Source organism: Brucella rhizosphaerae (assembly GCF_002252475.1).
GTDB lineage: Bacteria > Pseudomonadota > Alphaproteobacteria > Rhizobiales > Rhizobiaceae > Brucella > Brucella rhizosphaerae.
Genome location: NZ_NNRK01000026.1, coordinates 1 through 113,622 on the forward strand (window position 1 = coordinate 1; position 113,622 = coordinate 113,622).

Genomic DNA, 113,622 nt, shown 5'->3' on the forward strand with positions numbered 1-113,622 from the left:
GGCGCGAAGTTCAAGGCAACCGACAAGGCTACCTTCAACCTTCAGCTCGCTTACGAAGATGCGAAGACATTCGCAGCTACTGCAAACGTAGCTTACGAACTGGTTCCAGGCTTCACCATTACTCCTGAAGTTTCCTACACCAAGTGGGACGACAAGTTCTCTGACCTCAAGGGTCAGGACGCTTGGCAGGGTATGGTTCGCTTCCAGCGTTCGTTCTAATCCTTACGGATTGGTTACAGGAAACCCGGCAGCATCAGCTGCCGGGTTTTTTGTTGTTTGCAATTCCTAAATGCGGCATAGCGCTTGCATTTTGAGGTGTGACGGTTTCTCTGGTGGCGTCGATAAAGACGGGTACTGGTAGTTGGAGAAGCAGATTTATGTTGAAGTGGTTCTGGCCAGGCGTGACATGGACTGCGGCCCTGACATCATTAGCGCTATGGTTTGGTGCTGATCGGGTTGAAGCCGACATAGCTGAACGAACGGGGCAGGCACTTGCGCCTTATACCTGGGCCGGCTTTGATGTCGATGGTCGCTACGTGATCCTGAAAGGTATGGCTCCAGACCCTTCTTCTCAGGAGGCTGCGGTTAAATCCTTGCAGCAGGTCTCTGGCGTTGGCGATCTTTCTGATCTGACGACGGTTCTTCAGGCTGCTAGCCCATACGTTTTCAAACTGACCAAAAGCGGAGAAGGCATCGTTCTTTCGGGCTTTATTCCCGATAATGCGATGCGTGATTCGATTATGAGTGCCGCTGAAGCAGCCGGACAAAGCGGACTCGCCGATGACGAGATGGCGCTTGCACGCGGTGCTCAACCGGAGTTTGAGGAGCGCGTACTTTTCGCTATTGATCTGGCAAAGAAGTTGTCTCAATCCGAAATCGAAATTTCGGAAGCGGCCTTATCTGTCAAAGGCACTGCGCTCAACGCCACTACTTATAATGAGTTGTCTGCTGTGCTTAACGCGCCGCTACCTCACGGGCTTCAGCTATCAGGCTCCGATATTACGCAGCCTTGATATCATCGGGTTTCGCGAGTGAAACCCGTAAAGTGTGAAACGGACTGCGGGCAGGATACCCACTTACAGCGCCGTATATGAACATCGCTCTGTTTTAATCAGATCGAAACGCGCTCTAAGCAGCATGATCCCCTGTTTCTTCTCTTTGGCCAATTGACACCGGGCCCTCCACTGCCTTTCCTGTATAAATCGATGGGTGCTTCGGTTTGAATCGCAGGCGGATTTCATATGCTTTATCTTGCGGAGATGTTTTGGCCGGTTCTTCTGCTTTCGGCGGTGATCGGTTTGGCAGTGGGTTGGCTGACTGCTGCAAAATGAACAGGTCTGGAGTATTTCCGGCAAAAGCGGGAGCCGCTCCAGATAGCTTTCTGGTGATCCTCGGGCAGGATTGCCAGTGTGTGCGGGGTTTTTGATTTGCTGTTGTGGCCATTGTGGCCGCACGCAAGTGCGTAGAGTATGAGGGAACCTACATGCCGATGTTGATCGTTCAACTGGCGATTCTTATTGCTGTTGCTTTTGTAATTGGCTGTGTTTTGGGACGCCTCATCAGAGGCAGAAGAATTGCGGACACTAACAAGGAAGACACGATCATCGCGGCTGCGCTCTCAAAGCCTGCTTTGGTCGAAAAGCCTGAGCCGGTTACGCCAGCCAAGGCGATCGTGGCAGAAGAACCCTTGAAAGATGAGGGCGAAGAGGCGGCGGAAAAGGCGGAAGAGCCTTTGCCACAAATCGAGACAAAAGAACCCGAAGCAGATCCAGAATCTGCAGAAGAGATTCTGGTCGATGAGCCCCTTGCGGAAGTTCAGGATCCTGGTCGTCCGGAGCTGCTTGATGCACCTCTGCGCGGAAAGCCAGACGATTTGACTGCGATCAGCGGTATTGGCAAGGCCGTTGAAGAGTTGTTGCAAAAGCTCGGTGTGTTTCACTATGCGCAAATTGCGCAATGGAACAGGGACGAAGCGGTCTGGATTGAACGCCACATTGGCTTTGCTGGACGCGTTACCCGCGAAAACTGGAGCGTTCAGGCGAGTAAACTTGCCGAAGCGGCACAGAGTTCGGTTGGTAGGAAGAATCCTAAACCCAAAAAGGTAGCACCAAAGTCGAAAACACCACCTCGCACCAGGAAAACGCAGGCTTAGATAAAAACAGCTGTTACTGATGTTGAACGTTTTTGAACACAATCCGGCCGTGTGAAACGAGGCTCGATAAGATTATGCTTTAAATTGAAGAGGTTAGGGCGCCGATTTGAATCTGTCAGATCGAAACGCGCTCTAACGGCGTCCGTAGATCAGGTCGGTGCGTATATCTGCAGTTCCGGTGAGCCGGGCTTTATAAACCTCGTAGTTTTCCATCACGCGCTGAACATAGTTCCGCGTTTCTGAAAAAGGAATGCGCTCAATCCAGTCGACAACCTCTTCGATAGGCTTGCCGCGTGGATCGCCATATTTTTCTATCCAGTCGGTTGCTCTGCGTGGTCCCGCATTATATCCGGCAAAAGTCAGCACATAAGAGCCGTTGAACCGGTCGAGCTGTTCGCCAAGAAAATGCGCGCCAAGCGTTGCGTTGTAGGCGGCATCAGTTGTGAGCTTCTGGGCTGAGTATGCCATTCCATTGCGCGTTGCCACGCTTTTAGCTGTCGCTGGCATTAATTGCAGAAGCCCGCGCGCACCAGCTTTGGATACTGCTCCGATGTTGAATTCGCTTTCCTGACGTGCAATCGCATAGGCAAGCGCTTTGCCGGAGCCGCTGATATTGGCATGTGCTGGTATGGCCCCGATGGGGTGTGAGAGCGCGCCGACATCCAATCCACGAAATGCGGCTGCCTTTCCAACGCGGAGCGCCAGATAATGATTCTCGTTCTTCTCCGCCATAACGGCCAGAAGAGCCAGTTCCCCGACGCTGTTTAGTTCCTGTGAAAGCTGCGTGTAGAGCGCGGTTGCACGGTTGCCATAGCTGATCTGTTCAAGTCGCTTGATGGCTTGCACCGCCGGACGACCCGAGAAACGTACGCGTTCCGCATCCGATGGCCTTGGATAAGCAAGTTCGGGTGCCTTTTCACTGAGCTTGGCTGCCGACAACTGCCCATAAAAGGTCGTCCCGAAATGGGCTGAACGGCGATAATAGCCATCCGCATCGCCGCCAGCACCAGCTTCTGCTGCACGACCAAGCCAATAGTAAGCACGCGAAGCGGAAATCGGACGCGAAGAAATCTCGGCGATTTTAGCAAAATGCGGGGCTGCAAGCTTTGGCTGCTTCAGAGCGCGCAAGGCATACCAACCGGCATGGAATTCCGCTTCTGCGGCCATGGTGGGGGATTCTGCGGCATGTGCAGCTGCAAGCCTATAAGCGAGCTGAGGTTTATCGATATCGAGAAGCTCGCGCGAAAGGATGCGGCGTTCCACCCACCATGCGTCTGGATCAACCAGTGATGCGGCGTTTTTAGGAGCTTTCAACATCAGGTCTGTTGCTTCGCTAAAGCGGTCTGAACGGCGCAAATAGCGAATCTGCAAGAACATGTAAGCCGGGTTCGACTGCCAGGAGCGGTCTACGTCTGCGATGGCCTTTGCCGTGTTTGGCGACTTCTGCGCCAATGCTGCGTAGGCGTTATAAAGTGACTGCGCCTGCGCTGGGCCTGCCAGAAGTTTGGCCGACGGCATGCGGTCGTTGTAAAGCGAGCGTAGAAGGCGACGTTGATGGTCTTCGCGTGTGAGAACACTTGCAAATTCTTTGAGAACTCGCGTTTCATCATCTGCAGAAAGACGCTCGGTCGCCCACCATGGCGCGAGAAGCTGATGCGCTTTTGTATTGCTGCCGGTGGCTACATATGCACGGGCGAGGGCGATCATGCCCTCCGTTGTTTGCGGACGCGTGGTGCCGAATGTGGCGATGACAGTCTCTGCCGGTGCATTTTCCTTGTACAATGCACGTTCCGTATTGCGACGCAGCGCAGCCATACCGGGCCAGCCCGACAGCTCGGAAGCAGCCATTGCAATTTCAGCACTCGGCACGCCATCCATTCCGGATGTCGCTATTGACCAGGTCAATATCTGACGGTCAAGCGAGCCTTTTGTCATTCCATTGCGATAGGCAATAGCGCCAACAATATCGCGGGAATAGAGCGCATCAAGGCCGCTCTTCAATGTCCCGGTGATTGCGGCAGGGTTCTCAACGCGACTGAACGAAGAAGTGATAACTGGGTCTGGGGCGGCTGGACGGGCTTTTGGTGTGACCAGGTTGATCGGCGATTCATGTGTAGCAGTGGGCGCGAACGGGCGCACCAGCGGCGTAGGTACGTCGGTTGGCAAAGATGACTGGGCATAGGCAGCACCTATCTGCCCCGCAAGAAGCGAAGCAGCAATAATCAATCCACTCGAAAAGAGCGCTCTTTGCTTTAATGGCATATCTATATTTTTCTTACACATGATCTAACGAGAATAGAGTGCCTGATTGCGGGTAAAATATTGTTCAAATCTGGCTTTTCTAAGCCTGATCGATAGGGCGATTGTTCTGTATAAGACTATGATGCTGATGCATGAAGCATTGGTTAATAAATGGTTATGTTTTTCTTTTCGATCATTTGTCTAAAAGCTCCGCGCTCTTTGAGCAACTGCTGTGCAATCAGGTTGAGCGTATTGGATCATAATCTGATCGGAGTGAAACGAGGATCGATAAGATTATGCTTCAACTGAAAGGGTTTAGAGTGCCGATCTGTTTCACTCAGATCGAAATGCACTCTAAAGAAAAAAGCGAAGGAATTTTTCGCAAAACTGTCATTTGGAGGCTGATTTGGGGTTGCCCCCCGCTTGCCGGATTTGCACTGCGAGACTATGGTGCATCGCCTTGCAGCTATTCCGACGCATTCAAAAGTCAGGATGGTATTGTCAGGTTCCGTCTATATTTCTCAGGAGTTCACTGATGCTGAAAGGCTCGATTACTGCACTTGTCACGCCATTCGATAGTGAAGGAGCGTTCGACGAGAAAGCCTTTCGTGCTTTTGTGAACTGGCAGATCGAAGAGGGAACCAAAGGACTCGTGCCTGTTGGAACGACAGGCGAAACGCCGACCTTGTCCCATGATGAGCATAAGCGCGTCATTGAGGTTTGCATCGAAGTGGCAGCAGGCCGGGTACCGGTGATCGCGGGTGCCGGTTCCAATAATACGGTTGAAGCAATCGAACTTGCGCAGCATGCCGAAAAGGCAGGTGCCGATGCGGTTCTGGTTGTCACGCCTTATTATAACAAGCCGAGCCAGCGCGGTCTTTACGAGCATTTCTCGCGTGTAGCGCGCTCAATCTCGATCCCACTCATCATTTACAACATTCCGGGCCGCTCGGTTATCGATATGACTCCCGAAACTATGGGTACGCTTGTGCGTGATCACAAGAATATCGTTGGTGTGAAGGATGCTACCGGCAAGATCGAGCGTGTTTCCGAACAACGCGCCACATGCGGCAAGGATTTCATCCAGCTTTCCGGCGAGGACGCGACCGCTCTCGGCTTCAATGCTCACGGCGGCGTCGGCTGTATTTCGGTGACGTCCAATATTGCGCCGCGTCTTTGTGCAGAATTCCAGGATGCCTGTCAGGCCGGCGACTATGCCAAAGCATTGGAATTACAGGATCGTTTAATGCCACTGCATAAGGCGCTCTTCATCGAGCCAAATCCTTCCGGTCCAAAATATGCTCTGTCGTGCCTTGGCCGGGTAGAAAATGTTCTGCGTTCGCCAATGGTTACGATTGAAGCTGCGACTGCTGAGAAGATCGATCAGGCTATGAAACACGCTGGTCTCACTAACTAGAGCATCTCCAGCAAAAGTGCGAAGCGGTTTTGCTTCGGATAATGTGTTTAAACAAACTTATAGAGCGTGTTTCGATCTGATCTTTCAGAGAAAAATGCGCTCTGAGGCTGGAAATTTTGTCCGGTTGAGTGATTTTTACGCTCTCGCTCATGCGAGAGCGTTTTCATTTCCGGCAATGAGCATTATATGGTGCCATTATGAATAAGCCGAAAAACTCTCCCGCCCGCAAAATGGTCGCAGAAAACCGTAAAGCGCGCTACAATTTTGAGATTTCCGATACGCTCGAAGCTGGTCTGGTTCTGACCGGCACCGAGGTTAAGTCCTTGCGCGCCAATCAGGCCAATATTGCCGAAAGCTATGCGAGCTTTGAGAACGGTGAGTTCTGGCTGATTAATTCTTATATTCCAGAATACACGCAGGGCAATCGCTTTAATCATGAGCCGCGCCGTCTGCGTAAACTGTTGATTAGCCGTCGTGAAATGGCGCGGATTTTCAACTCGGTTTCACGCGAAGGCATGACCGTTGTTCCGCTGAAACTATACTTCAACGATCGTGGTCGGGCGAAGCTGGAAATCGGCGTGGCGCGTGGTAAGAAGAATCACGACAAACGTGAGACTGAGAAGCAGCGCGACTGGAATCGCGAGAAGTCCCGCCTGCTGCGCGATCGCGGCTGAGGTTGACGTATTGCTACAACAAAAAAGAGCGCCGAAAGGCGCTCTTTTTATAGTTTATGCGAGCTGATTCATGAAGTTCGAAATTATGAAGCTGCACGAACCGGACGATTGCCAATATCAATAGTCTTCGTCGAGATCTTCGTCCTGACGGCGCTGCTGTTGCTGCGGACGTTCCGAAGGATCGCGTCCAATTTCTGCCTTCAGCGAAACGAGATCGATGAAATGATCGGCCTGACGGCGCAGTTCATCGGAAATCATCGCAGGCTGTGTCGTCAGAGTGGAGACGACAGAAACCTTGCGGCCTTTGCGCTGCAATGCTTCAGCAAGCGAACGGAAATCGCCATCGCCCGAGAAAATCACGAAATGGTCGACGGTGTCGGTCAGTTGCATGGCATCGACGGTAAGTTCGATATCCATGTTGCCCTTCACCTTGCGACGACCTGTCGAGTCGGTGAATTCTTTGGCTGCCTTGGTGACAACCTTATAGCCGTTATAATCAAGCCAGTCGATGAGTGGACGGATCGACGAATATTCCTGATCTTCAACCAGAGCCGTATAATAATAGGCGCGCAGCAAGTAACCGCGCTTCTGGAAGGCCTTCAACAGTTTACGGTAATCAATATCGAAACCGAGTGTCTTTGAGGCTGCATATAAATTCGCGCCGTCAATAAATAGCGCAATTTTTTCACGAGAATCGAACATCGTGCAATATATCCACTCTGCGGCCGGTAGGGAGTGGGCCTGCGACCGCGTATTCAGATTTGTTTCTTAAACGGCGGGGGTATTTATTTTTTACCAATGACGTTTATTGCGTTCTACGGAGATATTATAGAAAAACAAGCAACCCATGGTTGTTATTTGATCAATCTTAATTACCTTTGCGCGATATTTCTATAAAGCAAACGATAATCACTCGAATTCTATTGTTCCAATTTGATCCAGATCGTGTATTTGTCAGACAGATTAATGAACAGTGATATCCTAGCCTAAATATCTAAGCCTTGTCGTTACTGTTTTGCGCTTTTGCTTGTAATTTTGGCGCATAAGCGTTATGTGCAAGACAAATTCCGTTAAAGTTTAAGAAATGAAAGGGACCGCCTATGGCCCGCGTCACCGTTGAGGACTGCGTAGATAAGGTCGAGAACCGTTTTGAACTGGTTCTGCTGGCCGGTCACCGTGCCCGCCAGATTTCTCAGGGCGCCCAGATCACGATCGACCGCGACAACGACAAGAACCCTGTTGTTGCTCTGCGTGAAATCGCTGACGAAACGCTTTCGCCGGACGATCTGAAGGAAGACCTGATCCATTCGCTGCAGAAGCATGTGGAAGTTGACGAGCCAGAAGCTGCTGCTCCGGCCCAGATCACTGATGCTTCCGATGCATTGGCTGAAGGCATTATGGATGCAGGCGAAGAGGACGTGGTTTCCTTCGACCGCATGTCGGAAGAAGAACTGCTTGCTGGTATTGAAGGCCTCGTGGCTCCAGAAAAGAACGACGACTTCTAATTGTTGTTCGACTGTTGAAGTCTTGAAAGCAAAAGTCGGAACGAGTTTTGCCCTGATAGGTACTTCAAGATAAACAGGCTTTGTTTTTTGCGTGCGCTTCGGCTTTTCCAGCTGTGGCGCACGTTTTTATGTGCGCGATGGTGTGGGAAACGGCGGTCGGCTGTCGGAGTTTTGACTTGCCGCTGAGCTGTTTGTGACTGAAATTAAGCCTGTTGGCAGAAAACAGGTTTGGAAACTCGCAAATTATTGTATTTTTTAGCGATTTCCGGTCAAAATGGCCGCTGCATATGTGACTGGTAGGGAGTTTCTGTAGATGATGCGCCAATATGAGCTTGTAGAGCGTGTTCAGCGATACAAGCCTGACGTCAATGAGGCGCTTCTCAACAAGGCGTATGTTTATGCCATGCAGAAACACGGCAGCCAGAAGCGCGCGTCCGGCGATCCCTATTTTTCCCACCCGCTCGAAGTCGCAGCAATTCTCACTGACATGCATCTGGATGAGGCGACCATTGCGATCGCTCTCCTGCATGACACGATCGAAGATACCACCGCTACGCGTCAGGAAATTGATCAGCTGTTCGGCCCGGAAATTGGCAAACTCGTTGAAGGTCTGACCAAGCTCAAGAAGCTCGATCTGGTTTCCAAAAAGGCAGTGCAGGCGGAAAATTTGCGCAAGCTGTTGCTTGCCATTTCCGAAGACGTGCGTGTTCTTCTGGTGAAGCTTGCAGATCGTTTGCACAATATGCGAACGCTGGGTGTAATGCGCGAAGACAAGCGCCTGCGCATCGCTGAAGAAACCATGGATATTTATGCGCCGCTTGCTGGCCGCATGGGTATGCAGGACACGCGTGAAGAACTCGAAGAGCTTGCCTTCCGCTATATCAACCCGGATGCCTGGCGTGCGGTAACGGATCGGCTTGCAGAGCTTCTTGAAAAGAACCGGGGTCTTCTTCAGAAGATTGAAGAAGATTTGTCGGAAATTTTCCAGAAGAATGGCATCAAGGCCAGCGTCAAAAGCCGTCAGAAAAAGCCCTGGTCGGTTTTCCGCAAGATGGAAACCAAAGGCCTGTCGTTTGAACAGCTTTCCGACATTTTCGGCTTCCGCGTCATGGTTGAATCCACTCAGGACTGCTATCGCGCGCTTGGCTTGATTCACACCACTTGGTCGATGGTTCCCGGTCGCTTTAAAGACTATATTTCGACACCAAAGCAGAACGACTATCGTTCGATTCATACGACAATTATCGGTCCGTCGCGCCAGCGTATCGAATTGCAGATCCGCACGCGTGTTATGGATGAAATCGCGGAATTCGGTGTTGCCGCCCATTCGATCTACAAAGATCGTGGCAGTGCCAGCAACCCGCATCAGATATCGACCGAAACCAATGCCTATGCATGGCTGCGCCAGACCATCGAGCAGCTTTCCGAAGGCGACAATCCTGAAGAGTTTCTGGAACATACCAAGCTGGAACTGTTTCAGGATCAGGTGTTTTGCTTCACCCCCAAGGGTCGCCTCATCGCGCTGCCACGTGGTGCAACGCCCATTGATTTTGCTTATGCGGTGCACACCGATATTGGCGACAGCTGCGTGGGTGCCAAGGTCAATGGTCGCATTATGCCGCTGATGACTGAGCTTAAAAACGGCGATGAAGTCGACATCATCCGTTCTAAAGCGCAGGTTCCGCCGGCCGCATGGGAGTCGCTCGTTGCTACTGGAAAGGCGCGCGCAGCAATCCGCCGTGCAACACGTTCGGCTGTTCGCAAGCAGTATTCAGGCCTCGGTATGCGTATTCTTGAGCGCGCTTTCGAGCGCGCCGGAAAGGCGTTCAGCAAGGATATTCTCAAGCCCGGCCTGCCACGTCTGGCGCGCAAGGAAGTTGAGGATGTTCTCGCCGCAGTGGGTCGCGGTGAACTGCCATCTACCGATGTCGTGAAAGCGGTTTACCCCGACTATCAGGATACGCGCGTTACATCGCAGAACAACCCGGCCAAGACAGGCGAAAAGGGCTGGTTCAATATTCAGAACGCGGCCGGAATGATCTTCAAAGTGCCGGAAGGCTCTGAAGGTGCCCAGGGACCGACGGACGACGGAGCGAAGCCAAAGCGCAAAGCTTTGCCGATCCGTGGTACCAATTCCGATTTGCCGGTGCGCTTCGCTCCGGAAGGCGCTGTTCCGGGCGACCGTATCGTCGGCATTATGCAGCCGGGTGCAGGTATCACAATCTATCCGATTCAGTCACCGGCACTGACGGCTTATGACGATCAGCCTGAGCGCTGGATCGACGTGCGCTGGGACATTGATGAGGGGATGCACGAACGCTTCCCGGCACGGATCAGTGTGTCTGCAATCAATTCACCGGGTTCTTTGGCAGAAATTGCGCAGATCGTTGCGTCGAATGATGCCAATATTCATAACCTCTCAATGGTGCGGACCGCACCCGATTTTACTGAAATGATTATTGACGTTGAAGTGTGGGACCTTAAACACCTCAATCGCATCATTTCTCAATTGAAAGAAAGCGCGAGCGTCAGTGGCGCACAGCGCGTGAACGGATAAGGCACAATGAGAACCGAAGACGTCCTTGCTGTCTTCCGCGAAGCGGGAGCAATCCTTGAAGGCCATTTTATTCTGACCTCTGGCCTGCGTAGCCCGATCTTTCTGCAGAAAGCGCGCGTCTTTATGCATGCCGATAAGACGGAAAAGCTTTGCAAGGCATTGGCCGAAAAAATCAAGGCAGCTGATTTAGGTAAGATCGACTACGTTGTCGGGCCTGCAATCGGTGGACTTATTCCGTCCTACGAAACTTCGCGTCATCTTGGCGTGCCATCAGTCTGGGTCGAGCGTGAAAACGGTGTATTCCGTTTACGTCGTTTCGATGTGCCGAAAGGGTCGCGTGTTGTGATCGTGGAAGACATCGTGACTACAGGTCTTTCGATTCGCGAAACCATTGATTGCATGAAGGATATCGGCATCGAAGTTGTTGCTGCCGCTTGTATCGTGGATCGTTCAGCGGGCAAGGCAGATGTGGGCACAAAGCTCATCGCTCTTGCCGAATATGAAGTGCCAGCCTATTCGCCGGACCAATTGCCGCCCGAATTGGCTGCAATTCCTGCGATTAAGCCGGGTAGCCGTAATATTTAAGCTGTCGCTACTATAGCATTGATTTTGCTGGACGTGATTTCGACCCTGCGTCGAAATTGCGCTTTGCGGTATTTGTTCAGCACCCTTAATTTAGGGGGAAGGGCAAGCCCATGCCCGTCCCCCTGTTTAGGAATATGTCGTGGCTGTTGCGCCTCTAATGTTTGATCCCAAGTCGCCGTATCGGGCTCCGTGCGGTGTGTGTGTCGATTGTGATGTGCGTCACATGGCGGTTTGCGCTGCTCTCGATGATGGTGATCTTGGTGCGCTTGAAGCCATCATGACCTCCAAGAAGCTCGATGCAAACGAAATGCTTGTGGAAGAGGGCGATCCAAAGCGCCGGGTTTTCAGTCTGACTTCGGGCATGTTGCGCATCTATACGTCTTTGCCTGATGGGCGCCGCCAGATCGCGGGTTTTCTGGTTCCCGGCGACTATCTGGGACTTGCCGATGACGATGTTTATTCGCAGTCGGCTGAGGCTGTTGTTCCTTCTGTCCTTTGCGCTTTTTCTTCCAAGGAAATGGAAGCGTTGATGAACAGCTTTCCGAAGCTCAAGGAGCGTCTTCACCAGATGACGCGTGAAGCGCTGCGCACTGCGCGTGACAATCAGCTTGTGCTGGGGCGTCTTGCGCCAGTGGAAAAGCTTGCAAGTTTCCTTCTGGTTCTTGCCGCACGTGCTGAGAAGCGAGGCGGCAAAGCCAATCTCGTTCATTTGTCGATGAACCGTACAGATATTGCCGATTATCTGGGTCTTACGATTGAAACAGTCAGCCGCAGTTTCACCAAGCTGAAGACACAGGGTCTTATCCAGTTGCTTGACGCAAACTCTGTCGAGATACTTTCACGTCGATCCCTTGCCGCGGTCGCGGGAATGGATATGGAGGCTATTTAATCGTTTCCAACGAACGCACGAAGTCTCTGCATGGGCAATCAGTTTACAGGACTGATTGCCGAGCTCCGCACGATGCGTTGGACAATACTTCAAAAGAATAGACAGAGCGTTTTCAACGATTAAGTCTCAACCGAAACCGCTCCTATCCCTATTTAATTGTTTTCATTGCGTTGATTCAAATCAATGAAGATTTCCCGAGCGACCTTTACACCTGATCATGGAAATTGACGCAGCACAGTCAGATGCTGCTCGATCTTAACGAGGTGAACAGGTGTCATTGTGGCTGGCAATTATAATATCGGCTGTCATGCATGCGGGCTTCCTTGCCGCATCATGCCGACTTGCCCCGCAGAATGTCCATCATCGCCCGGTGCGCGCAGTAGCGACAGGCTATCGCCAGAACGCAAAACGCGCGGGGTGGAATCATCATGCATGAAGCCACGATAAGACGTTATGCGGCACTTGCCGTTCCACGCTATACATCCTTCCCGACTGCTGCGGATTTCGCGCCAGTTACGCCTGACAATACACGCCGCTGGTTGCGCCAGATCGGCCCGGAAGAAAGCGTCTCACTTTATATTCACGTGCCGTACTGCAAGGAGATTTGTCATTATTGCGGCTGCCACTCCAAGATGGCTATTCGCGATGATGTTATCGAAAATTTCGTGACGGCGCTTTTAAGTGAAATTGAAACAGTCAGCGCAAGCCTGACAGCGCGTCCACAAGTTGTTCATCTGCATTGGGGTGGGGGCACGCCTTCGATTTTGCAGGAAGCACAGTTCAAACGCATTATGGCGGCTCTCGGACTGGCTTTCGATTTCAGTCCTCTTCTGGAACACGCGATTGAGCTTGATCCGCGCACGGTCAATTCCGATCTTGTGAAGACCTTGGCGCTGATAGGTGTAAATCGTGCCAGCCTTGGTGTGCAGGATGTCAATGCCGATGTGCAAAAGGCCATTGGCCGCATTCAGCCCATTGAAGCCGTCATTAGTGCTGCAAAACTTTTGCGCGATGCGGGTATCGTTCGGCTGAACTTCGATCTGATTTACGGCCTGCCGCTCCAGACTGTGCAGAGCCTTCACGAAACCTGCGAGCGCGTTGCTGCGATGAAGCCGGATCGTATTGCCTGTTTTGGTTATGCGCATCTGCCGCAGCGCCGCGCCAATCAGCGGCTGATTGACGAGAGTATGCTGCCAGACGCCGATGAACGTTTCGCACAGGCAAGTGCTGTTGCTGAAAGTTTTCTTCGCTTCGGCTATCAGGCGGTCGGCATAGACCACTTCGCGTTGCCGGATGATGCGCTGGCAATTGCTGCAGAAAGCGGCACATTGCATCGCAATTTTCAGGGTTACACCACGGATCGTTGTCATACTTTGATTGGCTTCGGGCCATCGTCAATTTCGCAATATCCAGCGGGTTACACGCAGAATATTTCTGATGTCGGACAGTACAGCAAACGTGTTGTGACAGGGGATCTCGCGACTGTGCGTGGCTATGCGATGCGCGACAGTGACAGGCTCCGCGCAGGCATTATCACAGCGCTTATGTGCAATTTCCGTGTTGATTTGAACACAGCCGCCCCCGGTGTGGAGTTCTCTGATGAATTGGCCCTGTTGCGTCCGCTCGTGGCTGACGGTTTGGTTGAGGTACGCAACGGTGTCATCAGCGCGACAGAAGACGGCAAACCATTGATCCGTCTGGTTGCAGCGACATTCGACGAGTTTCGCAAGGAGAGTATGCACGGCTTCAGCTTTGCCGTGTGAGAGAGTTCAGGCATGTTGCGGCAAAATCATCGCAATGTGTGCCAAAGCAAATAAATAGGGTGCATTTCACTCTATTTAGAGCTGCCGCTGCACCGGGCCGTCAAAAGGTCAGTGGCATCAGGAGCACCGTTCGTTGGGGGATGAACGGTGCTCCACTTTTTTAAACTACGGATAAGTTCTTATCGGGCTTTTTCCATCTTTGGCAGGAAGATGGTCAGCAATCCGAGAAGCGGAAGATAAGAGCAAATCTGGTAGACAAACTCGATGCTCGTCCTGTCTGCAACCACGCCCAGTGCCGCAGCTGCAATACCGGCGATACCGAATGCAAGGCCGAAGAAAAGCCCTGACACCATACCCACACGTCCCGGCAGCAATTCCTGTGCGAAAACAATGATTGCTGGGAAAGCTGAAGCCAGAACGAAACCGATGATGACGGTGAGAACGGCTGTCACTTCGAGATTGGCGTAAGGCAACGCCAGTGTGAATGGAACGATACCGAGGATCGAAACCCAGATCACTGTGCGCGTGCCAATCTTGTCGCCGATTGGGCCGCCGACAATTGTTCCCGCTGCAACCGCACCGAGGAACAGGAACAGCAGCAACTGCGATGCCTGCACGGTCACGCCAAAATGGCTGATCGTATAGAACGTGTAGTAGCTCGTGAGGCTGGCCATGTAGACATATTTGGTGAAGATCAGCATGGCGAGCACTGAGATCGAGGCAATGACCTTTTTGCGCGGCAGCGGCAGCGTTTTGTCAGGCTTTGGCTTGCTCTTATTGGCGAGATTGTGCTGGTTGTACCAGTTCCCAACATACCAGAGCAGGGCCATGCCGATCAGTGCTGCGATCGAGAACCACGATACGCTGGCCTGTCCGAACGGCAGCACGATGAACGCCGCAAGCAGCGGTCCGATGGACGAACCGAAATTACCTCCGACCTGGAACATCGATTGTGCGAACCCGTGACGACCGCCAGATGCGAGACGTGCAACGCGGGCAGCTTCCGGATGGAATACCGAAGAACCGAAGCCGATGAAAGCTGCGCCAAGGAGCAGAACCGAATAGTGATGTGCGCTTGCCAGCAGGATCAGACCGATCAGTGTGCACCCCATACCAAATGGCAGAGAGTAGGGCATTGGACGGCGGTCGGTGTAGATGCCGACGATTGGCTGCAGGATCGAAGCCGTTACCTGAAACGTGAAAGTTAGCAAGCCGATCTGCCAGAAAGACAGGCTGTAATTGTCCTTGAGCATCGGATAGATGGCCGGAAGGAGCGACTGCATCATGTCGTTCAGGAAGTGGCCCATACTCGTGGCCAGAATAATGGCGAGAACCGTATTGTTCGCGCCGCTGTTTGAAGGCTGCTCGGCAGCACTCATGCTCATAATCCTACTCCGAAGATAATCTGTGGCGGAAATTTCCCGATAATGCTTTGGCCGGGTCGGGAAACCCATTCAATATTTCTGACCTGCAACTTTCATAATTGGATTGTTTCGCGCCTGCTTTCGTGATTTGGTCCAATACCTTCGAGAGTGGGCCAAAGCGCATGAAACCAAAATCGCCACTGGGGCTTTTATTGCCGGGCAGTGAAGACCTTCAGAAGTTCCACGAGCATCGCATTGCCATGCTGGAGAACCTTCCCGGACCTATGGTCGCCTTGCCGACGAAATATCCCGATGGGTATTTCGTGCCACCCCACAGTCACGGCCGTGCGCAGCTTCTGTGTGCTGCGAAAGGTGTCGTTCTGGTAACCACCGATGCAGGTCGCTGGATGATCCCCAGCGATCATGCAATGTGGATACCGGCAGGTATTAAACACTCCGTAGAAATCCTTGGCGATGTTCTCATGCGCTCGATTTATATCGCAGTCGATGCCGTTTCCGGCGTACCGGACTATCTGCATGTCGTGGGCCTGACAGATTTAATGCGCTGCCTTATCATTGATGCGACCTCGGTCGACAGTATTCCGCAGCCGGGCAGCCGTGATGCTCTCGTGGTCGACTTGATTCTGCGTGATCTGCATACTTTGCCACAAAGGCCACTTGGCCTGCCTGTTCCAGAAGATGCCCGACTGCAAAAGCTATGTCGCGAGTTTGTAAAGAAGCCTTCGGCGCGTGCTACAATTGATGATTGGGCAGACCGCATGGCGATGAGCAGGCGCTCATTCACACGCCATTTTCAGCGTGAGACAGGTGTGAGCCTGTCTGTCTGGCGGCAGCAGGCTTGTCTCTTCGCAGCCGTTCCGCGGCTGGCAGAAGGCGAACCGGTAACAAGTGTTGCGATTGATCTGGGCTACGACAGCGTTTCAGCCTTTACGACAATGTTTCGCCGTATGCTTGGTGTATCACCGAAATACTATCTGCCGCGTCTCGACGGAGCACCTTTCGAGCGAAGCGATAGGATCTCTGCGGCATCGCTTGAACAATAATAACAATTGTCTCGGTGCGTAGAGAACAGTATGAGAAGTTTATGTTATTCCAACGTCGAAATCCGCCCACCCGAAAAGAGCGCTTAAGGCTGCTCGTCTGGCCGCGTCGTTCCTTCGCTCGCTCATTTAAATATGGCGGCAAGCGTGTGCTGCGCATCACTGCATCTCCACATGCTGTGGCTGCGGGATTGGCTGTTGGCGTCTTTTCGGCTTTCACACCTTTCTTTGGCTTTCACCTGATCATTGCAATCGTTCTGGCTTATTTTCTGGCTGGAAACATTGCTGCAGCGGCGCTGGGCACCACGCTTGCTAATCCGCTGACGCTCCCCTTCATCTGGGGTAGCACCTATGAGCTTGGCCGCTTTGTCATAAGCGGGGATATTGAAAGCGCACCGCCTCTGCATCTGGGACACGCGCTTCAAACGATGAAGTTCGGAGAAGTCTGGACACCTTTGCTGAAGCCGATGCTGTTCGGTTCGACCATTCTGGGTGCAGTTTTTGCGGTGATTGCCTATTTTGCGACGCGATTTGCAGTCGCCGCATTCCGCCGTCGCAGGCTTGAACGACTTGCCGAGAAACACAATGTGCGTTCCAGAGCACCACGCGTCCATTCGGACGCACAAAGGACGCTCTGAACTGTTAAAAATACGCATCGCTCTTTCCAGAGATTGATTTCAATTTTTGGGCGATGCGGTGCCCGGGAGCCGCAAAAACTATGATCATCGGCATTGGCAGCGATCTGATCGATATACGCCGTATAGAAAAAACCCTCGAAAAACATGGTGATCGTTTCACCCAACGTGTTTTTACTGAGCTTGAGCAAGCCAAGTCAGATGGCCGCAAACAACGCGCTGCGTCTTACGCAAAGCGCTTTGCCGCAAAGGAAGCTTGCTCCAAGGCGCTTGGTACGGGTCTTTCGAATGGGGTTTTCTGGCGCGATATGGGGGTGGTGAATGCGCCTTCCGGCAAGCCGACCATGCAACTGACCGGAGGAGCGGCGAAGCAGTTGAAGCGCTTGCTGCCAGAAGGTAAACGCGCTGCCATACATCTGACAATTACCGATGATTTTCCTCTCGCGCAGGCTTTTGTCATTATCGAAGCGCTGCCAGAAACCGAGTAATGCATGTTACGGAAAGCGAATACCGTCTTTCCGATAGTGGCATGTGCCAAAACAATTGCGATTGTGGCAGGTAAACTCCTGCTCATAATCGTGCGAGGTGACGGTGACTGGATTGCTTCGGGCAATCATAGCCGTTATTAGATCGCACATCGGCAAGCGGAGATACAATGAGCGTGTCCAGCAAAAGTGAAACTAAAAAATCAGGCGGCCTTGGCGAAACCGTCAGCGTTATCGTGCAAGCTCTGCTGCTGGCATTGATTATTCGCAGCCTGCTTTTCCAACCTTTCAGCATTCCGTCAGGCTCAATGCGCCCAACGCTGCTGGAAGGCGACTATCTGTTCGTGTCGAAATATGCCTATGGCTATTCGCGTTATTCGCTGCCTTTCGGTCTGGACCTGTTCTCCGGTCGTATATGGGGAACGGAGCCCAAGCGTGGCGATGTCGTGGTCTTCAAGCTGCCAAGCGACACCAATATCGATTACATAAAGCGTGTGATCGGTCTTCCGGGTGATCGCGTTCAGATGCGCGGCGGCGTTCTCTACATCAATGATGTGGCTGTTAAGCGTGAGCGCGTTGGCACAATCGACAATCCTGATGTGACGGAAGTTAATCGTCCGGTTGAAGTCTATCGCGAAACGCTGCCCAACGGCGTGACTTACGATACGCTGGATCTGGCGCCAAATTCCATCGGCGACGATACACGCGTGTTTGAAGTGCCTGCCGGTCATTATTTTATGATGGGCGACAATCGCGACAATTCGCTCGATAGCCGCTTTGGTGTCGGTTATGTTCCTTTTGAAAATCTGGTCGGTCGTGCGAACATTATTTTCTTCTCGATCGCAGACAAGGCAAGCCCGCTCGAAATCTGGAAATGGCCGTCTGATGTTCGTTTCAGCCGCCTCATTTCCTGGGTGAGTGGTGAGCCGCACACTGCCGTAACCGGAAACTGAAATGGTCTCCGAGAATAAGACAGCAGCAATTCTGGAGGAGCGCACAGGACACCGTTTTCTTAATCTGAAACGGTTGGAACGTGCGCTCACCCATTCGAGCGTCCAGGCACCTTCACGTGCCAATTATGAGCGATTGGAATTTCTTGGTGACCGCGTGCTTGGTCTCGTGGTTGCCGAGATGCTTTTCGAAGCCTTTCCAGAAGCGCCCGAAGGGGAATTGTCAGTTCGCCTGAATGGGCTGGTAAACGCCGAAACCTGCGCCGCAATTGCCGATGAGATTGGTCTTGCTGATCTGATCCATACGGGTTCTGACATCAAGTCTCTGAATGATAAGCGTCTGCTCAACGTTCGTGCCGATGTGGTCGAAGCGTTGATTGCGACCATTTATATGGATAGCGGACTGGAAGCTGCTCGCGCTTTCATCAAACGCTACTGGCAAAAGCGGTCACTTGAGACCGGTGCTGCGCGGCGTGATGCAAAGACAGAGCTGCAGGAATGGGCGCATCAGCAGGGCAATGTGCACCCTGTCTACGCTATTGTGAGCCGCAGTGGTCCTGACCATGATCCGCTTTTTGTAGTTGAAGTGACTGTAAGAGGATTTGCCCCCGAAACGGGCGAGGGACGGTCCAAGCGTATTGCCGAGCAAAGTGCTGCTGAAGCCATGCTTTACAGGGAATCTGTCTGGAAACGAGACAGTTCCGTGTGACGTGTGAATCAGCATTCTTTTAAGTGAAATTCAGCTATAATCGGATCAACAGCGACAGTGGTGGGTTGTCGCATCGGCAGAGCGGTTTGGGCGAGGACCGTATTCTGCTGCCAATATTACATAGAGCAATTCCAGCGAAAGTGGGGACCGGTTTACGTCGGGAATTGCGCAAAACAAAAGATAGAGCGGCTCCTGTTTCTTCAGAAACAAGAACGCTCTCAAAAGGATAAGCAATGAATAATCCGACGACGCCGTCAGACGGCGAAATTGAAACCGGGCAGACCCGTTCTGGCTTTGTGGCGCTGATTGGCGCGCCGAATGCCGGAAAATCCACGCTGGTCAACCAGCTCGTGGGTACGAAGGTTTCCATCGTCACGCATAAGGTGCAGACGACGCGTGCGCTGGTACGCGGCATTTTCATCGAGAACAACGCACAGATCGTACTTGTTGATACGCCAGGAATTTTCCGGCCTAAGCGCCGGCTGGACCGCGCGATGGTCACGACGGCCTGGGGTGGTGCGAAAGACGCTGATATCATTCTCGTTATCTTAGACGCGCAGGGCAGTCTGAATGAGAATGCCGAAGCACTTCTGGAAAGCATGGCCAATGTTCGCCAGAAGAAGGTACTGGTTTTGAATAAGGTCGACCGCGTTGATCCGCCAAAGCTGCTGGAACTCGCGCAAAAGGCAAACGAAAAGGTCGCCTTTGATCGGACCTTCATGATCTCGGCACTCAATGGCTCCGGCTGCAAGGATCTTGCAAAATTTTTGGCAGAGACTGTTCCGAATGGTCCTTGGTATTATCCTGAAGACCAGATTTCGGATATGCCGATGCGCCAGCTGGCGGCAGAAATCACCCGCGAAAAACTTTACCTGCGTCTGCATGAAGAGCTGCCTTATTCCTCGACGGTAGAAACCGAAAGCTGGGAAGAACGCAAGGATGGCTCGGTGCGTATCGAGCAAGTCATCTATGTCGAGCGCGAAAGCCAGAAGAAGATCGTTCTTGGCCATAAAGGCGAAACGATCAAGGCAATCGGACAGTCAGCACGTAAAGAGATCAGCGAAATTCTGGAACAGAATGCACATCTCTTTCTGTTTGTGAAAGTCCGCGAAAACTGGGGCAATGATCCTGAACGCTATCGCGAAATGGGTCTCGATTTTCCGAAGTAATCTAAAGTCTGATTCTCACGGAATGGCGCGATAGCCGCGCATAATTTAGAAAGTCGTTCGACTTTCGTGTAGAATTATGCGCGAAAAGGAATCTGGTAACACAATCATTCATGGAATGGCGCGATGAAGGCATAGTGCTCGGCACACGACGACATGGCGAAACAAGCGCCATTGTTGAAGTGATGACGCGTGAGCATGGCCGTCATATGGGTATGGTGCGCGGCGGGCGATCCCGCCGCATGCAGCCGTTGCTCCAGCCGGGTAATCATGTCGATTTGGCGTGGTGGGCGCGGCTGGATGAGCATCTGGGCAGTTTCACCATTGAACCGCTTGGCTTTGCGGCGGCACGTCTTATCGAAACATCTGTCGCGCTTTATGGTATCCAGCTTGCGGCTGCGCATTTGCGACTGCTACCGGAGCGCGACCCGCAAGGTGCACTCTATGAAACGCTGCGTCTCATCATTGAGCATTTTGATGATCCGCTCGCCTCTGGTGAATTACTTCTGCGATTTGAAGTGATGATGCTTGAAGAACTGGGCTTTGGTCTTGATCTCAAGGAATGTGCCGCTACCGGCGTTCGCGATAATCTGATTTATGTGTCGCCGAAGTCTGGGCGTGCGGTTTGTGGCGATGCTGGCGCGCCTTGGGCTGACAAGATGTTGCCGTTGCCTGCTTTTGTTAACAGCACCGCGGTGCGTGCTTCCTGTTATGACGATCTCAACGATGCTTTTCGAATGACGGGTTTTTTCTTCCTCCGTCACGTGTGGGAACCTCGTGCGCAAACCCCGCCCGATGCACGTAGCGGGTTTTTAAACGCGATAGCCCGCACAATTGGAGCGCATCCCGAAAAGTGTGAAGCAGTCTTCGGAAAAGATGCGCTTGAAAAGAATAATTAGAGCGGCGCGCTAATTGGCAACAGGCAGGCTGAAGACGTCACCCTCGAATGCATCCTCACCGCGTCCGATGGCATTGATGGCATCGATCATGCGGCCGTTTCTTCCCAGAATATTATCTGCAAGTGCAATCAAACGGATGTTCGGTGTTGCTGACGGTGAAAGCTGTCTCAGCTTTTGGGCGAGGGCGGTTTCATCAAGTGTCGGATTAAGCGCGATTGCCACAATGTAAGCGCTCGCCGTCGAGCGTGAGACGCCCGCATAACAATGGATCAGCAACGGCCGCTTGCGATCCCACGCACGGACAAAAGCGAGCATCTGGCTGACGTGGGCTTGGTCTGGCATCACCAGCCCGTCACGTGGTTCCACAAGATCGTTAAAGATCAAACTGAGACGTTGTGCGGCGCAGGATAGGGTGGGCACCTCACCGCTGCTGAGCGTCATGATATGGCTCGGCTGATGCTGTTCGATTTGAGCTTCGAGCTTTGAGAGCGGACTGACCACGATACGGCTCATGGTCTATTTCTTCCGCGCCTGTTCCAGAGTGGAAAACCGGGTGAGGAAATCATTTTGCACGTTTTGTGTCGGGCGAGGTGTGATGTCGAGCCCCGCAGGATCAAATCCGCGCGGGCGGCCAAAATACTTGATGGCCTCGGCTTCCTTAAAGCCTGCCAGTCGGGTTGCCTCAAAATAGGCAGCCACCTGATCAGCCTGCTTGATTAGCTTCTTGAGCGGTGCTGATATGGCGGCGGGAAGTGAAAAACGCAGATGGATAGCACTTTCAAGCCGGTCTTCGATTAGCTTGTAGTTGCCGCCCATCACCGCCTTGAATGGCGAAATCATATCGCCAATCACATATTCCGGTGCATCGTGCAGAAGTGTGAGCATTTGCCATTCAATACTGGCATCGGGAATCATCCGGTTGAAAATCTGTTCAACCAGCAGCGAGTGCTGCGCTACCGAATAGGCATGTTCACCGACGGTCTGTCCGTTCCAACGGGCAACACGCGCAAGCCCATGCGCAATGTCTTCAATCTCGATATCAAGTGGTGACGGGTCCAGAAGATCAAGCCTGCGCCCGGACAGCATGCGCTGCCAGGCACGGTCTTTACCCGAGGTGCGGTCCGCAGCTGCCATTAAGTTTTATCCGCTTCAGCCGTTGGGAATGTGAAGGCTACATGCGGCGGCAACAGGAGGGTGATTTCGGTCTCACCAGCCAAAATGGCCGCGCCGGAATCGAGCGCATCTTTCACCCTGTCGATCCTTGCAAGGGCGAGACCGATCTTGCCGGAAGAACTGCCGAGCATTCCGATTTCACGTCCATTGACTGTAATCGATGTGCCCATTGCGGGGAGCGGTGCATCGGATTTTGCTACAAGTACGCGGCGGCGCGGTGTGCCGCGATGATGCATGCGCGAGACGACTTCCTGCCCAATGAAGCAACCCTTTGGGAACGTCACGCCGCCTGTCTGGTCGAAATTAATGTCATGTGGGAAGACGTCATTATAAGCAAAATCGGCTTCGCCTTCGGCAATGCCATATTCGGCCCGAAGCGCAATCCATGCGCTCTCATCACTGATATCCCCGGCTTTTCCATAAATGCGAAGCACATTCAGCTCTTGCGGAAAGCGGGTATCACGCTTGCCAGATTGTCTGATTGAATCATCTTCTGAAGAAGCGGAATCAGTCTGCCAGCAAACGCTGACAAGTGATTCTGCCGATTGAGTAATTTCTGCTTTCGCACGCAGACGATAGAGCGTCATCCGCTTGGCGAAATCGGCGGCAATGCCCGCTGGCATATCGAACAGCAGCCCGTTCTCGATACGCGACACAAGGAAGTCGAACATGATCTTGCCTTGCGGCGCGAGCAGTGCGCCCGGTTTCAGATCATCGGCACCGAGCTTGTCGAGATTGGTAGTAATCACGGCCTGCACGAATTTTTCCGCGTCTTCGCCTATGATATGAACCAGTGCTCTGTTGGAAAGATTGATCGTTTCCGCTACCGTCGCCATCGCTTCTTCCTTGCCTTTATAACCATCGTTACGTAAGCCGCATTGAAAAGGCTCGCAAGTCCCATTCAGCCAGCAGGAGACAACAATGGCCCAAACGTTTGATACGATCCTGAAAGGTGCAACCATCGTCAACCATGACGGCATAGGTCAGCGCGACATTGGTATTCGTAACGGACGCATTGAGGCGATCGGGTCGCTCTCCGCAAATTCCGCTGGCGAAGTGATTGATTGTACTGGTCTGCATATTCTGCCGGGCGTGGTCGATAGTCAGGTGCATTTCCGCGAACCGGGACTGGAACATAAGGAAGATCTGGAAACAGGATCGCTTGCAGCTGTTCTGGGTGGCGTGACGTCGGTATTTGAAATGCCGAACACCAAGCCGCTGACAACATCTGCCGAAACGCTGGAAGACAAGATTCGTCGCGGCCGGCATCGTATGCATTGCGACTTTGCCTTCTGGGTCGGTGGGACCCGTGAAAATGCAAATGATGTTGCAGAGCTTGAGCGCCTGCCGGGCGCTGCTGGCATCAAGGTTTTCATGGGCTCGTCGACTGGTAATCTGCTGGTCGAGGATGATGACGGTGTTCGCTCCATTCTCAAGAACACGCGCCGTCGCGCAGCGTTCCATTCGGAGGATGAGTTCCGACTGAAAGAACGCGAAGGTCTGCGGGTTGCTGGGGACCCATCAAGCCATCCTGTCTGGCGCGATGAAACCACCGCACTGCAATGCACTGAACGTCTGGTGCGCATTGCGCGCGAAACCGGTGCGCGCATTCACGTGCTGCATATTTCGACGGCGGAAGAAATTGATTTCCTGCAAGGCCATAAGGATGTAGCGACTTGTGAAGCGACACCGCATCATCTCACACTGTCGGCGGATGAATATGCGACACTCGGTAATCTCATTCAGATGAACCCGCCAGTGCGTGACAAGCGCCACCGTGAGGGTGTCTGGAAGGGTGTTGATCAGGGCATCATCGATGTTCTGGGTTCTGACCATGCGCCGCATACGCTGGAAGAAAAGCAGAAGCCATATCCAGCCTCACCGTCCGGCATGACCGGTGTGCAGACGCTGGTGCCGATTATGCTCGACCATGTAAATGCAGGCAGGCTTTCGCTGGAACGCTTTGTCGATCTTTCGAGCCACGGCCCGAACCGCATTTTCGGCATGGCGCGCAAGGGTCGCATTGCTGTGGGCTATGATGCCGACCTGACCATCGTCGACATGAAGCGTCGCGAAACCATCACCCATGAACAGGCAGGCTCGAAAGCTGGCTGGACCCCCTACGATGGCAAGGCTGTCACCGGCTGGCCTGTTGGCACTTTCGTGCGCGGCATCAAGGTCATGTGGGAAGCGGAAATCGTCAATCCGAACAAGGGCGAGCCGGTCGAGTTTCTGGAAGCTTTGCCGCGCCGCTGATAACTGATTGATTGGCATGAATTGTCCCATATTTGTCCGATGTCAATCTTTCGGGCAGGATTGTAGGGATTATTGTCTTCTTGTATAAATTCACAAGGAGCACAAAATGTCCGCTACTGATACGGCACTTCTGGTTATCGATGTTCAGGAGTCTTTCCGCCACCGTCCTTATTATCGTGACGAGCATGTTGCCGTTTATCTTGAGCGGCAGCAGGCTCTGATTGATGGTGCGAAGCGCAAGGGTATTCCTGTCGTGCAGATTTTTCACGTCGAGAATGAAGGCCCATTTTCGGAGGCATCAGGGCTTGTGAAAGCCTTGGCACCTATCGCAATCGAACCAGACGCTGTTTTCCGCAAACGTCGTCACAGCGCACTCGTTGGATCAGGGCTTGATGTCTGGCTGATTTCCAATGGCATCAGGCGGGTCATCGTTTCAGGTATCCGTACTGAGCAATGCTGTGAAACCACGACGCGTCATGCTTCTGATCTTGGCTTTGATGTTGATTATGTCGGCGAGGCCACGCTCACATTCCCGATGACTGATGTGAACGGTCGCGAGTGGAGTGCAGCCGAAATCCGTGCGCGCACCGAACTCGTACTGGTGGATCGCTTCGCTCGGATTGCAACGGTGGAAGAAGCTCTTGCAGGCAAGGCAGAACGGAAAGCTGCATGAACCAATCCGCCGACAGCCACAAAACTGTTCGGGTCTTCGTCGTTGTCCCGCCGCGTACGCTTTTGCTGGATGTGGCGGGACCGATAGAGGTTCTGCGTAAGGCCAATCTTGAACAGAACCAGGTGCAGTTCGAGGTGACATTTATCGGCCCATCGGAAACGGCGCTCAGTTCAATCGGCCTGACGATAGCAAATATCGAGCCTCTGCCGGAGAGCTTGCCTGACGATGCACTCGTCGTCATCTCCGGTTCAGCGGATGTTCCCTTGGGTGGTGTCGGCAATAGTCACGAAGAAGATTTAGCCCTTGAGGCACAGATTGTAAGCTGGATGCGGCGCACCATACGTCTTGGAATACGGCTTGTTTCAATATGCTCGGGCGCACTTCTGGCTGCCCGTGCAGGCTTGCTTGATGGTTATGATTGCACAACGCATCATTTGGCCATTGACGAATTGAGTCGATTGGCGCCGACATCACGCGTCCTGCAAAACCGGCTATTTGTCGAAGATCGCGACAGGCTGACAAGTGCCGGTATCACTGCGGGCATCGATCTCATGCTGCATATCGTGGCTGAACTGGTCGACCACGCATTGGCATTATCGATTGCACGTTATCTGGTCGTCTATTTGCGGCGCAGTGGTGGAGACCCACAGCTTTCACCGTGGTTGGAGGGGCGCAATCATATGCATCCGGTGGTGCATCGGGCTCAGGATGCAATTGCGGAAAACCCCGCAGCCAGCTGGTCCGTGGAGAAACTGGCCGATATCAGCGGGGCAAGCCCGCGCAATCTCTCAAGACTGTTCAATGAGCACGCACATATGAGCGTGACTGACTATGCTAATCGCTTGAAGGTTAGTCTTGCCCGCGAACTGCTGCTGCATTCGGCGCTCGATATGGAAAACATCGCCGAGCGGGCTGGCTTTGCGTCTACACGGCAGTTCCGCAGGGTTTGGGAGCGAATTTACGATGCGCCGCCAAGCCGGATGCGAATGCTGGCAACAGGTGCTGATACTTACTGAAGAATGCGTTCCGGCAGAAATGTTCCGGCGATGATCTGCTCGCGCATTTTCTCGATGAGGTCGAGCGCGCTATCTTCGCCCGCAGAGCGCATAAGTTCGGTCAAAGCTGTTGTGAAAGCAGCTTCAGCGAGGATTTCAGGTTCGATTCCTTCGGAAATACCGTCAGCCCAGGCTTCGTTCTGGTATTCAATCGCCACAAGCTTCTTCTCGCGGGCAATCATCTCATCCAGATCTGCTGGCATATGTTCCATCGATTTCATCCTGGCTTGCGCCCTTCTTGCTGCATTGGAGCGCCGTGCGCCTTGATGGGCGCACAAAGGTCGCTCTAACATTTTAATTTTGCTGCATCATTCCTTAGATCGTAATCGATATAAGGAATGATGCAGTAGCTGATTTCTCACCGCCATCGGGAGTGCACACGCATTGCAGCCTGACTGCCACTTTAAGACAGTGTTAACAGATTACAGCGGATTTAAATGAGGCAATTTCTGCCAATCCGCACAAGACTGAATAATTGGTTAATTGCCATAACGCGATATGATCTCGTTCGACAAGCTTTCTCCCTCTTTCATGTAGCGGTCAATCGCCGCAAGGGCAGAGGGCGTGCAGCGCAGATAATTGTCGCTGAAAGCACGATATCCATGGTTGAAGCTGGAAACGAGCCGCAACCGCTCTGTTTCATCGGGATTTTCAGCTGCAATGATGGCGTCCATCCGGTCTCGCCACTCGCTGCTGGTTTCGCCACAGAGGTTACGCAGATAGTGTAGAGAGCCGAGAACTTCGGCCATGCGCAGCATTTTGCCTTCATAAGGAGCATCCTGCGCAGAAAGGGCCGGGGAAACCATACCCAACCACGAATTCACCACCAACAGGGCCACCAAGAGGGAAAGCCAGTTGCTTTTCAAAAGTAAACCTCTCCTTCTGAGCTGCCTTTTCGCCCGAAATCACGGCCACTTCAAGGCCAACGAGCGCGTCAGGACGTGCGATTGTCTTCCGCTTGAGCCACGGAGCGCGCCACATCCAGCGTGCTGTCGGTGACGTTGGCGCTCGCCATTTCTTCAACGCTCAGCCAATGGATTGCTGCTGCGTCGTCTCCAGCCTGTTCAATGCCCGAAACATCAAACGCCCGATAGACGGAAAGAAAGTAGCTCTTCGCATAGGCTTTGCCTTCAAGCGCCAGATCTACAGTTATGACGTGGCTAAGTGCGCCCGCATTAAGTGCGGTTTCTTCTTTCAGCTCGCGAACGGCTGCTTCCTCAGGTGTTTCACCCGCTTCTATGCTGCCTCCGGGAAAGGCGAGCCAGCCCTTCCATGGTTCTTTGCCGCGTTCGACCAGCAGAAAGCGGCCATCACGACGGCAGATGAGGGAGACGCCGTGGATATGAAGAGGGGCGGGGATGACGGGAACTGTAACCATATGCAAGCTATGATCCGGTGTATACGTTTTGGCAATGACAAAGCTCAGCTTGACCGCTCAGGAAAAAGCCTGAACATGGCGCTCATGTGTGGACGTTTTTCTCTGACTGCAAGCCGCGAAGAAGTTGAAGCATTGCTTGGCGCAATGATCGAGGGGGATTTTCCTCCCCGTTACAATATCGCGCCGACCCAGCCTATTCTCTCTATTCTGGCCGGCGAAACTCCGCCGCAAGGCAGCAATCGACCCGACAGGATCGGTATGTTGGTACGCTGGGGGTTCGTGCCGTCATGGGTAAAAGATCCCAATGACTGGAATCTCGTATTCAACATCCGCTCGGAGACGGCAGCGGAAAAGAACTCGTTTCGACCGGCCTTGAATCATCGACGTGCATTGATTCCTGCTTCTGGTTTTTATGAGTGGCGGCGCGATGGAAAGAACAAATCCCAGCCCTATTGGGTCCGGCCACGTAACGGCGGGATTGTTGCCTTTGGTGCTTTGGTCGAAACCTGGAGCGGCGCGGATGGCTCGCAAATCGATACAGCGGGTATTTTGACGACAAGCGCCAATGGCTTGCTGCGCCCTATACACCAGCGTATGCCGGTGGTCGTAAAACCTGAAGATTTTGCTCGTTGGCTTGACTGCAAAACATTGCTTCCGAAAGATGTCGCTGACATCATGCGGCCGGTGCAGGATGATTTTTTTGAGGCCATTCCAGTGTCCGAGAAGGTCAACAAAGTTGCCAACACTTCACCTGATTTACAAACAAGGGTGGAAGAGAGCTTGACGGCAGAACAGTCTCTGCCAAAAAGAAGGAAGAAGCCGGGACCGGAGGAGGATTCGGGCGACCAGCTTTCAATGTTCTGATCACTTACAGCGGTTCCAGTTAAGACTGACTGGCTGGAGCCGCAGTAGCTAATTGCTTTTATGCATTTGCCTCACGCAAAACCGCTTCGCACTTTTGGCTCAAATGCTATAATTTCAGGAAAATCATCCGTGTTCTCAGCAGCTTTCTCAGGCTTTTTTCTTGGTGCGTCGCTTATCATAGCTATTGGTGCCCAAAACGCATTCATCCTGCGGCAAGGCTTGCTGCGACAGCACGTCTTTATTCTGAGTCTGATTTGCGCACTTTCAGACGGAATTCTGATCGCGGCCGGTGTTGCGGGGCTGGGGACGCTGATCGCGCAATCACCAGCGCTGATTTCGTTTGTCACGCTCGCAGGTGCTGCATTCCTGTTCTGGTATGCATCCGTCGCTTTTCGCCGTGCGTTTCATCCTGAAGCCATGCAGGTGCGATCGAACGGTAGTGTCAGTCTGAAGGCGGCAGTCGCAACCTGTCTGGCGCTGACTTTCCTCAATCCACATGTCTATCTCGACACCGTGGTTTTGCTGGGCAGTCTTTCCGCGCGCTATGAAGGCTCTGCCCGCGCCGCCTACGGTGCAGGCGCGGTGATCGCATCATTTGTCTGGTTTTTCTCACTCGGTTATGGGGCGCGTCTTTTGCAACCCATCTTTGCGAAGCCTGCCGCCTGGCGTGTGCTCGATTGCATCATCGGTGTCGTGATGGCGCTGATCGGCATCAGCCTTCTAGTCAGATTCTTTAACAGCTAGAATTGAGCGGCGCATATTGTCGTTACGAGCTTCGCCCTTACTGTTCTTCTTGCTCATCAAGGCTGCAAGAAGCACGGCGGGGCCGATTTCGCGATATTGATCAATCAGCTTGTCTCGTCGTGGTTGTGGTTCGCTTTTAGGCATTGGTTCATTCCTCTTCCAATTACACTCACTATTTTGTGATTGATTGAGACCGAATGAAGGCTGTTTGGAGCCGGTTTTAGGGAATTGCGGGTAATGACCGTGATGGCATTGCACGGTTGCCGAAATGCCACATCGTTTTAACCACTCGTTAATTTTGTTCTTTGGTTGCACGCATTGTTAAGCGTAAGTCCGCGTCGTATCTCTTCTGGAAATGCTTTATTTTAATTGAACTTTTCCAAAGGCTCTTGACGGAGATAGGGGCGATGGGGATAAGTAATGCTATGAAAACGCCGACCACGATCATTTGTACTGGCTCGATTATTATTGGCTAGCAGCTTGCTGGCCCGGCCGTTTTCGTCTCCCCTTGCATGAAACAGGATGATAACGCCCCGGCCAGTCGGCTGCGATCCTTCGTGCCCGTATTTTCAGGTCCTTTGGGGAAACAAAATGGCTGATGCGCCGCAACTACGTCTGTACAATACTGCGACCCGCGCGAAGGAGGACTTTGTCCCCATCGATGCGAACAATGTGCGCATGTATGTCTGCGGACCGACCGTTTATGACTTTGCCCATATCGGCAATGCACGCCCTGTCATTGTCTTCGACGTTCTGTTTCGCCTTTTGCGCCATGTCTATGGTGCAGAAAAAGTGACCTATGCACGCAACATCACAGATGTTGACGATAAGATTAACGCACGCGCGGCCAGCGAATATCCCGATCTTGCGCTCAATGAAGCAATCCGTCGGGTGACGGAGGGCACAAACAACCAGTTTCAGGCAGATATCCAGGCGCTGGCAAATCTTGAACCTTCCAGTCAGCCGCGTGCCACCGAGCATCTCGATGACATGCGTAATATGATTGAAAAGCTGGTCGAACGTGGCGTTGCCTATGTGGCAGACGAGCATGTGCTGTTCTCGCCGTCTTCGATGAATACGCTGGGTGGCGCACGTTATGGCGCGCTTTCGCACCGCCCGTTTGATGAAATGCTGGCTGGTGCTCGCGTTGACGTTGCCTCCTACAAGCGTGACGAGATGGATTTCGTTCTTTGGAAACCATCGCGCAATGGAGAACCCGGCTGGCCATCACCTGCGGGCATTCAAACGCTTGGTCGCCCGGGCTGGCATATCGAATGCTCCGCCATGTCAATGGCCAAGCTGCTTGCGCCATTTGGTGGCGGTCTGAAGTGCGACGATCCGTATAAGAACCAGTTCGACATTCATGGCGGCGGCATCGATCTGGTGTTTCCACACCATGAAAATGAGCTTGCCCAGTCATGCTGCGCGTTTGGAACCGAGCGCATGGCGAGCATCTGGATGCATAACGGCTTCCTACAGGTCGAAGGGCAGAAGATGTCGAAATCGCTCGGCAACTTCATCACCATTCGTGATGTGCTGAACGATGGTCTGCCGCAGCTTGGAACGTGGGACGATCAGGATATCCATGATCGTTGGGTCGGTCTTGCCGCACGTCTGTCGATGCTGCAAACGCATTATCGCGAGCCGATCAACTGGACAGCACAGCGTCTGGCAGAATCTGCTGAAGAGCTGCATCGCTGGTATGGTCTTCTTCGTGATGCGGATTTTGTAGCACCGTCGTCGCTTTCAGCCGGTAGTGAAGTTGAGGAAGCCCTCTCAGATGATCTGAACACATGGACTGCAATCACGGCTCTGCGTAAGGCCTTTAAAGCCAAAGACTTTGCTGCATTGGGCGAAGGTGTGGCTTTGTTGGGCTTGCTCGATCCGTATTTTGTGACAGCAGCTGATGTTCCGGTTTTTGCAAAGGCAGATGTTGATACCGCAGCAATTGATGCTCTCATTGCTGATCGGTTGCGCTTCATTGCTGACAAAAACTGGGCAGAAGCAGACCGTATTCGCGATGAGCTTCTGGAACAGGGTGTGCAGTTGAAAGACGGCAAGCATCCTGACACCGGTGAACGCATCACGACGTGGGATGTGGTAGGCTGAATACGTTTTAGTCTTTGTTCTTGCGCATGCCGTGATCGGAAAATCGGCTTCCACTTTTCCGCGACGTGCTTTGGGGAGGATGCCATGACGCTTGATAATAAGCCGCTTTATAGCGGGGGATGCCAGTGTGGTTCTGTGCGCTTTCGTATTGAAGGCGCACTTGGCTCTGCTTCGATCTGTCATTGTCGCATGTGTCAGAAGGCGTTTGGCAATTTCTATGCGCCTCTGGTTTCAGTTGGGGACGCAAACCTCACATGGACCCGCGACGAACCGAAGCGTTTCCAGTCATCCAATCATGTTAAGCGCGGGTTCTGTCCTCAGTGCGGTACTCCGCTTACCTATGAGGCGCCGGATGGCGTTGCGCTTTCTATTGGCGCTTTCGATGCGCCGGAAGAGATCGAACCAACGGTTCAATGGGGCGTCGAGGTCAGGCTTCCCTATGTCGATGACCTCGCAAAACTGCCCGGTTACGAAACAGAGCGCGATCCGGAAAGTATCGAGTTTGTAAGAACCATGGTGTCTTACCAACACCCCGACCACGACACTGACAACCGTTAAAAGCCATAAATTCTAACGGCATATACCCACCGACAGGCAGGCAAAATGGAACGCGAGCGCATCTATATCTACGACACGACTTTGCGGGACGGACAACAGACGCATACCGCCCGCCCACAGCCGCGTAGCGTGCGAGGACGGGCAAAGCTGAAAACGGGAGTTTGTTGTCCGGTTCTGATGGCGGGGGATGAGTGATGGCACGCGAGCGCATCTATATCTACGACACGACTTTGCGGGACGGACAACAAACACCCGGCGTTGATTTTTCGGTCGAAGACAAAAAAGCGATTGTCATTCTGCTCGAAGAGCTGGGCGTCGATTATGTCGAGGGTGGCTATCCCGGGGCGAACCCGACTGATACGGCATTCTTCAAGAAGCGTCAGACTTCCCGCGCCAAATTTGCAGCTTTCGGCATGACCAAGCGGGCGGGTGTTTCTGCCTCAAACGATCCGGGACTGACGGCGCTCTTGCAGGCTTCAAGCGATGCGGTGTGTTTCGTTGCCAAAAGCTGGGATTACCATGTGCGGATCGCGCTGGGCTGTACCAATGACGAAAATCTGGAATCGATCACAACGTCAGTCACAGCTGTTCGTATGGCGGGGCGCGAAGCTCTCGTTGATTGCGAACATTTCTTCGACGGCTACAAAGCGAACCCGGAATATGCGTTAGCATGTGCCAAAGCGGCCTATGAGGCAGGTGCCCGCTGGGTGGTGCTCTGCGATACCAATGGCGGCACGCAGCCATCGGAAGTTGCTGATATCATCGCAGCAGTAAAAGCTGTCGTTCCGGGTGAAAGTCTTGGCATTCATGCGCATAATGACACGGAGCAGGCAGTTGCTGTTTCGCTTGCCGCAATTGATGCCGGTGTGCGACATGTTCAGGGCACATTGAACGGCATTGGAGAGCGTTGCGGCAATGCCAACCTCGTCTCGTTAATCCCGACTCTGGCACTGAAGCCCTATTGGTCGGGACGTTTTGAGCTTGGTGTCAAACCGGATGCCCTGAAGGCAATCACGCGTATTTCACGTGCCTTCGATGACGTTTTGAACCGTGCCCCAACAGAACAAGCTCCTTATACAGGGACGTCTGCCTTTGCGACCAAGGCCGGTATTCACGCGTCGGCACTGCTGAAAGACCCGCAAACCTATGAGCATGTTCCACCTGAGACAGTCGGTAATCGCCGCCGCGTCATGGTGTCGGATCAGGGTGGCAAATCGAACTTCATCGCAGAATTGGAACGTCGTGGCATCCGTGTGGCCAAGGATGATGCGCGGCTTGATACGCTGATTACGCTGGTTAAAGAACGCGAAGCTGAAGGCTATGCCTATGAGGGTGCGGATGCGAGCTTTGAGCTACTGGCACGCAATATGCTCACGCCACAGCCGGAATTCTTCAAGGTAGATTCTTTCCGTTGTCTTGTTGAACGTCGTTTCGACGTGAATGGCATGTTGAAAACCGTTTCCGAGGCTGTGGTGAAAGTCGAAGTCGATGGCGAGTTGCATATGTCGGTTGCCGAAGGCCACGGTCCGGTCAACGCGCTCGACATTGCACTGCGCAAAGACCTCGGCCGCTATCAGGATGAAATAGAGGATCTTGAACTGGTCGACTTCAAGGTGCGTATCCTCAATGGCGGCACCGCGGCTATCACCCGCGTTCTGATCGAATCCGGTGATGCAACAGGTGCTCGCTGGCGCACAGTGGGAGTTTCCGACAACATCATTGATGCATCGTTCCAGGCGTTGATGGACTCGGTCAATTACAAGCTGATGAAGAACCGTTCGCTGGCGGGCTTGGTGGCGGCTGAGTAGCTAGTGGATTGAATTTGACGTTTGAACCCCGACTGACATACGTGCTGTTTCAAACCTCAAATTCGAAAAATCCAGCAGCTTCATAAGCTTGCCAGTGGTCATTTTGATTCCGACATTTGTTCGACGCCTGTAACAGAGGTGTGCAAATGTCGAAATCGCTCTTCACGATCATTGATGCTTTGATCAGTTTAATTGAATAGATTTTATGGATTGATGGGCGCATAGCAGTCTGACCAGCTCGAATTAGCCCGTCGCTTTTTCGGGATTGTATTCAGTGTGGAGATGGAAATGACCGAGCAAACCTTATCCGGAGGCCAACTTTCGGATGGAAGCCGTGGCTTCATGATGGCTATGGGGGCTTATGGTCTTTGGGCTCTGTTACCTTTCTATCTCAAGGCTTTGTCACATCTTCCTGCACTGGAAATTGTTGCTCATCGTGTCATCTGGTCGGTTCCTGTGGCGGCAATTCTGCTCCTTGCCATCGGTCAGTTCAAAACTATTCTCGAGGCTTTGCGCAAGCCGCGAATGCTGGCTATGGCCGCATTGACCGCTGCGCTTATTACCGTCAACTGGTCGGTATATGTCTGGGCTGTTGCTCATGATCAGATTATCGGCGCAGCACTCGGTTATTACATTAATCCGTTGTTCAACGTGGTGCTTGGTGGGCTGTTTCTTGGCGAGCGCCTGACCAAGGTTCAATATATTGCTGTCGGGTTTGCTTTCTCGGCAGTTCTTGTTCTCACGTTCAATGCCGGTGGCTTGCCATGGGTGTCGCTGGTCTTGCCACTGACTTTCGGCCTTTATGGCTTTTTCCGTAAGTCTCTTCCAATGCCTCCTTTGCAAGGCTTTACGCTGGAAGTAGTGATCCTGTCGGTTCCGGCAATTGGCTATGTTCTATGGCTGACGGCCAATGGTCAGGACCATTTCTTCTCAGGGGAATCCGTATCGAATATCTGGCTGCTGTTGCTGGCAGGCCCATTCACCGCTATTCCGCTCATTCTTTACGCGGGCGGCGCCAAGCTTCTGCGCTATACGACGCTCGGCTTAATGCAGTACCTCACGCCGACATTGCTGTTCGTCTTCGCGATCTTCGTCTTTCATGAGCCCTTCTCAAATGCACAGCTTGTGGCTTTTGTGCTGATCTGGGTTGGGTTGATAATCTATACTTGGTCCTCGCTCTCTGCCCATCGGCGGAGCCGCGCCAAGGCTTAAAGCATGTCTCCGAATATCGGGGACGAGTTTTGGGAGACATGCGTTGGAACCAACAATTAAGACGCATCGCTTTGGTTGAAAGCCGTTGATGGAAAGGTAGTTCTCACCCTTCCGCGACACGCTCCGATAAATTTATCTTGAGTGACCGCTCCATCTCTCCGGTGGATTAAGACCATCAGAGCCTTAATTTAGCCGTGCTCTGGCCTTCTGTTCCCTTTTCTATTTCAAATGGAATTTGGGGCCGCCCACTGCATGGTATTTCGTACTAGCCGCAGAGATAAGCAGATTCATGTTGTTGTATCGCCGGATCTTGCGATCCGGTCCGATCACGCACATGCTGCGATTTCGGCTGCGCATGCGAAGATGGCACCGCTTCCATTGCGTATTCTCAAGCCGTTAGAACGCGTACGTTTTTCTTTCAGAACCCATCGACGTGCCTGTATAGCGCTGGCTTCTGTGACAATCATTGCGAGCGGTGCTTTTGCGCTGGTCACAGGTGGGCTTGTACGTCACGTTCACGCTTCACAACCTGTTCTGGTTGATCCCGCGACACTTGTTCGTAGTCACGCTGCAATGAAGGAAGCCAGATTGCTTCCATCGAGCGATGCCGATGAGAACCGCCGGATCGCGAAGCGCATCGATATCGCCGAAGGCAACGAAGACGGCGAAGCAACGCTTTTTACCTATCAGCATGTGATTCTTGATCTGGAGAATGAGAGAAGTTCTCAAGGCCTGATTGATCATAGTCCTTCGCTAAGTGTACGATCCGGGGATAGTGCCACTGATCAGGTCACAGAAATATCGGCCATCGCCAATCAGAAAGGCGTGCCACTGAATGTGAGCTTTGCGAAGCCAGCTGGCGCTGTCCATCAGACAGCACATGAAATCGTGCTCGCTCCACAGTCGCACGAGAAGGTGGGCGTTCTTATGCAGGCGGCAGACGTGGCGGCGGAAGATGCCAAAAATCTCGAGCAAGCGCTCGGGCGTAAGGAACTTGTGCCCGGCGACAATCTGGTTTTGTTGCTGGAGCAATCGCCTGATAAGCCCGCTCATATCACTATGGCGCGCTTCAGACACGGCAACGCATCGGACTCCGTCTATGGTCGGACCGATGATGGTGTTTTCCGCGCCAATGACAATCAGCGGCTATTTGCTCGCCTTTCCCATGATGCAATGCTCTCGGCATCACATCAGCCTGTCGCCGTGCGGACGGATGGCTCAGTTCAGTCCCGACTAATTGCTGTGGGGGCGCCGCGCGCTGTTGCAGACGATGTGAAGAAGCTCGCTTCTGAAAACAACGTATCTCTCCAGAAGGGCACTAACGGAGTCGACAAAATCGATCTCTTGTTTCGGGAAAGCGTCGATACTGACCCGGAACTGGTCTTTGTTGAGTTCACGTCGAACGGCGAGAGCAAGCGCCTTTACAGACACGAGGTTGAAGGAAACGCGGATTACTTCAACGAGGATGGTTCCTCGATGACCAAATATCTCATGCACAAGCCATTGCCCAATGGCCGCCTGAATGATGGCTTCGGCTGGCGCGTTCATCCGGTACTGCACGTTCGCAAGCATCACAATGGTGTCGATTATGATGCTCCAATTGGTTCTCCAATTGTCGCGGCGGGTGATGGAACTGTAGAGCTGATTTCGTCGCAGAAGGGCTATGGCAAGTATGTCCGTATCCGCCACCAAGGCGGCTACAGCACCACTTATGCCCACCTATCCGGCGAGGCTAAAGGCCTGAAAATCGGACAGCATGTGAAGCAGGGGGAGGTGATCGCCTATGTTGGCTCGACCGGCTATTCGACAGGCCCACACCTCTATTACGAATTAAAGGTTGGCGATCACTATGTTGATCCGCTTAAAGCTCAGCTCAATGCAGGCGAGAAGCTGACAGGCTCATCCATGTCGAGCTTCCGTTCGGAAATTGATCACGTGGACAAGGTTTTCAAACAGATGAACCCGACCCCGATCACAGGCGCCCCCAACACCAATACAAATCACACCAGACGATAAGCATTGGCGAGGGCAACGAATTCCTCGACGCTCAATGTTTCGGCCCGACGTGTGCCATCAATGCCGGTCTTTTCCAGCAATGCTGCACCACCAACAGGTTTGAGACTCTGGCGCAGCATTTTGCGGCGTTGACCGAATGCAGCCTGCGTAATTTGTCCCAGCGCATCAGCACGGCATGGCAGCGGCTCCTCACGCGGTATAATATGCACCACGGAGGACATCACTTTTGGCGGCGGCGTAAAAGCCTGCGGCGGCACATCAAAAGCGATTTTCGAATGCGTTCGCCACCCAGCCAGCACACCTAGACGCCCATAATGATCGCTATCTGGCGCTGCTACAATACGCTCGGCAACTTCACGCTGAAACATCAGTGTCATGGATGAATAGAACGGTGGCCAAGGCTCGGTCAGAAGCCAGTTGAGCAATAGCTGTGTGCCGACATTGTAAGGCAGGTTGGCAACAATGCGCGGCTTTGGACCGTCAGGAAAAAGCGCCTTGAAATCCTGCTCCAGTGCATCGCCGGAAATAATGCGCAAGCGACCCGGATAATGGACTTCGATCTCTGCAAGTGCTGCAAGACAACGTTCGTCGCGTTCAATCGCTGTCACATAGGCGCCCTGAGCGAGAAGAGCACGCGTCAGGCCACCGGGGCCGGGACCCACTTCGATAACGGGTTGATCCTGCAGATTACCGGCCTGCCGCGCAATCTTGGATGTCAGGTTAAGGTCGAACAGGAAGTTTTGCCCAAGCGACTTCTTCGGCATCAGATCGTGCCGCTCAATCACCTCACGCAGTGGCGGAAGATTGTCTATGCTCATGATTTCCGCCTTGCTTCGTTTTCTGCGAGTTCCTGCGCCAGTCTGATGGAGGCGATAAGGCTATCCGGTCGCGCAATGCCTTTCCCAGCGACGTCGAAAGCCGTGCCGTGATCCGGAGATGTTCTGATAAATGGCAGGCCCAGCGTGACGTTGACCGTCTCGTCAAAGGCGAGCGCTTTCGCGGGAATGAGTGCCTGATCGTGATACATGCAAATAGCGACGTCATAAGCTGCGCGAGCAGGGGCATGAAACATTGTGTCTGCGGGCAACGGGCCCCAAGCGTTGATGCCTTCACGTCGCAGTTCTTCGACTGCAGGACGAATAATCGCATCATCTTCCTTGCCAAGCGCACCGCCTTCACCGGCATGCGGGTTAAGGCCGGAAATTGCGAGGCGAGGAGCCACGATACCGAAGCGGTCTGTCAGTTCCTGCGCGGTGATATGCGCCACTTCCAGAATGTCATCCCTGGTCAATACACGCGGCACGTCTGCCAAAGGGATGTGAATGGTAACTGGGACTGCGCGCAGTTGTGGACCGGCAAGCATCATCACCGGAATCACTGTGCGTCCCAAATGGCGGCTTGCGAGTTCAGCGAGAAATTCGGTGTGACCGGGATGCTGGAAGCCTGCTTCATAGAGCGGCTTCTTGGCAATCGGGCATGTGACGACAGCTGAGGTTTCTCCACTCAGAGTAAGCGCAACGCCGCGTTCGATGGCTTCGATGGTGCCAGCGGCATTCTCTGGAAGCGGCTTGCCGGGGCTTTCCTTATGTGTACTGACAAGCGGCAAAACGGGAAGTTTGGTGTTGAAGATATCAACGGCTTCTGCGGGCGCTTCTATCGTGGCAATCGGAACGTTCAGCCCAAGAAGCTGTGCGCGGGCGGCCAGTTGCGTTGGATCAGCGATCATCAGAAATGGGGGCAAAGAAAGCTCTGCGCGTCTTAGCCAGGTGATAAGAGCAACGTCAGCTCCAACGCCTGAGGGATCGCCAATGCTAACGGCGAGCGGAGGAACCGGTTGAATGGGCATAGCTGTTTTCTCGGCTGATGAAATAAGGGGGCAAAAGCCCCCTCAAATTATACGGTCAGTCTGTTGCTGCCAAGGCTCTGGAGCAATTCCAGCAAAACTACGAAGATCTTTGCGTCGGAAATGCAAAAACAAGCTCTGGAAAGGATGCTCAGCGATTTACGATCGTCGCCCGTTCGCGTAGTTCCTGAATGTATTTCTTGCTCATGTCATCCGCCTTCTTTTCCTGTCCGGCTTCAGAATCTGTGCCTTCCATGGAGAAAACGAGCTGGGCGACACGGTCATCCGACACCTGACGGGTCGAGCAAACTGCAAGAATTTCAACACCCTTTTCGGTGTCATGCGGCGGCGTTGCGCGGTTGGCGCTGATTGCTTTGACGTCCTTCGCCCATTCGGGCGGAAGCTGCTGCTCGATAATACGGCCAAGATCGCGAACCGTAACGTCGATCATGCCTTTAGTCAGCTGACGGGTGGAATCGCAGCTTTGAAAGCGCGAGCGCAGTGTGTTTGCTTCCTGACGACGCTTGGCAAGCAGGGCAGGCGAACGCTTCGAGCTAGGAACAACAAAAATCACCTGCTGAAGATGATATTCGGTTGCAACCGGCTTCTTGCCGCCATCTTTCAGCATGCGCTGAACGGCATCCTGTTCGCTGACCATACCTGTCGCGCGGAATCGGGCACTCACAAGACGGCCCCAGCCCATTTGGACCATGATGTATTTCTTGAAGTGATCCGGAGTGATCCCGGCCTGATTCATCACCTGATTAAGCTGGGCAACGCTCATCTTGTTACGCGTTGCAAAGCCTGCATAGGCCTGATCGACTTCCTTATCGGAAATGTTGACGCCGCGAGACTTCATCTCAACGCGTTTCAGCATTTCTTCAGTCAGCTCCTCGCGCGCGACCTGATTGAGATTACCACCCTTGCGCTGCAGCTTCAAAAAGGCCGCACGGCGTTGAATATCACCATTCGTGATTGCATTGCCGGAGACAATGACCTTGACCTCCGTTCCGCCGGCAGCGAAAGCCGGGTTCAGAGTCGCAGCCGTTCCAAGCGCTGTCACACATACGGCAGCGCCTAGCAGGGAGGCGAATAGAGGTCTTGCAAACATCATCTTTCTTCCCGATTTCCTTCAGGTTGGTGTCCAGTAACGCCTTCAAAGTGAACCAGACGTATCAGAAGCCAATCATATTATGATGCCTGTATAGAGGAGCCAAAGCGGCGAAACAATGACCCTTTAGCATTTTGCGAGTTTGTGGGAGGCAGTTAACTGAATAAAATCGATCAAAAACTAAGCTTTGTTTGAATATCAGGAACAATGCTGACGTTTAAAAAGAAAGAGCGGCAACAAGTTCAACTGTTTCCGCTCTTTTTAAGTTTAGAAGGTTTGGGCGCCGCTGCCGATGTCGCCAAGCGTTCGGAACGATATATTGAAACCTACGCTGTGCGATGCCTTGTCATCACCCGGATTACGGGTCTGAACGTAGGCCATCGAATAAGTGAAGCATTCATCATCATAGGCGAGGCCAGACGATGCGCGAACCAGCGTATCCGACACAAGGTCATAAGTTCCAGAGCCGAAAACACGCCAGTTTGCATCAAGACGTGCAGTTGCAGCGCCAGTCACTTCTTGTCTGAGGTCTGTGTAACCATAGGCAGGCTGCGGAGCGATATAGGCATATTGTGCTGAAACAGTCAGTTTCTGCCAGCTCTGCTGAACTTCCAGCTCGCCACGACGGACATCGAGGTTTTCCTTGTCGAATCGTCCACGCGCAGCAAGCGCGAGGCCAGTCGAGTTGGATGTACCAATCATGGCCACATAGTCGGAACGAGCGTCTTCAAGGCCTGAATCAGCGCCGACATTAACAAAGTCGCTTGTGCCGAAAGAGTTTACACCGCCGAGCTGAAACGATTGCCCAGCAAGAGCATAAAGGCCCCAGTCGCTATTGCTAAAGTTACCAGAATAGCGAACACCCAGATTGGCACGCGTGCCGCCTTCAACGCGGTCATATCCGGAAAACTTGTCGCGCGAGAACAGATTGGTCGCATCGAACACAAAGCTCTGCGCATCTTCATTTGGAAGCTGGCCAGCATAGCGTTCGTTGTTGCGCATATAGATCTGGGCTATTGGCTCAAGAATATGCGTCGAACTGGTGGTAGAGAACAGGATCGGCCAGCGCAGCTCAAGACCTGCCGTCGCCATTGCCCGCAATGCTTCCGACCGAACCAAAGCATCCGTATAGCCAGCTACTGCCGGATCAAAGTTTGTATTGGCACTTATAGCATCGCCGCGCAGAGCCAGAAGCGGCGTAATCACCAAACCGGATGGCGTGATGAATGTACGCTTCCATTCAGCTTCAGTCGTGAAACGAGCATTCGTGCCGCTGAAGCCCGGAATACGCGGATAGTAAATCGATCCGTTATTAGGGTTGGTTGTATAATTCGCGTTCTGACGATACAGAACTTGCGCATTGGTAGTAATATTGAGCTCACCACCATAAACTGGGTCAGGCACAGTATAGGAATAATCGAGGCTTGGGAAAACCCAGGGTTGCTTCGAGTGCATCTCGTCCGCATTGTCCGAGAGCAATGATTCCTGTACATTGAACCGGTAGAAATTCAGGTCAAAATAGTTTCGGTTATTGATGCCTGTCAGGTAAATCTTAGAAACCTGAGTAGATGCATTATAGCCGTCAAGGTTATAGGTGCGGCTGAAATTGCGGTCAGTCTGGGCCATTACATCCCAGCCAAACTTCCAGCGCGAATTGATATCGAAGTCACCCTTCGATGCGATCATGCCACGATTGTCTTCGTTGCGATCCGTCGTATTAACGTCGAACTCGCCCGGCTTCATCTGGTGAATGCCAGCAATCTGAAGATTGTATGTGCCATTTTCGAGGCGATGACGCCATTCGGCCTGCGTCAGGAAGCCTTGCTTCGTATATGCAGTTGTCGAAAGCGTCAGGTCGTAATTCGGCGCAAGAGCCCAGAAATACGAGTTTTTTACACCGAAACCAAGGTCGTCCTTGTAGGCGAAACCTGGAAACAGAAAGCCGCTTTTGCGCTTAACTGTCGGATCAGCCATTTCGAAAGCCGGGAAATAAGCCAGCGGAATACCGAGCAACTCAAACTTGCCACGTTCGAAACGCACAGTTTTGGTCGCGCTGTTCCAGATGATCTTGCGAGCTTTGATCTGCCAGAGAACCGGCTTATCAGGATCTTTTTCGCACGCCTGGCAAGCTGTGTAGACACCATTGTTAAAAGTGGTGATTTCGCCATTGCTACGCTCGGCGCTTTCCGCCGCAAAACGGGTATTGTCCGTCGTCTCAACGCGCAGGCCGTTTACAAAGCCGTCGCGGAAGCTATCCGTCACGTCGAGATGATCAGAATAAATCTTATTGCCGTCGCGTTCAACAATCTCAACATTCCCGGTCGCGGTCATGCGGCGGGTCTGTTGATTGTAGGTAACATTATCTGCAACGAGGCGATTGCCGTCATATTCAATGCGAACTTTACCCTGAGCGGTAACGACGTTCACATCGCGATCATAGACAAGCTCATCCGCCTGCAGGAGCATACGCGCGTTCGGATCGCTCTGGTAATTAGCTCCCAGAGCATCCTGCGCTTGAACCTGCGAAGGGATAATTGCAACTGAAATGAAAGGTATAGCAAGGGCGCACGCCAAGGCAGACCCGCGCGCAAGACGCGAGATTGAATGGGGCAGCACCATGCGGGCGTTACTCGAACCCACTAACCATCCTCCTTATGCAACAAAAAGGAGATACCAAAAAATGTTGCAATAACAACTGGAACCCATGCAGCGACGAATGGAGGAACGAATCCCGCATTCCCGAATGCCTTCACCAGCACTGAAACGACATAAAGCATGAAGCCAGCAACAACGCCACCCAGAATCATCGCGCCGGACTGACCAAATCGCACAAATTTCAGGGACACTGTTGCAGCAATGAGAGTCATGGCCATCAGCAATGCAGGCAATGCCAGAAGTGACTGGTATTGCATATCAAAAGCGTTTGCCGAGTAACCAAAGGAACGCGCAACCTGGATCTTGTGACGCAGCTGCGTGAACGGAATTGTATCAGGGGAGGCGAGCTTTTCTTCCACATATTCCGGACGCAGCTGCGTTGGAATGTTGAAGCTCTCCAATTTGCGCGGTTCCTCACCACGCGAGAATCGTGTGACGTCTGTTAGTTCCCAATGACCATCCATGAGTTTCGCAGTGCGAGCGTCAAAACGGACTTTGATTTTCTTCTTGTCATCGAACTGGATGAACGTGGCATCGGCGAGGGTGGCACCACGGTCAAGAATGCTTTTAGCGCCGATGATGGTCTCGCCTTCATCGGTCTTCTGACGCAACCACGGATCACGCAGTGCGGAAACATCTGTCATTTTGCCGTTCTTCCAGTTGGAAGCGATTTCGTCGGCTTTTGAAAAGCCGTAAGCGGCAAAAGGATTGAGAATAAAGATCGTGGCCAGTCCGAACAGCAGTGCGCCGAAACAGGCAGGCAGCAGGAATTGCCAGGCGGAAACACCGACTGATCGTGCAACGACCAGTTCATATTTACGATTGAGCGAAATGAGCGTCGCCATTGCCGAAAACAAGGCAACGAATGGAATCATTTGCTGCATGATGAATGGAACGCGCATGGCGGAAAGGCCGAGTGCAGCCCAAACAGTGTAACCGGGCAGGTTTGCGAGCTTGCTAGCATTTTCGGTAAAGTCGAGAAGAAGCGCCAGCGCAAAGATGCCGAACAGAAAATAGAATGTGATCTGCACATAACGTGCAAAGAAATAGCGCCCGAGCGTCCAACCGATCATGCGTGGCCTCCCGCATCGCCGCGAAATCTTCCAATCAGGCGATTATATGTGCTGGATACACGGTCTCTCAAACGGTTGAAACCGTCACGCATACGGTCATTCCATTTGTCTGGAATTCCGATGCGCTGACCTGTGATAAGGGCATAACCAGACAGCAGGATTACTGTCAGCGGGACCAGATACATGACAAGAATATAGGTCTCGTCCTTATCTGCGCGGTCGGCAGAAAAATATCCGGCCCAATAGACCAGCAACGCTGTGCTGATAGCTGAAAATGACGCGGATACGCGCGCTTCACGATGCGACCGGGAGTCACCTGCAAAGGCAAGCGCAATCATCGCGAAAACAACGGGATAGAGCCAATCAGTCAAGCGACGATGCAATTCAGCTTTATAGCGTAAAGGTCGCGTTTGCAGAATAGGATCATTCGGATCGGGGTTGAGCAGATATGTAAGCGGGCGATCTTTGGCGTAAATAACGAAATCGTCTCCAGCGGATGTGAACTGGCTGAGATCGAACGCATAGGAATTGAACTTGATGATCGAAACAGTGCCGTCGGAAACATCGCGACGCTGAACTTCGCCATCCTTCATCAGCAACATGTCGCCCGCAGGTGTGCTCGCGATATTTCCATCAGCTGCATAATAAATCAGGTCGAGTGAAGGGTCGCGGGAATCGGCAATAAACAGACCACCGATACTGCCATCGGCACGGCGCTCGGCAATCTGGATATAGAGATTATCTGCGAGTTTGCGAAAGCTGCCTTCCTGTACCACGACATTGAGCAAATCTGCACTCGCGTTGGCGATCATCGCGCGCATATTCATCCGCGCATAAGGATCGACATAGTTTGCAACCAGAAACGAAACGATCGAGATAATGGCGGCGAGCATGAGTATCGGACGCATGACCGCACTACGCGGCGCACCGGATGCGTTGATAACGACGAGCTCGGAATCCTGATTCATCGTCGAGAGTGTCTGCGTAATTGCGATGATCAGCGCAAATGGCATGACCAGTGGAATTGCAGAAGGAATCAGAAGCGAACTGAACTGGATAATAGTCTGAATGGACTGGCCACTTGTGGTGAGAAAGTCGACGCGTTGCAGCACCTGCACAGTCCACGTGATGCCCACTGCGGCGCCTAGCACCGCAAAGAACATGATCGCCACGCGGCGCAGGATGTACAACTCAATCAATTTCATAGGCGGAGTTTACATCCCGGTTCCGTTGACGGAGCCTGTCCCTAAAGAAACAAGCTCGTAAATGAAAGTTCAATCTAACTGCACTTGGCTAAAATTAGGCGAAGAAATTTGGTTAACAGATTACTAAAGATTTCCAGCCGAAGCTAGCGCAAGCTTCTCTAGATGGAGAGAACTGGCTGTGGCAACAAATTTTTGCTGATCATAGGTGGGGACCGAAACGAAGCTTGGCAAGTTGTCACCGAAGTTAACGCAAAACTGATTTTCATGATGCGGCGGACTTGCCGTTTCGCCATATTCGTCTCACATGAGTAAGGAAAAGTCGCGACACAATCGTGTCATATCATGGTCTGACCTCTGTTTGGAGTTGTTATGTCGAAACGTCCTTCCATTTCTTTTAGTGAATTTTCAGCACCTCAAAAAGGCGTAAGCATTGTTTTGGTTGCCAAGGGTGGAGGCTTTGCAGAAGAAGCGGGTCAGGCGGTTGGCGGAGGCGAAAAGATTGCTCGCATCGCTGAAATCGCTGGATTTTCCGGTGTTTTGGGCAAAACTGCAGAAGCGATTGAAACTTCCAATGGCGGGATAGACAAGATCGTATTGGTGGGCGTTGGAGAGCCCGGTGAACTTGGCAATGACGATTGGATCAAGATCGGTGGCGCGGCGTTTTCGCGAATCGGCAAGGCTGAGCGAGCAACGCTGACGCTGGCTTTGCCTGAAACGACGATTGCAGGCGATGAAGCAGGCGATGTGGCGCTTGGCATGATTCTTCGTTCATACGAGTTCAATCGCTACAAGACCCGCAAGAATGAAGAAAACAGCGAGCCTAAGCACGCCGCCAAGATCAATATTCACACCGCAGATGTGCACAGTGCAAAAAGAGCGCTCGAAGTTGCGGAAGCAGTCGCTGACGGTGTTCTCAAGGCGCGCGATCTTGTCAATGAGCCTGCCAATATTCTTGGGCCAGTCGAGTTCGCCGAAGAGGCTGAAAAGCTCGAAAAGCTTGGCGTAAAGGTCGAGGTTCTCGGCGAAAAGGAAATGAAGAAGCTGGGCATGGGCTCGCTTCTGGGCGTTTCACAAGGGTCGGTCCGTCCGCCGCGTCTTGTCATTATGGAGTGGCAGGGTACCAAGGCCAAGGAAAAGCCTGTGGCTTTCGTTGGCAAAGGTGTGGTGTTTGATACGGGCGGTATCTCGATCAAACCAGCTGCCGGCATGGAAGAAATGAAGGGCGATATGGGTGGTGCTGCGGCCGTAACGGGTCTCATGCGCGCACTTGCGGGCCGCAAGGCCAAGGTCAACGCTATCGGCGTGATCGGTCTTGTTGAAAACATGCCAGACGGCAATGCACAGCGTCCGGGCGACATCGTGACTTCTATGTCTGGACAGACAATTGAAGTGATCAACACAGACGCGGAAGGTCGTCTCGTACTGGCTGATGCGCTCTATTATACCAACGAACGTTTCAAGCCACAGTTCATGATCAATCTCGCCACATTGACTGGTGCTATCATGGTCGCTCTTGGCACGCATCATGCAGGCCTGTTCTCTAACGACGACGAGCTTGCGGATCAGCTTTATGAGGCTGGTCAGGCAACCGGTGAAAAGCTGTGGCGTATGCCACTTGGCAAGGAGTACGATAAGATGATCGATTCCAAATTTGCCGACATGAAGAACAGCTCTGGCCGCTATGCTGGCTCCATCACAGCCGCGCAGTTCCTCAAGCGCTTTGTGGGCGACACGCCTTGGGCGCATCTCGATGTCGCCGGAACAGCCATGGGTTCGCCCACAAATGAATACAGCCAGTCATGGGCCTCGGGCTATGGCGTTCGACTTCTTGATCGTCTTGTCCGCGATAACTTCGAGAGCTGAATCTGATTCAGGAACAACATGTTGTGGCGAGAAGGTGAATCACTTTCTTCGCCACAACTAGTCTTCTATCCGGTTGTTTTGGCATTATCTTCACGCAAAACCACTTCGTACTTTTGCTTGAAATGCTTTAAAGAGAGCGCATGGCTGAGATCCTCTTTTACCACCTGACAGAATCGACGCTGGATGAAGCTCTGCCGGGGCTTGTCGAGCGTTCGCTTGGACGCGGCTGGCGTGTCACGATCCAGGCTGTGAGCGAAGAACGTCGCGATGCGCTCGATAATCTGCTTTGGACCTTCTCTGAGACCTCCTTCGTCGCACACGGAACTGATAAGGAACCGTATCCTGAACAGCAGCCGGTACTGCTAACCACATCGGAAGCCAACCCCAATGGGGCGACGGTTCGCTTCCTCGTGGAAGGGGCTGCACTTGCTCAGGCAGATGGTTATGAACGATTGGTTGTCATGTTTGATGGGCATGATCAGGATCAGCTTGATCATGCAAGGGCACAGTGGAAGTCTTTCAAGACGGAGAACCATGATTTGACGTATTGGCAGCAGACAACAGATCGTCGCTGGGAGCGCAAAGCCTGATGCGTGCTGTTTTTATCGCAATGATGGTCGGAGGCTTCGGGCTGGCCATTGGTTATCCCTGGTATGTTCGCCACTTCACAGGTGATGAGATCGGACGTTGGCCGATCCTCGAAAGCCGTCAGGGCGGCTTCATTACGCAGGAAATTCCGCTTTCTGCTAGCGACGCGCCTGTACGTATTTTTCTCGATGCTGTGCCATTGCCGGGTTATGTGCCGGCTGAACGTCGTTCGGCTGTAACGCTTGCTGTGAGCCGCAATGGTGTGCCAGTGTTGTCGCAAGGTCTCGATTTTGCTTCGACCAGCAGCTCTATCAATACAGACCGTCCGCAGGATGGCAGTGTGCTGCGTCAAAGTGCAGGAGATATTGATCCGGTTTTGTCTGGCACCTATGCCTTCCGTGCCGTTAAGGGCAATACGGATGGTCTACAGCTGTCCAGGATCGATCTTGTTTTGAGGCGAGGCGCTGAAGAAGCGGATGAAACCTATACCACGATTGGCCTCATCCTCGGTGTGCTCGGCATTTATGCTTTGATGCGAACCCGCATTCGCCGCCCGCAAATCTGAAATCAGGGCGGTCCCGTTGACGCAAAGTCCTCGGAACCGCGCTGTCTTATTTTCTTTTACGCATTATCCTACGCAAAGCCGCCACGAACATTTGCTGGAAATGCTTAAATTAATCAGCCATCGCTTCTTCATATTCAGAAGACATTTCCAGCCATTTGTCTTCTGCATCGGCGAGCGCTGACTTTGCGTCGCTCATCTCTTTGTTGATCCGGATCGCCTTCTGCGGTTCCTTTTCATAAAGAGCAGGGTCTTCCAACTGTGTCGTGAAGCCCTGAATCTGTTTCTGCAGTTTTTGCATCAACCCTTCGGCTTCCTTGATCTTTTTGAGCAAGGGAGCCAATGTTTCCCGCTTCTGTGCAGCCAGCTTGCGTTGCTCTGCCTTGTTTACTTTCGGGCCTTCGTCACGCTCGGAAACCTGATCGCCTTTGGCGTCGGCCAGAACAATCTGACGATACTCATCAAGATCGCCGTCGAATGCTTTCACGCCGCCTTCGCGCACCAGCCACAGACGATCCATGGTGGCTTCGATCAGGTGGCGATCATGGGCGATCAGGATCACCGCACCGTTGAACGCGTTGAGCGCGTGCACGAGCTCTTCACGACTATCGATATCGAGGTGGTTGGTGGGCTCGTCGAGGATCAGCAGGTTGGGACCATGGAAGGTCGCAAGCCCCATCAGAAGACGTGCCTTCTCGCCACCGGAGAGATCCCTGGCAGGCGTAAGCATTTTCTCGGTCGAAAGCCCCATATGGGCAACGCGCGCGCGTACCTTGGCTTCCAGCTCACCCGGCATCAGTTTGCGCACATGTTCGATGGCGTTGTCTTCGGGGATCAGATCATCCATCTGATGCTGAGCGAAGAAAGCGACTTTCAGGCTCGGCGAAAGGGTCAGGTCGCCTTTTTCCGGCTGTAACCGTCCGGCAATCAGCTTGGCGAGTGTCGACTTACCGTTACCGTTTGAACCGAGCAGCGCGATACGGTCATCATTGTCGATGCGCAGCGTAACATTGCACAGCACAGGCTTGCCTGGCACATAGCCGACATCGGCATTGTCGAGGGCGATGACTGGTGATGCCGTCTTTTTGTCCGCATCTGGAAACCGAAACGGCTGCACATTGTTGTCGACGTAAAGCTCAATGGGTTTGAGCTTTTCCAGCGCCTTCATACGAGACTGCGCCTGACGGGCCTTTGTGGCCTTGGCACGGAATCGCTCCACGAAGGATTCCATATGCTTGCGATGTGCTTCCTGCTTGGCATGCGCCTTTTGTTGCAGTTCCAGCATTTCATGGCGCTGCCGCTCAAACTGATCGTAGTTGCCACGCCAGAAGCTGATCTTTTTCTGATCAAGATGCATGATCGAAGAGGTGGCCGAATTCAGCAGATCACGATCATGGCTGATGATGATGACAGTGTGCGGATAGCGCTTCACATAATCGACAAGCCACAACACACCTTCAAGGTCGAGATAGTTGGTTGGCTCGTCAAGCAGCAATAGATCGGGTTCTGCAAACAGAACGGCTGCGAGTGCCACGCGCATACGCCAGCCGCCGGAGAAGGCGGAAGCGGGTCTGCGTTGCGCTTCAGCATTAAAGCCGAGACCTGACAGGATAGCACCTGCGCGCGCTTCTGCGGAATGCGCATTAATGTCAGCAAGCCGCGTATGAATTTCGGCGATGCGGTGCGGATCGGTCGCCGTTTCAGCCTCTTCGAGAAGCGCTGCGCGCTCCTTGTCGGCTTTCATGACGATTTCGATCAGCGCGTCTTCGGTGCCGGGTGCTTCCTGAGCCACCTGACCGATGCGCGTATTTCTCGGTAGAGAAATACTGCCCGTTTCAGACGCAAGGTCACCGGTTATGACGCGGAACAGGGTGGATTTTCCAGTGCCGTTACGCCCGACAAAACCCGTCTTCGACCCCGCAGGCAGTGTTACACTGGCGTGGTCGATCAAAAGGCGTCCGGCAATACGTACGGAGATATCGTCAAGAATAAGCATGGTGAAAAGGCTTTTGCACGGCTTCGGAAATTTCCGCAAGTATCGACATCAAGTATCAGGCGAAGCGACGACCCGCTTCTGTGCGTTGAAACTGAATGAGATCCAACGATGGCGCATCTGCACTGAGCTTTGTCAGGGCAGCATGGATTTGTCCGCGGTGATGGGTCTGGTGATTGAACAGATGGCCGAGTGCAGGGGCGACCCGTTGGCTTATCGTTCGTACATTTGTTGCCGTCATATATGTGAAGCGGCCGGAAAGGCGTTCGGCGTTCATGCTTTCAATGTACTTGCAGATGCGCTCGTCTTCGGCCCTTCGCATGTCACGCAGTTTGATGAAATCGTCGGTGATGATGGCGTCGAGCTGGTTTGGATGATCACCTTCGCCGGTAAAGCGTTTCATCCAGATGCGGTCAGTAACCAGCAAGTGGTTGAAGGTTCGATGCACCGATCCGAAAAATAATCCCAGATTTAGCCGGTAATCAACATCGCTCAGATCTGCTGCTGCGGAATAGAGCAGTTCATTGGCCCACCGATTATAATAGGCGAACATTTGAAAGTGCTGTTCCATGATTGCCCCCTGAAGCATTTCCAGCAAAAGCGCGAAGCAGTTTTGCGTGAGGTAAATACGAAAAATAAACAGATAGAGCGACTTCAATCATTCCCTTTGAATCGAAACCGCTCTGATGAATCGATTTCTCCATCTATGCAGTCAATTTTCTGCCGTCTCAAGCTGATAAGAGACTTGGCTGAGGGCCTCCCCCTTGGCAATCGGGGCTATCAACGCTATAGAGCCTCACTTTTCTAATTTTCCATCATACAAGGTGTCATAATGGCAATCGAACGTACCTTCTCCATGATCAAGCCTGATGCGACCCGCCGCAACCTGACCGGTGCTATCACCGCCAAGCTTGAAGAAGCTGGTCTGCGCGTTGTCGCTTCCAAGCGCGTCTGGATGAGCTTGCGTGAAGCTGAAGGCTTCTACGCTGTTCACAAAGAACGCCCTTTCTTTGGCGAACTGACTGAATTCATGTCTTCCGGCCCAACCATCGTTCAGGTTCTCGAAGGCGAAAACGCTATTGCCAAGAACCGTGAAGTTATGGGTGCAACCAACCCAGCAAACGCAGACGCAGGCACCATCCGTAAGGAATTTGCTCTGTCGATCGGCGAAAACTCGGTTCACGGTTCGGATGCTCCTGAGACTGCAGCTGAAGAAATCGCTTACTGGTTCTCCGGTACCGAAATCGTCGGCTAATTGCTGAGGAATTCAAAGAAAAAGCCCGGAGATTTCTCCGGGCTTTTTTTGTTTCTGGATTTATAAAATCAGAGGCTTTGGGCAAGCCGTGCCAATTCGTCGCCGCCTTCGTCAATCAGAACAAGTTTTCCGGCGTCCATTTTGTACGATCGTGTTTTGCCAAGAACATCGAGGAACTTGCGTTCCTGGGTCATCAGAGCTGGCGGGCACTGCATATAGGTCGAGCCGATATCGGCAAAAGAAATGCTGCTTCCTGAGATGACTGCTTTGCTCATAAAGCGATTGCAGCCACCCGAGCCGCTGACAGTACCGTCGGAATCCACCAGCAATGTAGTTTGTGCGGTGTCAATGACTCCGCTGCCCTGAATGTCTTCTGCGAGCCAGTCCTTGCCTTCAATGCCAATCGTCACAGCGTCATCGGCGCTCTTGCGAACCATGACGACCTTGATTTCAACAGGCTCATCAGGGTTTTTCGGGTCAACGGTGTAACGTTCGTCACTCACAAACCAGAGCGTATCGCCGGCGATGATGCGCGCCTGCAAAGCATAGGTATGCTGGGGTTCAATCCCATCCGTATCAAAATTAATTGCGAAGGGGATTGGGGAGCCCTGAGGGGCGTCTAGCTGTGTTTCTCCGATAATTTTGGAGGGTGCATCAGCGAGCGAAATATCATTGAGCTGCACGATAAGACGTGCTTCCGGCGGCAGAGCAATGCGCTCACGATAAACGACCTTACCACTAATGGTTTTATCAGCTGCTATGCTGGCAGTCGGCATGGACGTTGTTAAAAACATGGCCGCTCCGCCGAGCACACCAATGCCTGCTGCGAGCGCCGCCACGATTGATAGAGTTTTCGTAAGTCCTTTTAGCATTGCCAAATCCGAAACTTCCGTTCCTCACATTTTTTGTCTTGTGTCTCTGGCGGCGCTGACAACCGGCTGATTGTTTCAGTGATCCCACGCCCGCAGACATCATGATTCATGAGGCAGACAATAAACGCCGCTTCATGTGAAAATTGTGGCGGTGCGGTCACACACCATCCAAAATACCCTATATTTTAGGGGGTTAAATAGTTAATTCGTCATTAAATAGAACGAGTGAAACTCTTTCTATGTGAAAAACTGTTTTACCTGCGACAACTTGCCCGTAAAAATGAAGGGCTTCAGCTCTTCTGCCAGCGTCCGCGGCTTTGCTCGTCTTCGGCTTTTGATTCTACCCATCCGGCGACGCTGCCATCGATCAGATGTTCTCGCTTCCAGAACGGGGCTCCCGTTTTCATGAAGTCCATCAGAAACGAAGCAGCCTCGAAAGCGGCCTGTCGATGGGTTGAGGCAGTGACGACGAGAACGATATTTTCGCCGGGTTTAATGAGCCCATAACGGTGAATGATAGAGACACCTGATAGCGGCCAGCGCTCAATGGCATCATGGGCTATACGGCGGATTTCAGCTTCTGCCATTCCGGGATAATGTTCCAGCTCAAGAGCTGAAAGCCTGCCGCCTTCATCACGGCAGAGGCCGGTAAAGCTGACTACAGCCCCGATATCCCTGCGACCTTCGCTAAGCTTGTTAATCTCTGCGGCGATGTCGAAGTCAGCAGCGCGGATGCTGATGAAAAGGGGGCAGGTCGATTGCTTTGTCATGTACGGGCCATATCAGCCACCGGTCATTGGCGGAAAAAGCGCCACTTCATTGCCGTCCCTGACCAGTTCATCATGTTCAGCATGTTCCTGGTTGATAGCGGCGCGAATGACATTCTCATGCTCAAACGCCACTTCATATTGATCGCCTAGGCTTTTTAGATGAGCAATAAGCGCGCCAACACTGATCGTTTCGGAAGGAAGCTCTATGACTTCCTCTCCCTTGCCGATTTTTTCCCGCACCCAGGCGAAATAGACCAGATTTACGCGCAAAACGATCAATCCATCACATGTTTGAGGCCTGCGCGGAAATAATCCCAGCCCGTGTAAAGCGTCAGGATGGCTGAAATCCAAAGCAGGCCGATGCCAATTTCGGTTGTGTAAGGCAGGATTTTTTCCCCTGCAGGGCCAGCGAGCAGAAACGCCAATGCAACCATCTGTGCGGTGGTTTTCCACTTGGCAAGTTGCGAAACAGGAACGCTGACCTTCAACTCGGCGAGATATTCACGCAAGCCCGATACAAGAATTTCGCGGCAAAGGATGATGATTGCAGCCCAAAGGCTCCAGCCCGCAATTGTCTTTGCTGGATCAGCCGCGAGCAAAAGAAGACAGGTAGAAACCAACAGCTTGTCAGCAATTGGATCGAGCATACGTCCTATCGTGGAGGTTTGTTTCCATGCACGCGCCAGATATCCGTCGAAAAAATCTGTAATGCTCGCAAAAACAAAAATTCCCAATGCGCTCCAACGAGCAAAATCACTGGAATGAAGGCGGCCTTCAACAAAGAAGCATAAAGCAACCAGAGGCACCGCAAGAATTCTCACATAAGTCAGAATGTTGGGTAAAGAGAGAGTGTGATTTTTCCGCATTGTACCGCCGCATTCGTTGTTGGTGCACATCATCAGGGATGACCGATAAAATCAACACCTGCGCGCCTGTTCTGCCGGGGCGTAATGACGCCATTGGGGAATTAATTGCCCAAACCCGGACAAAATTACGTCATCGATCATGAAAATGGTCGTGAATGGTTTTTGCCATCGCCTCCGATATGCCATCGATCTGCATCAAATCCTCTATTGCTGCTCTGGACACAGCCTTTGCCGTTCCAAAATGATGGAGAAGTGCGCGCTTGCGCGTTGGACCGATTCCCGCGATTTCATCGAGTGGATTGGAAATCATTTCCTTCTTGCGCCTTGCGCGGTGTGTACCAATGGCGAAACGGTGTGCTTCATCGCGCATGCGCTGAATGAAATAGAGAACCGGATCGCGCGGAGGCAGCGTAAAGGCTTGCTTACCTTCAACAAAAAAGCGCTCGCGTCCTGCTTCGCGGTCCACGCCCTTGGCTATACCAATGGAAGTCACCAACTGACTTATGCCCAGCTCGCCGAGAATTTGCCGTACAGCCCCGACCTGACCTTGCCCGCCGTCAATGAGAATAACATCGGGCCATGACGGGAAGGCGTCGTTTGCCATCTCAGGAATATCGGTCTCGCTTACAGGCACCGGTTCGCCATGTTCCTTGACCAGTCGGGAAAACCGCCGCTCAATCACTTCGCGCATCATGCCAAAGTCATCGCCGGGTGTGATGTCAGTCGATTTGATATTGAACTTTCGATACTGATTCTTGACGAAGCCTTCTGGTCCAGCAACGATCATGCCACCAACTGCATTTGTGCCCATGATATGCGAGTTATCATAGACTTCGATGCGGCGCGGCGTATGTGGAAGGCCAAAGGTCTCAGCCAACCCTTTCAGGAGGCGTGCCTGTGAGGAGGTTTCTGCAAGTCGGCGTCCCAGCGCTTCGCGCGCATTGGTCAGAGCATGATCGACTAATTCTTTCTTTTCTCCGCGTTGCGGAACATTGACCTGCACGCGATGGCTCGTCCGCGAAGATAGCGCTTCAGCGATAAGTGCTTGTTCTTCAACGCTTTCGGAGAGCAGAACCAGTTTAGGGCACGGCTTGTCATCGTAGAACTGCGACAGGAATGCGCCGAGCACTTCCGCAGGCCCGAGTGAACTGTCGGCTTTAGGAAAATAGGCGCGGTTACCCCAGTTCTGACCTGTACGGAAGAAAAAGACCTGAATACAGGTCATGCCGCCTTCCTGATGGATGGCGAATACATCTGCTTCTTCAACCGTCTGCGGATTGATGCCCTGATGCGATTGCACATGTGAAAGAGCCGAGAGGCGATCACGATAAACCGCAGCATGTTCGAAATCGAGCTCCGCAGAAGCTGCCTGCATCGCTGCCGCAAGATGATCCTTCACGGTCTGGCTTTTGCCGGACAAGAAGGCTTTGGCTTCGGCTACCAGTTCCGCATAATCCTCGTCACTGACTTCATGCGTACATGGGCCGGAACAACGTTTGATTTGATAAAGCAGGCAGGGGCGTGTGCGTGTTTCAAATACCGAATCCGTGCATGTGCGCAGCAGAAAAGCGCGTTGAAGCGCGTTAATCGTGCGACCAACGGCACCTGCGGAAGCAAAGGGGCCAAAATATTCGCCCTTGCGGGTGCGTGCGCCGCGATGCTTGAAAATACCAGGCGCACGGTGATTGCCGCTCAACAGAATGTATGGAAACGACTTATCGTCGCGCAGCAGCACGTTAAACCGCGGCCGCAAGCGTTTGATAAGATTCGCTTCAAGCAGCAATGCTTCGGTCTCAGTGCGCGTGACGACGAATTCCATTGTCGCCGTCTCACCGATCATGCGGGTGATGCGGTTCGAATGACCCACCCCGCGCGCATAATTAGAGACACGCTTTTTTAGGCTGCGGGCCTTGCCGACATAAAGCACGTCGCCGTCGCTGTTGAACATACGGTAGACGCCCGGATTATTCGGCAAGCGTTTGACGAAGGCATTGATAATGTCAGCGCCGCTCAGACCGTTGGTGTCAGGCAATCCATCCGACGAATCCCATTGGATCGAATCGGCAGCCGAGGCAACGGCCGATACCTCTTCGATTACGTCATCATCCTCGTCAGATTCTGCATCGCCCATAATAATACCGGCCACATCCTGCTCATCATCAGATGGCTGGCGTGAAATAGCATCATCAGTGGTCTTGCGTGGTCCGGTCATTCCGTAATTCCTGCAATATCCGGGGTTTCCCACGCCAGATGCTGCCCACCGTCAAGTGCAATCATCTGGCCTGTTACCGAGCGGTTTTCCCAGAAGTAGCGAACAGTACGTCCAAATTCCGACAGGTCGGGTGCGCGTTGCAAAGGTAAGCGACTGACCTGCAATTCAAAATCATCGGCATTCTGGCGTTCGCTGGGCAAAGTTGGACCCGGGGCGATAGCATTGACGCGAATATGTGGTGCCAGCGCCTGTGCCAGTGTCTTTGTGGCGTTCCAGAGTGCCGTCTTTGAAAGTGTATAGGAAAAGAACTGCGGGTTCAGTTTCCAGACGCGCTGGTCGATCACATTGACAATAAGGCCATCAGTCTTCTCCGGCAGTGCTTTCGCCATTTCTTCCGCTAGCATCACCGGCGTTTTCAAATGAATCGCAAAATGGCGATCCCAAAGCTGCATATCCAGATTGCCGACGCGATCGTCTTCAAACAGCGAGGCATTGTTAATAAGCAAGCGAATCGGCCCGAGTTGCTCTGTTGCCTGTCGCAGCAGCCCACGTACATCGCTTTCATCAGAAAGGTCGGCCTGTACAACGCAGGCTTTGCCGCCATTCCCAACAATATACGCCGCAAGCGCTTCGCCGTCATTAATTGAGCGGTTACAATGAATAGCCACCGGAAAGCCGTGAGCTGCCAAGTCTTCGACAATGGCCTTGCCTATGCGCCGCGCGCCCCCCGTCACCAGAACAGGGCAATTGGCAAGCGGGTTGGTTTCCGGATTTTCAAACAGGGTAAACACTTTCTTATCGTGATTCATCGCTTCATTTCATGCCATTTTGCCGGAAAAAATACAGCAAAAATTAAGGGGTCCAATGTTCACTGCTGACAAAAACCTAGCAAATTCAGTGGTTTCAATTGTATCGGGTTTTTCAGTTCGAAAAACATAGACGCCGCTTGTCCCTATATAGGTGCATGAGAGGAGCGTTGCGAGAATGCAACATCGCAATTTTGCCATGTTCTCGTCAGGTTCTCTCCACAGAAGGGGGCAGATCGTGCCGCATTTACCCTCGATATGTCTGTCCTGTCAGCGCGGCACGGGTAATTTACTCCCCAAGATGTTGCCCACCCGATAAGGGACCGCGCTAAAGGTAATTTTTGTAAGGAGAATGCTATGCGCACTCTTAAGTCTCTTGTAATCGCCTCGGCTGCGCTGCTGCCGTTCTCTGCAACTGCTTTCGCAGCTGACGCCATCATGGAACAGCCACCTGTTCCAGCTCCTGTTGAAATGGCTCCAGTGTCGAGCTGGGCTGGTGGTTACACCGGTCTGTACCTCGGCTACGGCTGGAACAAGGCTAAGAACGAATCTTCGACTTTTAGCGATCCAACGATTAAGCCTAACGACATGAAGGCTGGTGCATATGCTGGCTGGAACTTCCAGCAGGACCAGTTCGTATATGGTGTTGAAGGTGACGCAGGTTACTCCTGGGCCAAGAAGTCCCTTGACAATCTTGAAGTCAAGCAGGGCTTTGAAGGCTCGCTGCGTGGCCGTCTCGGCTACGACCTGAACCCAATTATGCCTTACATCACTGCTGGTGTTGCTGGTTCGCAGATCAAGCTCGACAACGGCGTTGAAGACGAAAGCAAGTTCCGCGTTGGCTGGACTGCTGGTGCCGGTCTGGAAGCTAAGCTGACCGAAAACATCCTTGGTCGCGTTGAATACCGCTACACCCAGTTCGGTAACAAGACCTACGACCTCGGTACCGAATCGGTCCGTAACAAGCTCGACACCCACGACATTCGCGTTGGCGTTGGCTACAAGTTCTAATTACTTCGTAATTGAACAGAAAAAACCGGGCAGGAAACTGCCCGGTTTTTTTATTATTCGATTTTTTTAACCGTGAGGCAGAAGCTTTGAGAGTTCGGGATGCAATTCTTCAAACCGTTTCATCCAACGCTTGAGCTTTGGCCGACCACGCTCCCATTTGCCTTCAAAGCGCAGGCCCAGATAGCCAAGAGTGGCCGCCACAGCCAGATGGCCACCATGCAGCTTTCCAGCAAGGCGAGGAGGGGCTTCGTTTAAGAAATCGAGTGCACGTTCTGCCTTGCGCCATTGCAGATCAAGCCATGGTTGATGCACTTTTTCTTCAGGACGCGCGCGGCGCTCGTAAACGTGAGCCAGCAAGACATCGGACAGGCCGTCTGCAATTGCCTCATAGCGTTCCGCATCGGTGCGCTTTTCAGCATTACGCGGGAACAGCTTGTTCCCAGACGTGCGGTTCAAATACTGCATGATTGCACGGCTGTCGAACACCGACTTGCCATCTTCCGTGACCAAGGTTGGAATTTTGCCAAGCGGATTGGCATTGATGAGATTTTCCGGCTCTGCAGAGGTCGTAACCACAACACTCTCAAACGGAATACCCGCATGATGGGCGGCCATACGCACCTTTGCGCTGTAGGGCGAGGCGGGTGAATAGAGGATTTGAGTCATCTCCATTCCTGGTTGTGAAAATTACAGAGAGATTTTCCAGAAAAAGTGCAAAGCGGTTCTGCGGATTATAGCTCGCAAAAACAGTTAGTTACAGCAGGCTTAACGAGATGATCTGGTCGTGGGCATCATAACTGAACGACTGCGGCATGCGTTGGCATTGACCTGTTCACAGGAACGGAACTTGAGATCCCTGGTCATGCAGATGCGCACTTCCTGAAGATAGTTTCTCTGGCATGATACGGATATGCCGTCGGGCTTCATGCCGGGATTTGCGGCAATAAATGCTTTTTCAACCAGCGCAGGATCGACGCGTCGTCCCGAAGTGAGACTGCGAAGGCTCGGCGGAACGCTCACCTGCTGATAAGCTTGGCGAACAGTGGCGAAATAATCGCTTTGCGAGAGACCTGAGCAGCTTCCGTGTTTGCGCCACTGATGCGCAACAAGACCGGTTGATGGCATGATATCAGAAACGCTTGAAACGATCTGGCGAGGAACAAAACTGCCACGGCTGCGGGCATTGTCGAACTGACAATCTGCCGGATATCCCCGCTCATTCTGCGGCCAAAGGCCATGAACCACAAAACCGAATGGTCGGCTGATGCCGCATTGCTGTTTATTCGCTCTTGGGCCTTCCAGAGCACAATAGCTTGGCGACCACGAAAGAGACAGAACATAGAAATCGAAATCACCGGGGCGACTATTGCCCCGGTCCTGCGCCACTACGGGCAGCGCTGCAAAAAAAGTGGCAAGAAGGACGCTCGAAAGCGTCGCCAGTTTGCGCAGCATCATGGGCACTATCAGCGCAGAACGCGGCAGCTTGCGTCGTAGACGAACCAGCGGTCAAAGCCGTCAACACAGAATTCGACATTCTGGCCAACACCAGCAAAGCCCTGGGCTTCTTCTACCATGTACCAAACCGAACGGTACTGACCGTCGCTGAGAACAGCAGTTGCCTTACAATAGGTACGTTCGATCTGCGCCGGATTATTCTTTGGTTCATAGCGGGTGAGGCGAACATCGCTCATGGCCGAAATGCCAACTTGCGGCAGGTTCGGAACATTGCGGACCTGATATCCAAAATCTGCAACGACACTGCGCAAAACCCCTTGCTGACTGCAAAGACCAGCATCGCCGACGGATGCCGGAGCCGATGTGAGGTAGTCGGCGGCGCTTGCGGGCAGGGAAGCGAACGTCAGGGGAAGAACCGAAGCGGCCAGCATGGCTGCTCGAGAAAACTGTCCGATGCGATCCAACTTGCGTTGCATGTCTCTATCCTGTCTCACAATTCGAGCATGAAGCTCGTTTTCCAAACTTGTCAGGGTGCAGTTTCATTCAGCAATCAGCGACGGTCAAGTGCGATCCGTCTCACCGCGTATCCATTGAATGCTGAAATTGCCCCCCTTTTCTTCGCTAAGCAACTTGGTAAGGCAGGGAAGCAGGATTTGCATCTCACTTTCCAGTGTAAAGGGCGGGTTGACGACAATCATTCCGGTGCCATCAAGGCGTGGTTCGGATGATGGCGCGCGAATCGCAAGTTCGATCCGCATGATTTTTGGAATCTCGGTTTCTCGCAGACGCTTCGAGAAGCGCTCCGTTTCTTTACGGTCCTTCACCGGATACCAGAACGCATAGGTTCCGCCGGGAAAGCGCTTGTAAGCCTTGACGAGCCCATCAACGAGACGGTCGAATTCGCCTTCTATCTCAAAAGGCGGATCAACAAGCACAAGCCCACGCTTTTCCTTGGGAGGCATATGCGCACCAAGCGACAGCCATCCATCAAGTTCAATAACGCGTGCCTGATAGTCGCCGTCAAACAGCTTTGCCAGCTTTTTGGCGTCTTGCGGATGCAGCTCAATCGCTGAAAGACGATCCTGCTTGCGTAGCAGATGCCGCGTCAGAAGCGGAGAACCGGGATAATGCTTGAGCTTATTGCCTTTGTTCACCGTGCGAACTGTGTCGAGATAAGGCTGAAGCAGTTCGATGGCCGCTTGTGAAACTTCACCTTTTTCGACCGCATCCAATACCCGACTGATGCCGCCGGTCCACTCGCCGGTTTTCTCAGCTTCAGTGCCGCGCAGATCGTAAAGACCGATACCCGCATGGGTATCAATCACACGGAAGGCCTGATCCTTGCGCTTGAGATATTCAATGAGGCGGGAAAGGATGACGTGCTTGACGACATCAGCAAAGTTCCCGGCGTGGTAGGCGTGACGGTAATTCATGTTCGCGCTTGTTTCATGCCTCGTCGCTTTCGGCAATATCCGAGCTCAGTTAAATGTGACATAAAACTGTCATCATCCGCTCTCATCTGAGTCGAGTTTTGCATGTCTGGTAGCGTTCTGCTGATAGTCCTTTGTGGCGCGTTTCTCCACGCAAGCTGGAATGCTATCGTAAAGGGAAGTGGTGACAAGTTTTTTGCTGCAGCCAGCGTGACTGGAGCGGCGGGACTGGTCGCTGTATTTTTCCTGCCATTTTTACCGCTGCCACATCCGTCGAGCTGGATATTTATTGGGCTCTCGACCATCACTCAGGTCTTCTACATGTCGCTGGTGGCAGCCGCTTATAAATCGGGCGACATGAGCGAAGCTTATCCGATCATGCGTGGCACGCCACCTTTGCTCGTGGCGCTTGTCAGCGCACCGCTGATTGGCGAAGTGATGAGCTGGCGTAGCTGGATTGGCGTGATCCTTATATGCTCCGGTGTTTTGGCTATGGCGCTTGAAGCGCGGCGTCGTAATGGCGGCGCTTCCAGCAAAACCGCGCTGCTAGCTTTGGCTAATGCGGGCTTTATCGCGGCCTATACGATCATCGATGGCGTAGGGGTGCGCGCATCAGGTCACACCTTATCTTATACGTTGTGGCTATTTTTGATAAACGCCTTTCCGCTTGCTGGCTGGGCACTCTATCGTGAGCCGGATCGCTTTCTGCACTATGTTCGTAATCGTTGGCGTCCGTCACTTGTAGGCGGTTTGGGAACATTGGGTTCATACGGCCTTGCCCTATGGGCGATGACGATGGCACCGATTGCAGTGGTTGCGGCTCTTCGAGAGACAGCGATCCTGTTTGGTGTGCTGATTTCTGCGTTCATTCTCAAAGAGAAAGTGGGACTGCCGCGTTTTCTGGCAGCAGGCTTTATTGTGCTTGGTGCGATCACGTTGCGGCTGGCTTAAAAATATATTTCGTCGCAGGCTTCTTAATTCGTGAGAAATTCGTTTCTGCGGAAGATGGGTTGCGCTAAAAAAGCACTATGAACCAGTTGTCCCCCAAAGCGAATATCAAAATCGGACATTCTGCCTGTCCGCATGATTGCCCGTCCACTTGCGCGCTTGATATCGAGCTGCTGGACGAGCGCACCATTGGCCGGGTGCGCGGCGCAAAGGATAATAGCTACACCGCAGGTGTGATTTGCGCCAAGGTGGCACGTTATGCCGAGCGCGTTCATCACCCTGATCGCTTGAAGCATCCGCTCATTCGCGCGGGTCGAAAGGGTGATGGTGAGTGGAAACAGGCATCCTGGGATGCAGCTCTCGATCTGATTGCCGAGCGTTTCATCAAGGCTGAAGAGACTTACGGCAGTGAAAGTGTCTGGCCTTATTACTACGCGGGAACAATGGGGCTGGTGCAGCGCGATTCCATCAACCGACTGCGTTTTGCCAAGCGTTATTCGAACCAGTTCGACAGTTTCTGCACAAATATGGCCTGGACGGGCTATTTTGCCGGAACGGGAAGTCTGACGGGGCCAGATCCGCGTGAGATGGCAAAAGCCGATGTGGTCGTCATCTGGGGCACCAATGCGGCCGCCACTCAGGTCAATGTTATGACCCACGCTGTGCGGGCCCGCAAAGACCGTGGCGCCAAGATCGTTGTCATTGATATTTACGCCAATGCCACTGTACGGCAGGCAGATATGGGTATTGTGCTCAAGCCCGGCACTGATGGCGCCTTTGCCTGCGCTGTCATGCATGTGCTGTTCCGCGATGGCCTTGCCGATTGGGATTATCTCAACTGTTACACTGATGATCCAAAGGGGCTGGAGGCACATCTTGGTTCCCGCACGCCTGAATGGGCGGCTGAAATCACCGGCCTCAATGTTGAAGAAATTGAGGCTTTCGCGCATCTGGTGGGCCAAACCAAGCGGACCTATTTCCGTCTTGGCTATGGCTTTACCCGGCAGCGCAATGGTGCGGTGAATATGCATGCCGCAGCGTCAATTGCCTGTGTGACTGGTGCATTCTTATATGAGGGCGGTGGCGCATTTCATTCCAACTCCGGCATCTTCAAGATGGACAAGCGCGAGATCGAAGGAAGCGCGATGCAGGACAAAACTCTGCGCTTTCTTGATCAATCGAAAATCGGGCGCATTCTCACAGGTGACAGTGAAGCGCTTTATGGCGGGCCTCCTGTTACTGCAATGCTGATCCAGAACACCAATCCGATGAATGTGACGCCGGAACAGCGTCTGGTACGGAAGGGCTTTGCACGTGAAGACCTTTTTGTGGCGGTACATGAGCAATTCATGACCGATACGGCCAAGATGGCCGATGTGGTTCTGCCTGCGACGACGTTCCTGGAGCATGACGATATTTATCGCGGCGGCGGTCAGCAGCATGTCGTGCTCGGCCCCAAGCTGATTGAGCCTCTTGCAGAGGCACGGCCGAACATCTTCGTCATTAACGAGCTGGCCAAACGCTTAGGCATCGCCCATTTGCCCGGCTTTGACGTCGATGAGCGCACGCTGATCGACAATATGAATGCTAACAGCGATCTTCCGCATTTCGATGAGCTGAAGGAAAAACGCTTTGTCGATTTGCAGCCTCCGTTTGAGGAAGCGCATTATATCAATGGCTTTAAGTGGCCGGATGGCAAATTCCGTTTCCGTCCTGACTGGACCGGAAGCCCGTCACCGAACAAACCGCCAGAAGTCATGGGTTTGCAGGGACCGCATCAATCGATGCCAGAGTTTCCAGACTATTGGAATGTGATTGAGGCTGTGGATGCAGAGCATCCATTCCGCCTTGCAACATCGCCTGCCCATAATTTTCTGAATTCGACTTTTGCCGAAACGCCCACATCGCTTGCCAAGGAAATCAGACCAGAGCTTCTCATTCATCCGGATGACGCGGCTGATCTCGATATTTCTGATGGTGAGCGGATCGAAATTGGCAATCATCGCGGAGAAGTCGTGCTTCATGCCGTATTGCGTACCGGTCAAAAACGCGGCGTTGTGGTGTCTGAAGGCATTTTTCCGAATGCCACATTTGAGCGCGGCGAGGGGATCAATACGCTTATTGGGGCCGAGCCTGCCGCCCCTTATGGTGGTTTAGCGGTCCACGATACAAAGATCTGGATTAGAAAATTGGCTTAAAACAAAGCCCGCGCCCAACATATGTTGGGCGCGGGCTTTCTGAATTATCGGGTCGGATTAACCTGCGTAGTTCAGCTTGAGCTTGGAAAGTCCAACAGCTGCGTTGAGACCTTTCTGGCCCTGAAGCGAGATAGGCTGCAGGGAGATTGTCTTCCACGAACCACCAGTCAGAATGTTGGTGCCAGCGCCGATACCGATCGAAGCATTTGCCGAAGCGCCGACATAACGGCCCTTCAAAGCGCCTTCGGGGCGAACGGTTGGCGCCCAAACGGCCCATGCAATGGTGCCGCCATTGATGAAGCCTATATCAACGCCGATTTTGGTGATGTTGCCGGTGTAATGTTCAACCGGGCCGCGACCGTGCACAGGCCGGAAAACGCAATCCACGTCCTGCTGGCTGCCGATGATGACACCGATAGCAGGGGAAATATCGCAGGAAAGGGTGCCAACTTCCGAACGTGGCTGAGTGCGACCTGAGCCGGGAGGCGCTACGAAGTCAGCTGCGAGGGCAGGAGCGGTGATCGCGATGCCCGAAATGACGGCCATAGCCGACAGGAAGGAAGTCGAGAAACGGAGAGACATGATGTTGTCCTCTAATAAATACAAAACAGAAAGAGACGCCCATGCGACTCTCAAGGGTTGCCGAAGCAAATCCCCTTACGCAGTGGAATTAGGGCATTTTCACGGGAATTAAAGTTTTGTTAACGAAAAAATTGGGGTGTGATGAATTTGTCGCGCCTAATCTCCTGTTTGGGCGACAAATGCGCTTTGACAGGAGCTTCTGCCGTGGGATCAGAAGCTGAGTACCATTGCATCCTGCGATAGAGCGGTTTCCACGTTGCCACTGGCAAATTTCTTGAGCGCAACCGCGTAGATCATGTGTTCGGCTGTCAGGACGCGTGCCGCGACGCTGTCTTCAGTGTCGCCGTCAACAATTGGAACCGCAGCTTGTGCCAGAATCGGGCCTTCATCCATGCCTTCCGTCACCAGATGCACGGTGCAGCCTGCCAGTTTCATGCCTGCATCGAGCGCACGCTGATGCGTGTGCAGGCCGGGAAAAAGCGGTAGCAAGGAAGGGTGGATATTGAGGATGCGCCCCTCATAAGGCTTAATGAATTTGCCCGACAGAAGCCGCATATAGCCTGCAAGACAAACGATATCCGGGTTCAGCGCCGCAAGCGCATCAAGGATTGCATCTTCATGTGCATCCTTGGAAGTATAGTCCTTGCGGGTGAAAACCTGCGTAGCGATACCGGCGGCTTGTGCTTTGGTAAGGCCGCCCGCATCTGCTTTATCGGAAATGACTGAAACAATTTCAGCCGGAAAATCGGGTGTTTGAGCAGCCCGGATCAGCGCCTCCATATTGGAGCCGCCGCCCGAGATGAAAATAACGACCCGCTTGCGGCTCATAATGCCAGCGTACCCTGATAGACGACGCCTTCGCCCTCGCGCCTGACCATGCGGCCGAGCGTAATGACATTTTCGCCTTCAGCAGCCAGCGCAGCAACCACTTCATCAACCTTGTCAGGCGTGACAACGGCAATCATACCGACGCCGCAGTTGAAAGTGCGCAGCATTTCGAGTGGCTCAACACCACCGGTTTTTGCAAGCCATGAGAATACTGCAGGCACTTTGATTGCATTCAGGTCGATTTCTGCAGCAAGACCTTCCGGCAGGACACGCGGAATATTATCCGGGAAGCCACCGCCAGTGATATGTGCGAGTGCCTTTATGCCATCCGAAGCACGGATTGCAGCCAGTAAGGGCTTCACATAGATGCGGGTTGGCGTCAGCAGCGCCTCGCCAAGCGTTGCACCGGGCTGGAATGGTGCATCTGATTTCCAGCCAAGACCGGACATTTCAACGATGCGGCGCACCAGTGAAAAGCCGTTTGAATGAACGCCCGAAGAGGAAAGACCCAGAATGACGTCGCCTTCGGATATATCGCCGCGTGGCAGCAAACGATCCCGTTCAGCAGCACCGACTGCAAATCCGGCCAGATCGTAGTCACCATCGCGATACATGCCCGGCATTTCAGCCGTTTCGCCGCCGATAAGGGCACATCCAGCCTGAAGGCAGCCTTCCGCAATGCCGGAAACGATAGCCACACCCTGATCGGGCGACAGCTTGCCGGTTGCGAAATAGTCGAGGAAGAAAAGTGGCTCTGCACCCTGAACGACAAGATCGTTCACGCACATCGCGACGAGGTCAATGCCGACCGTGTCGTGCTTGTCAGCGTCGATTGCGATTTTGAGCTTGGTGCCAACGCCGTCATTGGCTGCAACAAGAACAGGATCGGTAAAGCCTGCGGCCTTGAGATCGAACAATCCGCCGAAGCCACCAATTTCGCCATCAGCACCCGGACGGCGCGTGGAGCGAACAAGCGGTTTGATCTTGTCGACCATCAGGTTGCCTGCATCGATATCGACACCAGCTTCCGCGTAAGTCAGTCCATTTTTCCTGGCGGGGGTATTTTCCGTGGTCATCACCTGCTCCTGAAACTGGCCTGAAACGGGGCTGTGCCCCTAGTGGGGAATATTTAAGGGCGCAATGACATGAGATTGCTGAACCTGCAAGGCCGGGAGGCTGGAAAAGCGCAAAACAGCGCAGGAATCTGCCGAAATTTCTGATGGTGTGCATTTGGTGTAACCTGTCGGACGCCATGAGTGCGTCTCATGCATAAACATTGCAATCTTTTTACTGTGGCCTAACTATCCTTATCGGTCTGCGCTTACGAGAATAGTAACGTCAGTTTGTTATAGTGCTGTCTTAACGGCCTATCTTTGCAGAGAATGGATCAACATGGTCAAGAAACCAGCGCCAGTGCGTGGCAGCACGAGCAAGACGATACAACAATCAGAAGCCGTGGCACGCGATGGCGATATTCACGTCAATGTGGAAGTCGGCGGCTTTACCGGATCAAGCGTTCGTCGTCAGGCCATGTTCTGGACCTGCACGGTTGCGGTATTCCTGTTGTTTCTCGTGGTGTTCAGCCCGGTCCTGCTGCCATTCGTAGCGGGCATGGCGCTGGCTTACTTTCTTGATCCAGTGGCAGACAGGCTGGAGCGACTGGGGTTGTCGCGTTTGGCCGCAACCATTGTGATTCTGCTTATCTTCCTGATGATCCTGGTCGTCGGATTGATGATCATAATCCCAATTCTTGCGACGCAGCTTGCGGAATTTATTTCAAAGCTGCCTGACTATATCTCTCAGTTGCAAGCACTTATGGCAAATGAGAACTCGCAATGGCTGAAACGCTATATCGGTATCGATAGCTCTGTCATTCAGGAAAACCTCAGCATGCTGCTGCAACAGGGTGCTGGTTTCCTGTCCACATTGCTGCAGTCCCTGTGGAATTCGGGGAAATCTCTCATTGATATTGCAGGTCTTTTCATCGTTACGCCGGTGGTTGCGTTCTACATGCTGCTCGACTGGGATCGCATGGTCGATCGCATTGATTCATGGGTGCCGCGCAGGCAGCTTTACACCGTCCGCGGCATTGCGCGTGACATGGACGCGGCAGTGGCTGGCTTCGTGCGTGGACAGGGTACTTTGTGCCTCATTCTCGGCACCTATTATGCTATCGGCCTGACCCTGACAGGGCTTAATTTTGGCCTGCTTATCGGCTTTTTTGCGGGGCTTATCAGCTTCATTCCCTATATCGGCTCCTTCGTTGGACTAACGCTTGCAATCGGCGTTGCGCTGGTCCAGTTCTGGCCTGATTGGATCATGATTGTTGCGGTTGCAGCCGTGTTTTTCTTAGGCCAGTTTGTCGAGGGAAACATCCTCCAACCAAAGCTGGTCGGCTCGTCCGTCGGGTTGCATCCGGTGTGGCTGATGTTCGCTCTGTTCGCCTTCGGTTCCCTGTTTGGCTTCACTGGAATGCTGGTTGCAGTGCCCGCTGCTGCTGCGGTCGGGGTGCTTGTGCGGTTTGCACTGAATCGCTATCTCCATTCTCCGATGTACGACCCGGTCTATAAGAGCCCTCATTCCGATGCCGGGCCGCTGATCGAGGCTGGCGAGAATGCAGGCAAAGAGAAATGAAATTGACACATAACCGGGCGAGATTCTCAGGAGAAAGCGATGAGTGACGCACCGCGTCAGATTCCGCTCGCTCTTGAGCATCAGCCTGGCTATCACCGCGAAGACATTATGGTCACGGGGTCAAACCGTGCTGCGGTGGATCTTATTGATCGCTGGCCGAACTGGGTCGCGCCGGTGGTGATCCTTGCTGGGCCGACGGGTGCGGGCAAGACGCATCTGGCTGAAGTCTGGCGCGCGGCCACAGGCGCACTGCTGGCTGATCCCAAAGCCATCAGCAGTGAGGCGGTAACGGGTGCCGCTGAATACCCGGTTCTGATCGATAATATCGGTGGCGCTCCTTTTGACGAGACGGGTTTGTTCCATCTCATTAACAGTGTCAGGCAAAATGCGGCTCTTGGACCAGGGCCTTCACTGCTGATGACATCACGCCTTTTGCCTGCAAACTGGAACGTAAAGCTTCCAGATCTCGCATCGCGCCTTAAGGCGGCGACGGTTGTGGAGATCGCAGAACCTGACGATATGCTGCTCGGCGGTGTCATTCACAAACTTTTTGCCGACCGGCAGATCAGCGTTGAGCCACATGTGGTCAGCTATCTGGTGAGCCGTATCGAACGCTCGCTTTTGTCTGCAATTCAAATTGTGGATCGTCTTGATCGCGCAGCTTTGGAGCAGAAAACCCGTATCACCCGTACGCTGGCCGCACAGGTGTTGTCAGAAGCCGGTCACGGTGAGGGATGAAGACAGCCGTTACCGGAGCCAGTGGGTTTATTGGAAGCGCTGTCTTGCGCTGTCTTGCAAGCGAGGGTTATGAGACCCTTGCCCTTTCGCGCAACGAGTTGTCAGCAGCTGATTTTTCCGATGTGGAAACGGTTATTCATTGCGCGGCCCTCGCCCATCGAACAGGAGCTGAACGCCCGCAGGCGGATGAGTTTGATGCGGTCAATCATCGCCTGACGGTTACGCTTGCTGAAAAGGCGAAACAGGCAGGCGTGCGACGCTTCATCTTTGTTTCCACGATTTACACGATTGCCGGTAATTCATCGCCGCTTATGCCGGATATGCCGTTTGCGCCGCGTGATGATTATGGCCGCGCCAAAGCCAAGGCCGAAGCAGCTTTGCTCGCCATGACTGGCATTGAAGTGGTGATCGCTCGGCCCGTCCTTGTCTATGGACCAGAAGCCCGTGCCAATCTGCGGGCTTTGATGAAGCTTTGTGACACTGGTCTGCCACTACCATTTGGGTCAGCCAACAATCACAGAAGCTTTGTTTCGCTGGAAAATGCGGCGCGTGCCTTGGTGTTTCTGGCAAAGGCTCCGTCGGACAAAGTCGCAGGGCAAATCTTTCATCTGGCGGAGCCTGAACCGCGTTCAACGCGCGAACTTGTATCAAAGGCGCGCGCAGCTATAGGCCGACCGTTGCGGCTGATGCCGGTTCCTGCCGTCTGCATGAGGATACTGCTGACGCTGGTGGGTAAGAAGACACTTTATGAGCAGCTGTACGGCGACATGATCGCCGACACATCGTCAATGCTTACAATTGGGTTCGATTATCTGCCTGGTGATCCGCAGATCGTAGCCATGGCAAAATCTACACAGGAAAATTAGTTCTTCTGTCCAACAGACATTGGAGGCTGAATGCGTGCCTTCTGGGTCAACGGAGCTGCAGGGGCCGCTGCTGGCGGCTTTTTGGCAATCGATCCAGTGGTAATGATCTGTGCAGTGTCGGGCTTATTACGACCGCCCCGCAACTGATCTTCATGCACCCAGCCGATCATATTGGTTGAAGGTACGACAACGCGATGCCATTTGCCTGTCTTGCCGTAAGAGCGCATTTCACGGCCCTTTTCGACCGTACCGATAGCAGGTGATTTATCCCATGCATTCTTGTGAATGGTGAGTTTTGCCTTCGCATAGATGACGGAAGGGGAATGCGCAGGTGTATTGGTACCACGTGGCGGCATCGGTAAAGCACGGGCGGATGCAGGACTTGCAGGTGGCGGTGTAATCTTCTGCGTTGGCATGAGCGGCTTGGACGCCTGAACAGCGGCTTGCTGCACAGGTTTAGGCTGTGTAGGCGCAACAAGAGCAGCCGGACGAGGGACGGGACCTACAGCTCCCGCATAATCGTTGGACTGGGTTTTCTTCTCGATTACAGCCTTCTCGACATGCTGTTTGTTTTCCACCTTAGCAGGAGCTGAAGAAGTGACCTGCGGCGCGGCGCGCTGGAACAAGGCAGTCAATGCTGCCTGCGGGCTCTTATGTTGGGCTGTTGCCCACAGACTGAACGCACCCAGACCTAAAATCGCGCCAAGCGCCAATATTGGTGTGGATGAACCTGAACCACTCTTACGCCCGGTGGAACGCCCGCCAGAGCGTCCAGTCGTTCGTTTTGTCGAGCGGGAACTCTGCTTCCTTGGTGCCATTGTCATTTGTCCCCTGTCCGAATCGCGACAGGAAGACACTAACGGGTCTTCCTTCGCATTTCGTTACCGGGGAATTTATCAGACGGAACGGGTGAGGCCGCCATCCACGCGCAGGTTCTGGCCGGTAATGTAGGCAGCACCTTCTGATGCAAGGAATGCAACGGTCGCAGCAATTTCTTCGCTTTTGCCATAACGCTGCAAAGGTACGCTGTCGCGGCGTTCTTCAGTGGCTGGCAGGCTGTCGATCCAGCCAGGCAAGACATTGTTCATACGAATGTTGTCGGGTGCATAAGTGTCCGCAAATACCTTGGTGAAAGAAGCAAGGCCTGCACGGAACACTGCCGAAGTCGGGAACATAGCGCTCGGCTCGAAAGCCCATGCGGTAGAGATATTGATAATCGTGCCGGATTTCTGCTTTTGCATAAATGGCACAACAAGTCGGCTCGGACGAACCACATTCAAGAAATAGGTATCGAGGCCTTTGTGCCAGTCTTCATCGGTAATATCGAGAATCGGAGCACGAGGGCCATGGCCGGCACTGTTGATGAGCGTATCGATACGACCCCATTTTTCTACAGTGAGATCGACCAGCTTCTTAAGGTCGTCAACGGACTGGTTTGAGCCCGTAACGCCGATACCGCCCAATTCCTTGGCCAGTGCTTCGCCTTTGCCAGACGATGAGAGAATTGCGACAGCAAAGCCGTCCTGTGCAAGCTTGCGTGCGGATGAAGCTCCCATGCCACTGCCGCCTGCTGTAATGATTGCTACTTTTTGTGCCGACATTTCCTGATCCCAAGGTGATGAAATTATTCTGATGCGCTGAAAGTAGCGGATGGGTTTGAAATCCCAAATGAATTTTCTTGATTCTAAGATTTCATGGTATTGTTAGACAATAAAAAACGCCGCTTGCGCGGCGTTTAATCAAAGTAGTCGGAATGGACTATTCCTGGCCGGATGACTTGTTGCCCGAAAAGGTCTCACCAGCAGCAGGCTCACTGCTTTTCTGGCTGGACTCTTTTTGCTGAACTGCATCACGGAATGCCGCCCATTCATTTTCGTGGCGACGGTACAGTGCATCTGAAGTCTGGATATCCATTTCTATCCTCCGTTGTCGTGGCAACGCAAATAACATGGACAGAACAGAATCGTTGCATCACAAACGGTAAGCGCTTGAAATCTTAATCGGTTTATATGTTTATAACCTTTTGCAAGCGCCTACCTATTGGTGTGTTCGGGTGAGGTTATCACCCTAAAGGATTAGTTTTCCTGAATGGAAACGCCGCCTTCACCGATCTTCATTTCAATGCCGGAAGGCTTGGTTTCTTCCTGATAGGTATAGATAGCGAAACCAGCCACTACGACGATAAGAGCACCGATAACCAGATAAAGTCCGTTGCGATTCACTCTGAAACTCCTGAAATTTGATGATGTAGAGGAAACGTTTAAACCCTTCATTGGTTCCTGACCTTTCTGAAAAGCTCGAAAACGCAAATAAGCGTAAGGGTGTGAATAAAATTCGGAAAAGCTACTTTTATGGCTTGCTTTATAATCAGCGATTATCTAGGGAAGGGTCGCTTACAAAGCACGGAGCGTAGCGCAGCCTGGTAGCGCATCTGGTTTGGGACCAGAGGGTCGGAGGTTCAAATCCTCTCGCTCCGACCATTCTTTCAAAAAATTTATCAAGATGAGTATGTCGCAGTTAGTTGCTGTGGCGTGCGTCTTTATCGCGTTGACATGATGTGACGTGTAAACTATTGCCTTGGTGAAATTATCGCCCCTCAGAGGGTTCAAGATCATAGATCAAGGTTCTTCAAATGGTTGCACGTATTTACCGTCCAGCTAAGACCGCAATGCAGTCTGGTAAAGCCAAAACAGAAAACTGGCTTCTGGAATATGAGCCGGAAAGCGCTCGCAAGGTTGAGCCTTTGATGGGCTACACCTCTTCTGGCGATATGAAGAGCCAGATTCGCCTGTCATTTGACAGCCGCGAAGATGCGATCGAATACGCGACGCGCAACGGTATCGCTTATCGCGTGATTGAGCCGCACGAAGCGAAGCGCCGCAAGGTTTCCTATTCGGACAACTTCCGCTTTGATCGTGAACAGCCCTGGACGCATTAACAATCTAAATTTGCTTCATAATTTCTCTTAAATCCAATGAGATTTGCGGGAATATGAAGTAACAGCTTTGCCCGGCCCAATGCTTTATGTTAAGGCCGGGTTCTGATGGTGAGGTCCCGTAGCTCAGCTGGATAGAGCACCGGCCTTCTAAGCCGTAGGTCACTGGTTCGAATCCAGTCGGGATCGCCATCACATCAATGACTTAGCTGCATTGATTTCCGAAACTTCCTATTTTCTTCGGGGTTGCTCCATCTGCCTGTGCTTTCATTGCGCTACAGCGGCTAGCAGACCCTTTCATTCTTGTCGCGTTACGGCTTCAAAGCCATAGAATATCGCCGCTGAGATCAGCAGTCAGCGGTAGGATAGTCGCGTGCAGTTCCGATATTACTCAGCCTTGTTGTGCGGGATTTTCTTCAAGAGGGCAGGCGCGTAGCGCCTACCATAATTTCATGCGTCGTTGCTGGAATCAAGAAAGACGAGTGTGTCCACCCGCGACTTTTGATTACTTCTTTGTTTTTGCGGTATCTTTGTTCGGTGTGGGGAAGCGTCCAGCTACGGAGTTGGACGATGTTTCAGCTGCAGCTGACTTGTCTTTCTTGGGTTTCCGCACTTCACGATTGCTGCGTACTTGGCCTTTTGCCATGATGGACACTTTCTTGCTTTTGAGCGGAAGGTTCCAGACCTGCACAGGTGTCTGTTCAGATCATTGTGCTCAAGAAATCGACAGTATCACCAATGTCTATAAACAGCATATCAATTCGAAAGAAACCCATTCAAAGACATGCATTACCGAATGAAAAAACGCCGCTGAGATTGCGGCGTCTTATTTGGTGTGGAAAATGTTTACTGGCCGTGAGGACCATCACCGCTACGGCTTCTTGGGAAATAGCGAGCTCCGTCGCGATGAGGTCGATTCCAGTTGCCGCGCGAACGATCCCAGTTGCGGTCACGACTCCAACGACCACGATCCCAATCGCGACCACGATAATGACGACGGTCCCAACGATCATTGCGGTCGTTGATTGCGGCACCAATGGCAACACCGGCGATCAACGGAATGCCGATAAGGGCTGCATTGCGTCCAAAATCGTCGGAATAGCCGCTACTCGATCCTTCGCGCATGGCAAGATATCGGGAGGAGGCCCAGCCAGACAATCCGCCGTAGCTGATTTGGCACCAGCCATATCCTGACGTGCAGCCCTGAACATTGACGGGCGCGCGGTTAGGAATGCTCCCTAGTGCTGCATAATTGGTTCCGGGACCAGTTCGTACGTTGAGATTAGTTGTGACGATTGCATTCGCCGCCTGCGCTGCACCTGCAGAAAAAACGCCTAATGCAAGTATTGCTGCTTTGAAAGTAAGTCTCATCGGGGTTCTCCCTGAACAACTCCATTAGTTAATAAACGATGAAGACCGGCAAGAAGTTCCCGTTGGCTTTTTTCTTGCGTTCTTTTCAGCGGCGATGACGCAGAATGACGGCGATGGCCAATCCGGCCAGACCGATAGCGATTACACCCTGCAACACGAAAACCCAGTTCATCATGGCATTTCCCTTTGGTGCTTCCGGCACCTGAAGTCAGAACAAACTAATCTGTCTGGTTCCCTACCGTATTTCAGAGGCGGGTGAAATGGATAAGTGTTGAGGCTTGTTGAGATGATTGAAAATACTGAATTCTAATTTCCCGGAATTCAGACCATTTTTCACGTAACCAGGCTGGTTTTCGTAAAAAAGCGGCCCGTTGGCCACTCCGTTTGTCCGACACTTTCTATTCTTCAGGCCCGAAATATTTGGCTTTCAATGTCGCCAATGCGTCAGTCTCTTGCAGGCTGATGATGGCGACCGAGGCAGGCTTGACGAGATCGCTATGGCGAGGAAAGGCAAAGCCGTATTTATCTGGACTAAATATATTCCCGACCATTTCGACCGGCTCATCTGCATTTTTGTGTGCGAAATATTCCAGTACCGGGCTGTCACCGACGATTGCCGAGATCTCATCATTCGTCAGAGCTGTCACAGCTTCCGGAAGATGGTCGAAGGCCACTGTCGAGATAGAGCGTGAGATCATCAACTGTTGAGCAATGCTTCCCGTCCGCACGCCAACGGTCTTGTTTTGCAGATCAGCCAGGTTGTTGATGTTGTTTGAAATATGCGCAACCGTCATGACACTGGTTACAGACGATGTCACATAGGCGACCACTGCTATACCAAAGACGAGCCAAAAGGCTTGCCAAATTCGCCCCATCCAGCCGAAGAGATTTTTGCGCGAACTCTTACCAGACGTGGCGAGAGAAACGACGTGGTAAAAGCTTTCCGCCAAACCTTCCAGCCAACGTCTTGGGAAGTTCACATCAAACCGACGATCAAAAAGCGTGAGCAGAATTGTTGCGATTAGAATGACAATTCCGATCCATGCATAAGTCGCCAGATGGCCGGCGTCTTCCAGATCGCCGATCAGATCGTCCCATCCATTGCCAGCCTGCGTATGCACCATTATGCGCAAGCCTGCGTCGAACCAGGGGTGTGTGAAATCCACGACTTCAGCGCGTTTCTCAGTGATAGTGAGGTTGGTTACGGCTGCATCAACCTCGTTTGCGGATACGGCTTTCACGAGATCGGCGTAGTTTTGATATTCAATGAATTGAGAGGTCAGTCCCAAACGTGTACCCACGTCGTTCCAAAGCTCGACCGCCATTCCACCGAATGTGTCAGCCTGCTTGTTGACGAAAGGTTCGCTGACGTAAACGCCGACCTTTACCTGGCGCAGAGATGTATCCTGTGCGCTAGAAGGGAGCGCAGACAGCGTTAGCAAAAAGAGAACAAGAATACTCTGCACCAGGCGGGCAGCCAGATTTTTAGTCATATTCTGAGATAACACTGTCACAAGCCGAATTTTTATTGCCGATAACAGGGCAGTATAGATATTTCATCAGCTGATGGAAGCATAAGTATAGTTTTCTTAGGTTTATCCTTTAATATTTATATATAAGATACATTGAATATAAAAATATCTATCAGAATAAGCGCATTCCAGGCATCAGATATCGAATCTCCGAGAGGATGCGGGCCAGATGAAAAAGCGAAACGTCGATCTGATGCACTCAGATCGACGTTTCAATAGTGGCTTTTGCGGGCACTCTAAAGCGCACACTATCTATATAGTTAAATGCGTTGCGCCTCTGTAATTCAGATTGCAGCAAAGCCCCTTTCAAGATCTGCAATCAGATCGGGAACATCTTCGAGGCCAATTTGCAGGCGAATGACTGGACCCGGATAATCGCCCTTTGCAACCGTGCGATCTTTCAGTCCGACTTCATTTGCAAGGCTTTCATATCCGCCCCACGAATAGCCAAGTCCGAAAATCGTAAGTGCATTCAGAAATGCGTGTGCTTCTTCCCGTGCACCGCTCCTGAGCACAAAGGCAAACACACCAGACGAACCTTTGAAATCGCGCTTCCATAATTCGTGGCCGGGATGACTTTCGAGCGCCGGATGCAGAACGCGATCAACGGCTGGATGGCTTTCCAGCCAATGTGCAACCTCCAGCGCACTCTTGCGATGATGCTCCAGTCGGACGCCCATTGTGCGCAGACCGCGCAGGATCTGATAAGCGTCATCGGGTGCAGCGCACAGACCAAGCGTACCGTGTGTTTCCAGCAGCTGCGGCCAGCATTTTTCATTGGCCGAAATGGTCCCGAACAGAATATCGGCATGGCCGGACGGATACTTTGTGGACGCGTGGATGCTGATATCGACGCCGAAATCGAGTGGTTTGAAGTAAAGCGGTGTTGCCCAGGTATTATCCATCATAACGATAGCGTCACCCTTGTGGGCAGCTTCGACGATAGCCGGAATGTCCTGCACTTCGAAAGTGTTTGAGGCAGGCGATTCTGTGAATACGACCCTGGTATTGGGGCGAATAAGTTTTGCGATGCCTGCACCGATTTCCGGATCATAATACTCAACCTCGATACCCATACGCTTCAGGATCGTATCAGCGAAATGACGGGTCGGATTGTAGATCGAGTCGACAAACAGAACGTGGTTGCCGGGCGACAGGAAAGCCAGCAGGGGAATTGTGACCGCAGCCAGACCCGACGGAACGCAGACAGTACCAGCAGAACCTTCAAGCGCATCGATGGCCTTGCATAAGGCTTCGCTGGTTGGTGTCCCGCGGGTGCCATATGTGTATTTCTGATTGCCTGTTGCCATGGTTTGAGCGTCAGGAAACAGGACCGTGGAAGCACGCACGACCGGCGGATTAACGAAGCCGTGATAGTCACGAGGCTTATATCCGTCATGGGCCAAGCGTGTGTTTATGCCCAGCTTTTCTGTCTTATCCTGCTTGTTAGTCACGAAATTGCCTCCAGGCCGTGTTGCATGCTGATCCACCGATTCTCCGTTGGAGAGTTTTTGCAAATTTGTTTCCGTCGGAAACGGTTTTGCAACGGAAAGGGTTTGTGTCCGCTCACGGTGGATACTCCGATTATTGGATAAAGCGCACATGGGGCGGATGCAACATGGAGCTTTGTAACAGTGATAATGTAAATCAGAGAAAGAGTAATCCCGATATGCCCGATCTGAATGAGCGCAAGGCCACGAGCACTATTCTTTATCCGGTTCGTGCAGCATCGGAGCTGGTAAGAGCGCTTGTCAGGCCCGCTTATCCGGGTGCCCCTTCCAGTTGGACGATGGAGATGACGGCACTTGTGGTGCTTCTGCCGTTCATACTGCTGGTCTTGCATATTTGGGATGCGCAGATTGTTCGTGCCGCGATGAACAGTGATTTCATCGTCATGGAAGTGCTTCGCACAATTACGGATTTGATTCGTACGATTGTCTGGCTGGCCATAGGCATCATTGTCTGGCTGGTTACAGCCATATTGCTTTCTCCCTCTGTTCGCCTTGCTTCGCAGCAAATACTTGTCCGATTCCACAGCTGGGCAACGCTTGTACTTGTGTCGATCATTGCAGGCAGTTTTCCAACTGAGATCGGCAAGCTTGTTATAGGGCGCGCCCGCCCACTTTTGCTGGATGAATTGGGCTCTGCTTATTTTGCACCATTTCGCGGTGAGCACTCCTATGAAAGCTTTCCGTCAGGTCACTCCATGATGGCAGGTATCATGTTGGTATCTTTATGGATTTTCTTGCCGCGCTGGCGTTTTCTGACCGTGCCTGTCTGTATACTTTTCGTAATCAGCAGATTGGCAGCAGGGGCCCATTACCCGACCGATGTCGTGGCTGGGCTGACAATTGGCTTTATCGCGACATGGTGGGTAGCTCGCTTTATGGCGACGCGAAATATTATTTTTTCTATTGATGATGATCAGATGATGCCGCGCGTGTAAGATCGACAAAAACGAGGTGTTTCACACGCGATGATCCACCTCGCAATGATCATAAACTATTGTATTAATTAGTTTATTGGGATGGTGTGCTTTTTAAGCAGAGGCTATTTCATAGGCAGAACCATTTTACCCGAAAATTGGGAAATCATGTAAATTTCCATATGAAACTCGACATTTTTTTGAATGAACAGGCTTTTCTCCGAACGTTAATAGCTTGACCAAATCTAAAATATCGCCTTCGATAGAGCGGTGAAGGCGACAGGTGTCCTACGTCCATAAAATCAATGAGGGTCGATAACGACTCCGGGCGAGAGATAGCTTGCGTAAAGCAGGGGTTGGGGGAGGTCTTACGACTGGTTCTTCAGCTGATTGCTAAAAATAAAGCAACAGAGACGATTGAGCCGCTCGGTTCAACGATCTCCAGGGAACATAAAAGGTTGCAGGCCAGATGAAAAAAACTGTTTTGACAGGGGTATTGGGTGCAGCGGCGTTGTTTGGCGCGGCTTCGGGAGCATCGGCAGATACGCTTTCTGATGTGAAGGCTAAGGGGTTCCTGCAGTGTGGCGTCAACACAGGCTTGCTCGGTTTCGCATCGCCGGATGACAAGGGCGAATGGTCGGGCTTCGATGTCGATTATTGCCGCGCAGTTGCCGCAGCCATTTTTGGCGACCCAACCAAAGTAAAATTTACACCATTGAACGCGAAAGAGCGATTTACCGCGCTGCAGTCCGGCGAAGTGGACGTTCTGATCCGCAATACTACTTGGACGATCAGCCGCGACACGTCGCTTGGTCTCGATTTCCCTGGCGTCAATTATTATGACGGTCAGGGCTTCATGATCAATTCCAAGAAACTTTCGGGCATCAATTCCACGCTTCAGCTTTCTGGCGCGTCCATCTGCGTTCAGGCAGGTACGACCACCGAGTTGAACATGGCCGACTATTTCCGTGCCAACAAGATGGACTACAATCCGGTCGTCTTTGAAAAGCTCGAAGAAGCCAACGCTGCTTATGATTCTGGCCGTTGCGATGCCTACACGACTGACCAGTCCGGCCTTTACTCGACCCGCCTGACGCTGGCCAATCCAGACGATCACGTTGTTCTGCCGGAAATCATCTCCAAAGAGCCGCTTGGACCAGCCGTTCGTCAGGGTGATTCCAAATGGGCAGACGTTATTCGCTGGACACACTATGCGTTGCTGAATGCTGAAGAGTTCGGCATCACGAAGGCAAACGTCGAGGAGATGAAAAACTCCGACAACCCTGAAATCAAGCGTTTGCTTGGTTCTGAAGCTGATACCAAGATTGGAACGGACCTCGGTCTCAATAATGATTGGGTCGTGAATATCATCAAGGGTGTAGGCAATTACGGCGAACTGTTTGAGCGTAATCTCGGTACAGGCAGCCCGCTCAAGATTGCTCGCGGCCTGAATGCTCAGTGGACCAAGGGTGGCGTACAGTATGGTATGCCGATCCGCTAAGGATTGTGCTCTTGTTGGATGATGTCAGGCGGGGGCAGTTATGCGCCCGCCGGATTTGTCGGCTCTGCAATACTGCGCAGAGCAGAAAATTCACACATCCTTTTGAGCAACCAGACCACAGTTCAGGTCTGGCGCATCGCACGAAGAAATTTAATCCGCGCCTCGCATGTAATGTGCAGGCCGCACGGCTCGGCATTTAAACGTAACTGCTTTGAACTGATTATCCCGGTGGGGGTCGGGAGCTACAGCTATTTTCAAAGCTGATGCGAAGGCCGAAAGAAAACAGGGAACATATGGCTTCCTATTCTGCAACTGAACAAAGCCGCAGCGGCGGTGGAACGTCTCTCCTGTATGATCCGCGCGTGCGCGGCATCTTTTATCAGGTTCTGGTGTTCGCCGCGGTTGTGGCTTTGATTTATTGGATCGTGGGCAACACGGTCGCCAATCTTCAACGTGCCAACATCGCGTCCGGCTTCGGCTTTCTGAGCGGACGTGCCGGCTTCGATATCAGCCAGACACTGATCCCTTATTCAAGTGATTCAACCTATGGTCGGGCAGTTCTCGTTGGTCTGATCAATACGCTTTACGTCGCGGCGCTCGGTGTGGTTCTGGCATCGGTGATCGGGTTTCTGGTCGGTATTGGGCGACTTTCGCGCAACTGGCTGATCCGCAAGATCTGCATGGTCTACGTGGAAGTGTTCCGTAATATTCCGCCGCTGCTTGTTATTTTCTTCTGGTATTTCGGCGTTCTCTCCGTCTTGCCACAAGCACGCGAAAGCCTTTCGTTACCGTTTGGAACTTACCTGAACAATCGCGGCTTCTTCCTGCCTGCGCCTGTGTGGGGCGAGGGGGCATGGTTATTGCCAGTGGCTCTGCTGATCGGCATCGTGGCTTCGTTTTTCGTTGCTCGCTGGGCGAAGCGCCGTCAAATGGCAACCGGTCAGGCTTTTCATACCATTCGTGTATGTGCAGCACTGATTATTGGCTTACCTATCCTCGCACTGATCGTGACAGGTTTTCCGCTTACCTTTGATTTGCCAAAACTCGGAACATTCAATCTGACGGGCGGCGCGCAGATCAAGCCTGAATTCCTTGCTCTGCTGCTGGCCTTGTCGTTCTATACGGCATCGTTCATTGCAGAAACTGTGCGTGCAGGCGTTCTCGGTGTGAATAAAGGGCAGACAGAAGCTGCCTATGCAGTTGGCCTCAGGTCGGGACAGACGATGCGCCTCATCATCGTGCCACAGGCACTGCGCATTATCATTCCGCCACTGTCGAGCCAGTATCTCAATCTTATCAAGAATTCCTCGCTCGCTATTGCAATCGGTTATCCGGATCTTGTGGCTGTTGGCGGCACGATCCTGAACCAGACCGGTCAGGCTGTGGAAGTCGTTGCAATCTGGATGGTTATCTATCTCGGTATCAGCCTGGTTACTTCCGGCCTCATGAACTGGTTCAATGCCAAGATGGCACTGGTGGAGAGATGACAATGGAAAATGCAGATCTCCAATATGTTCGCACGCAAATGGTCGAGGGCGAGTCACCGCCCCGTTCCGTTCAGGGCTTATCGCACTGGCTGCGCGTCAATCTTTTCGCAACGCCAGTTGATGCCGCTCTGACCCTCTTTGGTCTCGCGATTGTGGCGTGGTTTCTTCCGTCAATGCTCCAGTGGCTGTTCATCAATGCGGCCTGGACTGGGACTGATCGCACAGCATGTCTCACGATCGCGCAGGGTGGTGTGCAGCCGGAAGGCTGGTCAGGTGCCTGCTGGGCCTTCGTAAACGCAAAGTACCAGCAATTCATCTATGGACGTTATCCGCTTGATGAGCGTTGGCGCGTTAATCTGACGGCAGCACTATTCGTGATTCTGCTGGTGCCGCTGATGATCCCAAAGGTGCCACATAAGACAATCAACGCGATTCTGTTCTTCCTGGTCTTTCCGGTCGTTGCATTCTTTCTGCTGGTTGGTGGTTCGTTTGGCTTGCGTTATGTGGAAACCTCGCTTTGGGGTGGCCTTCTCGTTACGCTGGTCCTGTCGTTTGTCGGCATCACCGTATCGCTGCCACTTGGTATCGTGCTCGCGCTCGGACGGCGCTCAAAGCTGCCGGTCATCAAAACGCTTTCCATCATTTTTATTGAAATGGTGCGCGGTGTTCCGCTCGTGACGGTTTTGTTCATGGCAAGCGTGATGCTGCCATTGTTCCTGCCGCCTGGCGTGACTTTTGACAAGTTGATGCGTGCATTGATCGGTGTGGCGCTCTTCGCATCGGCCTATATGGCTGAAGTGGTGCGCGGTGGTCTTCAGGCCATCCCGCGTGGACAATATGAAGGTGCTGATGCTCTGGGGCTCAGCTACTGGCAGAAGACTGGCCTCATCATATTGCCACAGGCTTTGAAGATCTCGATTGCAGGCATCGTCAATACATTCATCGGCCTCTTCAAGGATACGAGCCTTGTCTACATCATCGGTCTGTTTGATCTGCTCGGTATCGTCCGTCAGAACTTCTCCGATGCTAACTGGGCTTCTCCACAGACACCTGCAACAGGATTGATCTTTGCGGGCTTTGTTTTCTGGATTTTCTGTTTCGCGATGTCGCGATACTCTATATTCATGGAACGAAGGCTCGACACGGGTCATAAACAATAAGAATCAAGGGAATATTGGAAATGAGTGCACAAAGCGCCCTCCCACAATCCGAGCTCGGTGTCGAAATCGACCGTAAAAAGCATGAAGTCTCGAAGACCGACGTGGCCATCGAACTTAAGAACATGCACAAATGGTATGGTGAGTTTCACGTTCTGCGTGACATCAACCTGAAGGTCATGCGCGGCGAACGTATTGTTGTTGCGGGTCCATCCGGTTCCGGCAAATCGACCATGATCCGTTGCATCAACCGTCTTGAAGAACACCAGAAGGGCCAGATCATCGTTGACGGTATTGAACTGACCAACGATCTCAAAAAGATCGATGAAGTGCGCCGTGAAGTCGGTATGGTGTTCCAGCACTTTAACCTCTTCCCGCATCTGACCATTCTGGAAAACTGCACGCTTGCACCGATCTGGGTGCGCAAAATGCCAAAGAAGAAGGCGGAAGAAGTCGCCATGCATTATCTGGCGCGCGTGAAAATCCCGGAACAGGCCAACAAGTATCCGGGCCAGCTTTCAGGTGGTCAGCAGCAGCGTGTGGCAATTGCCCGTGCGCTTTGTATGAACCCGAAGGTCATGCTGTTCGATGAGCCGACATCGGCGCTTGATCCGGAAATGGTCAAGGAAGTGCTGGATACGATGGTCAGCCTTGCAGAAGAAGGCATGACCATGATCTGCGTGACGCACGAAATGGGCTTTGCCCGCCAGGTTGCCAATCGCGTGATCTTCATGGATCAGGGGCAGATCGTTGAACAGAATTCGCCAGCCGAGTTTTTCGACAATCCGCAGCATGAACGCACAAAGCTGTTCCTCAGCCAGATCCTTCATTAAGCGATAGATCAGCTAAGATACGAAAACACCCGCCAGACATGATTTGGCGGGTGTTTTCTTTTGGTTGGATCGTTGCGGTTTATTCCTCGTGCGGGCCTTCGCAGAACTGAATGCGATTGCCGAACGGGTCAATAACGGCCATTACGCGACCCCATGGGGCTTTTTCAATTCCCGGGCGCATGTAGCGGTAGCCCCGTGCATTGATTTCCTTCTGAAGCTCTGCAACACCTTGCATACGCACGAAGATATTCGCGCCAGGGCTGCCATCGCCGTGATGTTCGCTCAGATGCAGCACCAGATCACCGCGCGAAACCTGCATATAAAGCGGCATGCTGTCTGCAAACCGGTGTTCCCAATCAAGCGTAAATCCCAGAAATCCGACATAAAAATCCTTCGCCTTTTCGACGTCGAAAATGCGGAAGATAGGACAGGTCTGTTCAAAATGGATTGTCATTCTGGCTGGCCTTTGCGACTAATACGTCATCTTCGGAAAATGAGGTGACTGTGGTTAAGTATCACTGGCTGGAAGATTTAGCGCCAGAACAACAACGCGAGTTTCATGCTTTTTACAGCAAAGAATGGTGGACCACCGCACGCACATTAGAGGATGTATCGCACATGCTTAAGCATTGCGATCTTACGCTGTTTTGCCGTGATACAAATGGAGCAATTATTGGCTTCGCGCGCGTGTTAAGCGACTTCACTTTCAAAGCTATGATTTTTGATGTGATTGTAGCCGAACAGTGCCGTGGCCAAGGGCTTGGACAAGCTCTCGTCGAACGCATTATCAACCACGAAAAACTGCAACGTGTGAAAAGCTTTGAGCTCTACTGTCCTGACCGGCTTGTACCCTTCTACGAGAAACTTGGCTTCGTGAAGGGCGCGTCTTCAATGCTTTTCAATCAGCGCCAGAGCATTGCTGGATTAAGTTGAATCATTAGAAATGCTCTATCTTTTTGTTTTGACGCACATCTTTTTCCGAGAACGGGTTCCTACTTTTCGGGATGTGCTCTGGATCAATCTTCGACGAAGCGGCGCAGGCGCTGCAATGCGTCATCCCATTGTGAGGAAACAGTCGCGAGGTAGGCTCGGGCATCAACGAGCGGGGTGGGGCAAAGCCGAAATCGACTTTCGCGACCCACCTTGTCGCGCTCAACCAGCCCCGCTTGTTCCAGCACCGAAAGATGCTTTGTCATCCCCTGTCTGCTTATGCTGCCGTTCTGCGAGAGCGTCACAATTGAGCGGCTTTCGCCATCGCTTAGCGTCTCGATCAGCGCCAGCCGGGTGGGATCGGCCAGCGCTGCAAAAATAGCGGAAATGTTTCCTGATTGTGTAAACGAGACTTCGGTCATTTGCGTTCGAGGTAATCCTTTATATTCCGCATTTGCTCTTCCCAGCCGCCGGTGTTCATTCGCAGTGCTATAGGCCGACGATCTGCAGGCAGGGCATCAAAACCTGTTTCGATAACAGTAAGCCTTGTGCCCGAATCCACTTCCTTAAGTTTGAACTCCACCAGTGTTTGCGGTTCTTTGGCGTAATCAAAATCAGATTCAACAGCGTAAGGATGCCATGTGAAAGCAAAATAATGTGGAGCTTTCATATCCTTGATGAAGGAAGTCCATCTGGTATCGCCGCATCCGTCAAACGTAAAGTGGCCTGTTGAGGGAGTATCAACGATAAACGGTCCGTCAATCCTGACCCTGAACCATTCGCCGAATTCTTCATAGTCAGTGAGTGCGCGCCAAACGCGATCAATGCCTGCGCGAAGGTCTACAGTTTTCTCTATCCGATCTGTTATTGATGTCGTTGTCATAGTCTATATCCTTTTTAATTAGCAACTGTATGGTTGCCAATTTACACAGCTACGACAGAAAAGCAACCGAAAGGTTGCATATTATTATTCATTGATGGACGCCTTGGCTGGGAGCGGAAACAGCGTCACGAATTTTTCTGCGAATGTCCGATCGCCTTTGAGCGTAAGTACGTTCGCAGTTTCAAGAGCGGCGAGAGGCTGCCCGCCGTAAATGGCTGCCGCCAACATCCGCGGAGAGCTTTCAAAGGCGATATCATATTGCTCGGGCGTGCCGCGCGTAATTTCCAGGTTGCTTTCTCGCAGGTGAGCTATGAAGTCTTCTCCGTCCAGTCGCAGCCCTATAATGGCTTTCAGGCCCCGTGAAAGATCGAGGTCGATCATGGTTCTGAGCGAAAGCAGAAACGAAGTGGTTGAAATTGGCAGGTTGGGATCATGGCTGGGTGAACGTGCCGCCCACCGGCCCAGAGTCTGCAGAATGGGCTCAGCCTCATGGCCCCAATCAGTCAGTTCATAGACTTGTACGGAGGCAGGTGGCGGCAGTTTTAACTTGCGCAGAATGCCGGCTTCCTCGAGTCCTTCCAGTCTTTGAGTGAGAACATTAGCGCTTATGCCAGGTAGATCCGCGCGCAAATCGCTGAACCGTTTCGGACCGAACATCAGTTCGCGAATGACCAGCAGCGCCCAACGTTCACCTATTAAATCAAGGGCATGAGCGGCGGCGCACGCATCATCATAGCTGCGTCGTGCAGTCGGTATTTCACGTTTAGTTACTTTTTCTAACTTCATGGTTGCTAATTATAACTTATATGTCATCATGTGCAAGCGAACTTATGTTCCTCGGGTCCAGCCAATGCATGGAACCCGACTTTATCGCCGAGGGGATCGGGCAGGCGGTATGAAACTGAAATGCAAAATGAGTGTTTCAAGCCCGCAAACGGAGGGCCCATTGATAGAGGCCCACTAACGGAGGAATGTTATGCCAAAGCTGATTTTCGTAAATCTGCCAGTCAAAGATGTCGCCCGCTCGACCAGCTTCTATGAAGCGGTGGGTGCAACCAAAAACCCGATGTTTTCGGATGAAACTGCATCCTGCATGGTGTTCTCTGACACGATCCACGCCATGATCCTCAGTCATGACAAGTTCAGTCAGTTCACACCAAAGAAGATTTCTGATGCCAATGCGACAAGCGAAGTGTTGATTTGCTTGTCAGCTGACAGCAAGGCTGAAGTCGATGAAACAATCGAGAAGGTCGTCAAGGCTGGCGGTCGCGCTGATCCAGCCGCGAAGCAGGATTACGGTTTCATGTATGGCCGCAGCTTTGAAGATCTCGATGGCCATATCTGGGAACTGATGTGGATGGATATGGAAGCAGCCGCCAAAGCCATGGGCTGAATCAACAGACAGGGGGGTGAGACATATGGGAGGAGAAATCCATGTCTGGTTTAACTGTCTGCCTCTGGTTTGATAACAAGGCCGAAGAGGCAGCCAATTATTATGTGTCGCTGTTCCGCGATTTGGGAAGACCAGCAACAATTGACGGCTTCATTCGCTTTGAACATGGTCATCAAACTGGTGGTACCGATGTCGTAACTGCAAATTTCACACTTGATGGGCAGGCGATGACTGCCTTGAATGGGGGGCCGCAGTTTAAGTTCAATCCGGCGACGTCCCTCATTCTGAAATGCAAGGATCAGGCAGAACTCGATGCCTTTTGGGATAGGCTGCTGGAAGGCGGCTCGCCCATGGAGTGCAGCTGGCTGATGGATAAATATGGCTTCGCCTGGCAAGTTGTGCCGGAATTTCTGCTCGATATCTTGCAGGACGGTGCACCCGATGTCAGGCAGCGTGTCGCAAATGCCATGATGAAAATGGTTAAGATCGATATTGCGACGTTGGAAGCAGCGCGCGACGCGCGTTAATTTCGCACGGCCGCAACGGCGTCATAGCCATAAAGCCAGTCCAGATCTTTCAGGAAAGTATCCGGGCTGCGCATGGCAAAGAGCATGTTGCGGCCGAGCGCAAAAACACCGGTAGCGTGATAGGCAAATCTATTGAGTTGCCCGCGTTTTGCGACTGCCGCGATCCGCTCTTTACGCACTTTGTCGAAGTGCTGAAGTGCTGTCTGTTGATCGGTCGCGTCCAGTGCTTCTGCCAGCGCTGCGGCATCTTCAATTGCCATCGCTGCACCTTGCGCCCCAAAAGGGGTAACAGCGTGTGACGCGTCTCCAAGCAGGACTGTGCGTCCATCGCACACAAACTGGGCTTCTGGCATTTCAAATAATGGCCAGTAAGTCCATTCTGGTGCCGCAGCGATTACATCGCGGACAGCCGGATGCCAGTTCTGGTAAATGAATTTGAGCTGCTCGCGGTCTCCGACCTTTGACCAGTCTTCGCCCGGATTTTCACCGCCCGTTATGGCGACGAAGTTGAAATACTCCCCACCTTTGACCGGATAAGCGATGAAATGAACCTGTTTACCGAGCCATGCCGAAACGGCTTTTTTCAGCGGCAGTGCATTGGTGAAGGATGCGGGCAGATCACGGGCGGCGATAGTGCTCCGCCAGGCAACATGTCCGCTGAAACGGGCTTTGCTTCGCGCAGCATTGGCACGCTCCGTTGACCAAACACCATCGCATCCAAGAAGGTACTGACCGCCAATGGTCTCGATTAAAGTGCCGCGGCGAACCTCGGCGCTGATCTCTTGACCAACCACTTCATGTCGAATGATTTCTGAACCGAGATTAATCGCGATGGCCGGGTTTTCAAGGCAAGCAGCAAGAAGAGCTGATTGAAGATCGGCGCGGTGGCAGACAACATAGGGGTAGTGCCAGCGCTTGAGCGCTTTGTCACCAAGTTCCATCGCGAGAAGGGGGCGTGCGCTGCGACTATCGATGAGAAACAGCGCTTCGGGCGTAACGGCTTGTGTGGCGAGCTTGTCGGCAATGCCAAGGCGCTGCAAATGCCGCATGGCATTCGGGGCCAATTGCAGGCCTGCGCCCACTTCTGAGAGTACAGCGGCTTTTTCGAAAAGCGCTACCGTCCAACCTCTTGCTGCAAGCTCAAGCGCTGCACTTAAACCTGCAACGCCCGCTCCTGCAATCAATATGCGCCCTTTGCCCAAGCTGCTCATAGTGTCAGCGGCATGGTAAATGCCGCTTTCTGTTTTCAGGCAGCTTTGTCGGCAGGGGCTTCGTAGACGCAGCCCGCTGGAACAGTTTCGTCAGCATGAAGCTGCGCATTGTAGCGATAGAGCGTCGAGCAATAGGGGCAAACGACTTCGCTTTCGTCACCCATATCGAGGAAAACGTGCGGATGATCGAAGGGCGGGTTTGCGCCAACGCACATGAATTCCTTCACGCCGATTTCAATGGCATTATGGCCAGCGTCATTCTGGAAGTGTGGGATGATGTGGTCGGACATGATACGCTCCGTGCTTGTGGATCGCGACACTCTAGTAGGATAGCCTGTTAGGACGGCCATTTTGGGAGGGTTTACCGCGAACGGCTTGTTTCTGGAAGCGTTTTCATCAATTCTGGAGACATTTCAAGCGGTTTGCTATCAAACTGTCATATGACAGCCATAGGCTTATGGTCGCGCCGGGATTTTCCGGTAAAAGCCGGGACAGGAAAAATGAACGAAAACAGCGTTATGGCACCACAGACTACCGATTTGGCCGCTAATTTGACCACTCAGGCTGCAAGTGATGTTTCAGCAAGCAAGAATGCTGGCAAAGTTCAAAGCGCTCACGAAGCTTTGAACGATGACAAGACGTCTGCGCTGATGCATAGCCCTGAACGCTTCGTCAATCGCGAGTTTTCCTGGCTTCAGTTCAATCGTCGCGTTCTGGAAGAAGCTGCAAATACAAGCCAGCCACTGCTCGAGCGCTTACGTTTTCTATCCATTTCGGCCGCCAATCTCGATGAGTTTTTCATGGTCCGCATCGCGGGTCTTGCTGCACAGGTGCGCGCTGGTGTTGCCATGCGCAGTGCAGACGGGCGTACGCCGCAAGAGCAGCTGGATTTCGTTTTGGAGGAAGTAGGTCGCCTTCAGGAAGGTCAGCAGGAGCGTCTGCGTACGCTTCGCGAGGAACTTGAAAAAGAGAGCATCGAGATTGTCCGTGCATCGGCTTTGTCCAAGCCGGAGAAGGATTGGCTGGAAAATCATTTTCTGGAGACGATTTTCCCGGTTCTGACACCGCTCTCGATTGATCCGGCGCACCCGTTTCCGTTTATTCCCAATCTCGGCTTCTCGATTGCGCTGCAACTTGCGCGCCGTCTCGATAGCCATCCGATGACAGCACTCTTACGCATTCCTGTGGCGCTGAAGCGTTTCATCCAGCTTCCGACTGAGCAGCAGAATGCATATCGCTTCATCACGATTGAAGATGCAGTCAGCCTGTTCATTGGCCGTCTTTTCCCGGGCTATGAAGTGCGTGGCGCCGGAACATTCCGCATCATTCGTGACAGCGATATTGAAGTGGAAGAAGAGGCGGAAGATCTCGTTCGTGTGTTTGAAACGGCTTTGAAGCGCCGTCGGCGCGGACAGGTTATCCGTATCGAGTTTGACTCTGAAATCCCGGAAGCGTTGCGCATTTTTGTTGCGACCGAACTCGGCGTGTCGGAAAGCCGTATCAGTGTTCTGGAAGGGCTCCTCGCGCTCAACATGATTTCAGAAATCGTGTCGATCCCACGCGATGATCTCAAATTCGTTTCCTATAACCCGCGCTTCCCGGAACGTATTCGCGAACACGGAGGCGATTGTTTTGCTGCGATTCGTGAAAAAGATATCGTCGTCCACCATCCGTACGAATCATTCGACGTTGTAGTGCAGTTTCTGCGTCAGGCGGCTGCGGACCCGGATGTGCTGGCTATCAAACAGACGCTGTATCGTACGTCGAATGACAGCCCGATCGTGCGCGCACTGGTCGATGCTGCAGAAGCAGGCAAGTCGGTAACAGCACTTGTTGAGCTGAAGGCACGCTTTGATGAAGAAGCCAATATTCGCTGGGCACGCGATCTTGAACGTGCTGGCGTGCAGGTCGTCTTCGGTTTCATCGAATTGAAAACGCATGCAAAAATGTCGCTGGTAGTACGCCGCGAAGACCAGAGACTGCGTACATATGTGCATCTGGGAACCGGCAATTATCACCCGATCACCGCACGTATCTACACCGATCTTTCGTTCTTTACGTCTGATCCCGATATTGCGCGTGATGTGGCACATATCTTCAATTTCATCACCGGCTATGCGCAGCCGGCTGAAGAGATGAAAATTGCCATTTCACCACTGACGCTTCGCACGCGAATCCTCAAGCACATCGAGGACGAAATCACCAATGCGAAGGCCGGACAGCCTGCTGCGATCTGGATGAAGATGAATTCGCTTGTCGATCCACAGATTATTGATGCGCTCTATAAGGCAAGTCAGGCAGGCGTTCACATCGATCTCGTCGTGCGTGGCATCTGCTGCTTGCGTCCGGGCGTTCCGGGTCTCTCGGAGAACATCCGCGCAAAGTCCATTGTTGGTCGTTTTCTTGAGCATAGCCGCATATTCTGCTTTGGAAACGGGCATGATCTGCCTTCCGGCAAGGCGATCGTCTATATCGGTTCAGCCGATATGATGCCTCGCAATCTCGACCGCCGCGTTGAGACTTTGGTGCCCATTACCAACGCCACTGTGCATCAGCAAATCCTGTCGCAGATCATGTTTGCCAACATAATTGATAACCAGCAAAGCTATCAGCTACTTGCGGATGGCACCTCTCGCCGGATAGAAAAAGAAGTTGGAGAAGAAGCTTTCAACGCGCAGGAATATTTCATGACAAATCCAAGCTTGTCGGGTCGCGGAAAGTCGCTGAAGTCATCTGCCCCCCGCCTGATTGCGCATCGTAAACGCGCGCAGGCGGAAAGAAACACGACTTCATGAGTCCAGCAGTCGCACAAGGCCGTTTGAAAGGCCTCAAGCCCGTCGCGGTCATCGACATTGGGTCTAACTCGATTCGTGTCGTAGTTTATGAAGGCATCGTTCGTTCGCCGACGGTGCTTTTCAACGAAAAGCTTCTCTGTGGTCTTGGCAAGGGATTGGCCAAGACCGGCAAGCTCAATGAAAAATCTGTCGATATCGCATTGCGCGCATTGAAGCGGTTTCGCGTTCTGGCTGAACAGGCCGGCGCGATTTCCATTCATGCGCTGGCAACTGCGGCTGCGCGCGAAGCCAGGAACGGTCCCGACTTCATTGCGCAGGCCGAAGCCATTCTCGGTCGGCATATTGAAGTTTTGTCCGGCAAGGAAGAAGCTTATTATTCCGCGCTGGGCATCATTTCAGGTTTCTACAAGCCACAGGGCGTTACGGGCGATCTTGGCGGTGGCAGCCTTGAGCTGGTCAGTGTCAATGATCATGAAGTCGGCGAGGGGATCACGCTCCCGCTCGGTGGCCTTCGTTTGCAGGATATGTCTAACGAGCAGCTTCCAGAGGCTGCAAAAATCACCCGTACCGAACTTGCACGCGCTACGCTTCTTGAACAGCATCAGGGAGAGGTGTTCTACGCAGTGGGTGGTACATGGCGAAATCTCGCAAAGCTGCATATGACCGCGAAGCACTATACGCTTCATGTCATGCATGGCTATGAGATGGACCCGGTGGAAGCGCAGGGTTTTCTTAAGCGTGTTGCAAAAGGCAATCTCGACACGATGCGCGGCATTGAAGCGGTATCGAAAAACCGCCGTCAGCTTCTTGCTTATGGCGCAACCGTTCTGCTTGAAACCATCCGCCGCATGAAACCGTCCAAGATCGTGTTCTCCGCGCTGGGCGTTCGTGAAGGCTATCTTTATTCGCTGTTGCCGAAGAACGAGCAGAGGCTTGATCCTCTTCTGGCATCGGCTGAAGAACTGGCAATCCTGCGTTCGCGTTCACCGCGTCATGCACGCGAGCTCGCAACATGGACGACGCTTTCTTTGCCGGTTCTGGGCTTCGACGAAACTGAAGATGAAAGCCGTTACCGGCAGGCGGCATGTCTTGTTGCTGATATAAGCTGGCGTGCACATCCTGATTATCGCGGCTCGCAGGCACTGAACATCATTGCGCACGGTTCGTTCGGCGGCATTGATCATCCGGGCCGTTCTTTCATGGCTCTGGCAAATTACTATCGCCATGAGGGTCTGGTTGAAGATGAGATCGCGCCGGAGATTTTGCAGCTTGCAACGCCGCGTCTGCGTGAGCGAGCCAGACTACTGGGCGCGCTGCTACGCGTTATCTATCTGCTTTCAGCGTCTATGCCGGGTGTGATCCCGCGCCTTTACTGGCGTGAAGAGGAAAACGGCATTGCACTGGTCGTTCCGGGTGATCTTGCCGATCTGATTTCGGATCGTCCTGAAGGGCGATTACAGCAGCTTGCGAAGCTTACCGGGAAGAACCTGCATTTTGCCGTCGGTGATAGCGCCATTGAAGCGAAAGAGCACCCCTAGTGGATTGAATTTGACGTTTGAATCCCGGCTAACACAAATGCTGTTTCAAACGTCAAATTCGAAAAATCCACTCGATTCATAAACTTGTTAGTGGTTCTTTTGATTCCGACATTTGCCCAATGCCTGTAACCGAGGGGTGTAAATGTCGGAATCAGACCACCAGAGCGGTTACAGCTAACAAAAAAGGCCGATCCGTTACTGTCTCGGATCGGCCTTTTATTATTTCGGTCTCAATTAGTTCAGTTCGACCGCCTGGATGCGACGGTTTTCAAACTTGATGCCGATTTTTCCAGCAATAAGGTCGAGTGCCTTCTGGCCGAAGACTTCACGACGCCAGCCGTGTAATGCTGGCACAGTTGCATTTTCGCCTTCCGCTGCGATCTTGTCGATGTCGTCGGAGTTGGCGACGATCTTTGCAGCAACGCCGTGTTCTTCGGTCACAAGCTTGAGCAGAACCTTTAGAATATCGGCTGCCGCTGCACTTCCCTCAGGCGAATGCGATTGCTTGGGCAGACGTGGCAAATCCTCTTTTGGGATAGCCAGCGCCGACTGGATGGCCGCGATCAGACCGGATGCTTGTCCCGAGCGTTCCCAGCCTTTAGGGATGGAACGCAAACGACCCAGCGCTTCCGCATCTTTTGGCTGCTGCTGCGCAATTTCGGCAATCGTGTCGTCTTTGATGACGCGGCCACGTGGCACATTACGTTCGCGCGCTTCGCGTTCGCGCCATGCTGCAACGGACTGAACGATTGCGAGCTCAATCGGCTTGCGCATGCGGGTTTTAATTCGCTTCCACGCATCGTCCGGATGCAGATCATAGGTTTCGCGGGCGCTGAGGACGGCCATTTCTTCGTTGACCCACTCGCTGCGACCTTCTTTCTCCAGTTCTGCTTTCAGATAGAGATAGATATCGCGCAGATAGGTCACATCAGCCAAAGCATAGTCGAGCTGCTTCTCGGAAAGGGGGCGACGGCGCCAATCGGTAAAACGGGACGATTTGTCGAGCTGCTTGCCGGTTACTTTCTGTACCAGTGCATCATAAGAGATCGCATCGCCAAACCCGCAAACCATCGCTGCAACCTGACTGTCAAAAATCGGGGCAGGGATCAGGTTTCCAAGATGGAAGACGATTTCGATATCTTGACGAGCGGCATGGAAAACCTTGACGACTTTTTCATCGGCCATCAGCCGGAAGAAAGGTGCAAGATCAAGGCCGGGAGCCAATGCGTCCACCAAAGCAGTGTGGTCGGGGGAAGCCATCTGAATGAGGCAGAGCTCCGGCCAGAAAGTCGTTTCCCGAATAAATTCGGTATCGACCGTGACGAAGTCGGATTTGGCGAGGGCGGATACGGCCTCTTCAAGGGCCTCTGTTGTCGTAATGAGCTGCATGTTTTTCTTTTTAGACAAAGGCGGGCCGCTTGTCGCGCCGCAAGAATGATATTGCGAGGGAATAACACGGAAATAGTGATTTTTGTCGACATATTCTGTCAAGCTGGTCTAACACAGACAGTGTCGGCTTGACAAAGCGTGAGCAAAATGCGCTTTTCCGCCCGAATTTGCAGCGCTTTGCCTGCACAAGATTATTGAGTTCCAAAAGGCAGAAATCATGCACCGTTATCGCAGCCACACCTGCGCAGCCCTTCGCAAATCGGATGTTGGTTCTAAAGTCCGTCTGTCTGGCTGGGTTCATCGCGTCCGTGATCATGGCGGCATTCTCTTCATCGATATTCGCGATCATTATGGCCTTACTCAAGTCGTGGCCGATCCTGATTCGCCCGCTTTCAAGATTGCTGAAACCGTTCGTGGCGAATGGGTCATTCGCGTCGATGGTGAAGTGAAAGCCCGTACTGGCGATGCTGTAAATGCAAATTTGCCGACCGGCGAAGTCGAAATCTTTGCAACCGAGATCGAAGTTCTCGCTGCTGCCAAGGAATTGCCGCTGCCGGTTTTTGGCGAGCCGGATTACCCGGAAGACATTCGTCTGAAGTATCGTTTCCTCGACCTGCGTCGTGAAACGCTGCACAAGAACATCATGAGCCGCACAAAGATCATTGCAGCGATGCGTCGCCGCATGACCGAAATCGGCTTCAACGAGTTCTCGACGCCAATTCTGACAGCTTCTTCGCCAGAAGGCGCGCGCGACTTCCTCGTGCCAAGCCGTATTCACGAAGGCAAGTTCTACGCGCTGCCGCAGGCTCCGCAACAGTACAAGCAGCTTCTGATGGTTGCCGGTTTCGACCGCTACTTCCAGATAGCACCTTGTTTCCGCGATGAAGATCCGCGTGCAGACCGTCTGCCCGGCGAATTCTACCAGCTCGACCTCGAAATGAGCTTTGTTACCCAGGAGGAAATCTGGGAAACGATGGAGCCGGTCATGCGTGGCATCTTCGAAGAATTTGCAGAAGGCAAGCCAGTCACGCAGAACTTCCGCCGTATCGCCTATGATGACGCGATCCGTACCTATGGTTCGGACAAGCCTGATCTGCGCAACCCGATTGAAATGCAGGCTGTGACCGGACATTTTGCCGGTTCGGGCTTCAAGGTCTTTGCAAACATGATTGCGAATGACCCGAAGGTTGAAGTCTGGGCCATTCCGGCAAAGACTGGTGGCAGCCGCGCATTCTGTGACCGCATGAACTCATGGGCACAGGGCGAAGGCCAGCCGGGTCTTGGCTACATCTTCTGGCGCAAGGAAGGCGACAAGCTTGAGGGCGCTGGTCCGATTGCCAAGAACATTGGTGAAGAACGCACTGAAGCCCTGCGCAACCAGCTTGGCCTTGGCGATGGCGATGCGTGCTTCTTCGTGGCTGGTCAGCCATCGAAGTTCTACAAGTTTGCAGGCGACGCACGTACGCGTGCCGGTGAAGAACTGAACCTTGTTGATCGCGAGCGTTTTGAACTCGCATGGATTATCGACTTCCCGTTCTACGAATGGGACGAAGACAACAAGAAGCTCGACTTCGCTCACAACCCGTTCTCGATGCCGCAGGGCGGCATGGAAGCGCTGGAAACGCAGGACCCGCTTACGCTCAAGGCTTACCAGTATGATCTGGTTTGTAACGGCTTTGAAATCGCTTCAGGTTCGATCCGTAACCAGCTGCCAGATGTCATGGTCAAGGCGTTCGAAAAGGTTGGCCTCAGCCAGCAGGACGTTGAAGAGCGCTTCGGCGGCCTCTACCGTGCATTCCAGTATGGCGCGCCTCCACATGGCGGTATGGCAGCCGGTGTTGATCGTGTGATCATGCTGCTCGTTGGTGCAAAGAACCTGCGCGAAATCTCGCTCTTCCCGATGAACCAGCAGGCGCTGGATCTTCTGATGAATGCACCTTCCGATGTGTCGCCTGCGCAGCTGCGTGATCTGCACATTCGTCTGGCTCCAACCCAGAAGAGCTGATCCCTCTGAGATTTGAAGTTTTAAAAGCCCGGTCGTAAGGCCGGGCTTTTTATTTGCGTGAGCAAAAGAATAAAAGAAACCCGGCGAGCAGAACTCACCGGGTTTCTTATTGTCGATCAGAGCGCATCCCGAAAAGTGTGAAACGGTTTTCGGGATGCGCGTGAAAGCAGATAATCAGAGCGCTGATCTGATTCAATCAGATTGAAACGCGCCTTAGTTGTTGGCGTCGACGCCAATTTTCAGAAGCTGAATGATCTTCGTTGGGTCAAGCGATGCAGTTGCAACGATCGATGCGAAGCTTACGGACTGATCTGGCGAAGCGCTGATTGTCAGCGACTTTGGATCGTCGAAATACTTGTCAGCGGCGGCTTTCAGCTGCTGAGCGAATTCCGGGTTCTTGAGCTGAGTTGCCATCAGGGGAACCATCATCTTCAGCTGTTCGCCGAGCTGCTTGCCATCCGCACCCTGCTGCTTGCCATAATAATCGAGCAGCTTCTGGGTGAGTGTCTCGTTGTCGAAACGGATTTTCAGATTCTTGAGGCTCAGCTGTTCAGCCAGACCAAGAATGGCCAGACCAGCAGCATCCTTGTCTGCATCAGCCTTGGTCATGTTCTGCTGGGTCTTCTGAACGGCTTCAAGGAATGCGAGATCGTAGCCGCCGAGCGCGCCGGTGATGTCGATCTTGCCGAGTTCCTTCGCATTGATTTCAAGCTGGTCCAGCGTTGCATCGCCCGATTTTGGCAGCCATGTACCCTTTGACGAGAGCGAACCATTGAAGGTGTTCATGTCGAGAGGAGCGAGGGGGTTCTTGCCGTCTTTTTCAAACGTTGCGTCAATGCTGGCGATGGACATTGTGTAGTCGATTTTCTCGGAACGGTCCGCTGCATTGAGCGAAACTTCCAGATCCTTCATCGTCGCGCCATCTTTGCCCGGTGTGCCGACCTCGAATTCGCTGATCGTCATCTTGTCGTAGAAGATGATCTTGTCGAGTGCGCCTTCAGCCTTCTCGGATGGAAGCGAGACATTTTCCATCGAGATGCCTTTGACGATGGCCTTTTCGTTTGTGCCTGCTTCGCCTTGAATCAGGTTCAGGTCAGGAACAGTGATCTTTTCGATGCTGTAACCACCGTTAGGTGCATCCTGAACGTTTGAAAGTGTAATATCGCCAACCGACGTTTCCTTGTCGGAAAGGGTCGCAAGCTTGAACTTGGTGCCTTCAAGAATAACGTCCGAGCCGTCTGCCTTGACGTTGGTAAAGGTCAGTTCTCCACCCTGTTTGGAGTAGAGTGCCTTGATGCGCTCAGCAACCGCATTGGCGTCCGCTGCCATTGCCATGCTGCCAAAGACAAGCGAAATTGCTGTGCTGGCGGCAAAGAGGCGGGCTACTTGCTTGGTGTGGACGAAAACCTGCATTTCAAGGCTCCTGATGATTTGGTAAATTTAGATAGCCTTCATAAGCTTTTACGAATGGAAATACAGCCCGTTTCGTTCGCGCCATGATTGCTGTGGAGAAAACATCTGCAATTCCTCTATAGATGCCGAATGACGGCAACATTGCGACGAATGTACTGGATTGGTTCTCATCGCTACTTGCTGACGAATCGCGCAATTGGTACTGAGAAGCATGGGTAAAAGTCTGATTCCGCCGGGCGACGGCGAAGAACACATCGAACGGGTCGATCTCAAGTCAGCCCTCGAGGAGCGCTACCTCGCTTATGCGCTGTCCACGATCATGCATCGTGCGCTTCCTGACGTCCGCGATGGGCTGAAGCCGGTGCATCGGCGCATCATGCACGCCATGCGTTTGTTGCGGCTCAATCCCGATCAGGCCTATGCGAAATGTGCGCGTATTGTCGGCGATGTGATGGGTAAGTTCCATCCACACGGCGATGCTTCGATCTATGACGCACTGGTCCGTCTCGCGCAGGATTTTGCCGTGCGCTATCCGCTTGTCGATGGACAGGGCAACTTCGGCAATATCGATGGCGATAACGCTGCTGCGATGCGTTATACCGAAGCACGTATGACTGAAGTGGCAACGCTGCTTCTTGAAGGCATTACCGAAAACGCCATCGACTTCCGTCCGACCTATAACGAAGAAGACGAAGAACCTATCGTTCTTCCGGGTGCGTTCCCGAATCTTCTCGCCAATGGCTCGGCAGGTATCGCCGTTGGCATGGCCACAAATATTCCGCCGCATAATGTGGCGGAGCTTTGCTCCGCAGCCCTTTATCTCATCAATCATCCTGATGCGCCGGTAGAAGAACTCATCACGTCGCCTGCGCAATGGGAAGAGTTGAAGAAGGAAGCGGAGAGCGATCCGGCAGCACTTCTCAAGTGCAAGGTACGCGGCCCCGATTTCCCGACAGGCGGCATTCTGGTTGAGGATCACGCCAACATCGTTGAAGCCTATCGCACCGGGCGCGGTTCTTTCCGTGCGCGTGCACGCTGGCACAAGGAAGAAGGCAATCGCGGTACGTGGGTTATTGTGGTCACCGAGATTCCTTATCAGGTTCAGAAGTCGCGTTTGATTGAGAAGATCGCAGAGCTGCTGCTGGCAAAGAAGCTGCCGTTGCTGGATGACATTCGCGACGAGTCTGCGGAAGATATCCGTGTTGTTCTTGAACCCAAGAACCGCACAGTCGATCCTGAACTGCTGATGGAATCGCTTTTCAAGCTGACCGAGCTTGAAAACCGTGTTTCGCTCAACATGAACGTTCTCTCGCACGGCAAGGTGCCAAACGTGCTTTCGCTTGGCGGCGTGCTGCGTGAATGGCTGGAACACCGCAAGGAAGTGCTGGTTCGCCGCTCCGAGTTCCGTCTGGCTGAAATAGAGAGACGCCTTGAAATCCTTGGTGGTTTCCTGAAGGCATATCTTAATCTCGATGAAGTCATCCGGATTATTCGTGAGGAGGATGAGCCGAAGCAGGAATTGATGCGGTTCTTCGATCTGACGGATACTCAGGCCGAAGCCATTCTCAACATGCGCTTGCGTTCGTTGCGCAAGCTTGAAGAGTTTGAAATCCGTAAAGAATTCGATGGTCTGACATCTGAAAAGGCAGATATCGAGGGGTTGCTTGCCTCCGGTACTCGCCAGTGGAAGAAGATCAGTGCCGAGATCAAGGCCGTGCGCGAAAAATTTGGTCCGGCCACCAAATTGGGCAAACGTCGCAGTACCTTTGCTGAAGCGCCAACCCATGATCTCGAAGACATTCATCAGGCGATGATTGAACGCGAGCCGGTGACCATTGTGGTGTCCGAAAAAGGCTGGCTACGTGCAATGAAAGGCCATTTGGCCGATTTCTCCACCCTCGCCTTCAAGGAGGGTGACAAACTCAAGCTCGCTTTCCATGCGGAGACGACAGACAAGATTCTGTTGGTCACGACAGGCGGCAAGTTCTTCACTATTGGCGCGAATACGCTCCCAGGCGGTCGTGGTCATGGCGAGCCGATCCGTATTCTGGTCGATATGGAAAACGATCAGGATATTCTCACGGCCTTTGTGCATGATCCTTCTGCCAGGCTTCTTCTCGTTTCTCACGAGGGTAATGGTTTTATCGTTCCGGAAAATGAGGCTGTCGCCAATACCCGCAAGGGTAAGCAGGTGATGAATGTGAAAGTGCCGGACGAGACAAAGCTTTGCCAGCGCATCTCTGGCGATCACATTGCGGTTGTGGGTGAGAATCGCAAGATGGTGGTGTTCCCGCTTTCCGAAATACCGGAAATGACACGCGGCAAGGGCGTGCGTTTGCAAAAGTACAAGGACGGCGGTGTGTCCGACGTCCGCACTTTTGCGATTGCGGATGGATTGTCATGGCAGGATTCGGCGGAACGCACCTTCAATCGAAGCAAGGAAGAGCTGGCTGAATGGATTGCGGCCCGTGCTTCAGCAGGGCGTGTTGTGCCAAAGGGCTTCCCGCGTTCGGGCAAATTTTAAAATATTTCCAGTCACCACGCGAAGCGGCTTTGTACTGGATAGTGTGTAAAAACAAACGATTAGAGCGCCGATTTGATTCAATCAGATAGGCGCTCTAAAAATAGGGGGCGATACTGAAGGCGTTAGGCTCTATTCTTCTGGGCATCTGTTTTGATGCAGAAGGAGCTTACGCTTGCAGATCAGACCAGCACGAGCCGATGATGTCGACCCTATCTGCGATGCGATAAGACGTTCGATTGCTGAGCTGTGTGTCGAGGATCACAAAGAGCGGGATGACATTCTCTCAGCCTGGCTTGCCAATAAGACGCCTGAAAATATTCACCACTGGATCACGGCACCGCTCCAGCTAACCGTGGTGGTGGAGATCGACGGCAATATTGCGGGGGTGGGGCAAGTCTCCAGCGGCGGGAAAATTCTGCTCAATTACGTGTCCCCCGATTTTCGCTTTCGTGGTGTGAGCAAGGCTGTCATGCTGGCTATGGAAGAACATTTGCGCGAAATTGGCGTGACGGTTGCCCAGCTGGTGAGTACCGGCACGGCACGTCGCTTTTATCAGAATATGGGATATGTGCAGATTGGAGAGCCGCAGCTTTGGCGCGCTGGCCAATTATCTTATCCTATGGAAAAGCGGCTGGTGAACTGAGCGCGGCTTTCGTTAAGTCTGAATTGCTCAGACCTCTAGCCTTCAAACCGTTGCCAGCCGCGTGGGCCCAAATGCTCCTGAGGCTTGAAGCGGACCTTATACTGCATCTTCTGTGAGCCTTCGACCCAATAGCCAAGATAGACATGAGGCAGGCCGGCAGCGCGTGCGCGCTGAATATGGTCGAGGATCATGAATGTGCCGAGAGAACGTTCGTGCATATGGGGCGAGAAGAACGAATAGACCATCGACAGGCCATCAGCCATCACATCGGTCAAGGCGACGGCGACAAGTTCACCATCACCTTTTGCGCTGATAAAGCTATCCGGCCCACGCCTGCGATATTCGATGATCTGCGTGTTGACGTGCGTATCTTCCACCATCATCGCGTAATCGAGAACGGTCATATCGGACATGCCGCCGGAATGATGGCGGGCATCGAGATAATCGCGAAAGAGTGCGTATTGCTCGGTGCTCGGCTGCGCCTTGTGCTGGCGGCCAATCAGGTCACGATTGTGGTGCCAGACCCGACGCATGCTCCGGTTCATTTCGAACTCGCCCGTCAGGATACGGACCGAAACACATGCGCGGCACAATTCGCAAGCGGGCCGATAGGCGATGTTCTGAGAGCGGCGAAAGCCGCCTTGGGTCAGCAGATCATTGATCTCGCTGGCTTTATCGCCAACAAGATGCGTGAAAACTTTCCGCTCCAGCTGACCCTCAAGATAAGGGCAGGGCGATGGAGCCGTTAGAAAGAACTGCGGAGACTGTTGCGGTTGATGGGTCATTCAATATCCACGAAACGGCAATACCGGAACCATCACGATATATACTGAGCCTAAAGATTGAGCCGGCTGCACAAAACGTCAATAGACATTCTGCACAGCCGGCCCTGAATTTTTTTGATGCTTGGTTTATCGATCCGAACGGATCACTGCGGTTCCAAGCAAAAGATCATGTGCTGCGCGCTTGCGGTCAGTTACCAGAGTGGCAAGCAGGATCAGCGGAGTAAGTACAACATTCAGGCCCCAGAACAGAACTGAGTGCACGATTGCCAGCATCGGGTCGACCATGCCGCCCTCAAGACGTACCAGCTTGATATTCATCATCTGCATGCCCTTGGTGGCCTGCTGCGGGCCGCCTAACGTGCGCGATATGTAAAATAGCGCGACGACTGGGAACATGATGGCGTAAAGCGCCCATCCCAAAGAGAGCGTGATAATACCAAGAATAAAGATCACGATTGCGACTGGAATGCAGAGCAAAAATACAATCACGTAATCGATGAGGAAAGCCATGATGCGGCGCGTGCGTACGCCTTCAAAAAAAGCGCGGCTTTCGTAACGCGGCCCCATTATTTCGCCGTGCAGAATATGGTCGGACATTGTCCCTTCCAGTCATTAAAACGAGAAACGTACGGAAAAATAAAACCGCCCGCCGCTCCGCACTCTGCGGAACAGTTACCAAAGTGGTGAATGAAAAAGACTATTTCAAGGAAATAGCGATTTCTGGCGCTTAGCGCTCGCCCCGGAGCTTTTCAGCCACTTCCATCGCAAAATAAGTCAGGATGCCGTCACAGCCAGCGCGTTTAAACGCGAGCAAGCTTTCCATCATGACTTTTTCTTCGTCGATCCAGCCGTTTATGCCGGCAGCTTTGATCATCGAATACTCGCCCGACACCTGATAGGCATAGGTCGGCAGGCGGAAAGTGTTTTTCAGACGATGGATAATATCGAGATAAGGCATGCCGGGCTTGACCATCAGCATGTCGGCGCCTTCGGCTACATCCTGTTCAGCTTCGCGCACTGCTTCATCGGGGTTTGCAGGATCAATGTAATAGGTCTTCTTATCACCCTTAAGCAGACCGGAGGTGCCGATCGCATCACGATAAGGGCCATAGAAAGCGGAAGCGAACTTGGTCGCATAGGACATGATCGGTATGTGGTTAAAGCCATGTTCATCCAGGGCCTGACGGATCGCACCAATGCGGCCATCCATCATGTCGGAAGGAGCAATGACATCCGCACCCGCTTCAGCCTGAGCAAGCGCACCCCGAACCACCATCGCCACCGACTCATCATTTATGATTTCGCCGTTGCGTAAAATGCCATCGTGACCATGGGTCGTGAATGGATCGAGTGCAGCATCGGTGATGATGCCGATTTCCGGCACTTCCTTCTTGATCGCACGAACAGCGCGATTGATCAGATTGTCCGGGCTTGCAACAAACGAGCCGTCTTCGGTTTTCACTTCGGCCTTTTCTCGCGGGAAGGGCGCAATCGCCGGAATACCAAGCTTCGCAGCCTTCTCGGCCATGCGTACGGCCATGTCTACGGAATAGCGTTCCACACCGGGCATGGCATCAACGGGTTCGCTAACGCCGGTTCCATAGGTAAGGAAGAATGGCAGGATCAGATCGTTTACCGTCAGATGGGTTTCCTGCACCAGTCTTCGCGACCAATCGGCCTTGCGCATGCGGCGCAGGCGGCGGCCACCTGTCACGTCATCAACGTGACCTGAAATGTTGGCTGGAGAAATGTTGGATAAACGATCAGTCATGGACACGTTCCCGAGAGAAGAAAGCTTGGGAATCTAACGGTTCGGAAGCTTGTTATCAGATGTGGACGGTTTATCACGGGAAAAGCGCCTAAACCAAGCACAATGGCCTGTGCAGGATTGACGCGGGGCTTCTCACTTTCTACCCATTAAAACATTTCCAGCAAAGGTGCGTAGCGGTTTTGCGTAGGACAATGCGCAAGAAGGAATGATCAGAGTGGTTTCAACGATTCAGTCTTAACTGGAACCGCACTAATCAAACGGGAGATGATGACATGCAGATTGACTTCGGTGGTGGCAGCGAAATCGGCTTTGAGCGCAAGGGCAAGGCAGGAATCGTCACGCTGACGCGCGTATCTGCGCTCAATGCGCTCACGCATAATATGATTCTTGCGCTCGACCGCGCCCTTCAGGCCTGGGAAACAGACCCGGACGTTGCCTGCGTGATTCTTGAAGGTGAGGGTCGCGCCTTCTGTGCCGGTGGCGATGTGGTGGCAGCCTACAAAGCCGGGCAGGAGGGTACGCCCGCTTTTGATTTTTTCCGCGATGAATACCGCCTCAATGCGCGTATCGGACGTTTTCCGAAGCCCTATATTTCGTTGTTGAACGGTATTGTAATGGGCGGTGGCGCAGGCATTTCGGTGCATGGTTCGCATCGTATCGTGACTGAAAGCACGCTTTTCGCAATGCCGGAAACCGGAATTGGCTTTTTTCCGGATGTGGGTGGAAGCGCCTTCCTTCCGCATCTGCATGACAATTTTGGATATTATCTGGCGCTGACCGGAAACCGTATTCGCTGGGGGGATTGCCTGCAAAGCGGTATCGCCACCCATGCTATTGCTGTTAATGACCTTGATGATCTTCGTGATGATCTGATAGCGACGGCCGACGTTGACGCGGCATTGGCGCGTTGTCAGTATCCGGATTTTGAAACGCCTGTGGAAACTCGACAATTGATTGAGGCAAGCTTTGCACATGCAACACTTGCTGAATGTGTCGCAGCACTTGAAAAGTCAGCCGCGGGTGGCAGCAAGCCTGCGACCGATATTCTGACTGTTCTCGCAACCCGTTCTCCTACAAGTGTCGCGGTCTCGTTTCGCCAGATTGCGGATGGTCGGGCGCTTGATCTGGATGATTGTATGCGGATGGAGTATCGCATTGCATCGCGTATGCTTGAGGCACATGATTTCTACGAAGGCGTGCGGGCCGTCCTTATCGACAAGGATGGAGCTCCTGCCTGGAACCCTGCTTCAATCGAAGATGTGAAACCGGAATTGGTGAATGCGTATTTTGCAAATCTTGGCGAGAGGGAACTGAGCTTTTGATGCGTCAGGATGAACTGCACCAGCATATACAGCCCACTGGCGCTGAATGGTCTTTTGTCTGGTTCATGCGGATGATCGCCTTGGCTGCTCTGGCCAGTGGTGTTTTCTACTGGATAAAGCTGATCGGTATTCAGCCGGGACTGCTGTGGCGCTTCGATCTCATGCCATGGCAGTGGCAAACGGCATCCGTGGCACTTGCTCTTCTCATGCCGGTTGCAGCAACTGGCCTATGGATGCGCGCGCCATGGGGGGCTGTATTGTGGTTTGTTGCGGCAATTGGTGAAATCGCCATCTATTCCGTCTTTGCGCGCCACTTCGAATACAAGCCGATTACCGTTGGCTTTAATGCGGTTTGTATTCTTATCTATATCATTTTTCGCGTTGTGCTTTTCCTAGAGAAAAGACGGCTGTCACGCTTGGGACCACGCATGGGAATGGCCAGCTGAAATAACGGCCTCGTGGTCCGATTCCGACATTTGAACCCATCAATGACAAGCGTTGAGCAAATGTCGAAATCTGAATGACCACTAGCAAGTGTATGAATCCAGTGGATTTTTCGAGTTTTACTTTTGAAACAGCATGTATGTCAGTCGGGCATCAAACGTCAAATTCAACCCACTAGTAATAGAACATTAAGCCTGAAACTGCATTTCCCTTGGTAAGCTGCTGTTAAGGCTGACTTTTAATTCGAATTTTATGCATCTCGCCTAAAGTCCTCTCATGAACGGTGAGAAAATACACCGCATAAAACAGGACAAAGAGAGCGGCCTCATGAAAGGTTGCTCCGACAGAGAGGCAAAAGAAATGATCAATGCACAGCACAGAATGGATGCATCTGCTCCGCTTTTGAATCCCGAAGCCGCCCTGCGCACGCTTTATCTCGAAGCTCTGCAGCTGGTTGAGCGTCTACATCGCCGCCTGCTTGATGTCATCAAGGATGAGTTCGACCGCAATGGCCGCAGCGATATCAATGCAACGCAGGCGCTGCTCCTGTTCAATATCGGCAATTCAGAATTGACGGCGGGCGAGTTGCGTTCGCGCGGTTATTACCTGGGCTCGAACGTCTCTTATAATCTCAAAAAGCTGGTCGAGATGGGCTTTATTCATCATGAACGCTCCAGCACTGACCGTCGTTCGGTCCGTGTGAGCCTGACCGATAAGGGAAATGAGATCGCTGATCAGGTACAGGCTCTTTATCAGCGCCATATCGCTTCCATTGAGCAGGTCGGCGGTATTCAGGTGGAAGAATTTACCGCAATGAACCGTTCGCTTCAGCGTCTGGATCGTTTCTGGAACGACAGCATCGCTTACAGGCTCTAATTGCTCTCAGTATTTCCAGCCAAAGCGCGATGCTCGTTTGAAACTTAACTGGCGCTGCTTCAAAAGGTTGTTGCAGAACGGTCACAATTGGCGCGATATATGCGGTGAACTCCATGATTGCGAGCTATTTAAGCAAGTCCTGACTTGAAATCCGGGCTCCGCGACATGAATAAGCCATAAAAATCGACATAAGCGAATATATACAGCGCATTATTTAGAGCTATCTGCAGATGCGACGCATCTGAGCGCAACCGGTTAGCCTTTGGGACCAAAACAATGACCAAAACCGACAAGAATGCCGAAGCTTTCAATGTAGGTCGTCGCAGCTTTCTGCGTGGTGCAGCAACTGCCGGTCTTACCGTCGCTGCCTCCGCAATGGTTCCAGCAGCCTTTGCTCAGCAGCAGGCTTTGAATGATATTCTTGCCGCACCGCGCCGTGGCAACTGGGATGACCAGTTTGATGCCCGCGCGACAGGTGGTCAGAAAGTTGCAACCAATCAACCGGTTCTCAGCCAGCAGACGGTTGGTAATGTTCAGTCTGCGATTGCTCAGTATACCGATATTGCAGGTCGTGGAGGCTGGCCATCAGTTCCCGGTAATGCAAAATTGCAACTAGGTGTGAATGCACCGTCCGTACAGGCTTTGCGTCAGCGCCTTATCGTTTCCGGCGACCTTCCGCGTGAAGCAGGCGTTTCGGGCGCGTTCGACACCTATGTCGATGCAGCCGTGAAGCGCTTCCAATCGCGTCATGGCTTGCCAGCCGATGGCGTTATGGGTCAGTTTACCTATGCGGCGATGAATGTGGACGCCAATACGCGTCTTGGACAGCTGCAAACCAACCTTCAGCGCCTGTCAGGCATGGCTGCTGCCAGTCAGTCTGAGCAGCGCTTTGTGATGGTCAATATTCCGGCTGCCCGTATCGAGGCAGTAGAAAGCGGCAACGTCGCACAGCGCCACACCGCAGTTGTCGGTAAGATCGACCGTCAGACGCCTATTCTCGAATCCAAGATTCACGAAGTCATTCTCAATCCTTACTGGACCGCGCCGAAGTCGATCATCCAGAAGGATATTATTCCGCTGATGCGGAAAAACCCACAATATCTGGCAAACAACAAGATCCGCCTTTACAACGCGCAGGGTCAGGAAGTTCCGCCGGAAAGCGTTGACTGGAACACGGATGATGCAGTCAAGCTGATGTTCCGCCAGGATCCGGGCAAGATCAACGCGATGTCGTCGACGAAGATCAATTTCCACAATCAGCATGCGGTCTATATGCATGACACACCGCAGCAGAGCTATTTCAACAAGCTCATGCGCTTCGATTCGTCGGGTTGCGTCCGCGTACAGAATGTTCGTGACCTGGATGTCTGGCTGTTGAAGAACACTGCGGGCTGGGATCGCCAGAATATCGAAAACACCATTAAATCAGGCGTTAATACACCGATCCAGGTGGTTGATCCTGTGCCGTTGCATTTCGTCTATGTCACTGCCTGGTCAACAGGTGATGGAGTGGTGCAGTTCCGCGACGATATCTACAAGATGGATGGCGCGACCGCATTGGCGCTCGGCACCGATACCTGATCTGAATTCATGCTTTAAAAGCCGTCTGGACCCGTTCCAGACGGCTTTTTTTGTTTGTGGACATTCAAGCGCATCTCGAAAAAGCGGGAACAGCTTTTCCGTAAAAAGACATACGCAAAATTAAAAACAGAACGAGTGATTACGGCAGGTTGGCTCCTGAAACGCTCTTTGGCTACGTCATGCCGCATTTTGGAACATGCTTTTCGCTTAAGCGCCATTGGCCTTGCCAATCGAAGTGTGATAATGCGCCTCATCTCATATAGCTATGACCGGCTAAACCGGAGGGTGTGAAACATGTCGCAAGCCAATTCCGCCAAGAATGCGTTCTCGGATGCTTTCTTCAATGCAAGCCTTGAAGAAGTTGATGCCGAAATTTTCGGCGCAATTCGCAACGAACTCGGTCGCCAGCGTCATGAAATTGAGCTGATCGCTTCCGAGAACATCGTTTCACGTGCCGTTCTTGAAGCTCAGGGCTCGATTCTTACCAACAAATATGCCGAAGGCTATCCGGGCAAGCGCTACTATGGCGGCTGCCAGTATGTCGACGTCGTGGAAGAATTGGCAATCGAACGCGCCAAGAAGCTTTTTGGTGCAGAATTTGCAAACGTTCAGCCAAACTCCGGCAGCCAGATGAACCAGGCTGTGTTTCTGGCGCTCTTGCAGCCGGGCGACACATTCATGGGCCTCGACCTCAATTCCGGTGGTCACTTGACGCACGGTTCGCCAGTCAACATGTCGGGCAAGTGGTTCAACGTTGTTTCCTATGGCGTGCGCGAAGATGATCATCTTCTCGATATGGATGAAGTTGCCCGCCTTGCACGCGAAAACAAGCCAAAGCTGATTCTTGCTGGTGGTACTGCCTATTCCCGTATCTGGGACTGGAAGCGCTTCCGTGAAATCGCTGATGAAGTTGGCGCATATCTGATGGTCGACATGGCCCACATCGCGGGTCTGGTTGCCGGTGGCGTACACCCGTCGCCAATTCCACATGCCCATGTTTGCACTACGACGACCCATAAGTCGCTTCGCGGCCCACGTGGTGGTATGATCCTCACCAACGACGCTGATCTTGCTAAAAAGTTTAATTCGGCTGTTTTCCCGGGTCTGCAGGGCGGACCTCTGATGCATGTCATCGCTGGTAAGGCGGTTGCCTTTGCCGAAGCGCTGAAGCCAGAATTCAAGATCTATGCCAAGAATGTTGTCGATAATGCCCGTACACTTTCAGACGAACTGAAGTCACATGGCCTCGATATCGTTTCCGGTGGTACTGACAATCACCTGATGCTGGTTGATCTGCGTCCAAAAAATGCCACCGGCAAGCGTGCTGAATCTGCTCTTGGCCGTGCGAACATCACCTGCAACAAGAACGGCATTCCGTTTGACCCTGAAAAGCCATTCGTAACATCGGGCGTTCGTCTTGGTACACCAGCCGGTACGACCCGTGGTTTTGGCGCCGCCGAATTCAAGGAAATCGGTTCGCTGATCGCGGAAGTTCTGGATGGTCTCAAGGTTGCCAATTCCGACGAAGGCAATTCAGCGGTAGAGCAGGCCGTCAAGAACAAGGTCGTTTCGCTGACTGACCGCTTCCCTATGTATGATTATCAGGGATAATCATTCACAAATTGCTGAAGCCCCGCTCAACCTTGTTGAGCGGGGCTTTTTCGTTTCTGTGACGATTATGCAGCTTTGTGGGGATGCGCTATGATCGGCAGGAATCAGTCTGTCTACAGCATCGGCCCAAAAGTCGGATTTGGTTTTTGGAAAGCACGATGCGTAGATCCAATAGTTTAGAGCGTCCTTTGTGCGCCCAAGAGGGTGCACGGCGCTCTGATGCATGTCTCAGGCCCAAGTACGCAGCCGTTTTGCGATTGCGACATGTGTAATAGTAAGTTGAAAGAGTGCCATGCGTTGTCCTTATTGCCAATTTGAAGACACTCAAGTGAAAGATTCCCGACCGGCGGAAGACGGTGCGGTTATTCGCAGGCGTCGCGTCTGTTCGGTTTGTGGTGGGCGATTTACGACCTTTGAACGCGTGCAGCTGCGTGATCTGATGGTCGTCAAAAAAAGCGGTCGCCGTGTTCCTTTTGATCGCAACAAGCTTACCCGCTCCATTGATGTGGCTTTGCGCAAGCGTGATGTGGATATTGAACGCATCGAACGCGCTATTTCCGGTATCGTGCGGCAGCTTGAGAGTTCTGGCGAGGCGGAAGTGACGTCGGATGAAATTGGCCGGCTGGCGATGGACGCGCTTAAGGGCGTCGACGATATTGCCTATATCCGCTTTGCTTCGGTTTATCGTAACTTCAGCAAGGCCGTTGATTTCCACAATGTGATTGATGAACTGACAACGATCGAGAATGAACGCGATCCGGACGCATAATATGAGCCGCTTAGAATTCCCGCATGCCAAAGTGACATCCGATGACCTCCGTTTCATGGACGCGACTATTCGCTATGCGCGCCGCAACAAAGGCCTGACGGGAACTAATCCTTCGGTTGGTACTATTATCGTCAAGGACGGCATTATTGTCGGGCGCGGTGTAACTGCGGTTGGCGGGCGACCTCATGCGGAGCCGCAAGCGCTGGCGGATGCTGGTGAAGCCGCACGCGGAGCAACTGCTTACGTGTCGCTTGAACCATGTGCCCATCACGGTCGCACACCACCTTGTGCGGAAGCATTGGTGCGTGCTGGTGTTGCACGTGTATTCGTTGCTGCGACTGATCCTGATGAGCGAGTGAGCGGAAAAGGCTTTGCCATATTGCGTGAAGCAGGCATCGAAGTCGTGCCAGGCATACTTTCCGATAAGGCTGCGGACGATCTCGCCGGCTATCTGAATCGATCTTCTAAAAAACGCCCGGAAGTGATTCTGAAACTTGCACTTTCTGCCGATGGGATGATCGGTAAAAAGGGGCAGGGACAGGTCGCAATTACCGGTCCAATGTCGCGTGCGCAATCGCACATCTTACGTTCACAGACTGATGTGATCCTGATTGGTATTGATACGGCTCTCGCTGATGACCCAGTTCTGAATTGCCGCTTACCCGGGCTCGAACAGCGTTCGCCCGTGCGCATCGTGCTCGATAGCGCATTGCGGCTTCCGCTCTCATCGAAGCTGGTCAAGACGGCGGAAGTGCAGCCGTTGTGGATTGCCTGCGGGGAAGATGCGCCTCCTGAGCGGCGCTACGAAATGCAGGCGGCCGGTTGCCGTATTGTTGCGACGGAAAGTCATGATGGGCGGATTGCTCTGCCGGAGCTGATGGACGATCTCGCAGCACAGGGTATTTCCTCTGTGCTTGTTGAGGGTGGAGCAGGGATCGCAAAAAGCTTTCTGGAAGAAAAGCTCGTAGATCGGATTGTTCTTTTCCGTTCCCCGGTTGAAATAGGTTCAACAAACGGGGTTGCTGTCACGGATCTGCAATCCCATATCGCTAGTGAATTCGTAATTTTGCGCGAGGCGCACTACGGCAACGATGCTTATGCGGAATATGTAAGGAAGAGTTGATGTTTACAGGTATTGTCACCGACATTGGCAAAGTGGATCGTATCAAGCCGCTCAATGAAGGTGTGCTGTTGCGTATCGAAACCGCTTACGATCCAGAAACCATAGAGCTTGGTGCATCGATTTCTTGTTCCGGTGTCTGTCTCACGGTGGTCGCTCTGCCAGAAAAAGGAACAAATGCCCGTTGGTTTGAAGTTGAAGCATGGGAAGAAGCCCTTCGCCTGACCACCATTTCAAAATGGGAAAGCGGCACGCGGATTAATCTTGAACGCTCGCTCAAGCTTGGCGACGAAATGGGTGGGCATCTGGTGTCTGGCCATGTCGACGGGCAGGCGGAAATCGTTGAGCGTAAGGATGAGGGCGATGCAGTTCGTTTCACCTTGCGTGCACCCGAAGAGCTTGCGCCCTTTATCGCTCAGAAGGGTTCCGTAGCGCTTGATGGCACATCACTGACGGTCAACGGTGTGAATGGAAGTGAATTCGATGTTCTGCTCATTCGCCACTCGCTGGAAGTGACAACCTGGGGTGATCGCAAAGCGGGTGACAAGATCAATATTGAGATCGATCAGCTTGCACGTTACGCGGCAAGGCTTGCGCAATATCAGAAATAAGCTTAGAGCCTAAGAACCCTAAGCTATTTTCTGAATTTAGCGTTGACCGCAGGTTTGCGGTCCGCGATTTCTGTCATGGAGTTTCTCATGTCCCAGCACGAGGCGCATGCGCCGCACCTGCTCATTGTCGAAGCGCGTTTTTACGAGGATTTGTCCGATGCGCTTCTCGATGGCGCGAAGGCAGCTCTCGATGCGGCTGGCGCAACTTATGATGTTGTGACAGTTCCCGGCGCGCTTGAAGTGCCTGCGACTATTTCTTTTGCTCTTGATGGTGCCGAAAATGGCGGTACCGAGTATGATGGCTATGTAGCACTCGGCACGGTCATCCGGGGTGAAACCTATCATTTCGATATTGTTGCCAACGAATCCTGCCGCGCCCTGACCGATCTTGCGGTTGAGGAAGGCCTCGCAATCGGCAATGGTATCCTTACTGTAGAAAACGACGAGCAGGCATGGGTGCGTGCGCGTCGTGAAGACAAGGACAAGGGCGGCTTTGCTGCCCGCGCAGCCCTGACCATGATTGATCTGCGTAAGAAATTCGGAGCCTGAGACGATGACTTCTTCTTCTGAAGGCCGTTCCGCACCGAACGCGCCCCGATCTGCAAATAAGCGTGGCGTTGCCCGTTTGGCCGCCGTACAGGCGCTTTATCAGATGGATGTTGCCGGTACGGGCGTTATGGAAGTCGTTGCCGAGTACGAAGCCCATCGTCTCGGCAAGGAAGTGGACGGCATGCAATATCTCGATGCCGATCCGCAATGGTTCCGCGGTATTGTTGCCGGTGTTGTCGATAATCAGCTTACGCTGGATCCGCTGATCCATCATGCACTGACCGAAGACTGGCCGCTTTCGCGTCTCGATTCGACGTTGCGCGCTATCCTGCGTGCCGGTGCATGGGAATTGAAGACCCGCAAAGATGTGCCGACTGCAGTGATTGTTTCGGAATATGTGGATATTGCGAAGGCTTTCTACACGGAAGACGAGCCTAAACTGGTCAATGCTGTGCTTGATCGTCTTGCTTTTGAGCTCCGCGGTGAAAGCCGTGGTACTAAGCCACGCGGCAAGTAATTATCAACAGATCACTAGAACTGAAAAAGGCTGCGAGAAATCGCAGCCTTTTTGGTTTGTTGGTATCAGAGCGCCGATCTGATTTTATTAGAGCTTTCAGCGCTCTAAACTACGGCTTGACCTTTGCAGACAGCTTCCGCATGTTGAGCCTGCGGCATTGAGAATGCTGAAATGCAGAAACGTCTGCCAATTATTTGATTTCAGGCAGATGTTTCGAGAACTACAAACAAATAAGAACTAGCCGCTGAAGCCCGGTTAATAGTCGGTTTCAGGCACTTCCATGCCGCCAGTCCTGGCCCGGAGAGGGGTTTTCGGGTCTTTTATGCGCCGATGTGTGCAGGTAATCGCAACTCTACTGTGAGCGATCTGCTTGTGGCTGGCGCGAGCTCAATGGGAGTTGGCCTAAATGGGAATTGGAGTTCTTCTTCTCGTCATTGCCTGCGGTGTCGTTTCCGTTCTTTTTGCCGCATGGGCGATCCGCTCAGTGCTTGCGGCCGATCAGGGCACGCCGCGTATGCAGGAAATCGCCGGCGCTATCCGTGAAGGCGCGTCCGCTTACCTCACACGACAATATTCCACGATCGCCCTAGTTGGCGTCGTCGTCTTTCTGGCAGTCTGGTATCTGCTGTCGATTACCGCCGGTATCGGCTTTCTCATAGGGGCTATTCTCTCCGGGTTGACCGGATTTATCGGTATGCATGTTTCTGTCCGTGCAAACGTACGGACCGCGCAGGCCGCTTCTTTGAGCCTTGCAGGCGGACTGGAACTGGCTTTTAAGTCCGGTGCTATTACCGGCATGCTTGTCGCCGGTCTCGCGCTGCTCGGTGTGTCTGTCTATTATTTCATTCTGACCGTCTGGATGGGCTATATGCCGTCCGATCGTACGGTGATTGACGCGCTTGTGGCGCTCGGGTTTGGTGCTTCACTGATTTCGATCTTCGCACGACTGGGCGGCGGTATCTTCACCAAAGGTGCCGATGTCGGCGGCGATCTGGTCGGCAAGGTTGAAGCTGGCATTCCCGAAGATGATCCGCGCAATCCCGCAACTATTGCCGATAATGTGGGAGACAATGTTGGCGACTGTGCAGGCATGGCAGCAGATTTGTTTGAAACCTACGCGGTTACTGTTGTTGCGACAATGGTGCTGGCTGCGATCTTCTTCAACGGGTCTGATGTGCTTTCCAGCGTGATGCTCTATCCGCTGGCAATCTGCGGCGCGTGTGTGCTGACCTCGATTGCAGGCACATTCTTTGTGAAGCTTGGCGTCAATGGCTCGATCATGGGCGCCCTTTACAAAGGCCTCATCGCAACAGGGCTTCTGTCCATCGTGGGCTTGGCAGTTGCCAACACGCTGACAATTGGTTGGGGTGAAATCGGCATCGTTGCAGGAATGTCGATTACAGGCACCAATCTCTTTATCTGCGGCATCATCGGACTGATCGTCACAGGCCTGATCGTGGTGATTACCGAATATTATACCGGCACCAACAAACGCCCGGTCAATTCCATCGCACAGGCTTCAGTTACCGGCCATGGCACAAACGTCATTCAGGGATTGGCTGTTTCGCTTGAATCGACCGCTCTGCCTGCAATTGTCATTGTGGGTGGCATTATCGGCACCTACCAGCTGGCAGGCTTGTTCGGCACTGCAATCGCCGTGACGGCCATGCTGGGCATTGCCGGTATGATTGTTGCGCTCGACGCTTTTGGCCCAGTAACCGACAATGCTGGTGGCATTGCGGAAATGGCCGGTCTCGACCCGGAAGTCCGCAAATCAACCGATGCACTCGATGCGGTTGGTAATACGACCAAGGCCGTTACCAAGGGCTATGCAATTGGTTCGGCGGGGTTGGGTGCTCTGGTGCTGTTTGCCGCATACTCCAATGATCTGGCATACTTTGCTGCAAACGGA

The 113,622-nt window shown here is 52.7% G+C and carries 112 protein-coding genes and 2 tRNA genes (1 of these 114 only partly in view); 65 read left to right on the forward strand and 49 right to left on the reverse strand.

Features of this window, described 5'->3' with window-relative positions; translation table 11 throughout:
- The 3 genes from CEV32_RS09260 to CEV32_RS09270 all read left to right on the forward strand — a co-directional run.
- Positions 1-219, forward strand: a 219-nt coding sequence (locus tag CEV32_RS09260; protein ID WP_208620833.1) for a porin, incomplete at its 5' end; no start/stop codon positions are given.
- Positions 220-377: 158 nt separating this feature from the next.
- Complete coding sequence (locus CEV32_RS09265) at positions 378-1,013, forward strand: BON domain-containing protein (RefSeq protein ID WP_094576515.1); 636 nt, start codon at positions 378-380, stop codon at positions 1,011-1,013.
- A gap of 470 nt (positions 1,014-1,483) precedes the next feature.
- A complete protein-coding gene (locus CEV32_RS09270) occupies positions 1,484-2,152 on the forward strand; it encodes a hypothetical protein (protein ID WP_094576517.1) in 669 nt (222 codons plus the stop codon).
- A gap of 132 nt (positions 2,153-2,284) precedes the next feature.
- Here CEV32_RS09270 and CEV32_RS09275 read toward each other — a convergent pair whose 3' ends face one another.
- The gene (locus CEV32_RS09275; RefSeq protein ID WP_235818783.1) at positions 2,285-4,414 is read right to left on the reverse strand and encodes a lytic transglycosylase domain-containing protein; all 2,130 of its coding nucleotides are present in this window, start codon (positions 4,412-4,414) and stop codon (positions 2,285-2,287) included.
- 514 nt (positions 4,415-4,928) lie between these two features.
- Between CEV32_RS09275 and dapA the strand changes: the two genes are divergently transcribed.
- Both dapA and smpB read left to right on the forward strand, forming a co-directional pair.
- The gene (gene dapA / locus CEV32_RS09280) at positions 4,929-5,810 is read left to right on the forward strand and encodes a 4-hydroxy-tetrahydrodipicolinate synthase (protein ID WP_094576521.1); all 882 of its coding nucleotides are present in this window, start codon (positions 4,929-4,931) and stop codon (positions 5,808-5,810) included.
- Positions 5,811-6,007: 197 nt separating this feature from the next.
- A complete protein-coding gene (smpB, locus tag CEV32_RS09285) occupies positions 6,008-6,484 on the forward strand; it encodes an SsrA-binding protein SmpB (protein ID WP_094576523.1) in 477 nt (158 codons plus the stop codon).
- A 117-nt stretch (positions 6,485-6,601) separates the two neighbouring features.
- Here smpB and CEV32_RS09290 read toward each other — a convergent pair whose 3' ends face one another.
- Positions 6,602-7,186: a LabA-like NYN domain-containing protein gene (locus CEV32_RS09290; protein WP_094576525.1), complete on the reverse strand. Its 585-nt coding sequence runs from the start codon at positions 7,184-7,186 to the stop codon at positions 6,602-6,604.
- Positions 7,187-7,584: 398 nt separating this feature from the next.
- Here CEV32_RS09290 and rpoZ point away from each other — a divergent pair, with 398 nt between their 5' ends.
- The 5 genes from rpoZ to hemN all read left to right on the forward strand — a co-directional run bounded on the left by rpoZ (position 7,585) and on the right by hemN (position 13,783).
- Entirely contained in the window at positions 7,585-7,989 is a 405-nt protein-coding gene (rpoZ, locus tag CEV32_RS09295) for a DNA-directed RNA polymerase subunit omega (RefSeq protein ID WP_094576527.1), read from the forward strand.
- Positions 7,990-8,302: 313 nt separating this feature from the next.
- Positions 8,303-10,546, forward strand: coding sequence for a RelA/SpoT family protein (locus CEV32_RS09300; RefSeq protein WP_094576530.1), 2,244 nt, complete (start codon positions 8,303-8,305; stop codon positions 10,544-10,546).
- Between the two features lie 6 nt (positions 10,547-10,552).
- Positions 10,553-11,131, forward strand: coding sequence for an orotate phosphoribosyltransferase (pyrE, locus tag CEV32_RS09305; RefSeq protein WP_094576532.1), 579 nt, complete (start codon positions 10,553-10,555; stop codon positions 11,129-11,131).
- 157 nt (positions 11,132-11,288) lie between these two features.
- A complete protein-coding gene (locus CEV32_RS09310) occupies positions 11,289-12,020 on the forward strand; it encodes a helix-turn-helix domain-containing protein (protein ID WP_094576533.1) in 732 nt (243 codons plus the stop codon).
- A gap of 428 nt (positions 12,021-12,448) precedes the next feature.
- Complete coding sequence (gene hemN, locus CEV32_RS09315) at positions 12,449-13,783, forward strand: oxygen-independent coproporphyrinogen III oxidase (protein WP_094576535.1); 1,335 nt, start codon at positions 12,449-12,451, stop codon at positions 13,781-13,783.
- Between the two features lie 179 nt (positions 13,784-13,962).
- Here hemN and CEV32_RS09320 read toward each other — a convergent pair whose 3' ends face one another.
- Positions 13,963-15,168, reverse strand: coding sequence for an MFS transporter (locus CEV32_RS09320; protein WP_094576536.1), 1,206 nt, complete (start codon positions 15,166-15,168; stop codon positions 13,963-13,965).
- Positions 15,169-15,359: 191 nt separating this feature from the next.
- Here CEV32_RS09320 and CEV32_RS09325 point away from each other — a divergent pair, with 191 nt between their 5' ends.
- The 7 genes from CEV32_RS09325 (at position 15,360) to recO (ending at position 21,052) form a co-directional block, all read left to right on the forward strand.
- The gene (locus CEV32_RS09325) at positions 15,360-16,211 is read left to right on the forward strand and encodes an AraC family transcriptional regulator (RefSeq protein WP_208620847.1); all 852 of its coding nucleotides are present in this window, start codon (positions 15,360-15,362) and stop codon (positions 16,209-16,211) included.
- Positions 16,212-16,252: 41 nt separating this feature from the next.
- The gene (gene bspA, locus CEV32_RS09330) at positions 16,253-16,846 is read left to right on the forward strand and encodes a type IV secretion system effector BspA (RefSeq protein ID WP_094576538.1); all 594 of its coding nucleotides are present in this window, start codon (positions 16,253-16,255) and stop codon (positions 16,844-16,846) included.
- A gap of 80 nt (positions 16,847-16,926) precedes the next feature.
- Positions 16,927-17,331, forward strand: a complete 405-nt coding sequence (gene acpS, locus CEV32_RS09335; RefSeq protein ID WP_094576540.1) for a holo-ACP synthase — start codon at positions 16,927-16,929, stop codon at positions 17,329-17,331.
- A gap of 167 nt (positions 17,332-17,498) precedes the next feature.
- Positions 17,499-18,281: a signal peptidase I gene (gene lepB, locus CEV32_RS09340; RefSeq protein WP_094576542.1), complete on the forward strand. Its 783-nt coding sequence runs from the start codon at positions 17,499-17,501 to the stop codon at positions 18,279-18,281.
- Position 18,282: 1 nt separating this feature from the next.
- Positions 18,283-18,987, forward strand: coding sequence for a ribonuclease III (rnc, locus tag CEV32_RS09345; RefSeq protein ID WP_094576544.1), 705 nt, complete (start codon positions 18,283-18,285; stop codon positions 18,985-18,987).
- Between the two features lie 233 nt (positions 18,988-19,220).
- On the forward strand, positions 19,221-20,156 hold the full coding sequence (gene era, locus CEV32_RS09350) for a GTPase Era (protein ID WP_094576546.1): 936 nt from the start codon (positions 19,221-19,223) through the stop codon (positions 20,154-20,156).
- A gap of 110 nt (positions 20,157-20,266) precedes the next feature.
- The gene (recO, locus tag CEV32_RS09355) at positions 20,267-21,052 is read left to right on the forward strand and encodes a DNA repair protein RecO (RefSeq protein WP_094576548.1); all 786 of its coding nucleotides are present in this window, start codon (positions 20,267-20,269) and stop codon (positions 21,050-21,052) included.
- Between the two features lie 9 nt (positions 21,053-21,061).
- On the opposite strand, the gene CEV32_RS09360 is transcribed toward recO, so the two are convergent.
- The 3 genes from CEV32_RS09360 to ygfZ are packed head-to-tail and all read right to left on the reverse strand — an operon-like array spanning position 21,062 to position 23,061.
- Positions 21,062-21,565 carry a tyrosine phosphatase family protein gene (locus tag CEV32_RS09360; RefSeq protein ID WP_094576550.1) on the reverse strand — a complete coding sequence of 168 codons (504 nt, stop codon included), beginning with the start codon at positions 21,563-21,565 and terminating at the stop codon, positions 21,062-21,064.
- Positions 21,566-21,568: 3 nt separating this feature from the next.
- Positions 21,569-22,186, reverse strand: coding sequence for a YfbR-like 5'-deoxynucleotidase (locus CEV32_RS09365; RefSeq protein ID WP_094576552.1), 618 nt, complete (start codon positions 22,184-22,186; stop codon positions 21,569-21,571).
- Positions 22,186-23,061, reverse strand: coding sequence for a CAF17-like 4Fe-4S cluster assembly/insertion protein YgfZ (gene ygfZ / locus CEV32_RS09370; RefSeq protein ID WP_094576554.1), 876 nt, complete (start codon positions 23,059-23,061; stop codon positions 22,186-22,188). The genes CEV32_RS09365 and ygfZ overlap by 1 nt, the downstream gene beginning before the upstream one ends.
- Positions 23,062-23,146: 85 nt before the next feature.
- Here ygfZ and CEV32_RS09375 point away from each other — a divergent pair, with 85 nt between their 5' ends.
- The 3 genes from CEV32_RS09375 to CEV32_RS09385 all read left to right on the forward strand — a co-directional run bounded on the left by CEV32_RS09375 (position 23,147) and on the right by CEV32_RS09385 (position 26,170).
- On the forward strand, positions 23,147-24,481 hold the full coding sequence (locus CEV32_RS09375; protein ID WP_094576556.1) for a dihydroorotase: 1,335 nt from the start codon (positions 23,147-23,149) through the stop codon (positions 24,479-24,481).
- A gap of 106 nt (positions 24,482-24,587) precedes the next feature.
- Positions 24,588-25,154 carry an isochorismatase family protein gene (locus tag CEV32_RS09380; RefSeq protein WP_094576558.1) on the forward strand — a complete coding sequence of 189 codons (567 nt, stop codon included), beginning with the start codon at positions 24,588-24,590 and terminating at the stop codon, positions 25,152-25,154.
- On the forward strand, positions 25,151-26,170 hold the full coding sequence (locus CEV32_RS09385) for a GlxA family transcriptional regulator (RefSeq protein ID WP_094576560.1): 1,020 nt from the start codon (positions 25,151-25,153) through the stop codon (positions 26,168-26,170). Before CEV32_RS09380 ends, CEV32_RS09385 begins: the two co-directional genes overlap by 4 nt.
- Here CEV32_RS09385 and CEV32_RS09390 read toward each other — a convergent pair.
- The 3 genes from CEV32_RS09390 to CEV32_RS09400 form a co-directional block, all read right to left on the reverse strand.
- Entirely contained in the window at positions 26,164-26,421 is a 258-nt protein-coding gene (locus tag CEV32_RS09390) for a hypothetical protein (RefSeq protein WP_191793042.1), read from the reverse strand. The genes CEV32_RS09385 and CEV32_RS09390 overlap by 7 nt on opposite strands.
- A gap of 267 nt (positions 26,422-26,688) precedes the next feature.
- A complete protein-coding gene (locus tag CEV32_RS09395) occupies positions 26,689-27,015 on the reverse strand; it encodes a TIGR02301 family protein (RefSeq protein WP_094577445.1) in 327 nt (108 codons plus the stop codon).
- Between the two features lie 128 nt (positions 27,016-27,143).
- On the reverse strand, positions 27,144-27,587 hold the full coding sequence (locus CEV32_RS09400) for an NUDIX hydrolase (RefSeq protein ID WP_094576563.1): 444 nt from the start codon (positions 27,585-27,587) through the stop codon (positions 27,144-27,146).
- An 84-nt stretch (positions 27,588-27,671) separates the two neighbouring features.
- Here CEV32_RS09400 and CEV32_RS09405 point away from each other — a divergent pair, with 84 nt between their 5' ends.
- Positions 27,672-28,451: an SOS response-associated peptidase gene (locus CEV32_RS09405; RefSeq protein ID WP_094577446.1), complete on the forward strand. Its 780-nt coding sequence runs from the start codon at positions 27,672-27,674 to the stop codon at positions 28,449-28,451.
- A 129-nt stretch (positions 28,452-28,580) separates the two neighbouring features.
- Complete coding sequence (locus tag CEV32_RS09410) at positions 28,581-29,195, forward strand: LysE/ArgO family amino acid transporter (protein ID WP_094576565.1); 615 nt, start codon at positions 28,581-28,583, stop codon at positions 29,193-29,195.
- On the opposite strand, the gene CEV32_RS09415 is transcribed toward CEV32_RS09410, so the two are convergent.
- Positions 29,172-29,339 carry a hydrolase gene (locus CEV32_RS09415; protein WP_094576567.1) on the reverse strand — a complete coding sequence of 56 codons (168 nt, stop codon included), beginning with the start codon at positions 29,337-29,339 and terminating at the stop codon, positions 29,172-29,174. The two genes, CEV32_RS09410 and CEV32_RS09415, sit on opposite strands and share 24 nt — an antisense overlap.
- A gap of 447 nt (positions 29,340-29,786) precedes the next feature.
- On the opposite strand from CEV32_RS09415, the gene cysS reads away from it, so the two are divergent.
- From cysS to CEV32_RS24045, 6 genes are all read left to right on the forward strand, one after another.
- Entirely contained in the window at positions 29,787-31,304 is a 1,518-nt protein-coding gene (gene cysS, locus CEV32_RS09420) for a cysteine--tRNA ligase (RefSeq protein ID WP_094576569.1), read from the forward strand.
- A gap of 84 nt (positions 31,305-31,388) precedes the next feature.
- The gene (locus tag CEV32_RS09425; protein ID WP_094576570.1) at positions 31,389-31,862 is read left to right on the forward strand and encodes a GFA family protein; all 474 of its coding nucleotides are present in this window, start codon (positions 31,389-31,391) and stop codon (positions 31,860-31,862) included.
- A 45-nt stretch (positions 31,863-31,907) separates the two neighbouring features.
- Complete coding sequence (locus CEV32_RS24040) at positions 31,908-32,057, forward strand: 2-isopropylmalate synthase (protein WP_094576572.1); 150 nt, start codon at positions 31,908-31,910, stop codon at positions 32,055-32,057.
- Positions 32,057-33,670 carry a citramalate synthase gene (gene cimA / locus CEV32_RS09435; RefSeq protein ID WP_094576573.1) on the forward strand — a complete coding sequence of 538 codons (1,614 nt, stop codon included), beginning with the start codon at positions 32,057-32,059 and terminating at the stop codon, positions 33,668-33,670. The genes CEV32_RS24040 and cimA overlap by 1 nt, the downstream gene beginning before the upstream one ends.
- Positions 33,671-33,958: 288 nt before the next feature.
- Positions 33,959-34,882, forward strand: a complete 924-nt coding sequence (gene rarD, locus CEV32_RS09440; protein ID WP_094576575.1) for an EamA family transporter RarD — start codon at positions 33,959-33,961, stop codon at positions 34,880-34,882.
- Positions 34,883-35,134: 252 nt separating this feature from the next.
- Entirely contained in the window at positions 35,135-36,898 is a 1,764-nt protein-coding gene (locus CEV32_RS24045) for a M23 family metallopeptidase (RefSeq protein ID WP_094576577.1), read from the forward strand.
- On the opposite strand, the gene rsmA is transcribed toward CEV32_RS24045, so the two are convergent.
- The 6 genes from rsmA to lptF all read right to left on the reverse strand — a co-directional run bounded on the left by rsmA (position 36,883) and on the right by lptF (position 44,785).
- A complete protein-coding gene (gene rsmA / locus CEV32_RS09450) occupies positions 36,883-37,716 on the reverse strand; it encodes a 16S rRNA (adenine(1518)-N(6)/adenine(1519)-N(6))-dimethyltransferase RsmA (protein WP_094576579.1) in 834 nt (277 codons plus the stop codon). The genes CEV32_RS24045 and rsmA overlap by 16 nt on opposite strands.
- The gene (gene pdxA / locus CEV32_RS09455) at positions 37,713-38,744 is read right to left on the reverse strand and encodes a 4-hydroxythreonine-4-phosphate dehydrogenase PdxA (RefSeq protein WP_094576581.1); all 1,032 of its coding nucleotides are present in this window, start codon (positions 38,742-38,744) and stop codon (positions 37,713-37,715) included. The genes rsmA and pdxA overlap by 4 nt, the downstream gene beginning before the upstream one ends.
- A 148-nt stretch (positions 38,745-38,892) precedes the next feature.
- Positions 38,893-39,855 carry a SurA N-terminal domain-containing protein gene (locus tag CEV32_RS09460; protein WP_094576583.1) on the reverse strand — a complete coding sequence of 321 codons (963 nt, stop codon included), beginning with the start codon at positions 39,853-39,855 and terminating at the stop codon, positions 38,893-38,895.
- Between the two features lie 264 nt (positions 39,856-40,119).
- On the reverse strand, positions 40,120-42,471 hold the full coding sequence (locus CEV32_RS09465; protein ID WP_094576585.1) for an LPS-assembly protein LptD: 2,352 nt from the start codon (positions 42,469-42,471) through the stop codon (positions 40,120-40,122).
- Positions 42,472-42,491: 20 nt separating this feature from the next.
- Complete coding sequence (gene lptG / locus CEV32_RS09470; RefSeq protein WP_094576587.1) at positions 42,492-43,580, reverse strand: LPS export ABC transporter permease LptG; 1,089 nt, start codon at positions 43,578-43,580, stop codon at positions 42,492-42,494.
- Positions 43,577-44,785, reverse strand: a complete 1,209-nt coding sequence (gene lptF, locus CEV32_RS09475; protein ID WP_094576589.1) for an LPS export ABC transporter permease LptF — start codon at positions 44,783-44,785, stop codon at positions 43,577-43,579. The genes lptG and lptF overlap by 4 nt, the downstream gene beginning before the upstream one ends.
- 369 nt (positions 44,786-45,154) lie before the next feature.
- Here lptF and CEV32_RS09480 point away from each other — a divergent pair, with 369 nt between their 5' ends.
- The 3 genes from CEV32_RS09480 (at position 45,155) to bspB (ending at position 47,801) form a co-directional block, all read left to right on the forward strand.
- Positions 45,155-46,648: a leucyl aminopeptidase gene (locus tag CEV32_RS09480; RefSeq protein ID WP_094576591.1), complete on the forward strand. Its 1,494-nt coding sequence runs from the start codon at positions 45,155-45,157 to the stop codon at positions 46,646-46,648.
- Positions 46,649-46,788: 140 nt separating this feature from the next.
- A complete protein-coding gene (locus tag CEV32_RS09485; RefSeq protein ID WP_094576593.1) occupies positions 46,789-47,238 on the forward strand; it encodes a DNA polymerase III subunit chi in 450 nt (149 codons plus the stop codon).
- Positions 47,238-47,801 (forward strand): type IV secretion system effector BspB, encoded by a 564-nt coding sequence (gene bspB, locus CEV32_RS09490; RefSeq protein WP_094576595.1) that lies wholly within the window; start codon positions 47,238-47,240, stop codon positions 47,799-47,801. Before CEV32_RS09485 ends, bspB begins: the two co-directional genes overlap by 1 nt.
- A gap of 109 nt (positions 47,802-47,910) precedes the next feature.
- On the opposite strand, the gene CEV32_RS09495 is transcribed toward bspB, so the two are convergent.
- Both CEV32_RS09495 and CEV32_RS09500 read right to left on the reverse strand, forming a co-directional pair.
- Complete coding sequence (locus CEV32_RS09495; RefSeq protein ID WP_094576596.1) at positions 47,911-49,794, reverse strand: ABC-F family ATP-binding cassette domain-containing protein; 1,884 nt, start codon at positions 49,792-49,794, stop codon at positions 47,911-47,913.
- 55 nt (positions 49,795-49,849) lie between these two features.
- A complete protein-coding gene (locus tag CEV32_RS09500) occupies positions 49,850-50,362 on the reverse strand; it encodes a DinB family protein (RefSeq protein ID WP_094577447.1) in 513 nt (170 codons plus the stop codon).
- Positions 50,363-50,623: 261 nt separating this feature from the next.
- Between CEV32_RS09500 and ndk the strand changes: the two genes are divergently transcribed.
- A complete protein-coding gene (ndk, locus tag CEV32_RS09505; protein ID WP_007874342.1) occupies positions 50,624-51,046 on the forward strand; it encodes a nucleoside-diphosphate kinase in 423 nt (140 codons plus the stop codon).
- Positions 51,047-51,114: 68 nt separating this feature from the next.
- Here ndk and CEV32_RS09510 read toward each other — a convergent pair whose 3' ends face one another.
- From CEV32_RS09510 to CEV32_RS09535, 6 genes are all read right to left on the reverse strand, one after another.
- On the reverse strand, positions 51,115-51,918 hold the full coding sequence (locus CEV32_RS09510) for an META domain-containing protein (protein ID WP_094576598.1): 804 nt from the start codon (positions 51,916-51,918) through the stop codon (positions 51,115-51,117).
- A 290-nt stretch (positions 51,919-52,208) separates the two neighbouring features.
- The gene (locus CEV32_RS09515; RefSeq protein WP_094576600.1) at positions 52,209-52,688 is read right to left on the reverse strand and encodes a molybdenum cofactor biosynthesis protein MoaE; all 480 of its coding nucleotides are present in this window, start codon (positions 52,686-52,688) and stop codon (positions 52,209-52,211) included.
- A 12-nt stretch (positions 52,689-52,700) separates the two neighbouring features.
- Complete coding sequence (gene moaD / locus CEV32_RS09520) at positions 52,701-52,958, reverse strand: molybdopterin converting factor subunit 1 (protein WP_094577448.1); 258 nt, start codon at positions 52,956-52,958, stop codon at positions 52,701-52,703.
- Positions 52,959-52,963: 5 nt separating this feature from the next.
- Positions 52,964-53,554 carry a CDP-diacylglycerol--glycerol-3-phosphate 3-phosphatidyltransferase gene (pgsA, locus tag CEV32_RS09525; RefSeq protein ID WP_094577449.1) on the reverse strand — a complete coding sequence of 197 codons (591 nt, stop codon included), beginning with the start codon at positions 53,552-53,554 and terminating at the stop codon, positions 52,964-52,966.
- A 130-nt stretch (positions 53,555-53,684) separates the two neighbouring features.
- Positions 53,685-55,766, reverse strand: coding sequence for an excinuclease ABC subunit UvrC (uvrC, locus tag CEV32_RS09530; protein ID WP_094576602.1), 2,082 nt, complete (start codon positions 55,764-55,766; stop codon positions 53,685-53,687).
- Positions 55,763-56,575, reverse strand: coding sequence for an SDR family oxidoreductase (locus tag CEV32_RS09535; RefSeq protein WP_094576604.1), 813 nt, complete (start codon positions 56,573-56,575; stop codon positions 55,763-55,765). Before CEV32_RS09535 ends, uvrC begins: the two co-directional genes overlap by 4 nt.
- A 354-nt stretch (positions 56,576-56,929) precedes the next feature.
- Between CEV32_RS09535 and omp25 the strand changes: the two genes are divergently transcribed.
- Positions 56,930-57,583: an outer membrane protein Omp25 gene (omp25, locus tag CEV32_RS09540; RefSeq protein ID WP_094576606.1), complete on the forward strand. Its 654-nt coding sequence runs from the start codon at positions 56,930-56,932 to the stop codon at positions 57,581-57,583.
- 66 nt (positions 57,584-57,649) lie between these two features.
- Here the strand turns inward: omp25 and CEV32_RS09545 are convergent, their stop codons facing one another.
- The 4 genes from CEV32_RS09545 to CEV32_RS09560 form a co-directional block, all read right to left on the reverse strand.
- The gene (locus tag CEV32_RS09545) at positions 57,650-58,249 is read right to left on the reverse strand and encodes a glutathione S-transferase (protein WP_094577450.1); all 600 of its coding nucleotides are present in this window, start codon (positions 58,247-58,249) and stop codon (positions 57,650-57,652) included.
- A 99-nt stretch (positions 58,250-58,348) separates the two neighbouring features.
- On the reverse strand, positions 58,349-59,035 hold the full coding sequence (locus CEV32_RS09550; protein WP_094577451.1) for a ribonuclease T2 family protein: 687 nt from the start codon (positions 59,033-59,035) through the stop codon (positions 58,349-58,351).
- 11 nt (positions 59,036-59,046) lie between these two features.
- Positions 59,047-59,514 (reverse strand): hypothetical protein, encoded by a 468-nt coding sequence (locus CEV32_RS09555; protein ID WP_094576608.1) that lies wholly within the window; start codon positions 59,512-59,514, stop codon positions 59,047-59,049.
- An 84-nt stretch (positions 59,515-59,598) separates the two neighbouring features.
- The gene (locus CEV32_RS09560; RefSeq protein WP_094576610.1) at positions 59,599-60,471 is read right to left on the reverse strand and encodes a 23S rRNA (adenine(2030)-N(6))-methyltransferase RlmJ; all 873 of its coding nucleotides are present in this window, start codon (positions 60,469-60,471) and stop codon (positions 59,599-59,601) included.
- Positions 60,472-60,573: 102 nt separating this feature from the next.
- On the opposite strand from CEV32_RS09560, the gene CEV32_RS09565 reads away from it, so the two are divergent.
- Both CEV32_RS09565 and CEV32_RS09570 read left to right on the forward strand, forming a co-directional pair.
- Positions 60,574-61,419, forward strand: coding sequence for a DMT family transporter (locus CEV32_RS09565; RefSeq protein WP_094576612.1), 846 nt, complete (start codon positions 60,574-60,576; stop codon positions 61,417-61,419).
- 77 nt (positions 61,420-61,496) lie between these two features.
- Positions 61,497-63,614 (forward strand): molybdopterin oxidoreductase family protein, encoded by a 2,118-nt coding sequence (locus tag CEV32_RS09570; protein ID WP_094576614.1) that lies wholly within the window; start codon positions 61,497-61,499, stop codon positions 63,612-63,614.
- 57 nt (positions 63,615-63,671) lie between these two features.
- Here the strand turns inward: CEV32_RS09570 and CEV32_RS09575 are convergent, their stop codons facing one another.
- From CEV32_RS09575 to purM, 3 genes are all read right to left on the reverse strand, one after another.
- Positions 63,672-64,196, reverse strand: a complete 525-nt coding sequence (locus CEV32_RS09575) for a DUF992 domain-containing protein (protein WP_094576616.1) — start codon at positions 64,194-64,196, stop codon at positions 63,672-63,674.
- 210 nt (positions 64,197-64,406) lie between these two features.
- On the reverse strand, positions 64,407-65,024 hold the full coding sequence (gene purN, locus CEV32_RS09580) for a phosphoribosylglycinamide formyltransferase (RefSeq protein WP_094576618.1): 618 nt from the start codon (positions 65,022-65,024) through the stop codon (positions 64,407-64,409).
- The gene (gene purM / locus CEV32_RS09585) at positions 65,021-66,100 is read right to left on the reverse strand and encodes a phosphoribosylformylglycinamidine cyclo-ligase (protein ID WP_094576620.1); all 1,080 of its coding nucleotides are present in this window, start codon (positions 66,098-66,100) and stop codon (positions 65,021-65,023) included. The genes purN and purM overlap by 4 nt, the downstream gene beginning before the upstream one ends.
- A gap of 316 nt (positions 66,101-66,416) precedes the next feature.
- Between purM and CEV32_RS09590 the strand changes: the two genes are divergently transcribed.
- The 3 genes from CEV32_RS09590 to CEV32_RS09600 are packed head-to-tail and all read left to right on the forward strand — an operon-like array spanning position 66,417 to position 69,262.
- A complete protein-coding gene (locus CEV32_RS09590) occupies positions 66,417-67,658 on the forward strand; it encodes an AI-2E family transporter (protein WP_208620834.1) in 1,242 nt (413 codons plus the stop codon).
- A gap of 39 nt (positions 67,659-67,697) precedes the next feature.
- Positions 67,698-68,396: a DnaA regulatory inactivator HdaA gene (gene hdaA, locus CEV32_RS09595; RefSeq protein WP_094576622.1), complete on the forward strand. Its 699-nt coding sequence runs from the start codon at positions 67,698-67,700 to the stop codon at positions 68,394-68,396.
- Complete coding sequence (locus CEV32_RS09600) at positions 68,393-69,262, forward strand: NAD-dependent epimerase/dehydratase family protein (RefSeq protein WP_094576624.1); 870 nt, start codon at positions 68,393-68,395, stop codon at positions 69,260-69,262. The genes hdaA and CEV32_RS09600 overlap by 4 nt, the downstream gene beginning before the upstream one ends.
- Here CEV32_RS09600 and CEV32_RS09605 read toward each other — a convergent pair.
- From CEV32_RS09605 to CEV32_RS23675, 4 genes are all read right to left on the reverse strand, one after another.
- The gene (locus CEV32_RS09605) at positions 69,259-70,080 is read right to left on the reverse strand and encodes a hypothetical protein (RefSeq protein WP_094576626.1); all 822 of its coding nucleotides are present in this window, start codon (positions 70,078-70,080) and stop codon (positions 69,259-69,261) included. The two genes, CEV32_RS09600 and CEV32_RS09605, sit on opposite strands and share 4 nt — an antisense overlap.
- A gap of 78 nt (positions 70,081-70,158) precedes the next feature.
- Positions 70,159-70,863, reverse strand: a complete 705-nt coding sequence (locus CEV32_RS09610; protein ID WP_094576628.1) for an SDR family oxidoreductase — start codon at positions 70,861-70,863, stop codon at positions 70,159-70,161.
- 157 nt (positions 70,864-71,020) lie between these two features.
- A complete protein-coding gene (locus tag CEV32_RS23670) occupies positions 71,021-71,176 on the reverse strand; it encodes a hypothetical protein (protein ID WP_167382782.1) in 156 nt (51 codons plus the stop codon).
- 161 nt (positions 71,177-71,337) lie between these two features.
- On the reverse strand, positions 71,338-71,484 hold the full coding sequence (locus CEV32_RS23675) for a hypothetical protein (RefSeq protein ID WP_094576630.1): 147 nt from the start codon (positions 71,482-71,484) through the stop codon (positions 71,338-71,340).
- Positions 71,485-71,665: 181 nt separating this feature from the next.
- Between CEV32_RS23675 and CEV32_RS09620 the strand changes: the two genes are divergently transcribed.
- The 3 genes from CEV32_RS09620 to CEV32_RS09630 all read left to right on the forward strand — a co-directional run bounded on the left by CEV32_RS09620 (position 71,666) and on the right by CEV32_RS09630 (position 72,389).
- Positions 71,666-71,742: transfer RNA gene (locus CEV32_RS09620), tRNA-Pro, on the forward strand.
- A gap of 152 nt (positions 71,743-71,894) precedes the next feature.
- Complete coding sequence (locus CEV32_RS09625) at positions 71,895-72,200, forward strand: ETC complex I subunit (protein WP_094576632.1); 306 nt, start codon at positions 71,895-71,897, stop codon at positions 72,198-72,200.
- 112 nt (positions 72,201-72,312) lie between these two features.
- Positions 72,313-72,389: transfer RNA gene (locus CEV32_RS09630), tRNA-Arg, on the forward strand.
- Positions 72,390-73,043: 654 nt separating this feature from the next.
- Here the strand turns inward: CEV32_RS09630 and CEV32_RS09640 are convergent.
- The 3 genes from CEV32_RS09640 to CEV32_RS09650 form a co-directional block, all read right to left on the reverse strand.
- On the reverse strand, positions 73,044-73,568 hold the full coding sequence (locus tag CEV32_RS09640; protein WP_094576636.1) for an SH3 domain-containing protein: 525 nt from the start codon (positions 73,566-73,568) through the stop codon (positions 73,044-73,046).
- 398 nt (positions 73,569-73,966) lie between these two features.
- On the reverse strand, positions 73,967-75,034 hold the full coding sequence (locus CEV32_RS09645; protein ID WP_235818784.1) for a transporter substrate-binding domain-containing protein: 1,068 nt from the start codon (positions 75,032-75,034) through the stop codon (positions 73,967-73,969).
- Between the two features lie 350 nt (positions 75,035-75,384).
- Positions 75,385-76,554, reverse strand: coding sequence for a cystathionine beta-lyase (locus tag CEV32_RS09650; RefSeq protein WP_094577453.1), 1,170 nt, complete (start codon positions 76,552-76,554; stop codon positions 75,385-75,387).
- Positions 76,555-76,769: 215 nt separating this feature from the next.
- Here CEV32_RS09650 and lpxE point away from each other — a divergent pair, with 215 nt between their 5' ends.
- From lpxE to CEV32_RS09675, 5 genes are all read left to right on the forward strand, one after another.
- Positions 76,770-77,546, forward strand: coding sequence for a lipid A 1-phosphatase LpxE (lpxE, locus tag CEV32_RS09655; protein WP_094576641.1), 777 nt, complete (start codon positions 76,770-76,772; stop codon positions 77,544-77,546).
- 448 nt (positions 77,547-77,994) lie between these two features.
- Positions 77,995-79,026: an amino acid ABC transporter substrate-binding protein gene (locus tag CEV32_RS09660; RefSeq protein WP_094576643.1), complete on the forward strand. Its 1,032-nt coding sequence runs from the start codon at positions 77,995-77,997 to the stop codon at positions 79,024-79,026.
- 293 nt (positions 79,027-79,319) lie between these two features.
- Entirely contained in the window at positions 79,320-80,513 is a 1,194-nt protein-coding gene (locus CEV32_RS09665) for an amino acid ABC transporter permease (RefSeq protein WP_094576645.1), read from the forward strand.
- 2 nt (positions 80,514-80,515) lie between these two features.
- Positions 80,516-81,673 carry an amino acid ABC transporter permease gene (locus CEV32_RS09670; RefSeq protein ID WP_094576647.1) on the forward strand — a complete coding sequence of 386 codons (1,158 nt, stop codon included), beginning with the start codon at positions 80,516-80,518 and terminating at the stop codon, positions 81,671-81,673.
- Between the two features lie 20 nt (positions 81,674-81,693).
- Positions 81,694-82,503 carry an amino acid ABC transporter ATP-binding protein gene (locus CEV32_RS09675; protein ID WP_208620835.1) on the forward strand — a complete coding sequence of 270 codons (810 nt, stop codon included), beginning with the start codon at positions 81,694-81,696 and terminating at the stop codon, positions 82,501-82,503.
- 79 nt (positions 82,504-82,582) lie between these two features.
- Here the strand turns inward: CEV32_RS09675 and CEV32_RS09680 are convergent, their stop codons facing one another.
- Positions 82,583-82,957, reverse strand: a complete 375-nt coding sequence (locus tag CEV32_RS09680; RefSeq protein WP_094576649.1) for a glyoxalase superfamily protein — start codon at positions 82,955-82,957, stop codon at positions 82,583-82,585.
- On the opposite strand from CEV32_RS09680, the gene CEV32_RS09685 reads away from it, so the two are divergent.
- The gene (locus tag CEV32_RS09685; RefSeq protein ID WP_235818785.1) at positions 82,951-83,436 is read left to right on the forward strand and encodes a GNAT family N-acetyltransferase; all 486 of its coding nucleotides are present in this window, start codon (positions 82,951-82,953) and stop codon (positions 83,434-83,436) included. The two genes, CEV32_RS09680 and CEV32_RS09685, sit on opposite strands and share 7 nt — an antisense overlap.
- A gap of 83 nt (positions 83,437-83,519) precedes the next feature.
- Here CEV32_RS09685 and CEV32_RS09690 read toward each other — a convergent pair whose 3' ends face one another.
- From CEV32_RS09690 to CEV32_RS09700, 3 genes are all read right to left on the reverse strand, one after another.
- The gene (locus tag CEV32_RS09690) at positions 83,520-83,855 is read right to left on the reverse strand and encodes an ArsR/SmtB family transcription factor (RefSeq protein ID WP_094576651.1); all 336 of its coding nucleotides are present in this window, start codon (positions 83,853-83,855) and stop codon (positions 83,520-83,522) included.
- On the reverse strand, positions 83,852-84,316 hold the full coding sequence (locus CEV32_RS09695) for an SRPBCC family protein (RefSeq protein WP_094576653.1): 465 nt from the start codon (positions 84,314-84,316) through the stop codon (positions 83,852-83,854). Before CEV32_RS09695 ends, CEV32_RS09690 begins: the two co-directional genes overlap by 4 nt.
- 84 nt (positions 84,317-84,400) lie before the next feature.
- Complete coding sequence (locus tag CEV32_RS09700) at positions 84,401-85,102, reverse strand: winged helix-turn-helix transcriptional regulator (RefSeq protein WP_094576655.1); 702 nt, start codon at positions 85,100-85,102, stop codon at positions 84,401-84,403.
- Positions 85,103-85,292: 190 nt separating this feature from the next.
- Between CEV32_RS09700 and CEV32_RS09705 the strand changes: the two genes are divergently transcribed.
- Both CEV32_RS09705 and CEV32_RS09710 read left to right on the forward strand, forming a co-directional pair.
- Complete coding sequence (locus CEV32_RS09705; RefSeq protein WP_094576657.1) at positions 85,293-85,709, forward strand: VOC family protein; 417 nt, start codon at positions 85,293-85,295, stop codon at positions 85,707-85,709.
- A gap of 41 nt (positions 85,710-85,750) precedes the next feature.
- Complete coding sequence (locus CEV32_RS09710; RefSeq protein WP_094576659.1) at positions 85,751-86,236, forward strand: VOC family protein; 486 nt, start codon at positions 85,751-85,753, stop codon at positions 86,234-86,236.
- Here CEV32_RS09710 and CEV32_RS09715 read toward each other — a convergent pair.
- Positions 86,233-87,438: an FAD-binding protein gene (locus CEV32_RS09715; RefSeq protein ID WP_235818809.1), complete on the reverse strand. Its 1,206-nt coding sequence runs from the start codon at positions 87,436-87,438 to the stop codon at positions 86,233-86,235. The two genes, CEV32_RS09710 and CEV32_RS09715, sit on opposite strands and share 4 nt — an antisense overlap.
- Positions 87,439-87,482: 44 nt before the next feature.
- The gene (locus CEV32_RS09720; protein ID WP_024897404.1) at positions 87,483-87,737 is read right to left on the reverse strand and encodes a zinc-finger domain-containing protein; all 255 of its coding nucleotides are present in this window, start codon (positions 87,735-87,737) and stop codon (positions 87,483-87,485) included.
- A gap of 261 nt (positions 87,738-87,998) precedes the next feature.
- Between CEV32_RS09720 and CEV32_RS09725 the strand changes: the two genes are divergently transcribed.
- Both CEV32_RS09725 and ppx read left to right on the forward strand, forming a co-directional pair.
- Entirely contained in the window at positions 87,999-90,242 is a 2,244-nt protein-coding gene (locus tag CEV32_RS09725) for an RNA degradosome polyphosphate kinase (protein WP_374882595.1), read from the forward strand.
- Positions 90,239-91,780, forward strand: a complete 1,542-nt coding sequence (ppx, locus tag CEV32_RS09730) for an exopolyphosphatase (protein WP_094576662.1) — start codon at positions 90,239-90,241, stop codon at positions 91,778-91,780. Before CEV32_RS09725 ends, ppx begins: the two co-directional genes overlap by 4 nt.
- A 234-nt stretch (positions 91,781-92,014) precedes the next feature.
- On the opposite strand, the gene rnd is transcribed toward ppx, so the two are convergent.
- Complete coding sequence (gene rnd, locus CEV32_RS09735) at positions 92,015-93,169, reverse strand: ribonuclease D (protein ID WP_094576664.1); 1,155 nt, start codon at positions 93,167-93,169, stop codon at positions 92,015-92,017.
- Between the two features lie 217 nt (positions 93,170-93,386).
- Between rnd and aspS the strand changes: the two genes are divergently transcribed.
- Entirely contained in the window at positions 93,387-95,174 is a 1,788-nt protein-coding gene (gene aspS / locus CEV32_RS09740) for an aspartate--tRNA ligase (protein ID WP_094576666.1), read from the forward strand.
- 213 nt (positions 95,175-95,387) lie between these two features.
- Here aspS and CEV32_RS09745 read toward each other — a convergent pair whose 3' ends face one another.
- A complete protein-coding gene (locus CEV32_RS09745; RefSeq protein WP_094576668.1) occupies positions 95,388-96,587 on the reverse strand; it encodes a hypothetical protein in 1,200 nt (399 codons plus the stop codon).
- Between the two features lie 211 nt (positions 96,588-96,798).
- Here CEV32_RS09745 and CEV32_RS09750 point away from each other — a divergent pair, with 211 nt between their 5' ends.
- Together CEV32_RS09750 and CEV32_RS09755 are read left to right on the forward strand one after the other, a co-directional pair.
- Positions 96,799-99,111: a DNA topoisomerase IV subunit A gene (locus CEV32_RS09750; protein WP_094576670.1), complete on the forward strand. Its 2,313-nt coding sequence runs from the start codon at positions 96,799-96,801 to the stop codon at positions 99,109-99,111.
- A 172-nt stretch (positions 99,112-99,283) separates the two neighbouring features.
- Positions 99,284-99,754: a GNAT family N-acetyltransferase gene (locus CEV32_RS09755; RefSeq protein ID WP_094576672.1), complete on the forward strand. Its 471-nt coding sequence runs from the start codon at positions 99,284-99,286 to the stop codon at positions 99,752-99,754.
- Between the two features lie 35 nt (positions 99,755-99,789).
- Here the strand turns inward: CEV32_RS09755 and CEV32_RS09760 are convergent, their stop codons facing one another.
- The 3 genes from CEV32_RS09760 to hemB all read right to left on the reverse strand — a co-directional run bounded on the left by CEV32_RS09760 (position 99,790) and on the right by hemB (position 102,310).
- Positions 99,790-100,539, reverse strand: a complete 750-nt coding sequence (locus tag CEV32_RS09760) for an arginyltransferase (RefSeq protein WP_094576674.1) — start codon at positions 100,537-100,539, stop codon at positions 99,790-99,792.
- A 126-nt stretch (positions 100,540-100,665) separates the two neighbouring features.
- Positions 100,666-101,136 (reverse strand): RDD family protein, encoded by a 471-nt coding sequence (locus tag CEV32_RS09765; RefSeq protein WP_094576676.1) that lies wholly within the window; start codon positions 101,134-101,136, stop codon positions 100,666-100,668.
- Positions 101,137-101,266: 130 nt separating this feature from the next.
- Positions 101,267-102,310, reverse strand: a complete 1,044-nt coding sequence (hemB, locus tag CEV32_RS09770; protein ID WP_094576678.1) for a porphobilinogen synthase — start codon at positions 102,308-102,310, stop codon at positions 101,267-101,269.
- A gap of 272 nt (positions 102,311-102,582) precedes the next feature.
- Here hemB and CEV32_RS09775 point away from each other — a divergent pair, with 272 nt between their 5' ends.
- The 11 genes from CEV32_RS09775 to CEV32_RS09825 form a co-directional block, all read left to right on the forward strand.
- Positions 102,583-103,632: an enoyl-CoA hydratase/isomerase family protein gene (locus CEV32_RS09775; protein ID WP_094576680.1), complete on the forward strand. Its 1,050-nt coding sequence runs from the start codon at positions 102,583-102,585 to the stop codon at positions 103,630-103,632.
- Positions 103,632-104,078, forward strand: a complete 447-nt coding sequence (locus CEV32_RS09780; RefSeq protein ID WP_094576682.1) for a DUF6163 family protein — start codon at positions 103,632-103,634, stop codon at positions 104,076-104,078. Before CEV32_RS09775 ends, CEV32_RS09780 begins: the two co-directional genes overlap by 1 nt.
- 358 nt (positions 104,079-104,436) lie before the next feature.
- Positions 104,437-104,952 (forward strand): transcriptional regulator LdtR, encoded by a 516-nt coding sequence (ldtR, locus tag CEV32_RS09785; RefSeq protein WP_024897416.1) that lies wholly within the window; start codon positions 104,437-104,439, stop codon positions 104,950-104,952.
- Positions 104,953-105,228: 276 nt separating this feature from the next.
- Complete coding sequence (locus CEV32_RS09790) at positions 105,229-106,533, forward strand: L,D-transpeptidase family protein (protein WP_094576684.1); 1,305 nt, start codon at positions 105,229-105,231, stop codon at positions 106,531-106,533.
- A gap of 294 nt (positions 106,534-106,827) precedes the next feature.
- Positions 106,828-108,144 carry a serine hydroxymethyltransferase gene (glyA, locus tag CEV32_RS09795; protein ID WP_094576686.1) on the forward strand — a complete coding sequence of 439 codons (1,317 nt, stop codon included), beginning with the start codon at positions 106,828-106,830 and terminating at the stop codon, positions 108,142-108,144.
- 292 nt (positions 108,145-108,436) lie between these two features.
- Positions 108,437-108,913 carry a transcriptional regulator NrdR gene (nrdR, locus tag CEV32_RS09800; RefSeq protein ID WP_094576688.1) on the forward strand — a complete coding sequence of 159 codons (477 nt, stop codon included), beginning with the start codon at positions 108,437-108,439 and terminating at the stop codon, positions 108,911-108,913.
- A gap of 1 nt (position 108,914) precedes the next feature.
- On the forward strand, positions 108,915-110,036 hold the full coding sequence (gene ribD, locus CEV32_RS09805; RefSeq protein ID WP_094576690.1) for a bifunctional diaminohydroxyphosphoribosylaminopyrimidine deaminase/5-amino-6-(5-phosphoribosylamino)uracil reductase RibD: 1,122 nt from the start codon (positions 108,915-108,917) through the stop codon (positions 110,034-110,036).
- Positions 110,036-110,644, forward strand: coding sequence for a riboflavin synthase (locus CEV32_RS09810; protein ID WP_094576692.1), 609 nt, complete (start codon positions 110,036-110,038; stop codon positions 110,642-110,644). Before ribD ends, CEV32_RS09810 begins: the two co-directional genes overlap by 1 nt.
- 87 nt (positions 110,645-110,731) lie before the next feature.
- Positions 110,732-111,193, forward strand: coding sequence for a 6,7-dimethyl-8-ribityllumazine synthase (locus CEV32_RS09815; protein WP_094576694.1), 462 nt, complete (start codon positions 110,732-110,734; stop codon positions 111,191-111,193).
- A gap of 4 nt (positions 111,194-111,197) precedes the next feature.
- Positions 111,198-111,710: a transcription antitermination factor NusB gene (nusB, locus tag CEV32_RS09820; protein ID WP_024897423.1), complete on the forward strand. Its 513-nt coding sequence runs from the start codon at positions 111,198-111,200 to the stop codon at positions 111,708-111,710.
- 406 nt (positions 111,711-112,116) lie between these two features.
- Positions 112,117-113,622: the 5' portion of a sodium-translocating pyrophosphatase gene (locus CEV32_RS09825; protein WP_094576696.1), read on the forward strand. The gene runs 645 nt beyond the window's last position; 1,506 of the gene's 2,151 nt are visible here — the first part of the coding sequence; it begins with the start codon at positions 112,117-112,119; the stop codon falls past the right edge of the window.

Excerpts from the sequence above, each read along its gene's own strand:
- hemB (WP_094576678.1), bottom strand. The coding sequence starts at position 102,310 with ATGACTGATCGTTTATCCAACATTTCTCCAGCCAACATTTCAGGTCAC.
- ldtR (WP_024897416.1), top strand. The coding sequence starts at position 104,437 with ATGATCAATGCACAGCACAGAATGGATGCATCTGCTCCGCTTTTGAAT.
- CEV32_RS23670 (WP_167382782.1), bottom strand. The coding sequence starts at position 71,176 with ATGGATATCCAGACTTCAGATGCACTGTACCGTCGCCACGAAAATGAA.
- CEV32_RS09360 (WP_094576550.1), bottom strand. The coding sequence starts at position 21,565 with ATGAGCCGTATCGTGGTCAGTCCGCTCTCAAAGCTCGAAGCTCAAATC.
- CEV32_RS09590 (WP_208620834.1), top strand. The coding sequence starts at position 66,417 with ATGGTCAAGAAACCAGCGCCAGTGCGTGGCAGCACGAGCAAGACGATA.
- dapA (WP_094576521.1), top strand. The coding sequence starts at position 4,929 with ATGCTGAAAGGCTCGATTACTGCACTTGTCACGCCATTCGATAGTGAA.
- CEV32_RS09560 (WP_094576610.1), bottom strand. The coding sequence starts at position 60,471 with ATGAATTACCGTCACGCCTACCACGCCGGGAACTTTGCTGATGTCGTC.
- CEV32_RS09775 (WP_094576680.1), top strand. The coding sequence starts at position 102,583 with ATGCAGATTGACTTCGGTGGTGGCAGCGAAATCGGCTTTGAGCGCAAG.
- CEV32_RS09460 (WP_094576583.1), bottom strand. The coding sequence starts at position 39,855 with ATGATGTTTGCAAGACCTCTATTCGCCTCCCTGCTAGGCGCTGCCGTA.
- hdaA (WP_094576622.1), top strand. The coding sequence starts at position 67,698 with ATGAGTGACGCACCGCGTCAGATTCCGCTCGCTCTTGAGCATCAGCCT.
- CEV32_RS09375 (WP_094576556.1), top strand. The coding sequence starts at position 23,147 with ATGGCCCAAACGTTTGATACGATCCTGAAAGGTGCAACCATCGTCAAC.
- glyA (WP_094576686.1), top strand. The coding sequence starts at position 106,828 with ATGTCGCAAGCCAATTCCGCCAAGAATGCGTTCTCGGATGCTTTCTTC.
- ribD (WP_094576690.1), top strand. The coding sequence starts at position 108,915 with ATGAGCCGCTTAGAATTCCCGCATGCCAAAGTGACATCCGATGACCTC.
- CEV32_RS09405 (WP_094577446.1), top strand. The coding sequence starts at position 27,672 with ATGTGTGGACGTTTTTCTCTGACTGCAAGCCGCGAAGAAGTTGAAGCA.
- CEV32_RS09670 (WP_094576647.1), top strand. The coding sequence starts at position 80,516 with ATGGAAAATGCAGATCTCCAATATGTTCGCACGCAAATGGTCGAGGGC.
- CEV32_RS09550 (WP_094577451.1), bottom strand. The coding sequence starts at position 59,035 with ATGCTGCGCAAACTGGCGACGCTTTCGAGCGTCCTTCTTGCCACTTTT.
- hemN (WP_094576535.1), top strand. The coding sequence starts at position 12,449 with ATGCATGAAGCCACGATAAGACGTTATGCGGCACTTGCCGTTCCACGC.
- CEV32_RS09660 (WP_094576643.1), top strand. The coding sequence starts at position 77,995 with ATGAAAAAAACTGTTTTGACAGGGGTATTGGGTGCAGCGGCGTTGTTT.
- rsmA (WP_094576579.1), bottom strand. The coding sequence starts at position 37,716 with ATGAGCATAGACAATCTTCCGCCACTGCGTGAGGTGATTGAGCGGCAC.
- CEV32_RS09675 (WP_208620835.1), top strand. The coding sequence starts at position 81,694 with ATGAGTGCACAAAGCGCCCTCCCACAATCCGAGCTCGGTGTCGAAATC.
- CEV32_RS09390 (WP_191793042.1), bottom strand. The coding sequence starts at position 26,421 with ATGGAACATATGCCAGCAGATCTGGATGAGATGATTGCCCGCGAGAAG.
- CEV32_RS09690 (WP_094576651.1), bottom strand. The coding sequence starts at position 83,855 with ATGACCGAAGTCTCGTTTACACAATCAGGAAACATTTCCGCTATTTTT.
- CEV32_RS09535 (WP_094576604.1), bottom strand. The coding sequence starts at position 56,575 with ATGAATCACGATAAGAAAGTGTTTACCCTGTTTGAAAATCCGGAAACC.
- CEV32_RS09515 (WP_094576600.1), bottom strand. The coding sequence starts at position 52,688 with ATGACAAAGCAATCGACCTGCCCCCTTTTCATCAGCATCCGCGCTGCT.
- aspS (WP_094576666.1), top strand. The coding sequence starts at position 93,387 with ATGCACCGTTATCGCAGCCACACCTGCGCAGCCCTTCGCAAATCGGAT.
- bspB (WP_094576595.1), top strand. The coding sequence starts at position 47,238 with ATGCGTGCTGTTTTTATCGCAATGATGGTCGGAGGCTTCGGGCTGGCC.
- lptF (WP_094576589.1), bottom strand. The coding sequence starts at position 44,785 with ATGAAATTGATTGAGTTGTACATCCTGCGCCGCGTGGCGATCATGTTC.
- CEV32_RS09400 (WP_094576563.1), bottom strand. The coding sequence starts at position 27,587 with ATGGTTACAGTTCCCGTCATCCCCGCCCCTCTTCATATCCACGGCGTC.
- ppx (WP_094576662.1), top strand. The coding sequence starts at position 90,239 with ATGAGTCCAGCAGTCGCACAAGGCCGTTTGAAAGGCCTCAAGCCCGTC.
- nusB (WP_024897423.1), top strand. The coding sequence starts at position 111,198 with ATGACTTCTTCTTCTGAAGGCCGTTCCGCACCGAACGCGCCCCGATCT.
- CEV32_RS09385 (WP_094576560.1), top strand. The coding sequence starts at position 25,151 with ATGAACCAATCCGCCGACAGCCACAAAACTGTTCGGGTCTTCGTCGTT.
- smpB (WP_094576523.1), top strand. The coding sequence starts at position 6,008 with ATGAATAAGCCGAAAAACTCTCCCGCCCGCAAAATGGTCGCAGAAAAC.
- CEV32_RS09625 (WP_094576632.1), top strand. The coding sequence starts at position 71,895 with ATGGTTGCACGTATTTACCGTCCAGCTAAGACCGCAATGCAGTCTGGT.
- CEV32_RS09640 (WP_094576636.1), bottom strand. The coding sequence starts at position 73,568 with ATGAGACTTACTTTCAAAGCAGCAATACTTGCATTAGGCGTTTTTTCT.
- CEV32_RS09700 (WP_094576655.1), bottom strand. The coding sequence starts at position 85,102 with ATGAAGTTAGAAAAAGTAACTAAACGTGAAATACCGACTGCACGACGC.
- CEV32_RS09765 (WP_094576676.1), bottom strand. The coding sequence starts at position 101,136 with ATGTCCGACCATATTCTGCACGGCGAAATAATGGGGCCGCGTTACGAA.
- CEV32_RS09300 (WP_094576530.1), top strand. The coding sequence starts at position 8,303 with ATGATGCGCCAATATGAGCTTGTAGAGCGTGTTCAGCGATACAAGCCT.
- CEV32_RS09720 (WP_024897404.1), bottom strand. The coding sequence starts at position 87,737 with ATGTCCGACCACATCATCCCACACTTCCAGAATGACGCTGGCCATAAT.
- bspA (WP_094576538.1), top strand. The coding sequence starts at position 16,253 with ATGTTATTCCAACGTCGAAATCCGCCCACCCGAAAAGAGCGCTTAAGG.
- CEV32_RS09495 (WP_094576596.1), bottom strand. The coding sequence starts at position 49,794 with ATGCTTATTCTTGACGATATCTCCGTACGTATTGCCGGACGCCTTTTG.
- CEV32_RS09265 (WP_094576515.1), top strand. The coding sequence starts at position 378 with ATGTTGAAGTGGTTCTGGCCAGGCGTGACATGGACTGCGGCCCTGACA.
- CEV32_RS09500 (WP_094577447.1), bottom strand. The coding sequence starts at position 50,362 with ATGGAACAGCACTTTCAAATGTTCGCCTATTATAATCGGTGGGCCAAT.
- lpxE (WP_094576641.1), top strand. The coding sequence starts at position 76,770 with ATGCCCGATCTGAATGAGCGCAAGGCCACGAGCACTATTCTTTATCCG.
- CEV32_RS09665 (WP_094576645.1), top strand. The coding sequence starts at position 79,320 with ATGGCTTCCTATTCTGCAACTGAACAAAGCCGCAGCGGCGGTGGAACG.
- rpoZ (WP_094576527.1), top strand. The coding sequence starts at position 7,585 with ATGGCCCGCGTCACCGTTGAGGACTGCGTAGATAAGGTCGAGAACCGT.
- purM (WP_094576620.1), bottom strand. The coding sequence starts at position 66,100 with ATGACCACGGAAAATACCCCCGCCAGGAAAAATGGACTGACTTACGCG.
- purN (WP_094576618.1), bottom strand. The coding sequence starts at position 65,024 with ATGAGCCGCAAGCGGGTCGTTATTTTCATCTCGGGCGGCGGCTCCAAT.
- CEV32_RS09545 (WP_094577450.1), bottom strand. The coding sequence starts at position 58,249 with ATGACTCAAATCCTCTATTCACCCGCCTCGCCCTACAGCGCAAAGGTG.
- lepB (WP_094576542.1), top strand. The coding sequence starts at position 17,499 with ATGAGCGTGTCCAGCAAAAGTGAAACTAAAAAATCAGGCGGCCTTGGC.
- era (WP_094576546.1), top strand. The coding sequence starts at position 19,221 with ATGAATAATCCGACGACGCCGTCAGACGGCGAAATTGAAACCGGGCAG.
- CEV32_RS09555 (WP_094576608.1), bottom strand. The coding sequence starts at position 59,514 with ATGCAACGCAAGTTGGATCGCATCGGACAGTTTTCTCGAGCAGCCATG.
- CEV32_RS09680 (WP_094576649.1), bottom strand. The coding sequence starts at position 82,957 with ATGACAATCCATTTTGAACAGACCTGTCCTATCTTCCGCATTTTCGAC.
- CEV32_RS09760 (WP_094576674.1), bottom strand. The coding sequence starts at position 100,539 with ATGACCCATCAACCGCAACAGTCTCCGCAGTTCTTTCTAACGGCTCCA.
- CEV32_RS09810 (WP_094576692.1), top strand. The coding sequence starts at position 110,036 with ATGTTTACAGGTATTGTCACCGACATTGGCAAAGTGGATCGTATCAAG.
- rnc (WP_094576544.1), top strand. The coding sequence starts at position 18,283 with ATGGTCTCCGAGAATAAGACAGCAGCAATTCTGGAGGAGCGCACAGGA.
- CEV32_RS09575 (WP_094576616.1), bottom strand. The coding sequence starts at position 64,196 with ATGTCTCTCCGTTTCTCGACTTCCTTCCTGTCGGCTATGGCCGTCATT.
- CEV32_RS09270 (WP_094576517.1), top strand. The coding sequence starts at position 1,484 with ATGCCGATGTTGATCGTTCAACTGGCGATTCTTATTGCTGTTGCTTTT.
- CEV32_RS09605 (WP_094576626.1), bottom strand. The coding sequence starts at position 70,080 with ATGGCACCAAGGAAGCAGAGTTCCCGCTCGACAAAACGAACGACTGGA.
- pyrE (WP_094576532.1), top strand. The coding sequence starts at position 10,553 with ATGAGAACCGAAGACGTCCTTGCTGTCTTCCGCGAAGCGGGAGCAATC.
- uvrC (WP_094576602.1), bottom strand. The coding sequence starts at position 55,766 with ATGACCGGACCACGCAAGACCACTGATGATGCTATTTCACGCCAGCCA.
- CEV32_RS09565 (WP_094576612.1), top strand. The coding sequence starts at position 60,574 with ATGTCTGGTAGCGTTCTGCTGATAGTCCTTTGTGGCGCGTTTCTCCAC.
- cimA (WP_094576573.1), top strand. The coding sequence starts at position 32,057 with ATGGCACGCGAGCGCATCTATATCTACGACACGACTTTGCGGGACGGA.
- CEV32_RS09745 (WP_094576668.1), bottom strand. The coding sequence starts at position 96,587 with ATGCAGGTTTTCGTCCACACCAAGCAAGTAGCCCGCCTCTTTGCCGCC.
- CEV32_RS09570 (WP_094576614.1), top strand. The coding sequence starts at position 61,497 with ATGAACCAGTTGTCCCCCAAAGCGAATATCAAAATCGGACATTCTGCC.
- CEV32_RS09485 (WP_094576593.1), top strand. The coding sequence starts at position 46,789 with ATGGCTGAGATCCTCTTTTACCACCTGACAGAATCGACGCTGGATGAA.
- pgsA (WP_094577449.1), bottom strand. The coding sequence starts at position 53,554 with ATGCGGAAAAATCACACTCTCTCTTTACCCAACATTCTGACTTATGTG.
- CEV32_RS09425 (WP_094576570.1), top strand. The coding sequence starts at position 31,389 with ATGACGCTTGATAATAAGCCGCTTTATAGCGGGGGATGCCAGTGTGGT.
- CEV32_RS24045 (WP_094576577.1), top strand. The coding sequence starts at position 35,135 with ATGGTATTTCGTACTAGCCGCAGAGATAAGCAGATTCATGTTGTTGTA.
- pdxA (WP_094576581.1), bottom strand. The coding sequence starts at position 38,744 with ATGCCCATTCAACCGGTTCCTCCGCTCGCCGTTAGCATTGGCGATCCC.
- lptG (WP_094576587.1), bottom strand. The coding sequence starts at position 43,580 with ATGATCGGTTGGACGCTCGGGCGCTATTTCTTTGCACGTTATGTGCAG.
- CEV32_RS09465 (WP_094576585.1), bottom strand. The coding sequence starts at position 42,471 with ATGGTGCTGCCCCATTCAATCTCGCGTCTTGCGCGCGGGTCTGCCTTG.
- CEV32_RS09480 (WP_094576591.1), top strand. The coding sequence starts at position 45,155 with ATGTCGAAACGTCCTTCCATTTCTTTTAGTGAATTTTCAGCACCTCAA.
- CEV32_RS09275 (WP_235818783.1), bottom strand. The coding sequence starts at position 4,414 with ATGCCATTAAAGCAAAGAGCGCTCTTTTCGAGTGGATTGATTATTGCT.
- CEV32_RS09365 (WP_094576552.1), bottom strand. The coding sequence starts at position 22,186 with ATGGCAGCTGCGGACCGCACCTCGGGTAAAGACCGTGCCTGGCAGCGC.
- cysS (WP_094576569.1), top strand. The coding sequence starts at position 29,787 with ATGGCTGATGCGCCGCAACTACGTCTGTACAATACTGCGACCCGCGCG.
- rnd (WP_094576664.1), bottom strand. The coding sequence starts at position 93,169 with ATGCAGCTCATTACGACAACAGAGGCCCTTGAAGAGGCCGTATCCGCC.
- CEV32_RS09790 (WP_094576684.1), top strand. The coding sequence starts at position 105,229 with ATGACCAAAACCGACAAGAATGCCGAAGCTTTCAATGTAGGTCGTCGC.
- CEV32_RS09600 (WP_094576624.1), top strand. The coding sequence starts at position 68,393 with ATGAAGACAGCCGTTACCGGAGCCAGTGGGTTTATTGGAAGCGCTGTC.
- rarD (WP_094576575.1), top strand. The coding sequence starts at position 33,959 with ATGACCGAGCAAACCTTATCCGGAGGCCAACTTTCGGATGGAAGCCGT.
- CEV32_RS09415 (WP_094576567.1), bottom strand. The coding sequence starts at position 29,339 with ATGCCTAAAAGCGAACCACAACCACGACGAGACAAGCTGATTGATCAA.
- omp25 (WP_094576606.1), top strand. The coding sequence starts at position 56,930 with ATGCGCACTCTTAAGTCTCTTGTAATCGCCTCGGCTGCGCTGCTGCCG.
- CEV32_RS09705 (WP_094576657.1), top strand. The coding sequence starts at position 85,293 with ATGCCAAAGCTGATTTTCGTAAATCTGCCAGTCAAAGATGTCGCCCGC.
- CEV32_RS09750 (WP_094576670.1), top strand. The coding sequence starts at position 96,799 with ATGGGTAAAAGTCTGATTCCGCCGGGCGACGGCGAAGAACACATCGAA.
- CEV32_RS24040 (WP_094576572.1), top strand. The coding sequence starts at position 31,908 with ATGGAACGCGAGCGCATCTATATCTACGACACGACTTTGCGGGACGGA.
- CEV32_RS09310 (WP_094576533.1), top strand. The coding sequence starts at position 11,289 with ATGTTTGATCCCAAGTCGCCGTATCGGGCTCCGTGCGGTGTGTGTGTC.
- ygfZ (WP_094576554.1), bottom strand. The coding sequence starts at position 23,061 with ATGGCGACGGTAGCGGAAACGATCAATCTTTCCAACAGAGCACTGGTT.
- CEV32_RS09320 (WP_094576536.1), bottom strand. The coding sequence starts at position 15,168 with ATGAGCATGAGTGCTGCCGAGCAGCCTTCAAACAGCGGCGCGAACAAT.
- CEV32_RS09695 (WP_094576653.1), bottom strand. The coding sequence starts at position 84,316 with ATGACAACGACATCAATAACAGATCGGATAGAGAAAACTGTAGACCTT.
- acpS (WP_094576540.1), top strand. The coding sequence starts at position 16,927 with ATGATCATCGGCATTGGCAGCGATCTGATCGATATACGCCGTATAGAA.
- CEV32_RS09815 (WP_094576694.1), top strand. The coding sequence starts at position 110,732 with ATGTCCCAGCACGAGGCGCATGCGCCGCACCTGCTCATTGTCGAAGCG.
- recO (WP_094576548.1), top strand. The coding sequence starts at position 20,267 with ATGGAATGGCGCGATGAAGGCATAGTGCTCGGCACACGACGACATGGC.
- CEV32_RS09510 (WP_094576598.1), bottom strand. The coding sequence starts at position 51,918 with ATGCTAAAAGGACTTACGAAAACTCTATCAATCGTGGCGGCGCTCGCA.
- CEV32_RS09610 (WP_094576628.1), bottom strand. The coding sequence starts at position 70,863 with ATGTCGGCACAAAAAGTAGCAATCATTACAGCAGGCGGCAGTGGCATG.
- CEV32_RS09380 (WP_094576558.1), top strand. The coding sequence starts at position 24,588 with ATGTCCGCTACTGATACGGCACTTCTGGTTATCGATGTTCAGGAGTCT.
- CEV32_RS09290 (WP_094576525.1), bottom strand. The coding sequence starts at position 7,186 with ATGTTCGATTCTCGTGAAAAAATTGCGCTATTTATTGACGGCGCGAAT.
- CEV32_RS09395 (WP_094577445.1), bottom strand. The coding sequence starts at position 27,015 with ATGGTTTCCCCGGCCCTTTCTGCGCAGGATGCTCCTTATGAAGGCAAA.
- ndk (WP_007874342.1), top strand. The coding sequence starts at position 50,624 with ATGGCAATCGAACGTACCTTCTCCATGATCAAGCCTGATGCGACCCGC.
- nrdR (WP_094576688.1), top strand. The coding sequence starts at position 108,437 with ATGCGTTGTCCTTATTGCCAATTTGAAGACACTCAAGTGAAAGATTCC.
- CEV32_RS09710 (WP_094576659.1), top strand. The coding sequence starts at position 85,751 with ATGTCTGGTTTAACTGTCTGCCTCTGGTTTGATAACAAGGCCGAAGAG.
- CEV32_RS09780 (WP_094576682.1), top strand. The coding sequence starts at position 103,632 with ATGCGTCAGGATGAACTGCACCAGCATATACAGCCCACTGGCGCTGAA.